The sequence below is a fragment of the Paenarthrobacter sp. NPDC089675 genome, from assembly GCF_044749185.1.
GTDB lineage: Bacteria > Actinomycetota > Actinomycetes > Actinomycetales > Micrococcaceae > Arthrobacter.
In genome coordinates this window covers 1-111,138 of the sequence record NZ_JBIVHM010000010.1, presented here as the reverse complement: position 1 = coordinate 111,138, position 111,138 = coordinate 1, and the positions used below count along the sequence as shown (strand labels likewise).

Here is a 111,138-nt window from a genome sequence, read left to right as displayed (position 1 = left end):
TCGCGGGAAGCTCCCAGGTGGCGCGGTCAACTGTGGCCACGAGGCCCTGCGGGAGGACACGTGCCAGGTTGGCGGCCAGGCCACCACCGGTGACGTGGCTGAAGCCGTGGACAGCTGCTCCGGCGGAAACCGGGAAGGCACGGGCCAAATCCAGGCAATCGGCTGCGTAGACGCGGGTGGGCTCCAGTAGCTCTTCGCCCAGCGTGCGGCCCAGCTCGGAAACCTGACGGTCCAGCGCCCAGCCGGCGTGGTTGATGACGCGGCGGACAAGGGAGTAGCCGTTGGAGTGCAGGCCGGAGGAAGCCATGCCGATCACCACGTCGCCGGCGCGGACGCGCTCCGGACCGAGGAGGGCGTCTGCTTCGACAACACCGGTGGCGGCACCCGCGACGTCGTATTCGTGCTCACCCAGGAGGCCCGGGTGCTCAGCGGTTTCGCCACCTACCAGGGCGGTACCGGCCACGGAGCAAGCCGATGCGATGCCGCGAACGATGTCAGCGATGCGCTCCGGAACAACCTTGCCGCAAGCGATGTAGTCCGTCATGTAGAGAGGCTCCGCGCCCACCACAACGATGTCGTCCACCACCATGCCCACGAGGTCGAAGCCGATGGTGTCGTGGATGTCCATGGCCTGGGCAATGGCGACCTTGGTACCAACACCGTCGGTGGACGTAGCAAGGAGCGGCTTCTTGTAGGTCAGCAGCTTGGAAACGTCGTACAGGCCAGCGAAACCGCCGACGCCGCCAATCACCGAGGCGTTGTGGGTCGCCTTGACGGCGTCCTTCATGAGTTCGACTGCGCGGTCGCCCGCTTCGACGTCGACACCCGCGGAGGCGTAGGTGATACCGGAGTTGTTCTCAGCGGCGGGGGATGCGGAGGTCATACAGACTCTTTCTTGTCGGCGTCGGTCAAACGATCAGCGTCGGTAAGGAGGTTCTCGAATTCGGCGTCCGGACCCGGGTCACAGCCCGTGGCACCCGGCTTCTCAGCCGGATCCTGGGTATCGGAGGGATCGGAAACTGCGTCTCCCGTGGGCTCGGCTGGAGCCAGGCCGCCGAGGTCGGTGCGCTCCAGCAGGTTCTTGCCCAGCTTGTCTGCGTGCGGCAGTTCGATCGGGTATTTGCCCGTGAAGCACGCGGTGCAAAGGCGCTCGCGCGGCTGTTGGGTGGCACCGATCATGCCGTCCTCGGAGATGTAGGCCAGCGAGTCTGCGCCGATGGCCTGGGAAATCTCCTCGATGGTGGCTCCGTTGGCGATGAGCTCGGCGCGCGAAGCGAAGTCGATGCCGTAGAAGCAAGGCCACTGGACGGGCGGCGAGGAGATCTTGACGTGGACTTCCTTGGCGCCCGCTTCCCTGAGCATGCGCACAATGGCGCGCTGGGTGTTGCCGCGGACGATCGAGTCATCCACCACCACGATGCGCTTGCCGCGGATCACGGACTCCAAGGCGTTGAGCTTGAGGCGGATGCCCAGCTGGCGCAGGGTCTGGGACGGCTGGATGAACGTACGGCCAACATAGGCGTTCTTCACGAAGCCGTGCGCGAACGGAATCCCGGACTGTTCGGCGTAGCCAACAGCAGCAGGCGTACCGGACTCCGGCACGGGAATGACGAGGTCCGCCTCGTGGGTGTTCTCGCGGGCCAACTGGCGGCCCATTTCCACGCGCGACTCGTACACGGAGCGGCCGGCGATGGCAGCATCAGGACGGGCCAGGTAGACGTACTCGAAGACGCAACCGGCAGGGGTCGGCTCGGCGAAACGCTGCGAGCGGACACCTTCCTCGTCGATCGCGATGAACTCGCCGGGTTCGATCTCGCGGATGAAGCTGGCACCGACAGTGGCCAGGCCGGCCTGCTCGGATGCCACTACCCAACCACGGTCCAGGCGGCCCAGGCAGAGCGGACGGATGCCGTAGGTATCGCGGGCAGCGTAGAGCGTTCCTTCGTCCATGAAGACAAAACAGAAGCCGCCCTTGATCTTGGGCAGCAGCTCCAAGGCGGTCTGCTCCAGGGTCTTGCCTTCTTCGCCCTCGAGCAAAGCGGTCACCAGCGCGGTGTCCGAGGTGTTGCCCTGCTTCATTTCACCGGTGAGCTGGCCGTTGTTGCGCTGGAGGATCATCTCGCGCAGCTCGGCGGTGTTGGTCAGGTTGCCGTTGTGGGCCAGGGCAACGGTGCCCGTAGCGGTCGCGCCCAGGGTGGGCTGCGCGTTGGCCCAGTGGCTTGCACCGGTGGTGGAGTACCGGCAGTGGCCAACGGCCAGGTGTCCGGTGAGGGTATTGAGGGTGGTCTCATCAAAGACCTGGGACACAAGGCCCATGTCCTTATAGACGTTGATGCGCTTGCCGTCACTGGTAGCGATACCAGCCGACTCTTGTCCGCGGTGCTGCAGCGCGTACAGCCCGTAATAGGTGAGTTTTGCTACTTCTTCACCGGGAGCCCACACCCCGAAGACGCCACAAGCGTCCTGGGGGCCTTTTTCGCCGGGAAGAAGATCATGAGAAAGTTTTCCGTCGCCACGTGCCACTGGTCGATTGTCTCATGTTGTGGCCGTGGTAAGTTCCCGCTCCGGTTATGTGACCCCTCCAACGGCGCGAAACGCCGTCGAAAAGCCCTAAATGCGGCGTGTCTCACATCCTTAGGCTCCTGAAAGGTGCCTTTGGATGCCCGACTCAGCGGCCGCCGTCGTACTCCGGGCCCTCATCCGGAACGGAATCCGGCACGGCTTCCACCACAGCGCGCCGGGACTTCTTGACGCTGAGCCGGTCCAGGACCAGGGCGAGGATGGAGAAGAGGATGACGCCGCCGGCCGCGCAGGCTACGAGGAAGAAGCCGAAGACGGTGCTGGCGTCGAAGGCGGGATCGGCCGGGCGGCCGTAGGCGATGATGGCGGCCACGATCGCACCGACTATTGCTCCGAGGATCATGAACGGCACGAACCTCGGCGCGCGGCGGACGGTGATGTCGCGACGTGCGGGCGGTTCGTTGTTCGGTGCGGGGGTTGGGGTGTCCTCGGAAGCCATGCCTTCCAGCCTACCTTTCCGGGTTTGGGTACAAGTAACGCCCTCCGGCGCGTGCCGAAGGGCGTTACGGGCGGCAGACTTGGTCAGCTGCCGCGGTAGGTGGAGAACGCGAACGGGCTGAGGAGGAGCGGCACGTGGTAGTGCTCGCCGGCGTCCGAAACTGTGAAGTTCAGGTCGACCTCGGGGAAGAACGTTTCCGTGCCAAGGCCCTCGTAGTAAGCGCCCGTGGCGAAGTTGAGGCGGTATGCGCCGCCGGGGATCCGCTCGGGTCCGAGGTTCTTGATGCGGCCGTCGGCGTCGGTTTCGCCCTTGCCCACCAGCGTCCAGTCCTCGCCTTCGCGTACGTAGAGTACGACGGCGACACCCGCCGCCGGGCGGCCGGAGCCGGTGTCCAGGATGTGCGTGGTGATTTGTGAAACGCTCATGCGTTGGCTCCTTCGCCGACTCCTTCGCTGACCAGGCTGGAGAGCCGCAACAGTGCGATCTCCCGCAGCTGCTCAGCCACGATGGTGTCTTCTTGTTCGGGGGTGTGGGTGAGGCGTTCCTGGAGCGTCGCAAGGATTTCCTCGGCGCTGCGTCCGGCTGCGCGGATCAGGAAGACCCGGCCGAACTTTTCCTCGTAGGCACGGTTGCCTTCGGCGAGTGCGGCCGTGGTCTGGTTGTCACCGGGGTCCACGCCCGCCTGCTCCGATCGGGACATGGCGGCTTCGGTGGTCCGGGCCTTGGGCCGCTCGCCGATCCGGGGGTGGTGGGCCATGGCGGACTCCACCTCTTCCGGGGTGAACGGTTCGGCCGCCTGGTTGGCCGCTTTGAGCAACTCGTCCACGTTCGCGAAGGGGCGGCCGTCCACGATCGTCTCCACCCAGCGGCTGATGTCCAGGCAGGGCGTCAGGACCTTGACGGCCTCGTCACGTTCAACGCTGTTGAATACTGCAAGCTCCATGCTTGTGTCATCCTCGTGCAAATGCTGGCATCCATGGTGTGGGCTATGCGGAACTCCTGCTTGGTTGGCAGGAGGAAGCTTTTCGCCTCTAGCTTCCGCATCATGGAACTGTTATTTCAGCATACGTAATAAAGTGAAACCGAGTTCTTGGGCTGGTGTCAAGAGAGTACCGCTTTGTGGTGCCGTGTCCTGACAGTCAGATAGAGGCGATGGGCAGTGATCACCAGTGACAGCCAAGCGATGCCCAGGGCCCAGGCGGCGAGGACATCCGTCAACCAGTGGTGGCCGAGGTAGACCCGGCTCAGGCCCATGGTGAGCGCGAAGACCGACGCGACGACGATCGTGATCACCCTCGCTTTCGCAGTTTTTACGCGGAGGATGACCAAATAGGCCACGATTCCTGCGATCACGATCGAGTTCAGGGAATGGCCGCTGGGGAAGGACGCCGAGTGCTCGTAGGGCGGGATGGCGTCACTGAGATCCGGGCGCGTCCGGCCGAAGAGCGGCTTGCCAAGGATGGTCATGAGGAGCGAACCCAGCCCTGCAGCCAGCATTAAGATGACCGGTGTCCACGACTTCCTTCGGACAGCCAGGAAGATCATGATGGCAACGGCGATCAGCGGCATGCCCACTGTGCCGCCAATGTTCGTGTAGGCGGTGGTGACTGCGTCCAGGGCGGGGGATCTCACTGCCTTGGCGGCCTCCAGCACGGGGTGGTCCAGGCCGGCCACACCATCGGCATCCACTACGGATTCGTAAACCTCCCCGAACGTTGCCGCCAAGGCAACGGCGATGACCAGTCCCACCGCCAAGGTGATGATCAGCGCGGCATAGGGACCCAGGAATGTGGTGATGCGTTGCGCGGCAGAGGCCAGCGCCCGCCCTATGGGGGATTTCCACCGGGTCAGGTCCTGGCCCGCGACGAACCGGTCCTGCTGGACTTCCCCGCGGACGCCCTGCTCCGGCGTTTCTCTTCCTTCGGTAGTCACTCCCCGTTCCCCTCGTTCGAAGCGGCTTCGATAATGGTGAGTAACCTTAGCATTTAAGTCTTGGAGCTTCCCTTGCGTGGCCCGCTCTGCGCCCTCTGTTTGGGTTTTGGCGCGCACAGCGGGCCCCGCAACGCTGAGTGCGGCAGAATGACCTCAACCCCGTCGAAGGAGCGCTCCGTGCAAGACATATTGACTTCCCGGTTCCTGTTCGGTCCTGGTCCGAGCAATTGCTACCCCGAGGCCATGGCCGCCCTGTCATGGCCCGTGCTGGGGCATCTGGATCCGTTGTTTATTGAGCGACTTGACCGGGTCTGTGACGGCCTTCGTTCGGTGTGGGGAACGGCGAACGCCCGAACCCTGCCCTTGAGTGCCACGGGTTCGGGCGGCATGGAAGCTGCCTTTGTAAACACGGTGACGGACGGCGATGTTGCGGTCATTGCCGTCAACGGCTTATTTGGCGCCCGGATGTGCGAGGTCGCGCGGCGCTGCGGAGCCACCGTGGTTCGGGTTGACCATGAGTGGGGCCAGCCCGTGGACGCGGAGAGGGTTCTCTCGGCACACCCGCATCCGAAGGTCATCGCAGCTGTCCATGCCGAGACCTCCGTCGGCGTGCTCTCCGACATCTCAGCACTCGGCGCCGGAAAGGGCGACGCCCTCCTCATCACCGACGCCGTGACATCCATCGGCGGACTGGAGCTGCTTGCGGATGACTGGGGGATCGACGTCGGATACGCCGGAACGCAGAAGTGCTTGGGCGTGCCGCCCGGACTCTCGCCGTTCACGGTTTCGGACAGGGCTTTCGAACGACGCGTCAAGGATCCCCGTTCCTGGTACCTCGATATCGGGCTTCTGGGCGGGTACGTCGGTGCCGCTTCGGGCGCCCGGACCTACCACCATACGGCGCCGGTCACGATGATCGCGGGGCTCGACGCTGCGTTGGGCCGCATCCTGGCTGAGGGGCTCGACGCCGTCCAAGCCCGCCACCGTTCCGCCGGCGCAGCGCTGCAGGACGGGCTTCAGGAAATGGGCCTTGAGCTGTTCGCCGCTGAAGGTGCCCGCCTGCCCAGCCTCACCACCGTCAAAGTGCCCGACGGCGTCAACTCGGCTGCCGTCCGCGCGTACCTTTTGGAGCACTTCAGTCTGGAGATCGGTGCCGGCGTCGGCGAGTTCGCGGACACCGTGTGGCGGATCGGGATGATGGGCCCGAACGCGAACAGTGCATCCGTGACCTTGGTGCTCGGCGCGCTGAAAGAGGCAATCGCGAAGGCTTAAGTGAGAGAGCGTTTGCCGGAACGCGCCGTGATCTGAGCGAGGATCGGCAAATACGGTTCCTCTCTCACGTCCCGCCCGGATTTCCCGTTTCCTCTCTCACCTCACGGGGTGGGCCGGTCGGCGTCGTACGCCAGAACAGCGGAGGCTTCCGTGCTGCCGTCGGCGGGGCGGATCGAAGCGATACGCAACGTTCCGGCACCCGGCAGGGCCACCGACTGCCCCTCGCGGAAGGCCTGCTTCCGTTCCTGTTCCGCGGTGCGGATCCAGAACTGGATGGCCGGCCTGCCGTCGGCGACTCCGATCTTCACGACGCCCACCTTCACGTCCCCGAACGAGGGCTGCATTCCCTGCTTGACTGTCACGAGCTGTTCCACGGCCATCCCTACTTGGTGTCCACCGAGTACACGGAATCAAAGTTCTCCTTGTACTCGTCCTCGGTCAGTTCCAGTGTGCCCGCCTTCTGGTGGTCGTCCCCGCTCATGTAACCACCGGAAGGCCCCCAAGGGTTGGCCAGGACGATCACCTTCTCGCCGGCGTCGTTCGACTTCACGTCCACCACCATGTACGCGTGGTTTGGGACGACGTCGTCGCGCTTGACCTCATCAGCTTCCCAGAACCAGTCGAAGTCGTCGTCCTTGACGTCCTGTGTCCCCACGGAAACCGCTTGGCCGTTGGCGAGTTTGTCCTCGATCGTGTCCAGATCCAGCTCGCCGTCCTTGTTGGCGGAGCGCCCGGTCATCAGCTCCATGGCGTCGCTGCTGTAGCCGCCGTCGATATCGTCGTATGAACCGCCCCGATGCTCGGCCGCCGCCCGCTCGTAGATGGAGAGCCAGTTGGGCTGCCCGTCAGCGCCACGGACCCCGCCTTCGGTCGACTTGGCCTCAACAGTGACGTCCACCGGTTTCCCGTCCTCATAAAGTGTCACCACCCAGTGCGTGGGAGGATCGCCGACCGGGCGCATGTGCGATTGGAGGAACTCGTCAAGCTTGCCCTCTTTTTCCAACGTCTGAGCCACCGAGCCAATGCCGGAAAGCAGCCAGCAGTCGCCGATCTGACCCTGTTTGATGTCGCGAGGGTCGCCGGCACTGGGATCGTTGCGGACATCGCCGGGAACGTCGACGTCGGGCTTGTTCGGGTCCAAGGGGCCGGGATCGCCGGGCGGGTTGGAATCGCCCCTCCCGGAATCGCCGGTACCAGTGGAAGCTGCGCTGCTCTTGTCCTGCTGGTCCGCGTTCCGTTCAAGCTCCTTGGCCTGGGTCTGCAAGCTCGTAGCCGCCCGGCGCAGCATGGGACGGTGCTCGGCTTCCCAGGCCTGCCGAAACTGGGCTGCGTCGCGTCCATCCCAGCGGGAAGAAGCGATGAGCTGCCCGAGCTCCGAGGAGAGGGAGTTCATCTTGTCCGAATGCCGGGACATCGTCTTGGCCAGTGCCCTGAGCTGTTCAATATCGGCACCGTAGAATCCCGGCATCGCGTCCCCCTCGTCAGTTGTGCGGTTGTACGGCCACCGTATCCGTGCTTCTGCGTGGCGGCCATGGGCAGAACTTCCCTTCAGCCTGCCGGGATTTCCTTGGAGTCACAGGTGGCCGAGTCCACCGGAACCGAGATCCGAAGGTACGCCGGGCTCTTCGACTCGATGCTGACGGTGGCACCCGAGCCGTCGGTGCTGCGGGCAACCACCCAGCCGCCGGGGACGTCGTCCGTGCCACCAAATGCCGGGAATCCGTGTTTGCCGAGGACGGGATTACCGGCCGTGAAGACTTCCTTGAAGTGGTTCGACGGTTCAACAATGTCTGCGCTGCTTTTCATGCTGGCCGCTTGGAGGATGCAGCTGCCATCGCTCGACTTCGCGAGGCGGGCCGGGTTGTCCACGTTCCATGTGATCCCTGGCAGTTTCTGTTCCAGGGCGGCAACGAGTTCGGCGCGCAAAGCATCGTATTTGGTGAAACTCTCCGCCACCGGCGCCGGGCTCGCGGTGACGGGCGGGGCGCTGCTTGGTTTTCGAGTGGGGCCGTCCGGGGTTGCGGCGCAGCCAGCGAGGGCCACGACGCCGATAAGGGCAGCCGGGAGGGCCAGTTGTACAAGGGCTGTGCGGCGCATTGTTCCCCGGTTCTTTTGGATGGTTCGGACACGACCGTCGTCGTACCTCACGGCTTGAGGCACGACGGCGGTCATCACCGCATGCTTTCACACCGCCTCACGCCCGGCGATGGGGAGAACACCCCGCGCCCCCTTTATGTGAGCGAGGGATGCCCCGGGTGGGGGTGGGATGTGCGAGAGGGACCGGCAACTACGCTTGCTCTCTCACATACCGGCAGGCTTCCCCGGATCCTCGCTCACCGGTGGGTTAGGTGTCGCGGGTGAGGATCCAGGTGTTGGTGCCGTCCTGGCGCTCGAACGTCACTGTTGTCACCAAGGCCTCGATCAGGGCCAGCCCGCGGCCGGACTCGGCTTCCGAATCCGGCATGGACGCCTGCATGTCCTCGGCAAAGGGCTCACGGGCGTTCAAGGCGCTGATGCGGGCAACCAGACGCGAAGGCCATACCCCGATCTCCACGTCGATCTCCACGGGATTCTCCGCCACGGGCTCGGCGTGCTGGACGATGTTCGCCGCGGCCTCGATGACGGCGGTGGCGAACGTCATCCGGTCCATGTCCGGCACGAATGAGGCGTCGTCCCACAGGGCATCGAGCTCGTTGTGGATGGCCTCGATGGCTTCCTCGTTGGAGGGTCCGTGAAAGCCCCGACGGGCGATGACATCAGTCATCGCCGAAAGCCTCCTCGGCGGTGGGGTAGGCCGTCAGGACTCTGTCCATGTTGGTCAGCTCCAGGACCATCTTCACCTGAGGCTGGACGCCGGCGATGCGGAGGTCCCCGCCGGCCTGGCGTGCGGCCTTGAGGCAACCGATGAGCGCGCCGAGCCCGGACGAGTCCATGAAGTCGGTTTCCGCCAGGTTCACCACCACGCGGCTGGACCCGCCGGCTACAACCTCGTTGACCACCTCGCGAAGCTTCGGCGCGGCCACCATGTTCAAGCGGCCAACACCCTTCACTTCGGCGTAGGTGTCTTTGACCTCGTAGCTAAACTGCATCGGCGTTCCTCTCCTCGGTGCTTCCGGGCCCAACAGGCCCTACTTCTTCAGGGACGAAGCCCTTGTACAAAACTGCCTTGACCAGCACGCTCAGGACCACGAGGTCGAACGCCACCCAGAAAACGTTGACGAGCGTACCGAGCGGCTCTGCCAAACCTGTCAGCAGGCGGGCCATGCCTACCGCCATCGCGATGGCCAGCAGGACCGCAACGATGATCTGCGGACGGATGAGGCTCCAGCTCGGGCCGCCGCTCTGGCGCGCCTTCGGGGTGACCGCAAACCCGAGGGGACGGCCGAACCAGACGTTGCGCGCCGCCGTCGTGCATGACTTGATCCAAGTAGGGAACAAGGCGAGGCTGTACTGCTGGCCGCGCCAGGTGGGGATGCCATGGCCTGCCACCAGGAAGAGCAGCTGGTTCACCACCATGAACGGGATGAAGCGGATGAAGAAGTCCCAGCTGAGGCTGCTCACGGGCAGGATTCCGAGCGTCAGATAGATGATCGGGGCAGCGAAATAGACGACGGCCGCGAAGCCGCTCAGGTAGGTCCACATGGTGGAGAAGTACATGAGCCGTTGGCCCCAGGTCAGGTTGCGCTGGGTCAAGGGGTTCTCCCAGAGAAGGACCTGGATGGTGCCCTGTGCCCAGCGGAGGCGCTGCGTGAGCATGGTCTTGAGGTCCTCGGGGGCAAGGCCGTTGGCGAGGATTTCGTGGTGGTAGACGCTCTTCCAGCCGAGCCCGTGCAGCCGCATGGCCGTGGCCATGTCTTCGGTGACGGAGATGGTGGCCAGCGGCATGATGGGCTGGGCCTCGTCGGTGCGTTCCACGGAGATCGCGTCGAGGACCGCGTGGACGGATTCGAGCGCACCCAGCGGCGACCAGTCGCGACCGGACATACGGTCGACGGCGTCACTCGCCACGGTGGTCACGCCGCCTTCGCCGACGTGCGCGAGTTCCATTGCCGCGATTTCCTCGAGGTCCGCTTGCAACGCGGAGAAATCGGCTGCCACAAGGGTGCGCACGGCTTCGTCCACCTTGCGGCGGACGCGGTACGTGATTTCGCTGAGGGAGACCCGGGCTTCGAGTTCCTGCTGGGCGTTGTTGGTGGCAGCCTCTACCTCGTTGAGCATTTGCTCCACCAACGGGTTTTCAGCCTCGGGGGACTTTCGGGCCTTCTTGATAGCTTGCTTCGACGCGGCGAGGGCACGCTTGATGCTCTGCTCCGTGGCTTTTACGTAGCCCACCAGGCCCAGCTGCATGAGGGCTTCGCGGCGGAGGATTGCGTTGGAGCCACAGAAGAATGCCGCGTTCCAGCCGTCCTTGCCCTGCTGGATGGGTCCGTAGAACAGAGGTGCCTGGCTGCCGAGGGGATCGTCGGCGGGGACGTTGATGAAGTATTGAGGTGTCTGGACCAACGCCACACGGTCGTCGTTGAAGTAGCCCAGCGTTTTGTCCAGGATGTCCGGCTCGGGGATCTGGTCGGCGTCGAGGATCAACAGGTACTCGCCCGAGGTGAGCATGAGCGCGTTGTTGAGATTGCCGGCCTTGGCGTGGCGTGGCATGTCTGGTGTCCAGTCCGCGGTCCGCGTCACGTACCCGATGCCGTTGGATTCAGCGAGTTCGCGCATCTCGGGCCGGTTGCCGTCGTCGAGGATCCACGTGCTGTGCGGCCACCTGATGGCCTTGGCCGCCAACGCAGTGGTCAGGACCAGGTCCAAGGGCTCGTTGTACGTGGTGATGAAGACATCCACGGTGGCATCGGCCGGGGCAGGGGGTGGCGGCTTGCGGATCTTCAGGTTCCACACCGTGAGCCCGAACAGCATCACGTCAATGAGGCTGTACGTCTCCGCGATCACCAAAGGAACGGCGATCCACCACGCTTCCCAGTTGAGCGAGGCCAGCCACCGCCAGGCAACGTAATTCACGCCGAGAATGACAGTGAGGACAACGATCAAACGAGTCCAGAAGCGAGTCACGATCCCCCTTTGTGTGGCTTAGTGTCCAGTCGGTTTCCGTTTAACCACGACGGCGGTCACGTCGTCTTCCGCGGTGGATGCGGGTGCGAGTTCCAACAGCGCGGCGCACACATCTTCCGAGGTGGCTTCGTTGCGGGCGGCCTTCTCCACGTTGCGGATGAAGTCCTCCAGCGTGGCGTGGGCATCCAGGACGCCGTCGCTGACGATCACCAAGGAGTCGCCGGGCTCCAATGTGACTTCGGCGGCCGGCCATTCCTGGTCCGGAAGTATGCCAACGGGCGGCCCGGCCGAAACAAGCCGCCGGGCCGCCCCGTCAGCGGGAACATGCAGCCCAAGTCCGTGACCGGCGTCGATATAGCTGAGCCGGCCGGACGCACTGTCCAGACGCGCATGGAACATGGTCACGAACGAGCCCGACTGGTCCAGGTCCGTCGCGATCGTGGCGCCCGCAGAGGCAAAAGCGGAGTCGATCGCGGGGTTGTCTGCCACGGACCGCATTACGGCCCTTACCGTAGCTGCGATGAGTGCTGCGCCCATGCCCTTGCCCATCGCGTCTGCGAAGGTGAGGTGCATGCCGCCGGTGGTCTGGTACCAGTCATAGAAGTCCCCGCCCACGCTGCGCGACGGTCGGAAGGCGCCGGCGACGTCGTAATCATCCAGCCTTACCGTCTCTTGCGGCAGGAGGCTTTTCTGCACGACGGCGGCGCGCGCCAGTTCGTCGCTTTGGCGCGGGTCCTCCGTGGGCTGCGCGGGGGTGCGTGCCCGGCGGAAAAGGGCCCTGATGCGTGCCTGGAGTTCCTTGGGGCTGAAGGGTTTGGTGAGGTAGTCGTCGGCCCCGGTGTCCAGGCCCGTGAGCCGGTCCAGTTCGTCGGCGCGGGCGGTGAGCATCAGGACGTATGCGTCGGAGAATTCGCGGACCCTGCGGCACACCTCCATGCCGTCGATATCCGGGAGGTTGATGTCCAGGGTGACCAGTTCGGCATTGGTGTTCTTGATGGCCTCAACGCCGGAAAGTCCGTCGGCGGCCTCCGTGACGATGAAGTCCAGTTGTTCGAGGACCACCACGAGGAGGCCGCGGATGTCTTCGTCATCTTCGACGACGACGGCATGGCGCTGGGGCGAGGTTGAGACCATGGCTCCATTAACTAATGCGGGCGGTGTTTTGTCACGTTTAGTCAACCAACATGAACGCCCGCTCACTTTGCGCGAGCGGGCGTTACAAAAGTTGTTCAGTCAGGTGAGAGAGGGCTCTCCAGAAAGGGTGATTTCGTGAGAGAGGGATCCACCGGAAGGGCGGTTCCGTGAGAGAAGGTTAGACGCCGAGTTCTTCGCGGAGCGCCTGGACGTGGCCCTGGGCCTTCACCTGGTACTGGGTGAGCTTGACCTTGCCTTCGCCGTCCAGGACCACCGTGGAGCGGACGATGCCTTCAACGATTTCGCCGTTCACGAGCTTCTCGCCCCATGCACCGTACGCGAGGGCCACTGCGTGGTTTTCGTCGGAGAGCAGCGGGAAGGTCAGGGCAAATTCGCCGGTGAAGGAGGAGAGGGCTTCCTGGGCGTCCGGGGAGATGCCGATGACCTCGTAGCCCTTGCCCTGGAGGCTGGCGAGGTTGTCGCGGAAGTCGCAGGCCTCGGTGGTGCAGCCCGGAGTGGCGGCCTTGGGGTAGAAGTACACAATGACGTTGCGTCCGCGGTAATCGGACAGCGAGACCTTATTGCCGTCGGCGTCGAGAAGCGCGAAATCAGGGGCTTGCGTTCCGACGAAAAGTTTCTGGGTCATGGCGATCCTTTACATTCAACCGGTGTGCACCGGCGTTTGGTCATTCAAAAGAGCGGAACTCGGGTTCCTAAGCGGATTCGAGATGTAGAACAGCGAAATCAGATGCTGTATTCCGCAGGTCCGCGCACAGTGGCATAAGGGCCGGGCACGAACTGGTAGCCACCACCACGGACGGTGGCTACGGTGTAACGGGCATTGCCAAGCTTGCGCCGCACCCTTCCAACATAAACGTCGATGGACCGGAATGCCGCGCCGGGGAGGTCAAATGACTCGAGGAACCGTTGCAATTCTTCACGTGCAATAGCCCGGGAGCAGTTCACCACCAGGTAGCGCAACAGCTTGTATTCCATGCCGGTAAAGGCAACGGGCACGCCGTCGAGCAGGACTACTTCAGCGGCAAGGTCGATTGCAAGCTGGCTGCGGCGGGCGGCCAACGTTACGGGCTCGACGGCGGTGCTGCCGTTGGGGTTTTGTCCCCCGCCAACGGACTTTTCACCCTCGCGTGCGGCGGTGAATTGTCCGTTGGCGGGTGAGTTTCCGTCGGCAAGGGCGTCCGCGAGCGAGACCGAGGCCGAACGGGAGAGGTGGTTACCGGCGTCGGCGGCTTCCTGCGGAGTGCCGCCCCAGGAAGTGTCGCCGACGCCGGAGTGCTCTGCTCCGGGGGCAGGCCAGATGCGGACTTCCGCCTCCGGAGCAAGTTTCATGGCCCGTGCCAGCACCAAGCGCGCTGCACGTTCCCAAATTTCGGGGTCCACGGGATCGCCCTCGGCGGGGTTGACCCAAAGGGCCAGGCCGTGGGCCGTGAGAGCCGGGGAGGTAAGTCCCTGTGGTGTGGGGCCCTGCCGCCGCGCGGCCCCCGGCGCTCCTTTGCTGGAGCGTCCCGGGAAGCGTGCGGGCGGGGGACCGTAGGCATTGACTGCCATGGCGGTTGGTCCTAAACGTTACCGCGGCGGATCAGCTTGCCGCTGGGGTTCTGGAAGTCGATTTCCGAGCCCCGCAGGTAGGTCTTGCGGACGACGCCGGAGAGCGGACGTCCGTCGTAGGGGGTGATCGGGTTCTTGTGCTTGAGCTTCTTCACGTCCACCACGTAGGCGTCGTCGTGGGCGAAGATCGAGAAGTCGGCGTCGTAGCCAAGGGCGAGCTGGCCCTTGTTGTGCAGGCGGGCCAAGGCAGCGGGCTTCTCCGACATCCAGGCAACAACCTGTTCCAGGGAGATGCCGCGGTGGCGTGCCTCGGTCCAGATCAGGGACAGGCCCAGCTGGAGGGAGGAAACGCCGCCCCAGGCAACTGCGAAGTCACCGTTTTCCAGGTCCTTGAGGTCAAGGGTGCTCGGGGAGTGGTCGGAGACGATGCAGTCGATGGTGCCGTCCTGCAGGCCCTTCCACAGGAGCTCGCGGTTGGAAGCTTCGCGGATGGGCGGGCAGCACTTGTACGCGGTAGCGCCGTCGGGGATTTCTTCGGCCATGAGGGTCAGGTAGTGCGGGCACGTCTCAACGGTGAGGTTGACGCCGTCGCGCTTTGCCGAGGCGATCATGGGCAGCGCGTCGGAGGAAGAGAGGTGCAGGATGTGGGCGCGTGCGCCGGTCCAGCGGGCGCGCTCGATAACCTCGGCGATGGCCTTATTCTCGGCGCCGCGGGGGCGGGAAGCGAGGAAGGTCTCGTAGTGGTCGCCGCCGGGGTGTGGGGCGCGGTCGATCGCGTGGGAGTCCTCGGCGTGGACGATCATGAGGGAGTCGAAGGACTTGAGTTCCTTCATGTCCTCTTCCATCTCGTCCGCGTCCAAGTGCGGGAACTCGTCCACGCCGGAGTGGAGGAGGAAGCACTTGAAGCCGAAGACGCCCTCGTCGTGGAGCGGGCGGAGGTCGGCCTTGTTGCCCGGGATGGCACCGCCCCAGAATCCGACGTCAACGAACGCCTGGTCCTTGGCGACCACGCGCTTCTGCTCCAGTCCGTCCACGCTGGTGGTGGGCGGGATGCTGTTCAGCGGCATGTCGATGATGGTGGTGACACCGCCGGCCGCGGCTGCACGGGTGGCCGATGCGAAGCCCTCCCATTCCGTGCGGCCGGGCTCGTTGACGTGGACGTGGGTGTCCACCAGGCCGGGGATGAGGGTCTCGTCGTCTGCGAGGTGGATGACCTCGGTACCCGTCAGGCCGTTGCCCAGGGGTTCTATGGCGACGATCACGCCGTCGCGGATGCCAACCTCGCGGGGGGCGATGCCGGCAGTGGTCAGGATGCGCTGGCCCCGGATAACGAGGTCATAGGCGCCGAATGCTTCAGACATTGAGGTACTCCTTGTTTTCAGTCCGTTCCGCCAGGTACACGCCTATGTGCTTTCCTAATTGTTCAAGCAACGGACCCGCTTCAGCGATACATTTCTGGACATCTTCTTCCAGGTCCGTCAGAGCGTGGACCGTGTGGAATCCGGCATCCGTGAGTTGTTCCCGGCTCAGGGTACTCCGGCCGCACACGGCGATCACGGGAACCCCGGCTTTTGCGGCCGCCCGGCTGACACCCATGGGCGTCTTGCCGAGCAGGCTCTGTTCGTCAAGGCTGCCTTCGCCGGTGATCACCAGGTCGGCGCCCTTCAGTTTGTTCTCCAGCTCAGTGAATTCAAGGACGACGTCGATACCCGGCCGCCGCTGCGCCTTCAGTGCCGCGATGGCAATGTAGCCAACGCCGCCCGCCGCGCCTGCGCCCGGTGCCTTGGCTGCGTACTTGGCGTCCGGTCCGGTGCTTGCTGCGAGGACGTCGACGAAGTTCTGCAGCGCCTTATCCAGTTCGGCGACGTCGTCCGGCGTCGCGCCTTTCTGCGGGCCGAAGATCGCTGGGGCTCCGCTGGCCCCCAAAAGGGGATTGTCGACGTCGGACGCCAATACGAACTCCGTTGCCTCGAGCCGGACGTCGAAGTTGGCGAAGTCGATGCTGTCCAGGTTCGCGAGGGCCGCGCCGCCGCCGGGGAGTTCGTTCCCTTGCCCGTCGAGGAACACTGCGCCGAGGCCCTGCAGGACGCCCGCGCCGCCGTCGGTGTTGGCGCTGCCTCCAACGCCAAGGATGATCTTGCGGCAGCCGAGGTCCAGCGCGGCGCGGATGAGTTCGCCCGTGCCGATGCTGGTGGCGGTCTTTGCGGTTTCGCTCGTGGGGCCGTCCGGGAGGAGGGCCAAACCGGAAGCTGCTGCCATCTCGATCACGGCTTCCTGGTCGCGAACCGCGAAGTCCGCCTTGACCGGTTGGCCGAGCGGGCCGGTGACGGTGGTGGTCCGGCGGGTGAAGCCGGAGCCGATGGCGGCGTCGATGGTTCCTTCGCCGCCGTCGGCCACCGGAATGCGTGTTGTCTCAAGTCCGTTGCTGCCGAAGCCGGCCAGCAGGCCTGTTGCCAGGTGCTCGACGACCTCGGGCGCGGACAGCGAGCCCTTGAATTTGTCCGGGGCGATGACCACACGCATTCCGGTGCCTCCTTTACTGTTACTTACGCTTTGGCGAGGATCGCGGTGGGGGCGTCCGCCGCGGTTTCGGCCAGCTCTTCGAACTCGTTCACGGCGTTGATTTCCAGGCCCATGGAGATGTTGGTGACCTTCTCCAGGATCACTTCAACAACCACCGGAACCTTGAACTCGTCGCGCAGGGCCTTGGCCTTGTCGAACGCAGCAGGCATGTCTGCCGGGTTCTCCACGCGGATGGCCTTGCAGCCCAGGCCCTCAACGACCTTGATGTGGTCCACGCCGTAGCCCATGGTCTCGGGGCTGTTGATGTTATCGAAGCCCAGGGACACGTGGTAGTCCATGTTGAAGCCGCGCTGGCTCTGACGGATCAGGCCCAGGTAGCTGTTGTTCACCACAACGTGGATGTACGGCAGGTTGAACTGTGCGCCCACTGCCAGTTCCTCGATCATGAACTGGAAGTCGTAGTCACCGGACAGGGCAACAACGCTGGCGTCCGGGGTGCCGCGAACGACGCCGAGTGCTGCCGGAGCGGTCCAGCCCAGCGGGCCGGCCTGGCCAGCGTTGATCCACTTGCGGGCACCGAACACGTGCAGCATCTGGGCACCGGCGATCTGGGACAGACCGATGGTGGACACGTAGGTGGTGCCCTTGCCGAAGGCCTTGTTCATCTCCTGGTACACGCGCTGCGGCTTGATGGGCACGTTGTCGAAGTTGGTCTTGCGGTGCAGGGAGCCCTTGCGCTCCTGGCACTCGGCAACCCAGCCCGAGTAGTCCGGCAGGGTCTTTGCAGCCTGGCGCTCGCGGGCCAGCTCCAACAGACCGTCCAGCGCCGCACCGGCGTCGGACGCGATGCCCAAGTCCGGCGAGAACACGCGACCGATCTGCGTGGGCTCGATGTCGATGTGAACGAACTTACGGCCCGCCGTGTAGGTTTCCAGGCCGCCGGTGTGGCGGTTGGCCCAACGGTTGCCGATGCCGATCACGAAGTCGCTCTGCAGGAACGTCTCGTTGCCGTAGCGGTGCGATGTCTGCAGGCCAACCATGCCGGCCATCAGCTGGTGGTCGTCGGGGATCGCGCCCCAGCCCATCAGCGTGGGGATCACGGGAACGTTCAGGATCTCGGCCAGCTCAACCAGCTGTGCCGAAGCGCCGGCGTTGATGATGCCGCCACCGGCAACGATCAGCGGGTGCTGGGCTGCGGTCAGCATGTCCAGGGCCTTTTCCAGCTGCTTGCGGGAAGCCTTGGGCTTCTCCACCGGCAGGGGCTCGTAGGCGTCGATGTCGAACTCGATCTCGGCCATCTGAACATCGATGGGCAGGTCCAGCAGAACCGGGCCCGGACGACCCGAACGCATTACCTGGAAGGCCTTCTGGAATGCACCGGGAACCTGGCCCGGTTCCAGGATGGTCATGGCGAACTTGGTGACCGGCTTGGCGATGGACTCGATGTCCACAGCCTGGAAGTCTTCCTTGTGCAGCTTGGCAACTGGTGCCTGGCCGGTGATGCAGAGCATGGGGATCGAGTCCGCCTGGGCTGCGTACAGGCCAGTGATCATGTCCGTGCCGGCAGGGCCCGAGGTGCCGATGCAGATGCCGATGTTGCCATCAGCTGCGCGGCTGTAACCGTCGGCCATGTGGCTGGCGCCTTCAACGTGGCGGGCCAGCGTGTGGCGGATGCCGCCGTGGGCACGCATCGCCGAGTAGAAGGGGTTGATTGCTGCGCCTGGCAGGCCGAACGCCTCGGTGGCGCCTTCCTTTTCCAGGATGGCGACTGCCGCGTCAACGGTGCGCATCTTAGCCATGGTGTACTCCTTGAAATCTTGGGTTCGCCCCGCGTTGGGGGCGGAAAAAGGGTGTGGTGAGGGAGCCGCCGTCGTAATTCACGACGGCGGGTTCCCTTGCTTCTTGTTTCTGTCCGGCTTTAGCCGGGGTGCTTACTTCCGGCCGCTGAGCTGGAGGACCTGCTTGAAGAGGCCCGAGTGGTCCAGGCCGCCGTCGCCCTGGTTGACGGTTGCGGCGACGAGCTGCGCGACGACGGCGCCGAGCGGGACGGCGACGTTGGCTTCGCGGGCTGCGGAGGTGACGATGCCCAGGTCCTTGTGGTGGAGGGCGAGGCGGAAGCCGGGGTCGAAGTTGCGGTCGAGCATCTTCTGGCCCTTCTGGTCCAGGACCTTGGAGCCGGCCAGGCCGCCGCCGAGGACCTTGAGTGCTGCGTCGGTGTCGACGCCGTAGGCCTCGAGGAAGGCGATGGCCTCGCCGAGGACCTGGATGTTGACGGCGACAATGAGCTGGTTGGCTGCCTTGACGGTCTGGCCGGAGCCGGACGGGCCGACGTGGACGATGGTCTTGCCCACTGCGTTGAGGACATCCTGTGCTGCCTCGAAGTCTGCTGCGTCGCCGCCGACCATGATGGACAGGACGGCGTCGATGGCGCCCTGTTCGCCGCCGGAGACCGGGGCGTCGAGGGGGCGGATGCCGGCTTCGACTGCTTCTTCGGACAGGCGCTTGGCGACGTCCGGGCGGATGCTGGATGCGTCGATCCACAAGGTGCCCTTCTTCGCGTTGGCGAAGACGCCGTCCTTGCCGCTGACTACACCCTCAACATCGGGGGAGTCCGGCACCATGGTGATGACGACGTCGGCGTCCTTGACTGCGTCCGCGATGCTGCTGGCGCCCTGGCCGCCTTCGGAGACGAGCTTCTCGATCTTGTCCTGGCTGCGGTTGAAGCCGGTGACCGTGTGGCCTGCCTTGACGAGGTTGATGGCCATGGGGAGGCCCATGATTCCGAGGCCGATGACTGCAACGTTGCTCATTGTGGTTCTCTTTCTGAAAGTCTTTTTAGCTCAGGTGTGCTTGTTGAGCCGGGTGCTTAGTTGGCGTTGGCGCGCTGGCGGATGGCCCAGCTGAATGCCGTCTCCTGCGGTTCCTTGTATTCCAAACCGATGTAGCCCTCGTAGCCGAGTTCGCGGCTGCGGGCGATCCACTCGCCGAGGGGGAGGTTGCCGGTGCCGGGTGCGCCGCGGCCGGGGTTGTCGGCGATCTGGATGTGGCCGAAGTCCTTGGCGTGGTTCTCGATGACGGATTCGACGTCGTCGCCGTTGACTGCCAGGTGGTAGAAGTCGGCGAGCAGCTTGATGTTCTGTGCGCCGGATTCTGCCTTGACGCGGGCGATGACCTTGAGTGCGTCTTCGGCGGTGAGGAGCGGGTACTTGGGTGCGCCGCTCACCGGCTCGAGGAGGACAGTTCCGCCAATACGTGCGACGCCGGCAGCTGCTGCGGCGAGGTTCTTGGCGGCGAGTTCGTCCTGCTCTTCAGGGGTGAACTCGTCCTGGCGGTTGCCGTAGAGGGCGTTGAAGGCCTTGCAGCCCAGGCGCTCACCGATGCCGGCTACGACGTCGATGTTGTCCTTGAACTCGGAGCAACGGCCCTTCCAGGAAACCAGACCGCGGTCGCCGCCGGGCATGTTGCCGGCGTTGAAGTTCAGGCCCGTGAGCTGAACGCCGGCGTCCTTGATGGCGGTTTCAAACTCGGTTACTTGGGCGTCGGTGGGGACGGAGGTCTCGAAGGGCCACCAGAACTCGACGGCGTCAAAACCGGCTGCCTTCGCGGCGGCGGGGCGCTCGAGCAAGGGCAGCTCCGTCAGGAGGATGGAGCAGTTCACTGTGTACGTCATCGTAGGTCCTTCCGAGGAGGGGCTTTGATCTATCTTCCTCTGTGCTTGTCTTGGCCGTAGTGTTTGGCTTCGATTTCCGCTTTATGGAATTTAGATTCTGCTTTATGAAAAGTCTAGGGAAGGTGGGGGTGCGAGTCAAGGGGGTGGGTGGGGAGGTGAGGGTTTGGGATACCAAGGTTCTTCATGTTTGACCCCCGCAGGCTTGGTGCTCAATGTTCGGTTATCAAGGCAGGTCGGATGGGGTGTGCCGCGGGCCGCTCCGCCGCGTGGGTCAAAAGACGAGCAATGTGGTTGGTGTGGGCGCCTGGTTCGCACACGATTCCAAGGGGCTTGGGGCTTGGGGCTAGGGGCTAGGGGCTACGCCGCCGGGCCGTGCGTGTGCGTCGTGGTTACGACACGCGTCGAGATAGTGGGCTCCGGAGGTGCTCGTCGGCGCCTAACGACAAGTCTTCTTTGACAGCTCACCCGAGTGACGCGCCTGCCCAGCGCGAGGTGAATGGCGCCCGCCTCATCTATTTCTTGAGCAAAACTTGAGGAAATCTTGCGACGATCCTGCGCGCGAAATGACAGCCTTGTAACTACAACATGTGGGGACTGATGACGGAAGGTGCTACTAGATGTAGCTCCAACCTAGATGCCCCAGTTGACAGACCATCTCGCGTAGCGCGTCAAACAGGGGGATTCATGCCGAGCACACCAAGAGTTGTTTTTATTGCATTTGCGATCGAGGACGCGACACAAAGGAACTTCTTGAAGGGGCAGTCCCTGCACCCCCGTGCGCCCTTCGAGTTCATTGACATGTCGGTAAAGCAGCCATATGACACGGAGTGGAAGAGTAAGGTCAGGACACGCATCAGGCGCTCACATGGAGTCATCGTGCTGGTCAGCAGGAACTCTCTCACCTCAAGTGGGCAGAAGTGGGAGATTCAATGCGCCCGGGAAGAGGGTGTTCCAGTTTTGGGCATTTGGGCATACGCTGGCGACCGGACTGACATCAGCGGTGTCAGGACTCTCGTTTGGAGTGACAGTAACATCAACAATTTCATAGAGTCCCTGTAGCGAAATGTCTCGCAAAGCCTTGATCGTTGGAATTGATCACTACGAAGCTATTAGAGGCCTCAGCGGTTGCGTAAATGATGCGTATTCCGTCAAGTCAGCTCTTGAGCGCAACGCCGACGGCACTACAAACTTTCCTTCACCGTTGATGTTGCTTGGGACGGGCCCTACGAGCCCGGTCTCGAAGAAGCAGTTGAAAAGCGCCGTCCGCGAACTATTTGCTGACGAAGTGGACATCGCCCTCTTTTACTTCTCGGGTCACGGTTATATTGAGGATACCGGTGGATTTTTGTGTGCCAGTGACTCTGAGACGGGCGATGACGGGCTCTCTCTGACAGAAGTTATGCAACTAGCCAACACGTCGCGAGCCCGCAACAGGATTATTATCCTGGACAGCTGCCACAGCGGTATCGCAGGCGGCAGAAGCGGTACAGGAACCATGGCCGAAATCACGGACGGTGTTACCATACTTGCAGCCTCCAAGGCTGACCAATATGCGCTGGAGGTGGGCGGTTCGGGCGTTTTTACTGCCCTGTTCACCGACGCACTTTTGGGGGCCGCTGGAAATTTGGTTGGAGACGTCACTCCAGGCAGTATCTATGCGCATGTCGATCAGTCACTCGGCCCTTGGTCACAGCGGCCAGTTTTCAAAACAAATGTGAAGACCTTTGTGTCCCTAAGAAAAACTGAACCCCCCATCGGGTTGACTGACCTACGAGAACTGACACGAATCTTCCCGTCACCGGATCATGTGCTTCAGCTGGATCCGTCCTTTGAGCCCGAACGCTCAAGTGAACAGCTCACCGACGCCTCTGTCCCGGAACCCGACCCGGCCAAGGTTGCCACCTTCAAGATTCTGCAAAATTATGTTCGCGTGAACCTTGCCAGGCCGGAAGGAGCGCCGCACATGTGGCACGCAGCGATGGAGAGCAAGGCCTGTGAGCTTACAGTGTTGGGACAGCACTATTGGAGGCTAGTTAAGGAGGAACTGATCTGATGGAAAAGAGCGGTGGCACACTTGCCAGGCTTCGAAGCCAGGAGTTGCTGGATGAGCTGGCGTCTTCCGAGCACGAAAGATGGTCTCATTGGCAACGATACTTGCACTCACAATGTGACGCTGGTGAAGGTGGCACCCTCGTGATTCCCGCAGACCTGGTCCGGCGATGGAAACAGCAGTCCAATACGCAATTTGCGGACCTCTCCGAAGACGAGAAGGAAAGTGACCGGGAGCAAGTGCGGTCTTACCTTCCAATCATCGAGCAAGCGCTCACTGCTTGACCCGGCGCCAGCCTTCTGAAGAGGCAGGCCGTGTTCTTCTACTTCACTCGTGTCAGAGTTAAAGTCGGGCTCTAGGCACGGAAACCAAGTACTCGATATCGCTTGACTGCAGAACCATCCGATCGAAGTGTTCAAGTTCCTTCAGGTCTGGGGACTCTTTGTCTCTGACCCTTAGCGGCCCCTGTAGTACTAGCGCCCGGTCGGTCGAATCATCGTCAGTATGCGTATGATGGGCGAAGGTACCCTGAACCCATATACCGCTCTTAAGTTGGACACCAACGACAACATCGTTGTTAACGTCTTTGAGCACTTTTTCCCAGGCCGAACCGAGGAAGACTTTTTCGTTCTTGGGGATCAGCTTGTCGAGTTGTGAGTATATGGTGTGGCTTCCGGCCGTGTAGCCGACGATACCAGTGGCGATGAAAAAGACGCCTGACCAGAAGGCCACTTGCCTTGGATGGTCACTCGCAACTTGGGACGGCTGCTTTATAAACGAACTGGCACCATCGGCGAGTGCTGGAAAGAACACGCTAGCTACGAGGAACAGCGCGATGACGATGCCGCTGCAGACCGCGCTCACGACAATCACGAGGGCAGTTTCACGAAAGGCGGATCGAGAGCTTTTGGGTCTGTGTGACTCGGCGCGCATGAGGAAGAGGATCCCCGGAGTCAGCATAAAAACGTAAAGCAAAACGGCGATGGGCGTTGAGGGCATAAACTGTTTGTACCACTAGAGAGGACACAACATGGCAGACGCCGGCAACACCGAACAGAGAACGGACAGCAAGCAGGTATTCGAGAAGGGCCTGACCTCAGCCGCCTACGTCCAGCCCCGCGTCGTGGTCCCGGCTTCCACAGAGCCCAAGCCTGCCCCCGCATCTCCCAAGAAGTAGTCAGGCGAGCGGTAGTCGATTGAGAACTCCGATACGACCAGTGATGCCTGGCTTCTCCCTGCGGAGAATCGGGCAAGGCAGTCTGCTAAACAGCATGTGAAGTGCGACCTTGCCTCATTTCCCTCAGTTTGGAGCACGCCTACTGGGCTTAGTGAGCCCTTTGGCGTCTGCGACTTAGAGGGTTGGACGCGGGCGTGTCACTCGGAATCGCACTAATCACGCAAGCGCAGACTGGGTAACCACGCCATTCGCAACCGCAAACAGGCTAGGAACGATTAGCTCTATCGTTCATTCTGCTTACCTTGACCGCCACCTTGGTACCCTGTCTTGCTTTGGATGGAAACAGCTCGGCATAAATCTTTACGTCAAAGTATTGCTCCTTAATATTCAGTTTTGAAGGATTCTATGTAGTTACGGAGCTGCAACCACCAAGCGACGCCTACGAGGGTGGCTGCCACGCTGAGTGCTGTGAGACGGGCGCGTACGACGCCGAGATGTTGCCCAGATGCTGCGCCATGATCGGCGCCCGACAAGAACGAAAGCTTCCGTGTCGGACGCTCCTCTCCGGGCCGAAAGCTGTCGGACATCTCCATGGCAAGCTAATACACCTCATAGGAACAATCCCAATATCCTCGCTGGCGGTGGCCGGTAAGAAGACCGCCCGAGCTGTAACGGTATCGTTTAAGATGGTTTGAAAACTTTCGTTTCCGGATTTTCGATCCGGCTATTCTATGTAATACGTCAAGCATCAGATAACTGTGTGCGACAAAGAAGTAGATTTTCAAGCCATGTCTTATCCCGTTTACTGGAGTCGCTATCCGATCAGCGAATATTGGCATCGGTATTCATCATTAGGTCGATTGTTTAGGTAATTTCGGCTTGAACCCCGAGACGTCTCTCTTGTGGAGTTGAGTGCTGGGTGGATGACGGATGGGCTGCTCGATTATCGTGGAAGAATACGCGTCTTACAAAGACTCAGTCTGTCACTTGATAGTGGACGAGGGTTGTAACTTCAGGTGAGCCCGTGGCCACGGTCGAATTCCCGTTATGCGATTGGTGACCTTGCCGACATGCAATATTTCTGCCGTGAGGCAACTCAATAGTAGTGTTGCGACAGTAACCGAGCCATAGATTTTCGATCAGAGGCCTTAGATGAGAAGAGAGCCGAGGCGTGTCCCAGGAGACCATTGAAGACGTTAAACCATCGATGCTTTACAAGTATCGAGTGTATAACGACTACAGCATACCAATGCTGACGTCGGGCACCTTGTGGGCAGCGAAGCCATCGACACTAAATGACCCGTTTGAATGCCAGAAGATGCTTCGTGGGTTCGCAACGTCGGCTGCGAAAGCCAGGGAACGGCACTGGGCTACATTCGTATTTTTTAAGATGAATGAGTTAAAGTCTCGTGTGAAAAGTGGGCAGGGGTGGAATGGGATATCAAATCGCGGTCTTCGCATTCTCCAAAATCGACTTGAGAGTTCAGGCTCCTTAGATGATGCCTTGGCCATCATGAGGATGGTCTTCTCGGATGGCAATGGGAATCCTGACCTGAAAGAGCCCACTGATTTTATGGATCTTGCCGAGCGTACTTTACGCGAAGTCGGCATTGTCTCACTTTCAGCTCGAGTTGACGAAATGCTCATGTGGTCTCATTATGCGGGCAGTCATCACGGCTATTGTCTCGGCTTTGAGGTGAGTTCCGGTGCGCCCCTCGCGGACTCCGTGCATACATCGCAGGTGGAATATAGTGCTGACGTTCCTGAACTTGATCTGGATAAGCTTCTAATCAAAAAGGCATTCTATCCGGTCGGCCCGTTTGGGCGTCCTCACTTTGAAACTTCGCTTCAGCTTGAGACCGAGTCGCTGAGGAAAGTTCTGTTCAGGAAGTCACCTGAATGGGCTTATGAAGAGGAATGGCGGCACGTCGTCGAGCGCGGTAATAGGGAAATCCAATATCCTGGGCGTCTACGCGAGGTAGTTTTTGGCCTTAGGATGGCGGAAGCAACGCGGCAGTCGCTCAAGAATGCTCTGCCTTCTACTAGCGGCATCACGTTCCGTGAAGTTGTCGTAAGCTCCACTTCAGCTTTGGAGATACGAGATTTGTGAGGTGACGCGTCATGCAGTCCCCCCACTAAGTTGATGGAAAGTGACTGAGCCTGCATAACTTGCGCGCGACTGAGTTGTCCGTTCTGGCCTGCTGATCGGATCGTCTGGATGTTGCGTGCAGCTAAGCTGATGAACCCCGGTGGGAACGATAGTGATGTGGCGGCAGGTATCATACGCGGAAGGACGACAATGGCTCGGCCGACAGTGCAAGACGTCGCAAGGACTGCTGGTGTGTCCGTTGGGACGGTGTCGCGCGTTCTGAACGGGAGCTCATCTGTCAGCGCGTCGGCCAAGGACAAGGTCAACGCCGCCATAAAGGAGCTCAGCTACCGTCCTCTCGCCTCGGCCCGGGATCTCCGACGAGACCGCACAATGCGTGTCCTCGCCCTCGCCAAAAACCTCGATTCCCTCGTCATCAGCGAAGTATTCCGCGGGGTCGGTGACGCGGCCGCGGACAACGGCTACGTCAGCCTGATCGCCGCCACAGACGGAGACCGCGACCGGGAACAGCAACTCGTGGACATGCTCCGCAACGGCTCAGTGGACGGCTTAGTAATCTTCTCGCCGACCATGCCGGACGAGGACGTCAACACCGTCGCCGAGCAACTGAGCGTCATCCAGGTCTGCGAAATCGTCGACGCAGAAGCAGCCTTCGGAGTGTCCATTGATGACCGCCAAGCAGGCTATGACATCACCAAACACCTCATCGACACGGGCGCCAAGAAGCTGGCCATGCTCGCCCATAGGGGTGCACGCTCGGGTCGGCTCAGGGAAGAAGGCTTCCGCCAGGCGCTCACGGAGCAAGGGCTGGAACCGGACCAGATCCTCTTGGGCGAGGGCAACTTCGGTTTCCACGCCGGCCGTAATCTCACCAAGAAACTCCTCGAAGCCAAGGACCTCCCCGACGCCGTCTTCTGCGGGACCGACGTCGTCGCTGCTGGGTGCGTCCGTGAGCTCACCGACGCCGGACTAAGAGTCCCGCAGGATGTCGCGGTTGCCGGCTTCGATGACTCCGCCCAGGCGGAAATGTGCGTCCCGGAGCTGACCACGGTCAGGCAGCCTGCGTACGAGATGGGCCGAGCGGCCTTCGCTGAACTCCTGGAGCGGATGACTGTCGAGGGCGCACACCGCAAGGGCAGGGCCGTCTTCCCACACGAACTTGTAGTCCGGGGCTCCACAAAAGGCTGAGAAACGTTATAGCCGAGCCGACATCATTCAGTCCGTGAGTAGGAACAAAGAACTGGGGCGATGACTGACCAAGCGGTCTTCGTCGATATCCCTGCACAGTCAGTTCGGGCCCCATAGGAGGCGTGGGGTACGGAGCAGGTAGGTCATGGGTCTCAGCCCGAAAGAACGCGGATATGTGGCAGTTCGATTCGTCAGATCCCCGGTTGCACCCGGCTCATCGCGAGGTAAGATTCCCACCGCTGCACAGCAAAGCCAGAGCCGCAAGAGCAAACATTAGCGCCCAAACCTATCTGGTTACGGATGTGCTGGTGCCCCAGGAACGAAGCTTCCAAAGAAGCAATCGTGGGATCGGGAGTGGACGTTCACAGCAGAGATCAAAGCAGCTTGCCTGTCTGCGGCTCCTATCAAAACAAAGGCGATCCCACCACCAGCCATCCTCTGGGTTATCGGTCTCGATGCGTGACGCATCAGTGTCGCTGAACGTCATCAGTGGGTCCCCGCCCCGGGAAGGCGGTGACCCACTCATGACGACTAACCCTGGAACATGTAGAGCGCCGTCGCGCGTCCGTCCTCACCCAGCAGGAGGAAGTCGCGACCGGAAGCAACCGTCTGACCGTTCGGCGCTGCCACTGTCCACTCGACCTGAACCGAGTTATGGTTCGGAATAATCTTTCCCTTTTGGAACTGGAGCCCAGCCTTCTGGATGTTCTCTGTGTTCACGCGAGTAATGTTCGCTTCGATCGCATCTGCTCCCTCAAGGCTTATGTTTGCAGGGGCAACATATTGCACGGCCGAATCCACGAAGACCTTTTCGATGAGCGCGTGCCGCTCTGCATCGTCCGTTGTCTCCCAGAGATCGAAGTAGTCATTCCCCAGTTGTAGTTCAGTCATTGGTTGTACCTTTCTTGTTTGGTTTGTTTGTTGAGGGCGCGGCTGAAGTAGCCACTAGGAGCCCTCGACGGGCAGGTCCTGGTAGGTCAGGTCGCCCGCGTGTGATTTCGTGGCACTACGAGGAGGACCACGAACGCACCGACTACACCGACGGTCGCGCCGACAATCATGGCGGGGGCCGCCCCTACGGTCGTCGTAGAGGTTGTCGCGCTTCCTAAGATCGCGATTCCAAGGGCACCGCCGAACTGCATTGCCACATCGGCCACAGCTGATCCGGCGCCCGTCTCGTCGTCCGGCATCGCCCGCAGGATCGAGTTCACAGAGGGCGGTGCACCAAGGCCGATGCCAAGCCCGAGTAACGCGAGTGCGATTAGCACCTGCGGCGTGGACGGCGAACTTCCAAATGCCAATACGAGCATCGATGCGCCGACCAAGAGCGGACCGAACATTGATACCGGCCCAAGTCCAAAACGCTCAACAAGTCGAGGAACCACAGGCGCTGCCAAGACGGCCGTGCAGATTGCAAGCATATGAAGGCCAGCGACGAGCGGACTATAGCCGAGAGCGAATTGTAGGTACTGCGTAACGACGAACAACCCTCCGAAGACACCGAAGAAGATCGTGAAGATCGTGATCAGAGGTGCACCGAAGCTGCGGTCACTGAAGACTGCCCTGCTTAGCATGGGGCGAGATGAACGTCGCTCCCAAATGATGAAAGCAGCAAACAACGCCGCGCCCACCACGATCAATGCAAGTGTGGCAGGCGACAGCAGGCCCCATTCCGGGGCTTGGATGATGGCGAAAACGACGAGGGAAGGGCCCGCAATAGAGAGCGCCAGGCCCGCGAAATCAAGGCTTTCCTTTTGAGCTGTCTGTGATTCCGGGATCAGGACCAGGCATCCGACGATCGCAACTGCGATGACCGGAATATTAATTAGGAAGACCGAGCCCCACCAGAGGTTTTCTAAGAGAGCACCGCCGATGATCGGTCCCAGAGGAATTCCGAGCGAGGATATCCCCACCCAGATCCCCACGGCCTTCGCGCGCTCGTCTTCCGGAAAGACTTGGCGGATTATCGCGAGGGTCGCAGGCATAATGAACGCCCCTCCCAATCCCATGCACGCCCGCGCCAGAATCAACGCCGCAGGATCTCCCGCAAACGCGGCAAGGCCCGAACCAGCGAGAAAAACGGTCAGGCCGAAAAGGAATCCGCGCCGACTGCCAAATCGGTCGATCATGGCTCCGGCAAACAGAAGGGGAGCGGCAAACGCGAGAGAGTAGGCCGCTACCACCCACTGCAACTGACTGGGTGTGGCCCCCAATTGAGTCTGGATGGACGGGACCGCAATGGTCACGATCAGGGTGTCGAGACCCGTTAAGACAAGCGCGAGACACATCACGGCGAGTATCAGCCATCTACGGGGGTGAGCTGCCGGCGCGCACGCAACGGACCCGTTTTGGGGGGTGGAGGGTAACGTAAGCATCGCTTGAATGTATTAGGCGTAGGTTGACGCTGTCAACATGAAAAGGTGCATCATTGTGAGTAAAGGTCCCAGCACGCGCGAAACATTGCTGGCCGCTGCCAGCGAATTGTTGAAACAGGGCGGCCCGCACGCTGTTACCCTCCGAGCCGTGGGAGCAATGTCCGGTGTCTCGCGGACGACGCCATATCGGCACTTCGAGGACAAGGAAGACCTGCTTAGTGCGGTAGGAGCCGAAAATCTCGTGTTCATCGGCGAGGCGATGAGATCCGCGGCTAACGACGCTACCGCGAGCGATACTCCGTTGGAGCGTGCCGCGAAGGGGTATATCAAGGCGGCGATGGAACGACCCGCACACTACTTGCTGGTGTTCGGAGACTTCCAATTCGAGAGCCCCAGCGCTGCCTTGGAAAGCGCCGCCAGCGATTGCGTTGATCTCCTTTACCAACTCGTTGCCGACGCGCAAAGAGAAGGCACTGTTGATCATGGTGACGTCCGTGAAATCGCCGCGATGATTTGGGCGGCTCTGCATGGCATCGTAGATTTGACGCTTTCCGGCCATTTGCGCGAGCCTCGAATGGTGAACGGTTCCGATGCTGCGCCACGCCTGGTGCAGCTTCTGCTTCGCGGTCTGGCGCCGGCCACGCGCAACTGAACAACGGCTCCGCTTCTCGAGCGGATGACCGTCGAAGGCGCGCACCGTAAGGGGCGGACCTACTTCCCGCACGAGCTTGTAGTGCGAGATTGCACAAAAGGCTGAGAATGTGGACCTCATGATGAATCCAATCCAAAGGCGGAATGTGGAGTGGACTGAAGCCCTGCACCAGCGCGGGACAGGGTGGCAGTGCGCGGGCGTTCTATTTAGCTAGCAAATCGATGGTGCGTGCAGGGGGAGCCCGAGAAAACACCGGGCTCCCCTAGGCCTGCCATAGCTTGTCACTTCTGGGAATAGAGCCTTCTTTTTTCAACGGCTACAACGGCTATCCCCAACAAAGGCCCGATAAGAGGGACCAGCAAAGAAACTGCTGCAAGGACTGCCTTTAGAACAGGAGAGAGAGCCTTCGACAGGAGGATGAGAACCAACGCAGCTACGGCCAGGATCAAGAGACCAAGCCCAGCGGCTATTACCGTTACATCCCAAATTGGGGGTATATCGGGATTATTCATTTTCTTGCCTTCCGAAGGTTCCCAGGCAACATTTCAGGAGTTTGACACCCAGGCACTATCTCCACCTACGTTCAAAGCCACCCATATTTCATAGGATCGACCTGCGCCGGACACTGTTGACTGGGCGCTCACGACAGCCGCTCCGTAGCCGTCCTCACTAAACTTCTGAACGACATACTCCGGTCGGCTGCATGTGTATCCAGAACAGTTCTGGGTGGTGGCTCCGACTCCATCAATCGTGTCATATGTTCCGTTGAGAATCGAAAAGTTTGCAACGAAGGCAATGGCTGTAACACCCCAACTATTGGAGATGCTGCAGTTTCGATTGACGGAATATCCGCTGCCGTTGTAGGCCGTGCAGCCCATCATGGTGCCTCTTGTGCTGACCGAGGCCCGCGCTTTTGCGGCCTCCAGAGACATATCACCCAGGTCGACGACCTGCGTCGCTTTTGAAACAGTCGCCGCTTGGAACGAGCCGTCAGCGTACCTGGAAATGGTGATGTTGGCGTCGGCTTCAACTCGAGTCTCGGTGCTCACGGGCGCCGCTCCTGTGAGAGAGTCCCAGACCCGTCCGTCCCTTAGGTCCTTCATAAGTCGGGCTTGGTCGGCGGCTGGGACTCCCCACTTTTCCAACTCAGCGCGTATTTGAGTTTGTTCGAATGAACTATTTGAAATACTTGAGCGGTTTTCGGCACGATGGCCAGTTGCGTCTGCAGTAGCCATGCTGGCGCTTCCGAGGATTAGGCTCCCTGCCATCAGCAAACATGAAATTCCCGCGGACAATTTTCTGTTTCTCATCGGACTTCCTAACTCGCTGCACATTGAAATATTGTGATCTGCATTTAATGGGGCCCGAGTTGGACGTATTACTCCGACGGCAATGGTGCAATCAGTTTATGGAGATACGGTGGTACAAGTGGACTGATGGGGCGTTCGTCGAGACCGGGCTTACCCCGGCGGTCACTTCGAAGTGGCTCCGAGCCCACGCCTTGGCAAATGATGATTGGCTGGGCGGTTCGTCCTAGGAAGACTTCTGGGGGTTGACAGCCACGAGCAACCACTGCAAAACTACTTTGGAATCGATTCCACGGGACGTAAGGCCTTTTTTCAAAGCATCATTTGGAATCGATTCCACCACTCAGCACAACACCCGGCAATGAAGCCAGGCTCAGGGCACGCAAAAGCCAAAGCGAACCCCGAGCCACCATCCCCACAGTCACCAAAGGAGCCACTTGTGGACTTGAACCGACCTGCTCTCCCGCTCCAGACCAAACCCCGCAAAGCCCTCGCCGCCACCGCCGTAGCCGCAGCCCTCCTCCTCAGCGCCTGCGGCGGGGGAGCAGCTCCCCAAGGTGCGGAGCAAGCGGCAGCCGCCGATCCGTCGTCGGGCGCTAATGCCAGCGGTGCCGTGAACATCTGCGGCGTGAAGGACGCGAGCGGCATCTACAAGGGCACGGCGGAAGCGTTCACCAAGGCGAACGGAAAGGTCACGGCCAAATACACCGAGATCGGCGCCACTACGGACGAGGCCCGGACGCAGATTGTGCAGCGACTCGAAGGCAAGTCCACCGAGTGCGACATCTTCCTCTCGGACGTCATCTGGACCTCGGAGTTCGCTTCCCAGGGCTGGCTGCTGGACCAGACCAAGCTGGTGGAGGCCAACAAGGACCGTCTCATTCCCTCCACTGTGGAAACCACCAAGTACCAGGACAAGTACTGGGCCTCGCCGTTCTTCACCAACGCCGGCCTGATCTACTACCAGAAGGACAAGGTAGCCAAGCCGGAGACCTGGCAGCAGCTCTACGCCGAGGCAGCCAAGGCTCCCGGCAACGGATTCGTCTACCAGGGCAAGCAGTACGAGGGCCTCACGGTGAACTTCCTCGAAATGCTCTACAGCGCGGGCGGCGAAGTCCTGGATGACCAGGGCAACGTCAAGATCGACTCCCATGAGACCCGCGACGTCCTCAACTTCATGACCGACGGCCTAAAGAAGGGCTCGGCCGACCGCGCCGTCCTCACCTACAACGAGGACCCGGCCCGCCTCGCCTACGAGTCCGGCAACTTCGGATACCAGCGCAACTGGCCGCACGTGTACCGGCTGTTGAACGCGACCCCGCTGGCGTCCACCTTCGGCGTCGCGCCGCTGCCGGCATGGGAAGGCGGCAAGGCGTCGGGCGTGCTCGGCGGCTGGAACCTCGCAATCTCGGCACACTCCACCAACCAAGCAGGGGCGGTTGCCTTCATCGACTTCGCCACGACGCCGGACTGGCAGAAGCACGTGGCCATGGACTACTCGCAGGCCCCGGTGAATGAAGCCGCGTACTCGGACCCGGCCGTGCTCGCCAAGATGCCGTTCGCTACCGAACTCCTGGCCTCGGTGAAGGGCGCCAAGCCGCGCCCGATCTCCCCGGTCTACCCGCAGATCTCGCAGGCCATCTACAAGAACGTCTACGCCGTGCTCTCCGGCACCGCCTCCACCGAGGACGCCGTAAAGAAGATGGCCGACGAAATCTCCACCGCCAAGGCGAGCTTCTAAGTCATGGTCACCAGAACAATCCCGGCAAGCCGCGGCCCAGCGAAGACAAACGCCCGCGACCGCGCCGAACGCCGTCTCGCCTTCCGCATGACGGCACCGTCGCTGGTCCTCATGGCGCTCGTGGCGGCGGTCCCGATCGGCTACGCGCTCTGGCTCTCTCTGAACCAGTACAGCGTCCGCACCGCAGGGCTCTCCCGCTTTGTCGGGCTGGAAAACTACATCAACGCCCTCGCCAGCCAAGAGTGGTGGGCCGCGTTCGGCCAGACCTTCCTCTTCGCGGGCTTGTCGGTCTCACTGGAGCTGGTCCTCGGCACAGCCATGGCCCTGCTCCTGAACCTCGCCTTCAAGGGCCGCGCGGTCCTGCGCACCGTGGTGCTGCTGCCGTACGCGATCATCACGGTGGTCAGCGCCATCACCTGGCAGACGATGTTCCAGCCCAACCTGGGCCTGGTCACCAACGTCCTCTCCGCGCTGGGACTGCCGGGTGGCGACGTCGTCTGGCTCGGTGAGCACGGCTACGCGATGGCCGTGATCGTCATGGCGGACGTCTGGAAAACCACCCCGTTCGCGGCGCTCATCATCCTGGCCGGCCTGCAGGTCATTTCCGCCGAAACGTACGAGGCCGCCGAGCTCGACGGCGCCAGCAAGTGGCAGACCTTCCTTCACATCACGCTGCCGCTCCTGCGCCCGGCAATCGTCCTCGCCGCGATCTTCCGCACCATGGACGCCCTCCGCGTCTTCGACCTGCCGTTCGTCCTCACCCGTGGTGCCAACGGCACCGAATCGATGTCCATGCTGGCCTACGGTGAACTCCGCGAAAACCGGCTGGTGGGCGAAGGCTCGGCCCTGTCCATCCTGACCTTCCTCACCGTCATGGTGGTCTCGGTTATTTACATCCGCTTCGGCGGCGGCAACATCCGCGACGTCGCGAAGGAGGAACAATGAGCACGTTGACTGCAGAACGCACGACGCCGGCACCCGCCACCGGGCGGAAGGCACCCAGGCGCCGGCTCAGGGGGGAAGCGAAACTCCATCCCTTGGTATGGGTGTTCGTGGTGGCCGTCATGGGCTTCTCGCTCATCCCGTTCTACTGGCTGGTCAACACTTCCCTCAAGAAGGGAGCGAGCCTGTCCAAGGGCGAGCTCTTCCCGAGCCAGCCGACCTTCGAGAACTACGCGGTCGTTTTCCAGAACCCCGAATTCCTCCTGGCGCTGCGCAACTCGGTGATCATCGCCGTCGTGACTACAACAGTGGCGCTGGTGTTCGCGTCCTTCGCCGCGTACGCGCTGGCGCGGCTGAAGATGCGCCGCAAGGCGATGATCCTGACGCTCATCCTCTCGGTGACCACGTTCCCGGCCATCGCGATCGCGGCTCCGATGTTTTCCATCTGGCGCGAAATCGGGCTGTACGACACATTGCTGGGCCTCATCATTCCGAAGCTCACGTTCGCGTTGCCACTGGCGATCTACACACTGACGTCGTTCTTCAAGGAGATCCCGCGCGAGCTCGAGGAATCCGCGTACATGGACGGTGCCACGCCGTTCACAGCGTTCCGCAAGGTCATCCTGCCCCTGGCGGTCCCGGGCCTGGCAACCACGGCGATCCTCGTGTTCATCTCGGTCTGGAACGAATTCCTCCTCGCCGTCACGCTGACAACGTCACCGGAAGCCCGTCCCGTCCCGGTCGCGATCGCGTTCTTCAGCGGCACCAGCGAGTTCGACCAACCCCTGGGCACCATCAGCGCGGCCTCCGTGATCATCACCGTCCCGCTCGTGATTCTGGTGCTCCTGTGCCAGAAGCGGATTGTGTCCGGCATGACCGCGGGCGCGGTCAAGGGCTAAGCACCTCCAAAAACCATCAAGAAACCCAGAAAGAACAGGAACACAGTGAGCATTCAGCAGCAGGCCCCATCCGCAACCCTCAAGGTGGGAGTTGTTGGTATCGGTTGGGCCGGCCAGCAGCACCTCAAGGCGTACAGCAACATCGACGGCGTCGAAATTGTCGCCGTCGCGGGCATGGAGCCGGAACTCCTTGCCCAGCTGAAGGACGAGTACAACATCCCGCACGCGTTCCCGCGCTGGGAAGACATGATCGAGCTTGAAGACCTCGACGCCGTCAGCATCGCCGTGCCCACGTTCCTGCATGCGCCCATCGCCATTGCGTCGCTTGAGCGTGGACTGCATGTGCTGAGCGAGAAGCCGATCGCGCGCAACGCCGTCGAAGGCCAAGCGATGGTCGACGCCGCCCGCAAGGCCGGACGAGTTCTGGACGTCGCGTTCAACCACCGCCGCCGCGGCGACATCCAGGCGCTCAAGAAAGTGATCGACGACGGCACTCTCGGCCGTCCCTACTACGCGAAGGCATCGTGGCTTCGCCGCCAGGGCATTCCGATGCTCGGCAGCTGGTTCACCAACCCGGCGCTCGCCGGCGGTGGTCCGCTGGCTGACATCGGCGTGCACGTCCTGGACTACGCGCTGCACCTGCTGGGTGAACCGAAGGTCCTGGCAGTTTCCGCGTCGACACATTCGGAGCTCGGCCCGCGCGGCCTCGGCGGCAACGCGCGCTATACGGCGTCGAACTCCAGCCATAAATTTGAAGTTGAGGACTTCGCCTCCGCGTTCATCCGCTTGGAAGGTGGCGGCACTTTGATCCTAGAAGCTGGTTGGGCTGCGTACCGCGACGAGCGCGACCTGATGGACTTCACCGTTTACGGGACCGACGGCGGCGCGGACCTGCGCTCGGTGGGCGCGTCCGAGAACCCCGTCGCAGATGTGCACATCTTTACCGAGAAGGACGGCGAGAATGCCGACTTCGAGGTGGTGGCCGAACCCGGAAAGGCGCACCAGGCCGTCGTCGACGATTTTGTTGCTGCCGTGCGCGGCGGCGAGACCGTGTGGGGAAGCCACGACGGATCGCTCGCCCTCAGCCGTGCGCTGGTGCTCGATGCCTGCTACAAGTCCGCCTTGGAACAACGCGAAGTGAGCCTCTGAAATGACCGAGTCCAAGTTGAAAATTGTTGTCTGGAACGAAGGCGTCCACGAGGCCCGCAACGAGCCCGCCACCATCGGCGAGATGTACCCGGAAGGGATCCACGGCGCCATCGCGGCCGGACTCCGCGGCTTCTACCCGGACTCCGAAATCACTACGGCAACGTTGGCTGACCCGGAACATGGATTGTCCGAGGAAGTCCTGGCGCAGACTGACGTGCTGCTCTGGTGGGGCCACATTGCCCACGGCGACGTCTCCGAGGAAGCGGTGGAGCGCGTGCAGCGGCATGTGCTCGGTGGCATGGGCCTGGTGGTGCTCCACTCCGGGCACTTCGCCAAGATCTTCACCCGCTTGCTGGGAACCACATGCTCGCTCAAGTGGCGCAACGAAGGCGAACGGGAGCTGGTCTGGACCGTCAAACCGTCGCACCCGATCGCGGCCGGGATTGAAAGCCCAATCGTGATTCCGCAGCAGGAAATGTACGGGGAACTGTTCGACATCCCTGAGCCCGATGACCTGATTTTCATCAGCTCGTTCACCGGGGGAGAGGTGTTCCGTTCCGGCGTGACGTTCTCGCGCGGCAAGGGGCGGATCTTCTACTTCAGCCCCGGCGACCAGGAATACCCCGTGTACCACCAACCGCAGATCCAGAAGGTCATCGCCAACGGCGTGGGCTGGGTGGCGCAGCCGGGCGTCTTCCGGGAGGCGCCCGAGGTCTCCAACCCTGCGCGGGACTGGTTCGCCTAAGCCATGAGTGCTTCCTTTCCTTCTGACCGTCCCCTAGGCGTGGCCGCTATTGGCTATGCGTTCATGGGCAAGGCCCACTCGAATGCGTGGCGGAATGTGGCCAGCTTCTTCGACGTCCCGGCCTTCGAGCAGCGGGTGCTTGTCGGCCGGGATGCCGCGTCGGTGGCCGAGGCCGCCGTCAGATACGGCTGGGCTGAGTCCGCCACTGACTGGCGAGCGGTGATTTCGCGGGAAGACATCGACATCGTGGACATCTGTGCTGTGGGCTGGATGCACGCCGAGATCGCTATCGCCGCGCTGGAAGCTGGGAAGCATGTGCTCGTGGAGAAGCCGCTGGCGAACACGCTGGACGAGGCTGAGCTGATGGTTTCCGCCGCAGCTTCGGCCCGGGCGCGGGGCGTGCAGTCGATGGTCGGGTTCAACTACCGGCGCGTCCCGGCGCTCGCCTTGGCCCGCGAACTGATCGCCGAAGGCCGGCTCGGAACCGTTCGGCACGTCCGCGCCGCCTACCTGCAGGACTGGCTGTCCGACGTCGAAACCCCCATGAGCTGGCGGCTCCGGAAGGAGACCGCCGGCTCCGGGGCCCTCGGCGATATTGCTTCCCACGCCATTGACCAGGTCCAGCACCTCACCGGGCAGACCGTCACCGAAGTGACAGGGACGCTGCGGACTTTTGTTGCCGAACGGCCCGGTCCGTCGGGCCTTGAGAAAGTGACAGTGGACGACGCCGCGTGGGCCACTTTGGGGCTGACCGGAGGCCTCAGCGCGTCGGTTGAAGCGTCACGGGTGGCTACCGGGCAGAAGAACTCTTTGAAGATTGAGATCTATGGATCGTTGGGTTCGCTGTCGTTCGATCTGGAAAACCTGAATGAGCTCGGCTTCCTGGACGCTACGCTGCCCGTGCGGGAGCAGGGGTTCCGGCGGATCCTCGTGAATGAGCCGGAACACCCCTACGCTGCGGCGTGGTGGCCGCAGGGGCACATCATTGGGTGGGAGCACACGTTCACACACCAGGTCCGGGATTTCCTGTGCGCGATCCGCTCCGGTGAGGCGCCATCGCCGTCGTTCGACGACGGGCTGCAGGTGCAGCGGGTGTTGGCCGCCGTCGAGGAGTCGGCGCGGAACCGGAGTGTAGTGACGGAGGTTGCCGAACCAGCCCCGGTCCAGGGTGAACGGGCGTTGGCCTGACGTCTTTAGTGCGGAGCCGGCCGCGACGAGTCCGCTTCGCGGCGGATGATTGCCAGGCCGTCCCGAGGGGAAGTTACCGCGAACTCGGGAAACCGTGAAGTGAACTTATCTGAGCTGAAGCGGTTGTGGTGTTCGTAGCGCGGAAGAAGTTCCCGCAGCTCTCGCACCTGGGCTGAGAACACTCCCGCGACGTTCAGGACCCATCGGGGCACAACTGTGTAGCCGGCGTTCTGTCCGAACGCCTCGCTGGCGATGTTGGCGAACTGACGGTAGGTTACTGGCTCCGCATCGACCGGGAGGTGCCACGTCTGCCCGAAAGCGTCAGGCGTGTTGCCCAGAAGAGCGAGAGCCCGGCTGGCGTCCGGTGTCCAGATCAGTGTCCTTTCGCGGTCATCGCACACGGGAACGAAGGGCTTCTTGCCTTTCTTCAGGCGGTCGATGAGCAGTGCATTCGTGAAGCTCTGCGTGCGGCCCGGTCCGTAGAACTCGGGGGCGCGAGCGATAAGGACGGGAATGTCGCCCTTGGCCATTTCCTCCAGCACCATCGATGCCATGTCCGCGCGGACTTTTCCCTTACGGCCAACGGGAGTGAACGGGGTTTCTTCGGTCTGGACGCGATCGTCCTGGGGGTACATGTAGGTGTTGTCGAAGTAGACGAACTTGGCGCCGGTGGCCCTTGATGCCTTCAACGCGTTGCGGAGCATAGTAGGAAATTGTGCTTCCCAAAGCTCCGTGTTCGCCGGAAGGCCCGCTGTGAAGTAAACGATATCGCTGCCCTTGACCGCCGCAGCGGTCTGTCCGGCGTCGAGCAGGTCGGCTTTGACGAGGGAGTCCGACTCGTTGACCTTGCGGGGGTTCCGGCTGACGAGCCGCAGGTCTTCGGTGTAGGCGCGGTGCAGCACTTTGGCGAGTTCCATCGCAATTTGGCCGTTGGCGCCCAATATTGTCTGCATTTTCATCCTCGGTTTCGTGCGTGTTTTGTGCGTCGGCGTGGATCTGCCAATCCGCTATGTGTACACTGCTTACATCAGCGTAGGAGGCGAAGTTAGCAGTGTCAACATCAGCAAAGCCCTATCATCACGGTGACCTTCGTGCGGCACTGGTCGCTGCCGCCGTCGAGAGCCTGGAAGCGGGGGAGCCGTTCTCCCTGAGAGCCGTGGCCCGCCGCGCGGGGGTCTCTCCGACTGCGCCTTACCGGCATTTTGCTGACCGGGAGGCGCTCGACAATGCCGTGGCAGTGGAGGGTTTCCGGGATCTTCTGGCGCGCCTGGAAGCTGCGTCGGGTAAGTTGCCCGCGGCTGCTGCACCCGAGGAGGTGATCACGGCACTCGGGGTGGCATATGTGGCGTTCGCTTTGAGGCGGCCGGCTGTCTTCCGGTTGATGTTCGGCAACGAATGCGACGAGGAGGACAGCGAACGTGTCCAGGCGGCGGGACAACTCCATGGGATGTTGAACCAGACGTTTGAGCGCCTATTTCCAGGCAATTCAGGCCTTTCGGTCGCGCTGTGGAGCATGGCGCATGGCCTGGCCTTCCTGCATCTGGACGGCAAACTGCGGCCCCAAGGCAGCGACGACGTTGAAGCTCGCGTGAAGTTGGCGGTTGCGGCGATCTTCGCGCTCAACGGCAGCAAAACGACAGCCGGCTAAGCCCCTTTCCGGCAAGCAAAAAGGAGAACCAGCATGACCAAACGCATCCTCCACGTCGTCACCAACGTCAGCCACTACGACGACCCGTCACACCCCACCGGCCTTTGGCTCTCCGAACTGGTTCACGCGTGGGAGGTCTTCGAGGAAGGTGGTTTCGAGCAAGCCATCGTGAGCCCCCAAGGCGGAGCGGTCCCCTTGGAGCCCCGATCGCTGAAGTTCCCCACCTTCGACAAAGCTTCCAAGTCCTGGCACGCCGATCCGGAGCGCATGGCCCTCCTTGAAAACACTGCAAGCCCTGATGGTATTGACTCGGCCGACTACGACGCCATCTACTTCACCGGCGGCCATGCAGTGATGTACGACTTTCCCGACAACGAAGGACTGCAGAAGATCACCCGCGAGATCTGGGAACAGGGCGGAATCGTGTCCTCCGTCTGCCACGGATACTGCGGCCTCCTCAACACCAGGCTTTCCGACGGCAGCCTCCTGGTGGAGGGCCGGAAGGTCACAGGCTTCGCGTGGCAGGAAGAAGTCCTTGCCCGGGTGGACAAGCTGGTGCCGTACAACGCCGAAGAAGAGATCAAGAAGCGTGGGGCGCTGTATGAAAAGGCCAAGCTCCCGTTCGTCTCCTACGCAATTGCGGACGGGAAACTGGTCACCGGGCAGAATCCTGGATCGGCCAAGGAAACGGCGCGGAAGGTTGCGGGGTTGTTGTGAACCGTCCAGCGTGACAGCGCCATATTCTAATTAGCGGCTGACGGTTGACCGTTAGCGGTCGCGCGATCGGCTTCCTGGACGCTACGCCGCGCGTTCGGGAGCACGAGTTCCGGCGGATTCTGGTCAACGAACCTCAGCATCGCCACGTTAACAACGCGTTGAACACGGCTTTGCGCAGTTGGTACCTGGTCCTTCACTGAGGCAAGAACATCGGCGTAAGGACCTGGCAGCTCGGGATCAATCGACGTCATAGTGGGAACCGTAGCCTGCCCCACCGACAGTCAGGTCCAGTGCCCATCCGCAGCCGGCCGGGCGGGAACCCTAAGTGAAGATCCTCGGACGTAATTGTGCAAAGGGACTTTGCACAATTTCGGGAGCGAGCGTTCCAGCGCTCATTTGTCTCTGGTCCGTCCAGCGGCGCGGTGGAGGCAGTTGCCATCTTCCGTGCAAGAATCACGGGATGGACCAGTATGAGAGGCAGATGAGGGAAGAACTGGCAATTCTCGAAGCCCTTATGTTGGCGATTGATCGACGCGAGGAAGTCTTCCTAATGATTGAGGATTCAGAACACGTGAATGAAGCAATTCGTCGCGTCGCTCATCTTCTGGGAGTGGGGATGGTTGCCAGTCGGGCGGTCCTTGATGTGCAGGCCCGGAGATTCACCCGCGACCAGCGCGAGAAGAGCGCCTTCCGTGCGGCAGAAATAAGATCCATGTTGGGTGAAGGGGACTGACCAGATGTTGCCTCGCCGACGAGCTTCACCCATGCCCACCAGCCCCCAACCCGGCTCCCACAGCTTCCACAAACGCATCAGTCTCCGCTGACCGTCGACTCTTCAGCCACAGCGCCGAAGTCCGCCAAGCCAGCGGATCGCCAACAAGCGGCCGCCACACGATCCCGGATGGAAGCGGCGTCCAAGGCTCCTCGTTGAAATGAACGCCCCGTCCTGCCAGGACCAGCCCATGCGTGAAGTGTTGGTTGCGCGCATGCACTATGGCAGCAGGCAGGTAGCCGGCATCCCGGCACGTGTGCAGGAACGAGTCGTACAGGGTTGGGGCCATTTGCCGCGGGAAGATGATCAACGGGCTCCCGGCCAGGTCACCCAACTGCACCGAAGACGAAGCAGCCAGTGGATGCGAAGCATTCAGTACCACTCCGAGCGCCCGGGAGAACACCTGGCCGGACTCGAAACCCACGCTGCTCAATGGGTGACGAACAACCGCAACGTCAAGTTCGCCGTCGCGCAATCGCTCAACCTGCTCAACAGTGGTGAGTTCGTGCAGGTTCAACAGAACGTCCGGCGCGGATGCAGCAAACGAAGAGACCATGGTGGACAACGCCACTGGATTCGTATCCGGTGGCACCGCTACCTGTAACACGCCTGAAGCGCCCGGCCGGATTCGGCGCATGGACTCCTGCGCCATTGCAACGTGATCGAGCACCCCGCGGGCATGCTCCAGCAGCAACGCACCCGCCTCGGACAGCTCGACGCCGGTCCGTCGCCGATGGAACAACAAGACCCCGAGTTCCTTCTCCAAGTCCTTGATCCGTTGGGAAAGAGGCGGCTGGGCCATGTGCAAACGCTGTGCCGCCCGGCCGAAATGCAGCTCCTCGGAGAGCACCACGAAGTACTTGAGATGGTGAAGATCCATCCGCGCACCATATCAGTTTGGTATCGCCGCAAGTAGATATTGATGTTAGACGCGTCACAATCACCGGTGGTCAGATGGACGAAAGCAAGCCCTAGAGATCAAAGGAAACACCGTGTCCCAGGAAGTCCTCTTCGAACAAAACGGCCCCATCGCCACCATCACGCTCAACCGCCCGGACAAGCTCAACGCGTGGACCAAGGCCATGCGCGACGAACTCATCGCCCACCTTGAAAACCTCAAAGGCAATGACGAGATCCGCACCGTGATCCTCACCGGAACGGGTCGCGCCTTCTGCGCCGGACAGGACCTCGCCGAAACCGCCGGAATGAACCCCGAAGACCATGCATCCGCCGAGGCCTGGATCGACGGCTTCGACCGTCTCTACCGCGCCGTCCGCAACCTCGACCAGATCACCATCGCCGCGGTCAACGGCGTCGCAGCAGGTTCCGGCTTCCAGTACGCGCTCCTGGCGGACCTCCGCGTCGGCGACTCCCAGGTCCGCATGGGCCAACCCGAAGTCCTCTCCGGCATTCCCAGCATCACCGGCATCTGGGCCATGTGGAGCATCCTCGGCAAGTCCAAGACCTCCCAGTTTGTCCTCACCGGAGAACTGGTGGACGCTGTTGAGGCGCAGCGGCTCGGCCTCCTTAACTACCTGACGGACGACGGCGGCACCTTGGCTTACGCCCAAGAACTCGCCTCGCGCTTGAGTCTCCTTCCTCCGGGTGCGGTCCGCCTCACGAAGAACCGCCTCCGGAGCCTGGAAGACGACGACCTCACCGACGCCATGGCCGAAGCCAAGCGTGTCCACCGCGAGGCCTACGGCACCGGCGAACCGCAGCGCGAAATGGCACGGTTCCTCGCAGGCCGCCGCTGAATCGCCGCCGAGCATTCCGGCCCAAACCACAGGAGGCACCCACACATGACAACCGCAACCCAAGACCGCTACACGGAGCTGCGCAGCAACCACCGCTGGGAGGTGCCCGAGCTCTACAACATGGCCGCCGACGTCGCCGACCACCACCCAAGGGACAAGCGCGCACTCATCCTGGAGTCCGCCGTCGAAGGTCAACGAGAGGTGAACTGGGGCGAAATCCAGGACCGTTCGCGGCAGATCGCAGTCGCGCTCCAAAGCGCCGGCATCAAGAAGGGCGACCGTGTCGCCGTCCTGCTGCCGCAGCGATCCGACACCCCGGCCGCGTACCTTGGCGTGCTGCGGACCGGCGCGATCCTGGTGACGATGTCCCTGCTGTGGGCCGCGGAGCCGATCCGTTTCAGGCTGGAGGACAGCAGCGCGTCGGTGATCATCGCCGAGGAATCCGCCAGGTACCTGTTTGAGGGTTTCGAAGGCAGGTTCATCGACATCGACGGCCCCGAAATCGCAGTGGCACCAACGGAATTCGAGAACGTCGAAACCACAGCGGACGACCCCGCGCTCATCTTCTACACCTCGGGCACCACGGGCCGTGCGAAGGGAATCGTCCATGCCCACCGCACGCTCCTGGGCCACAACGAGTTCGAGTACTGCCACCAACTCGGCGACGGCGACGTGTTCTACGGTGCGGGGGATTGGGCGTGGTCGCTCGCCAAGCTGATGGGCCCGCTGCGGCTCGGCGCCACGCACCTTGTCTTCCGGCCTGAAGGTGGCTTCGACCCCGCGGCCCTCCTGGACGCCATGAGCCGCCACCGCGTCACCAGCGCGCTCGTCAACCCGACGTTCTTGCGCAAGATGCGCGAAGACGTGCCCGACGCCGGTACTCGCTTCCCGCTGTCCCTGCGGACCGTTTGTTCGTCCAATGAGCCGCTGACACCGGACCTCATCACCTGGTTCGACGAGCAGTTCGGCGTGACGCTGCTGGATTACTACGGTTCCACGGAGTCATACCCGCTTCTCGGGAACTACCCGGACGTGCCCGTAAAACCGGGCTCGATGGGCAAGCCGCTACCCGGCTGGGACGTCCGGCTCCTGGACGAGAATGAGCAGGAAGTCCCGAAGGGTGAGACCGGTGAGATCTGCCTCCGCGCCCGCACCAACCCGCAGTTCCCGTTGGGATACTGGAACCTGCCGGAGGCTTCGGCCGCCGCGTTCGGCGGGGACTGGTACCACACCAAAGACCAGGCCTACGCGGACGAGGACGGCTACTACTGGTTCCTGGGGCGGACCGACGACGTTATTAAAACCTCCGGCTACCGTGTGGGGCCCTACGAGCTTGAGGCCGTTATCCGCGAACTCGAATCAGTGAAGGATGTCTCCGTGACGGGCGTCCCGGACGAGCTGCGCGGACAATCCATCAAGGCATGGATCGAACTGATGCCGGGTACCGCCGGGGGAGCGGACCTGAGCAAACAAATCGTGGCGCACGTGAAGGAGAACTTCTCCCGCTTCGCGTACCCACGCTTCATTGAATACGTTTCCGCGTTGCCGAAGTCCGCCACGGGCAAGGTCCAGCGAGCCCAACTCCGAGAACTCCCGCACACTCCCCGTGAAGGACAGTCATCATGAATACTGTGACCCAGAATTCCGCAGCCAACACTGAGGCGTCCCCGCGTCGGAACCTTAAGCGCGTTGCTGCGGCAGCCGCCGTCGGGAACTTCGTCGAGTGGTTCGACTCCGCCGCGTATGCGGTCATGTCCGTCACTATCGCCAAGCTCTTCTTCCCCGACTACAGCACGACGGCGTCACTTCTGGCCGTCTGGGCCATCTTTGCCGGCGGCTTCATTGCCAGGCCCCTTGGGGCGGCCTTCTTTGGACGCTACGGTGACCGGATTGGCCGGAACAAGATGCTCGGGCTCTGTGTGGTCATCATGAGCGCGGCGACATTCTGCATTGGTATCCTGCCCACGTTTGCAGTGATTGGGGTCTGGGCTCCGATCCTCTTGTTCCTGTTCAGAGCAGTGCAGGGCTTCACTACCGGGGGTGAGTACACAGGTTCTTCCGCCTTCATCGTGGAGTACGCGCCAGCCGGAAAGCGTGCAACGTACGCGAGTGTCATTCCCGCGACGGTGGGTTTGGCGTCCGTTGCCGGAGCGTTGCTGGGTGTGGCTATCACCTCCACCCTGAGTTCGGCCGATCTGCAGGCTTGGGGCTGGCGGATTCCGTTCCTGCTCGCGGCGCCGCTGGGGCTGATCGGGCTGTATATACGGTCCAAGGTGGATGACACTCCAGTGTTCCGGGGCCTGGAAAATTCCGGTGAGGTTGCAAAGCGGCCCCTGGGGGATGCTATCCGGCTGTGCGCGCGGCAGATCTTCACCTTGTTCGGGTACAGCATCACCAATGCGATCGCCTATTACCTGATGAGCAGTTACATGATCGCGTACATGACCTCGAGCTTGGGGTACTCATCGGCAGAGTCGATGCTTACCAGTGTGGTGACAATGCTCGTTTACACGGCAGTCTGTCCGGTTGCCGCACGCCTCAGTGACCGGTATGGCCGGAAACGCATGCTGCTGGTCGCCTGTGTTGGCTTTGTGGTGATGACGATTCCGGCTTTCTCGATCATGCCACTGGGACTTGGGTTCGCAATTCTTGGGACGAGTGTCTTGGGCGCCTTGGTTGCAGTCATTGGCACCTCGAACGTGCCGGCTCTGGTGGAGATGTTCCCCTCTTCTGTCCGGGCTTCAGGCTCGGCTATCGGCTACACCTTGGCTTACGTGCTCTTCGGAGGTACTGCTCCGTTTGTTGCGACCGGGTTGGTTGCCGGTTTCGGAACTCCGCTGGCTCCGGCGTTTTACCTGATGGGGATGGCCTTAGTTTCCGCAGTGGTGGTGGTCCTTTTCTTCCGGGAGACGAAAGACCTATCGCTTTCGCGGACGACCGTTTTGTAAGGCTTGATCCTTGGCCGCCCCGCGTGGGCGGCCAAGATCGCCATGTGCGCCAACCTCCCCGTTTGCCGCGTTCAGAAAACGTCCTCGCCAATCGGAGATCTCTGTTGGCTTTTTCCTCCCGGCCCGCGGTGACAGTTCGTCGTGACCTTTCTGAAGGCTTCGTCAGAGCATGCGCAGCGCCGCGCACTTGGCGGGAAGGGGCAATCCAATCACACCTTCGCGCTGCGCAGGGACACAGGAGGGCTACGTCAATTTTCCGGTTTTCTGCACTATTATGAGGAGATTGAAAGGAGTTCGTGTGTCTGTTGAACCGCTTCGGCTGGAACCGTTTGTCTCCTCCGACGATGCTACAAAGGCGCTGGCATCGCTAGGCTTGGAGAGCGCAACTTTGACAACCTCAGTCCTCAGGGGAGTGCGGCAGGCTCAGAATGTCACTAACTTTCACCCTGTCACCGCGCGCGGATTTGTGCAGTGGTCCGAAACGGTTGGAGCTCTGCGTGAGCAACTGAACGAGCAAGAATGGACGCAAGCAGACCCGCAGAACTCGCCTCGCGTCTTTTCTCCTGACGGCTTAACTTCAATTATGGTCATAGGCGGGAATGCGAATACCGCGCTCTCGAAAGACGTCATTCCTGGGACGGCCCGGCGCCGAGGTCCGGCAACGGACGCAGCTGTTCAGTGCAATGGCCAACAAGTGCTTGACCTGGTCTTTGAGTTGCCAGTGGTCAAGCAAACGCAGGTGCCCCTTACGTGGGTCCTGCTATACCACTGGTCAAGGGATGAACCGGTGGTACGGGCTGAGCTTTCACTGCCGGCCCAGATCACGAACGGTGACATTACGCAGTGGACCCAACGCATCATCCTGCCACCTATAGATTTGTCTGACTTTGAAATTTCTCGCCGACCCATCGGGCCGCAGGACGATGTCGACTTTAGGATTGTTGAACTGCCATGACGCTCGAACCCTCTCGGATCACTCTTGCGAGGTTGCGGGCGGGCATTAGCAAGGCTCAGTTGGCTGAGCGCCTGGACGCTACTTCGCGGACGATTACCAATTACGAGACACATGGTGCGCCCGACCGAATGGCCGCACCCCTCGCCATGGCTATTGGTTGCCAGCCCTCATTCCTCTCGCTCCCACCGGCTGCACCTGTGGAGGAAGATCGAGTCTTCTTTCGTGCGCGTCGTCGTTCCAGTGCGGCTCAGAAGCACGCGGCCACGTCGGCAGCCCGGACGGGTGTGGAATTGTATTCGTTCCTGCTTCAGCACTTTGCGTTGCCTGACCTGTCTATCCCCGATCTTGCTCCGCTGGAGCCTCGGCAAGCGGCCCAACAACTGCGAGCCGAATGGGGGCTCGGAATAGACCCCCTGCCGAACTTGGTTCGGCTGGCCGAAGCACATGGCGTCCGTGTGCTGACTCTTCCTGATGGAGCGAAGGAAGTTGATGCATTCAGTCTGTGGGAAGACGGAGTTCCTTTTGTCTTCCTTTCGACCATGAAGACAGCGGAAAGGTCGCGTTTCGATCTGGCGCACGAGCTCGGGCATTTGGTGCTCCATGCCGGACTGGATATGTCCCTTACAAGCGAACGCAACGCAGAGAAGGAGGCAGACCAATTCGCATCAGAATTACTCATGCCTAGAGTCTTGTTGCGTTCGATGGTGGGACGGGAGCCATCGGTGGAGAGTCTGTTGAGGCTCAAAGCCCATCTCGGCGTTTCCGCTATGGCGCTCGCCTACGCGTTCCATAAGGGCAGCATCTACTCAGACTGGTCGTTTCGCCAGGCATGTATCGAGTTGAGCAGACGCGGCTACAGGTCCGGTGAGCCTGATGGCATGCTACGGGAGACGTCAAGAGTCTTTGCCGTCGTCCTTCCTGCCCTGCGGCGGTCAAAGGGGGGCCCCGATGAGATTGCTCGGCACCTTGGAATATCGAGTGGTGAGCTACATGGTCTGACGTTCGGCCAGGCTTTGAGCGTGGTCGGGCACCAAGTTCCTGACTACAGGCCGAAACGTTCTGACGCCCACCTATCTCTCGTCTTGTAGACGTTCCCCGATCGGCCGGTAGAAGTAGCCTGCCTTCTTTAGGCACAGGTACGAGACTGCGAAGCCGACGAGCCCCAGGAGCGGTCCAGCCCAAACAGCGATATCTGAGCCTCTTATGAGGATGGAAACGGGGAAAAGGAACGGCATGGCTGCTGCTGACGAGGATTTTCCGTAGTTGACGTCCTGAAGGACACCTCGCCCAAATTGTCCGTAATAGATAGCCTGGAGAACCAAGAACAGCATCGTGGCCCCGAGTACGAGCCAAATCCATGGAAAGTCGAGCATGGTGGTTAGTGCCATGAAGAGCCCGACCGCAACCGAGAGACCCAGCCAGTAGTTGGTGGCTGATGTTCCACGCGCCACGACTCAGACCTCCGAGGCAGGTGGCGGGACGGCTGCCTGCTCCCTTTTCCTGGCCAGAACCCACAGTGTCATGGAACAAGCCGCGGCCACCGCATTCAGTACAGCGACGCCTGCGTTGCCGCCGAAGTAGGAAGTAACGGCAGCCAAGACCTGCAGCCCCCCAGTCACGAGATACCAAACCTTCATTACCGAACCCCCAATGTCGTTACGTCTCCTCGTGCCACAGCATGCACCACGATTCCGGTACTAGGTGGCGAAGATGACCCTTCACAGCCGAAATGCGAAGAAAATAGGTGCTGTTTTGCCAAAAATAGGTGGTGGCAAAATTCATCTAGGTGGTATTCAGCGTTTGTTGCCGAGTCGCAACACGAAGTCCTCGATCGCCTCAAAGACCTCTGCCTGGGCTCTCTGGGAAGCCCGCCAGTCATCGCCGACCTGCAACGAGTGGTCTGCCCCGGGCACTTCGAGGAACGTGCCGTTTGGCTCCGACCTGCGGCCGCCATCCCAGAGCTTGTCTTTGGAACCACCGATGAAGAGGTCGTTTTTCGAGGAGTTGGCGATTGTAGTGCGGACTCGTTCGTCGTTGAGGAGAGGGGTGAGCCACACACCGGAGGTTTGGGTCTCTTCCGCCCACGGAATCGAAAGAGTGCTCACGGACTTGGCCACGATCAAACGCTGATCAGCTGGAGGTGAATCCGCGAAGGCCTTCTCGGCCGCTCGTGTAGCCAGGTAACCCGGATCTACATTCAGCTGGTCTTCCGCGGTCCACCTCACTGCTTGGACATGCCATCCATGTGCGCCGAGCATCTCCCCAACCCAGAACAGCACAGGGCCCTCAACCGGATACCCGGAGCCGGGAAGAAGCACTGCGACTTTGGTCTCTTCGGTGCGTGGCTTTGTCCAGGTGAAGGTCTGCATGAGCACATGCTACCGACAGAATACGGGAGCCCAACCATTTACCCCAGTCGATGGATAAAGCAGCCTCCTTACCGTATCGTCCCTTGGATGGGAAAAACAAAAGCACCGTTGCGAGCCCTGCCCGCCGCCGCCGTCGTACTTCTCGCGTTGGTGAGCTGCGGTGTTCCGCCAGCGACGACGCCGGCAAACGAAACCACCACCCCGACGGCCGCCTGTCCGAGTGCCGGCACGGAACCACGGCACGCGAACTGCTTCGCCTACGACGGTGACGCCGCGATGGCGCAGAACGAAATGTACCGGCAGCGGCGGAAGCTCAGTCCGGACGTTCAATCGCAACTCGAACAACACATCGAGCCCGCCAAGACGGCACTCTCGGCGCTGCCGCAACCCGTCACGGCAAACGAAATAGAAACGGCATTCGAAGCACTCGGCCTCCGCGAAGTACAAACGGACGACGGCGGCAACGGCGTCCGGTTCGGCGTCGCGGTGCCCAGCGGAGGCTGCATATACGGCGTTATCCCGCGAGAAGGCGAGCTCACTCTCCAGGCAGGCGGCAGCATCATGGACGGTGGCTGCCTTGAGATGTTCGGGCATTGAAATCCACCACCTAGACCCACCCGTCAAAACACCTAGTTGCCCGTTTTCACCACCTAATTTGGCCCAAATCACCACCTAATTTGGATTTCTCCGATCGTGGGGCCGCTTCGCCCCCATAGTGTCCTTTCCATGAACGAGCCCGGACAGCAGGGCCCGCTCAGGCGAAACGCAGACAACTATTGGGGGTTGGCAAATTGGCGTTGAATCGGCAACAGACTGTTGCGGCGGCCGTGGATCAGTGGGTGACGGGAATCCCGGGTCGTATACCCGGCCACGTGGTCTTCGCGGAGAACGCCGCGCACACGGACTATGCCTTGAAGCTCGCCGGCGAAGGCTCGGTGGTGCTGGTGGTGGACGGCGACTCGGACCACCCGGGCATAGTCAGCCTCAAGGGTTCCTTCAATGACCCCGGGGGTGAACTGCTGGTGGACGGCACGCTGAGCGTGGAGGTCCAGGATTACGTGGCCGTACCGTTCATCAACCTTGTTGGGGTGACGATTGTCAGGCTGACGAGCCAGGATGATTGGCAGGCCTTCTTCGCTGATGCCGAGGAAGCCCGCCGCTCCGGCCACTTCGTGCGACAGCTGACGGAGGTCAACGCGGTCCTGGGGGAACGCGGATTGCTGGCCGGATACGGCTGCCTGGACAGGAACCTGGGCCGGATCCACATCACCGCAGATGGCACGGTCCTCAACGGTCCCTACGGCACGGTGATTGGGTGGGCCGGGGACACCGTGCATGATCTCCGGCTCAAATCCGTGCCCTTGAGGCCTGAATCAGCGGTTGCTTCAGTGACTGATGCGGCCGAAATCAGGAGAGCCCTCAACCAGCGTCCGTGGATCCCGCGCTACCTGGCGGCCTTGGACGCCTGGAAGTTCATCAAGCGGGAGGACCGTCCGGAGACCCGCTTGGTTGGGTTCGGACTCAGTCTCTACGGAGCGGCTGGAACCCACAGCCTCCCCTTGCCTGGTGCTCCTTTCATCCTTGAAAAGCAGGGTGAGTACAGACTTCTGGACACCACAGCGGGCAGGCTGTTCCAACTCGGGTCGGACGCCGCGACCATCGTTGAGGCCGTCTTGAACCTAAGGGATGTTGAAGCAGCGGCTACCGTCAGCTCGGCAGCCCTGGGTATTTCGCCCACAGCCGCAGAGGAAGGCGTTCGGACAGTGGTGGCAAAGTTCGGTGGCCTGGGCATCCACCTCCTGGGCGCCATCTGATGGGGCGTTCCGACCTCCCGATGTGGGTGCCGTTGGTACCGCAGCACAATTTCGAATCGGACAGCTTCACCGCAGTGACGGCCGACGGCGTCCACGTCACCTTTGAGGACGGGCGCCGGAGGCTGTGTGCCAAGAGCGGCCTGTGGAACGCCAACCTCGGCTACGGCAACCAAGCCATCGCCCAGGCGATCGCGGCAACCATGGAGAAGGCCTCGTACCTTCCTTTGTTCCGGACAGGGCACCGCAAGGCTTTTGAAGCAGCCCGCGCATTGCTCGCACTGCCGGCACACCCTTACCAGCGGGTGGTCTTCTCCACCTCCGGAAGCGCTGCCAACGATGCCGTGATGAAGCTTGCCCGCCAGTTCTGGGTGCTCAATCAGCAACCCGAACGGAAACTGGTCGTCGGGCTCAAAGGCAGCTACCACGGCCTCACCTACGGCAGCCAGGCCCTGAGTGGAGACGAACTCGGTCAAGGGATATACGGCGTCGACGGCCGGAACATCCGCCATATCGCGTTTCAGGACCACGGCGCGGAACTGCAAAACCTTTTTCGCCGCGAGGGTCACCGAATTGCCGCCGTCGTGATGGAACCGGTCCTGGGTTCCGGGGCCGAGGTGGTCCCCGCGGACTTCCTGGAAGAGCTCCGCAAGCAAAGGGAGCAGCACGGCTTCCTCTTGGTAGCCGACGAGGTGGCAACAGGTTTCGGGCGCGTGAGTTCGTGGTTTGTCTCCGATGAATGGCCCGACGCCCCGGATGTCCTGGTCACCTCCAAAGGTCTCACCAACGGGACAAGTGCCTGCGCCGCACTGCTGGTAGGCAAACGCATTGCTGACATCTTCGACGCGACGGAATCCGTCTTTGTTCATGGCGAAACCCAAGCCGGTACCCCTGCCACTTGTGCAGCGGTCCTGGCCACCATCCAGGAAATGAAGCGGCTGAACCACCAGGACCTCACCCTCAAAGTAGCCGCGGGCTTGGATGGCTTGATCGACGAACTGGGCGAAATGGCAGGGGTCGGCGATTCCACGGGCCGGGGCTGCATGCGCGGCGTCAAGCTCTACGACACCAACGGGCTCCCGCTCTCGCCCGATGCCACGCTCGCGGCGGTGCAGCACATCCACCAAGCCGGGGCGATCGTGCAACCGGGTCCCGGACGTATCCAACTCCTGCCCGCCCTGACCTATACGGAGGAAAACGTCGAGGAACTGCGCAAAGCAATCACCCAAGGGCTCATTACGGCCCGTGCGGCAGGGGTCTTCGCATGATCGCCGACCGGACATGGAAGACCCGCTGCATCATTTTGGGCGAGGGAATGACAGAAAAGTACGTCGGCTCCGTCACGCGCGGACGCGTGGGGCTCGTGGCCGACACTGCTCTCGAAGGTCAGCGGCGCCGGCTCTTGGAAGGCGATCTCAGGGGAGTGCCGATCTTGAACCTCGACGCCGCTCCGGTCACTGTCCGGACGCTGAGGGACGTGGTTGGGTTCGCCCATTCGCACCGGCTGGATACGTTGGTGGGCCTCGGTGGCGGCTCCATTCTGGACGCGGTGAAGCTTGGTGCATTGTTCTCCGCCGATCCCAGCCTGGCCATCTTCGTGGAACGCCATGCCAAGCGTTCAGGGCTTCTCGTGTTGCCGCCCCTGCCGCATTCCAACAGGCGCCCCAAGACTGTCCTCCTCCCCTCCACCGTGGGAACCGGGGCGGAAGTCAGCGCGGTAGCGTGCCTGGACACCGCCGTCGGACGCCGATTGCTGGCGTCCGGGCAGCTGTCCGGCGACGTTGCGATCTTGGACCCGGCCCATCTCGCCACCTTGCCGCTAACACTGGTTCTTGAAGGGCTGTTGGAGGCGTTCCTGCGGGTTGCCGGGACGATGATCGGCAGCACGGCGAGCATGTTCGACGACGACGGTCACCAGCTGCTGGCGCGGATCCTCCGCGTAGGCGAACAGTTGCGAGGCAACGATTCCGGTCCTGCACGGTTGGCGGCGGCGCGGTTCAGCATGGAAACGCACACGGGGTGGTCGCTGGTTGGCCGAAATCCCTACGGCGCCAGGCACTGGTATGTGGCCAACGAGCTGGCGTACCTGACGGGTGCCCGGAAAATGACAGCGACTGCCGCGCTGATAGGGCCTGTCTGGGAGGAAATCGCCGGTGGCAACGCCGCCTGGGGCGATCCCGCGAGGTTGCACCAGATCTGGTCCGAAGTGGCCCCCGGCCTGGCTTTGGACCCCGATCCTGCCCCGGGCATCGAGGAGCTCATGGTGCGATGGGCCATCCCGAAGCTCCGTGGGGCCAGCGAGCAAACCATCCAGGACACTGCTGCCTCGGCAATCCGGAACTGGGGCGGCGTGCTTCCGATGTTGCGCGGGCTCGACGCCTTCCGAGTGCAGCACGTCCTCCGGAATTCCCAGGCAAAGGACTTGCCCAAACCATCAACACAGGCAGGGGGAAGGAGGTGATCACATGATCAGCACTGCACCGAAGGCCCTGGACCTCGGCATCCAGGAACTCGAAAGCATCGACGTCCCGGACGACTGGAGCGAACGAATCCACGGAATCACGGTGGGACTCGCTTTGGTGGGCATCGCCGTCAGCATCACCTGATGTCCATGCCGCGCAGAAATCCGCAATGAAGGGAGGTGAATGCGCATGCAAAAACAGCTCAACCTCGCCATCCAGGAGGTCGAGTCCCTGGACACTCCTGACTTCCAGAACTGGTTCATCGGAGTCAGCCAGGGAGTAGCCATAGGCATCATCGCGGTCAGCATCACCTAAACCGCGTCCGAGCAAAGAGAAAGGAGGCCCATATGGGTCTTCAACTGAACATCGAAGAACTCGAGAACCTCGACACCCCGGATGACACCCCTTGGTACATCCGCGTTGGCGACGTGATCATCATCGCCGGCATCGTGGTCGGCCTCGCGGCTACCTAGCCGGCATCTGGCTGCGCACGCGGGTGGTTTCCTTCCTCGACCGCCCGCGTGCGCACCGCACTCGGACACCACACCCAAGGACAAGCTGATGAATCCCGCACCTGACAAGACTGCCGACGCCATACTCCGCGTCCTGGGACACCTTGACGCGCCGGAGGACCTCTACAGTGTTTCCGGCTCCCGGCTCTATGACCGGATCACGGCCGATGACCTCACGGAGCTCCCGGAAATACAGGCGGCCGCCCGCACAACAGCAGGCCGGATCCTCGAACTCGCGGCGGGCTCGGGTCGAATCACCCGTGCCCTGCTGGCGCTCGGCCGCCCAGTCACGGCCGTCGATTCCTCCGCCGAGATGCTTCAGCTCCTGCAAGCCAAGGTATCCACTCCCGCGTTCAACCCGCGTGGAACAAAGGTAGAACTGCTGACGGCGGATATGTCCCGCCTCGATCTCGACGGCGAATACGGTTGCATTGTTCTTGGAGCCAGTTCGGTGACGCTGCTCCACCGTGAAGACCGGCGGCAACTATTTCGCCGTGTCCGCCGCGGTTTGACGCCTGATGGCCGTTTTTTGCTGACCGTCCTGAACGCCGACAGCCAGCAAGGGACAGAAGAGTACGACGCCGGAGCAACAGTCTCGCCGATGGGGGACGATGCCTTCCTGATCACCGCGGAAAGCCGGGATCCCGTGAACGGCGCGAGGCACGTGACCATGATCCACGTCAGCTTCAACAATGGCGGCACTTACCATTCCACGGCCTACGCCAGCGATGTCGCGTTCGTCAGCAATTCCCTGATCGAAGAAGAACTTCTCGGCGAAGGCCTCACCATCTTGGATCGGCGGCCGGTCAGGATTGCCGCACCAACCCCGGCCCTGAAGGACATCGAGCTGTGGGTTTGCGAAAAATGAGCGTCGATCCCGTACTCACCTTGGACCCTTCTTCCGGACTGGTTTCCCAATCCTCCGTCTATGCGCCCAATGAGTCAGGGCTCTGGCGGACCGTAGCCACGCTCGCCAACGGGTCCTGCCACGGCAGCGGGTTCGCATCCGCCGTCGGAGCCTTTGACGTCAGGCGGCGCGGCTCGTTGATGAGGGGCGCCGGAGAAGCCGTGGAACGGTTCGCCCTTGTTCCTTCACCATCGGATGCCGCGCACCTGGCGGCAACCGACGCAGCAGGCCGCCGCATCGACTTTGTCACAGCAGGCTTGGGACGTGCCTCCGCGCTCGCCTGTGATGTCCCCTGGTACCGCGCCGTGGACCTGTTAACCGGGCAAGAGTCGTTGGTTCCGGCGCCGGTGGTTGATTACCGCGCAGGAGGCCCGGGGCCAGAGCCTTGGGAACGGTTTTTTGATCCCTCCCCGAACGGGGCGGCGTCCGGCCCGTCGGAGCACTTCGCCCAAACTTCCGCCCTGGCCGAAGTGGTGGAGCGGGATGCTTTCCTTGCGGCCTGGCAGACGATGGAGCCGCTTCACAAAGTGGATGCGACCGGGCTCTCGGAGTCTCCAAAGGCCTTGGCTCTGAAGGTCCTCTCTGATGCAGCGCTCGCGGCTGGGATTTCATTCACGTTGGCGTTCGTTCCCTCCGAGGCATCGCCCTTGATGACGGCTGTCTGCATCATCATCGGAGCCACTGAGTCCGCTCCTTTTGGAGCTGTGGGCCTCAAAGCGGCAGCAGACCCAGCCACTGCAATGTTGGGAGCACTCCAGGAAGGGCTGCAAATCCGCGAGTTGTTCTTGTCGCGGGAACCGGGTGCCTTCCGGTCCGGCGCTGCGGTGACGGACGATTCCACGAGGGCTGATTTCTGGAGTACTGCACCAGCCGTATCCGCGCTTCGGGACTGGACCCAAACCTTTCCCACGGTCCCCGTCCCGGATGACCAGGCCTTGCCCGACGCCGACGTTCTCGTGAAGTACCTGGCTGGTCGTGAGATCAGCTCCCACTGGGTCAACCTCACCCATCGCCTGCCGACAGCCATCAGGGAGCTTGGCTGGGTGACCGGCAAGGTGGTTTGTCCGGGAGCCGTGCAGCTAAGCATGGACGAATCCAAGGGCCTAAACCTCCTGCGTCAAGGCATCGTGCCTTCCAAGCAACTGCCCCATCCGCTGATATGAGGGCCATGGACAAGCGCCGCGTAGCCGCTCCCGAGTGGCCCCTGCGACTGGCGGCTGCTGCCTCGGTTGATCGTCCCATGCAGGAAGGCGGTCCTTGGATCGTGGCACTGAACGGTGTGCCCAAAGCCCGTGTTTCCTGCGATGTGGCTGCGGTGCTTCAGACGTTGGACGGCGAGAAGGCCCCCGATCAGGTGGCAGCGCAGCTCGGCTCCCCGTGGACAACGGAGGACGTCACAGGGGTCGCAGAACAGTTGGTCCACACAGGGATTTTCGACGCCGGCAGACGCCCCGCCGCGGTCCGCCGGGTCCAGTTCCGGGCTCCCCTTACAATCCAAGTGACGTTGTTCAACCCCACCGGCTTCCTCCAGGCTTTGACGCCACTGGCCGCGGCCGTGGCACGGCGCGAGTTCCTGGCCGTAGCAGGCTTCTTGCTTCTGGGTGCCATCATCGGACTGGCCACGGCCGGGCCGGAGGTCGTTCGTGTACTCTCCACACCTCTTCCCATCGAGGCCTACTTTGGCGTTGCAGCTGCCATGTTTGGTTCCACGCTGCTTCACGAACTCGGGCACGGCCTGGCGCTCACTTATTTCGGTGGCAAGCCCCGGCGTATCGGAATCATGCTGTTCTACTTGTCTCCGGCTTTTTTCTGCGACGTCACGGACGGTTGGCGCCTCGCCTCAAGGAAGCAGCGGGTCCTGGTCGCTTTGGCCGGACCGCTGGTGCACCTCGGCCTGGGCAGCATTGCACTCTGCGCCCACCCCCTCATCAACGGGTCCACCTTCAAAGACGGGGTCCTGCTGTACGGGGTGCTTTGTTACACGGTGGCGATCCTCAACCTTTTTCCCTTCATCAAGCTGGACGGCTACGTGGCGTTGATGTCAGCACTGGACACACCACATTTGCGCCGCAAGTCGATGGCCGCCGCTGCCGAATGGGTGGGCCGGTATGCGCTGGGAACAAAGGTGGCACTGCGGAAGCAAGGTGCGCTCCGTTGGTTTGGCGTGGCCAGCTTCGCGGCGGGGCTAGTATTCATGGTCGTAGGCTTCCAGCGGCTTCTTCCCCTTTTCTTGCAATTGGGCTTGGCAGGGCACGTGTTTGTCGCTTTGGTCCTTCTTTTGCTCATCGTGCTCGCCGTGCGGAACGTGTTCCGGTTTTTCCGTAACGCCGCTGCGAAGGGGAGTCCCTTCGGGCGACGGGTGCTGGCCGGGGCCATGGGCGCAACGATCATCGCCGGCGTCCTCGCGGTGGTGCCGGCGGCGCCCACCACCGTGGCCGGGTACCGGTTCATCGACGGCCACGTGAGCCTCGTTGTCCCTGCCGACTCCGCGGCGCCGGTGTTCGCAGACGGTGACCATGTCTCCCTGCAGTCCCAAGGCCTGCTGTTCCACAACGAACTGGGCCTTGCCACCGTGGGTTCCCTCCCGCCGTCGGACTCCACCGCGCCTATGGAGACGCTGGTTCCCGCCACCCTGCCAGGCCTGAAGCTGCCCGTAGTTGCTTACGACGCCGAGCTCCGGTCCGGTGGGCCGCTCCCGGCCTACGGCCGAGCCGAAGTCAGCAGCATTGAACGCGTGAGCTTGGGGGAGTGGCTATGGAACACCATGACGAACTCACCGCTTTGGCCGGGCTGGACCGGCCGCACATAACCACCTATAGGAAGGAAGCAATCGTGAACCAAAAATCCCTGACTTGGCTGTTGCTCGCCCTGATCCTGGGCTCTTATGCCCTGTACGCCTTCATCTCAAGCGGTGCAGAATCAGCGTGGTCGATCGTCACTGGAGTGGTCTGCGTCCTGGGGGCGTGTACCGCGTTTTGGCGTTCCCTGGTGGAGATCAGGGCGGACCGGGAATAGGTCCGCCCTGCAGATCCTACTTCGGTTTGGGGCCCTTACCGTTGTCCCGGCGGTCCCCTGAAACCACCATGGCTGAGCCGCCGCCACGTCTTTCCGGCTCGGCGACGGCGGTCAGTTTTCCGTCCTTCCCGAACTCGATGGCCGTCGCAGCACCAATTTCAGCGGCTGAGGTAAAGGCATCGCCGGACTTGACCAGGGTGTGTCCGAGCGCCGTCAACCCAGGACCGTAGGCGTCAATGAAGGCCGGCTCTGCAGTCACGTTGGCAGTATTCCGCTGGGCTGCCCTGGGCGCAGCGAGGGCATCCGAGATGTTCATGCCGAGGTCAACACGGTTCACGATGGTCTGCAGCACCGTGGTGATGATGGTGGAGCCACCTGGCGAACCGAGAGCCAGGAACGGCTTGCCCTCGTCCAAAATGATGGTGGGCGACATGGAGGAACGCGGCCGCTTCCCGGGTTGGATGCGGTTGGGGTCGTCCTCTTTGTACACGGTGCTGAAGTCCGTGAGTTCGTTGTTGAGCAGGAAGCCGCGGCCCGGGACCACCATTCCGGAGCCGCCTGTCTGCTCGATGGTGAGGGTGTATTCCACCACGTTGCCCCACTTGTCGGCGACCGTCAGGTTCGTTGTGGAGATGTTCTCGGTGTCCTTCTCGTCGGCGAGGGGCGCCGTCGAGGCCGGGCACGCGCCGTCGTAATCGGTGACGTCACCGGGCTTCACAGGCTTGGTGGCCGCCGTCGGGCCGATCAGGCATGAGCGTTCCTTGCCGAACACAGGGTCCAGCAGCGCCTTGGCAGGTACGTTGACGAACGCGGGATCCCCGACATACTCGCCGCGGTCCGCGAAGGCGAGGGCGCTCGCCTCGAAGTAATGGTGCAACGCATCGGTGGGCTTCATGCCGTGAAGGTCGAACGGAGCCAGGATATTCAGGGCTTCACCCACCGTGGTCCCGCCGCTGCTTGAGGGAGCCATGCCGTAGACGTCGTAGCCGCGGTATGTCATGTGCGTGGGGTCCCGGTCCAGTGCCTTGTAGTTCGCCAGGTCCTGGGTGGTCATGAAGCCGGGCGGAACAGGCAAAGCCGCCTTTTCGACTTTTGGTGGCGCCTGCACGGTGGCTGCGATCTCTTGAGCAAGCGGGCCACCGTAGAACCCGGATGTGCCTTCCTTGGCAAGCAGCCGGTAGGTTGCCGCGAGCTCGGGGTTCTTGAAGACACTTCCGACGGCGGGAGCCTCACCGCCCGGGAGGAACAGCTTCTGCGTGGAAGTGAAGGCCTTGAACCGCTCAAGGTTGTCCTTGGTCTGCTGGTTGAACGTCTTGTCCACCACGAAGCCACGGTTGGCTACCTGGATGGCAGGCTTCAGTGCTTCGCCAAGGTCCATGGTTCCCCAGCGTTCCAAGGCCCGCTGCCAGGTGGCCGGGGTGCCCGGAACGCCGACGGAGACGCCGCTGGTTACCAGTTCAGGGGTAAAGCGGTAGGGCTCCTTGGTTTTCGGATCGATGAACGCATCGTTGGGCATTGCTGCGGGGGCCGTCTCACGACCATCGATGGTCCCGACCTTGCCCGTCTTGGCATCGTAGAAAACGAAGTACCCGCCGCCACCGATGCCCGCGCTGTAAGGCTCGGTAACACCCAGGGTGGCGGCAGCCGCGACCGCTGCATCGGCCGCGTTGCCGCCCTTCCTGAGTACTTCGATGGCTGCTGCGGAAGCCTCCGGGTCAACTGTGCTCACGGCACCGCCGTAGCCGGTGGCCGTCGGATTCTTCTCGGTTTGCCGCGGCTCGGCGAAAGCCGGACCGGCCACCGCTCCGCTCGTGACGCTAAGGGCCAACGCTGCAGTAACCGCAGCAAATCGACGTCTCACATTTGTCATGGTGTCTCCCAGATATTTCCCAGACGATGTTGAGGGCAGGCGGTCCGGCCACCCTACTCCGGGGCTCCTGGAGGTACAACGGTTGACTCTGCTGGCGCGACTGGGTTATCCCGCTTGGCCATTCCACATATCGCCGAGCTTCTCTCCGAGGCTTCTTCCCAGTTGGTGGCCCGCCCTGGCCGCAGCGGGTCGAAGGGAGAAATTCATGGCGTTGGTACCGAACATGTGCTCTGAAGCGCTGTCCGGGAAAATCGTTTCCACCCGGCTCCCACCGTCCCGAAGGTCCCGGACCTGTGTGTCCAGATCCAATCCCCACGCCGCAGGAGTCCGGGTTCTCCCACCGAAAGGTGACAAGACCAAGACCCTTCCGTACCCGGCAGCGAGGTCGGCGTTCTCGGCATTCGTGCGGTAGCCGCCGTCGACATAAGCATGGCTGCCGATCGTATACGCGAAGCCACTGGAACAACTGGCGGCCACGGCATCGGCCAACGTCACGCCGCTCTCCCGGTTGAAGTCCACCGGTTCTCCGGTCCGGGCATTGACGGCGGTGATGATGATGCTTTGCGCTGGCCACTCCGGCCTCGGCAGCCGCGAGGCAACCGTCGCCCGCCACCGCTCCTGCGTGGACTGGTCGAGCTCTGCCTGCAGTTGCAGTGCCGACGCGCCCATCTTGCGGCGCATGTCCGCGGCGTCGGTGGAGTCAGCGATGATTCTCGCTGTCCGTTCCATGTGGGTGGACACGCCCCCGGCCCCGGAACTGCCTGGGCGGCCTTGGCCCGCCCTGGCTTGGTCCGCCCTGCTTTGGACCGGCCTGTTCTGGCCCGCCTGCTCCGGGGCAGTCAACGTGGCCTCATAGAGCTCTGCCAGGGATGCGCCGGTGATCTGGGCTGCAGCCGTAGAGCCTGCCGAGGTGCCGATGATCAGATCCGCCGTTGTGACGTCAACGCCCGCTTCGAAGAGCCCGGCAACGACGCCGATGAGCCAGGCATTGCCGGTGGAACCGCCGCCGCCAAGGACCAGGGCGCGTTTGTTGTGGAAAAGTGTTGTGTTCATTAGGAGTCGCCTTCCGCGATGTGCGATTTTGGCGCTCCGATGGCGACTACTTCAGCCGCAAAATCGTGGACTCCCGTGGAGCGCCCATTACTGATACTGCGTACATGGGTCTCACCTCCTGAGGATTGTCACGATCTCCCGGAATGCTAGCACGCGGGGTGCTCGCCTGGCACTAGCGTGCACCCGGATGATAGATCAGTTCCTTCCCGGGAAGTGTTCCGTATATACAAAACACTTCCTTCCCCGGTAGCATATCGTCTATGTCCTTGACCTATCTCACCTCCGCGCAGGCTGCCGAACGATTGGGTGTGACGCCGCGTCAGGTCCGCAACATGGTTCATCAGGGGCAGCTGGAAAGCGAGAGGGCCGGAAGCCTCTTACTAATTAGTAGCGACTCATTAAACAAGGCGCTCCACAGGCCGCGCCGGACCGGCAGGGCTTGGAGTTCCCGAGTGGCTTGGGCTGCGCTGGCAATGCTTAGCGGCGAGGAGGCGCCTTGGCTGGAGGCTTCCGAACGCTACCGCCTCCGCGTCTCCCTTGGAACCCGTTCCGTGGACGACTTGATGACGGCAGCCCGAAACCGAGCTGTCGTCCGAACGTTCCGGGCAACGCCGGAGGCTGTTGAAGAGATTCGAGGCCATGTCATCCCGGCGGGTGCCAGCGCGATGCGTGACCGCAAGGTTGCTGCATCGTTTGGGCTCGCTGAGGGTTCAGGTTTTGTTGACGGCTACGTTCCCTCGGGGGTGGCGGACCAGATCGCGGTGGCGTTTCACTTGGCAGGGTCGTCCGGTGGCAACGTTACTCTTCGGGAAGTCGAGTTCGAGGATGCGATGGGCAAGGGAGTTCCTGCAGCAGCCATCGCCCTTGACCTCGCGGAATCCCTCACGGCCAGGGAGCAAGCGGCCGGCCGGTCTGCGCTGCAGCGACTGCTCGGGGAATGGGCTGATCATGGCTGAACAACGTCACGCGGACGGCCGTGAAATCCGCCCCTGCCCCTTCGGGGGAGGGGCTTGGGACATCCTTGGCCACAATGCCTCGAACTTGCCAGAGCGCTCCCTTCGAACCACTGGACTCTGGTAGGCGGACTCATGGTTCAGCTGCACTCGGCTATGGCTGGGCTAACCGTCACGCGGCCAACCGTAGACGTTGACATTGTCCTGCACCTTGAGGTTCCGGCGACTACGGTTCCTTACGTACAGAGCGTCCTGAACCGGTTGGGTTACTCCCTCCGGGCCTCCATCGATTCTTCTGCGCCGGCGCATCGTTTTATGAGGGGTACCGAGCAGATCGATGTCATGGTGGCGGACCGCCTTGCCCCTGGCGTACACCAGCGCCTGGGTGGCAGCCCCATATTTGCCCTCCCTGCCGGTACGCAAGCGCTCCAGAGGACGATGTACTGCAGCGTTGCCGACGAAAGCGGCCCCACGCTCATCAGCATCCCGAATTTGCTTGGCGCACTCGTTTTAAAAGGCGCTGCCTACCGTGAGGACAGTCGGGATTCCCGGCGCCATCTGGACGATGCTGCTGTACTTGCCGCATGCGTCCTGCAGCCTATGGCAATGCAGGCGGCCATGAAGGGAAGCGATCGGTCGAGGATCATCCCTCTTTACAACACTTTGAAGGAACAGAGTCACCCGTCCTGGATGCTCCTTGACAGCCAGGAACGTGAGCGCGCCATCATGAATCTGCGGATTCTCGCGGAAAACCCTCAGAAAGTACCCGGGTTCAGGAAAGTCGGACAACCGCCGCTGGAGTGAACGCCGATCGGTCGAGGCCGACCGACGTTAGTTCACTCGCCGGGGTGGTGTTTTACAGATAGCTTTTCACGCTGGCACGAAGTGCCTCCGTGTGTTCGTAGATCTCCTCCAGTGAATTGATCGGAACGCGCGTTTCTTCCTTGTTTCCGTCGAATAGTCCAAGGTACTTCTGTGTTCTGTTGAAGTGCAGGCGTGCAATCGGCTTGCGGTTATTGTCATCCAGCAGGATCGCGAAATAGGACTTCGCGTCCCGCTGCACCACACGGGTAGGCTTCACTTCGCTACAGACGATAGCCCGGACAATTTGATAACCCTCAATCTCCTCCAAGGTCGTTTCGATGCCGTCAGCCTCCACAAGGTCTGCCTCGGCCACCGGCTGGCTGGAGACGGCTGCGGCCGATACTTGTTCATCTGCGGGTGCAAAGGCCTGGGCGCCTAGTGCTTTCTTCAGGCGTTCGTTTACCTGGTCGTTGAGGTATTGTTTCGATGCTTTGGACACCAAAGCTGTGAACTGTTCGCGGACTCTTTGGGTGTAGGGCCCGGAGTAGACGCGGGCAGTGAGGAACTTGACCCACTCATCCTCTGGTTCCCTGAACTGCGCAGCCAGCGTCCTCTTCAGTTCGGTGCGTCGAGCCTTTCAACATTATGCCTATCGATGGCCCCGGAAGTTCCCCTACTTCCCCTGCGGCTCCCCTGAGAGAACCCCTGTAACCGCTTCGCCCGGGATGCGGGCCGTTCGCCAGGTGTCCACGGCGATGACGGCACCAAGGATCACCAAAGAGAGGGATACCGAGGCAATGGTGTCGCTGACCCAGTGATAGCCCAGGTAAAGCCGGCATGCCACGATCAGGAAGATTCCTGCCACCGCCACGATGAAACTGGTCACGGCAGCCTTCGGATTCCGGTATCGCGAGAAGATCAGGAAGGTGGTGACCAGCAGGAAGTCCGAGGCTCCGAGGACATGCCCGGAAGGAAACGAGGCACTGCCATCAGGCCCGAACAACATTAAGTCCAGCGGTGGCCGTTGCCTGCCCACGATTCGGCTGATGACTTGAGCCAGGATCACCCCGGTGAGCATGGCGGCTGCAAGGAGCAAGGGCCGCCAGGCGTGCTTGGCAAAAATGCTCCAGGCAACGGTGACGGCAAGGATGATGACGGGAAGGGCTACGGGGCCGAAGACCACGGCCAGAATAATCATTATCGTGGTCAGTGGTTCGGATCGCACGGTCAGGAGCCACTGTTCCTCCGACTTATCGGCCGCCGCCAGTCCGTCGTTGTTGGTAACGCCAATGAGGGCTGCAATGAATACAGCGAGGCCGACGGCCGCCAACACAGTTGCCGTGCGATAGAGGGCGGTGCGGGCCTTGGGCTCCATGTACCGTTCCTCCACCACGAATTTCTCGTGGAAGACGCGCCACCACCGGGGCTTGCCTTGGGGTAGTTCTGACAACTGGACCGCCTGTACATGGGGACGTCTTTGAAGCTGCCGGTGGCTGGACAGCGTAGTTAGTCCCCAGTATCTCAGAGTCGGGTAAGGCCCTCTCTTGTTCGGAAAAAACGAGTACTAAGTTTCCACGCAGCCTACTTCGCCAAAACTGAAAGCGTGCTTATCATGATGCTGTGAACGTGCTTCCTGTACTGGTTGCCTTGTTTGAAGTGCAGCTCTTATGGGTAAGTACGGAATAAGGAGAGAGAAATTTCTCCGTACGGTGCCCGTTGCTATGGGGTGGAACTCCAAATGGAGTCCCAGCGGACGCCTTCCTAACTGGACAGATTTGTTTGAAGGGATGCGTAGCTACATGAACACACTATTGATCATTGCCGGCGTCATTGCGATCGTCCTGCTGCTGGTTGGTGGATTCAACCAAGCCCTTAGTTTCCTGCTGTGGGTAGGAATTATCCTGCTCGTGCTGGCCCTCATTGGATGGGTTCTTGGGCGGGGGCGGTCGCGCGTATGACGTCCGACCCAGTGGAATCTGGGGGATTAGGCCAGGTCCATGACGGTGTGACAACGCCGGGGCATCCGATCCCGCGGGATCTTGGTGCCACTGCGCCCAGTGCGCAGTCGCTGGCAGGTGACGACGCCGGGGGAGAACCCGGCGACGCCGCTGACGCCGGTGAGAACAAATCGGCAAATCCACCGGGACCGGCGGAAGAAAAAGATGAACAAGCCGCGGACAACCGCGGTCTGACTACGGAAACAAATCCGACGGATTGATCGGGCTTTACGGCCGCGGGCAGAATTCAGCGCCCGCGGCCGCGCCCCAATCCGGCGGTGCTGCTATTTCCATTCGATTGAGGAAGAAAATGCGTATCGGTTCAATTTTGGGCCTGATCGTTGTTGTCTGGCTCGTCATTGGAGCAATAGCCGCGGGGCAGCGAGGCTATTACAGTGCCCCTCCCGCCCAGTGCTCCCAGTTCGCCACGATTGCCCTGAATATCGTTGCCGGACCTTTGAATTACACAGGACTCAATCCCCAGGGTGGATGCGAGGTTCCGCGACCATCGTGAGCAGCTTTCGGAGGCATCTGGCAGTAATGCTTTTGGCTCTGGCGACGCTCGTTGGAGCACTTTCGGCATGCTCCCAAGATGCCTCCGGCCAGGCTTTTGAAGGGCCTCTTAAAGACGCGGCCTCAGCGGTGCGGACCACCGCCTTGGCCGTTGACATGAGGATGAAGGAACATACGACGGCGGCGGCCGGCTCCACGGCCGCGGACGACATGCTGAAGCAGTTGGATTCCGCAGCCAAGGATGTGAAATCCATTGGTGCGCCCACCCAGGACGAACAAAAACTGCGGGACGATGTGCTGGCCACCTTCACCACTGTTTCCCGAGCCATGGTCCACGCCCGCGACGCTTTGGCTGCGCCGCAGGGCGGGCCGGAGGCTGGGCAATCAGAGTCCTCCAACCTGGCCCCCGTGCTTGACGAACTGCACAACGCATCAAACCAGCTTGATGCTCTGATGACCAAGGCCGGCATACAGTGAAGCGGCTCCTCGGTGTTGCGCTTGGCATCCTGACGGCGATCGGGGGCTTCGTTGACATCGGGGATCTGGTCACGAATGCCGTGGTTGGTTCGCGGTTCGGACTCTCCTTGGCGTGGGTCGTGCTGGTGGGCGTGGTAGGTATTTGCCTCTTCGCCAACATGTCCGGGCGTGTGGCCGCCGTCTCGGGACGCGCCACTTTCGAAGTCATCAGGGAACGCATGGGTGCCAAGGCAGGCCTGGCGAACCTTGCCGCATCCTTCCTCATCAACCTCATGACAGTAACTGCGGAGATCGGCGGCGTTGCCCTGGCGCTGCAGTTGGCCAGCGGCGTGGCCTACTTGCTATGGGTTCCAGTGGCCCTGCTTGCGGTGTGGCTGGTGATTTGGCGGGTCAAGTTCAAGATCATGGAGAACGTCACGGGCCTCATGGGCCTCACCCTGGTGGTGTTTGGCGTGGCCTTGTTCCTGCTCAAGCCGGACTGGGGTTCGTTGGCAACGCAGGCACTCATGCCTTCCGTTTCACAGGGAGAGAACGGCGCAACGTATTGGTATTACGCCATCGCTCTCTTTGGTGCCGCCATGACGCCGTATGAGGTCTTCTTCTTCTCATCAGGGGCTGTGGAGGAGAAGTGGAAGGTCAAGGATTTGGCGCAGTCACGCCTCAATGTCCTGCTGGGTTTCCCGCTCGGCGGGTTCCTGTCCCTGGCCATCGCTGCTTGCGCCGCCGTCGTGCTTCTGCCTGCAGGCATCAAAGTAACGACACTTTCGCAGGTGGCCATGCCTGTGGCCCAAGCAGGAGGCCAGTTGGCTCTGGCGATCCTGATTGTCGGCATTGTGGCTGCGACTTTCGGGGCGGCCCTGGAGACAACGTTGTCCAGCGGCTACACCTTGGCCCAGTATTTCGGCTGGCCGTGGGGCAAGTTCCGGAAGCCCACGCAGGCCTCCCGGTTCCACGTCTCCATGATCGTGGTCCTGCTGGCCGGGGTGGCTGTGCTGGCAACGGGCGTGGATCCGATCCTGGTGACTGAGTACTCTGTGGTTTTCTCCGCGATAGCCCTGCCCTTCACCTATCTGCCCATCCTGATCGTTGCCAATGACCCCCAATACATGGGCAAACACGTCAACAAGCGGGCGGTGAACATCGCAGGAATGGTCTATCTGGTGATCATCCTGGTTGCCTCGATTGCGGCAATCCCGCTCATGATCGTCACGGGAGCCGGAGCGTAATGGCACAGCAACGAAAGATCGATACCAGCCATCTCAAAACCCTGCCGCGGCCGGCGGGGTTGGTGCTCGACGCGCAGCTTCACCTGCTTGACCGCCAAATATTGGACGTCGACGGCGTTCCGGTCACCACGGTTGATGACATCGAGTTGAGCGGGCCCGAACCTGACCAAGCGATACCGGAGGGTGCGGATCCGCCACACATTTCCGCACTGCTGACCGGGCCGGTCCTGGGGACGCGCATTTTCGGTGGCCGGCCGCCGTCGAGCAGGCTTATACGGATCCCGTGGGACGTCGTTTCCGGGGTGGGGACGGTGCTGACCGTGGGGGTCCGTTCCGACTCGCTGGATGCCTCGTGGGTGGAGCGCTGGCTGCGTGACCACGTGATCCGAAGAATTCCGGGAGGCCGCCATGATCCTGAATGACGTGCTCGGGACCGATGTGCTGGACAGCGAAGGCCTTCGGGTGGGGGAGGTCTCGGATGTCCGGTTCGCGGTGGATGCTGCGCCGGGACAGCTGATGAGCAAGGCCCGGCTCGTGGGAATCATTGTGAGTCCCCGGACTGCGGCGTCCTTCCTTGGCTTCGAGCGACAGAACCTCACGCAGCCGTGGCCGGTTGCGCAGTTGCTTCGGTGGCGGCACCGGGGGTCGTTCCTCGTGCTGTGGGAGGACATTGCCATGATGGGGCCGGAATCGGTGAACCTGCGCGAAGGCTTCACTCCGTATTCGTCCGGGCTCACACAATAGTCCGCGACGATGAAATTTGCTAAGTTTACTGACTATTACCTTCTAAGCATGGACATTCACTAAGTAGCCTTATAGGTTCGAAGTGTTCCAGTAACACGTTCAACCGCCAGGGAAAGGACAGGTCTCATGGACAGCCAGAACGCCACACCGGAAGAGGAAGTGGGCGGCTACGGCACCCCCACCGCGGAGCAGGAAGCCGGCGGAGGGCAGGCGCAGCCACGTGTGGAAGAAGACATCAGCGAGGGCCTGAGCGAAGACGGTGCAAGCACCGGAGCGCCGAACCTGAGCCACCTGGATCCCGAAGATTCGGACAGCGCGGGCGAACCGGGCGCGGGCCGCTTTGGCGGCATCGACGAGCAGTCCCTTGAGGAGCAGAACCTCGAACCGGACGCGGATTCCCTCCCGGACGGCAGCGGCACCGACCTCCCCCAGGAAGAGACTCCGAACGACGACGACCAAGAGGACTTCAACGCAGGCTAAGCCCGCAAGACCCTTGAAGCCGTAACACCCCAGGACAGAGAGGGAGAACATCCTATGGCTACCGTCAACAAGTCAGTAGATGTAGACGTCCCTGTTTCCGTCGCCTACAACCAGTGGACCCAGTTCGAGAGCTTCCCGGAGTTCATGAACGGTGTGGAATCAGTCCAGCAGATCGATGACACCGCCCTGCACTTCTCCACGAACATTGGCGGAGTAAAGCGCGAGTACAACGCCCAGATCATCGAGCAAGTGCCCGACTCATTGGTCAGCTGGGCCAGCGTCGACGGCCCCCGGAACGGCGGTTCGGTGACGTTCGAACCACTGGATGCCAGCCGCACCAGGGTCAACGTCGAAATCGTGTGGGAGCCGGAAGGCCTCGCGGAAAAGGCGGGATCCGCCGTCGGAGCTGACAGCCTCCGCGTCGGTGCGGACCTGGACAAGTTCAAGAAGTTCATCGAGGCCCAGGGCCACGAAACCGGAGCCTGGCGTGGCACCGTATCCGGTGGCGATGTAGACGAAGCAGGAGGACCATTGGTCTGACCGCAGCTTGTGTGAAGGCCGGCCGGCGAACGGGCCGGCCTTCACTGCTGTCGGCCGTAAACGCTCCAGCAAGGAGGAACAGGGAAATGGCACAGTCCGCTGTGGAAGTGGAGCAGAAGTTCGACGTCGACGGGTCAACACCGCTTCCGGAACTTGGAAAGATCGACGGCGTCAGCCGGGTAGGCGATCCTGTCACGCATGCCCTGGAAGCCGTGTACTTCGACACCCCGGACCTTGCACTTGCGGCGCACAGGATCACCTTGCGGCGCCGGACCGGAGGGGCAGACGCCGGCTGGCACCTCAAGATCCCGCAGAGCCCCGGCAAACGGGCCGAGATCCACGCGCCCCTGGGACAACCCGACCACGTTCCCGAAGAACTGCTGGTCCGCGTCCAGGCTTACACGAGGGGTCACAAGCTCGCTCCCGTGGCAACCTTGGATACCGAACGCATCAGCTACCCCCTGTATCAGGAAGATGACCAACGCGTCGCGGAGTTCGTGGACGACCATGTACGTGCCCGGGTTTCCGTGGGAGGCAGGGTTTCCGTCGGGGACAGCGCAGGGCAGAGTTGGCGCGAATGGGAAGTCGAGCTCAACGGCAGCGGGGACGAGGCCGCCGGCGAGGCCTTCCTGGATGCTGCCGCCACGGTACTGGCGAAGACCGGTGCCAAGCCAAGCGAACGGAGCTCCAAACTCGCCACGGCTTTCGGAGACTCCTGGCCGCGTGCAAAAGGGAGTGGCAGGGAGATACCCCAGCGCAAAGGGCCGGCCGTGGTCCCGGTTCTCAATTACCTGGACCAGCAGGTTGCCCGGCTTCTCCTTCATGATGCCCACGTCCGGATGAACCGTGATGACTCCGTGCACCAAATGCGGGCCGTCACCCGGAGGATCCGGTCCGTGCTTCACAGCTGCCGAAAGCTTTTCAAGGCCTACCCGGTGGAGGAGTTGGAAGCTGGCTTGAAGTCGCTGGCCAAAACCCTTGGCCGCTACCGGGACGCAGAAGTCCTGCACGAACGGCTCAGGAAATCCTTGGATGAGCTCCCCGGAAAACTCGTCCTCGGACCCCTGCAGAGTGAGCTGGATGAGCGCATGAAAGTCCGAAAGGACACCTCGTTGGCCGCTATCCACTCCCGGCTGGACAGCCCCCGCTACTTCCGGCTCCTCGACCAGCTCGAAGCCTTCCTCGAAGCACCTCCCGTGGCTGCTGAGGCCATGCCCGGCGCACGGAAGACCACCCGGAAGCTCGTCAACAAAGCGGCCAAGCGCTTGGCTAAACGCCACGACGCGGCGGTGGCTGCCGCCGTCGGGCCCTCCCGGGACAAAGCGTTCCATGAGGTACGCAAAGCGGCCAAGAAACTGCGGTTTGCAGCTGCGGCCGTGGAAAGTGTTCACGGCAAGGGCGCAGCGAAAATCGCGGACGCCGCCCACAATGTGCAGTCTGTCCTCGGCAAGCACCAGGACAGCGCCGTTGCCCGCACCGAGCTGCTCAAACTTGGTTCAGCGGAAGGGGCAGGCAACGGCGCCTTCACCTATGGGGTGCTGCACGCGGCGGAACGGGCCGCAGCCGATTCCGCCCAGCTGGAGTACCTCCGGAGCGGGAAGAAGGCCAGGAAGCTCCGCCTGAAGAAATAGAACTACTTCTGCAGGAAGTCCAAAAGTGCCTCGTTGATTTCGGCGCCGTGCGTCCACAGCAGGCCGTGGGGTGCGCCCTCGATCTCCTGGTATTCGGCGCTGGGCAGTGCTTTCGCGAAACGGCGGCCTGTGGCGTCAATCGGCAGGATATTATCCGCCGTGCCGTGAACGATGAGCGCAGGTACATCGATTTTGGGAATGTCAGCACGGAAGTCCGTCAACCAAGTGGGTTGCGCTGCGACGGAGGCGAAGGCCCCGGACTGCGAGGCCAGGTTCCAACTGGCATCCACGGATTCCTGGCTGAGTCGCTCGGTACCAAGGAACGCATCGCTGTTGTAGAAGTTCTTGAAGAACTCCGTGAAGAAGGCGTAGCGATCGCCCTTCACAGCCTGCGCCAGTCCGTCGAAGACGTCCTGCGGAACACCGTCCGGGTTGTCATCGGTCTTCAGCAGGAACGGTTCCAGCGAGCCGAGGAACACGGCCTTGGCCACCCGGGCCGAGCCGTAGGTGCTGATGTACCGCGCAACTTCGCCGGTTCCCATGGAGAAGCCCACCAGCACGACGTCGTTCAGGTCCAGGGTTTCGAGGATGATCTTGAGGTCCGCGGCGAACGTGTCGTAGTCGTAGCCCACGGTTGGCTTGCTGGACTTGCCGAAGCCGCGGCGGTCGTACGTGATCACGCGGTAGCCGGCATCCAACAAGGCTGCGGCCTGTTTCTCCCACGATGATCCGTCCAGCGGATAACCATGGATCAGCACCACAGGCTGACCCGACCCATGGTCCTCGTAGTAGAGCTCAATCTCAGTGCTGTTTTCGTTTCCGACGGTGATGTAAGCCAAAACTTCGGTCCCTTCGTAGCGGTTCTGGGTGGAGCAGTTCCAGCCTACTGAAAACACGCTGGTTGCCCGCAGCAACCAGACGTAAACTGGCTTCGGCCCACACCAGTCCGGTGCCGGCATGTGGTTGGGAGTCGAGAATGCTCTGGAAAGTCCTGGTTCGTTTCCTGCGGCCGCATCAGCGGTTGCTGGTGGCCGTCGTCGTTTTTCAACTGGCGCAATCCATCGCGTCACTGTACCTTCCCACGCTCAATGCCGACATCATCGATAACGGCGTAGCCACCGGTGACACCGGCTACATCCTGCGCATGGGCGGGCTCATGCTGCTCATCACCTTGCTGCAGATCGCCTGCGCCGTGGTTGCCGTGTACTTCGGCTCGAAGGCCGCCATGAGCCTGGGGCGCGATGTCCGGGATGCGATTTTCAGCCGGGTAGGCGAATTTTCCGAACAGGAAGTCACGCGTTTCGGTGCTCCCTCCTTGATCACGCGCTCCACCAACGATGTGCAGCAGGTCCAGCAGTTGGTGTTGATGTCCTGCACGCTCATGGTCTCGGCACCCATGCTCAGTATCGGTGGCGTGATCATGGCCGTCCGGCAGGATGCCCAGTTGTCGTGGCTGATTGCCGTTTGCGTGCCGGTGCTCCTGGTTTGCGTGGGCTTGATCGTCAGCAGGATGGTGCCGCTGTTCCGGAAGATGCAGGTGCGCATCGACGCCGTGAACCGGGTGCTCCGGGAGCAGCTCACGGGTATCCGTGTGGTGCGGGCGTTCGTGCGGGAGGACATGGAATCGGCCCGGTTCGGCAAAGCTAACGACGACGTCACTGATGTTGCGCTGCGCGCCGGCCGTTTGATGAGCCTCATGTTCCCCGTGGTCATGCTGGTCATGAACGTTTCCAGTGTTGCCGTTATCTGGTTTGGTTCCTTCAGGATCGAAGACGGTTCCATGCAGGTGGGCACCCTGATCGCGTTCCTGAGCTACCTGATGCAGATCCTCATGTCCGTCATGATGGCAACGTTCATGGCCGTCATGATCCCGCGTGCCTCCGTCTCTGCCGACCGCATCGGCGAGGTCCTGGACACCGACTCAAGCGTCAGGCCGCCGTCGAACCCTGTTTCCCTCACCGGCCGCCGCAGCGGCCAGCTTGAGATGCACGACGTCGGATTCGCCTACCCGGGTGCCGAACAACCGGTACTCAGCGGGGTGTCCTTCACCGCAAGGGCGGGCCAAACAACGGCGATCATCGGCAGCACGGGCTCCGGGAAGACCACGCTGGTGAACCTGATGCCGCGGCTCTTCGATGCGACGTCCGGTGCCGTGCGCATGGACGGCGTGGACATCCGCGAACTCCACCCGGACCTGCTCTGGGGTCACATCGGCCTGGTACCGCAGAAGCCATACCTGTTTTCGGGTACGGTCCGCAGCAATTTGCTGTACGGCAAGCCCGACGCCACCGACGACGAACTCTGGCAGGCGCTCTCAGTAGCCCAGGCCCGTGATTTCGTTGAGCAGATGGAAGGGGGCCTGGACGCTCCCATTTCCCAAGGCGGCACCAACGTCTCCGGCGGCCAGCGGCAACGGCTCGCGATTGCGCGGGCCTTGGTGAAACGGCCTGAGCTCTACATCTTCGACGATTCCTTCTCTTCCCTGGACACCGCTACGGATGCCCGACTCCGCCAAGCACTCAGGCACCACACCAACGGTGCCACGCTGGTGATCATCGCCCAGCGCGTTTCGAGCATTGCGGACGCGGACCAGATATTGGTGCTCGACGACGGCAGGATCGTCGGTCAGGGAACCCACGACGAGTTGCTGGAGAGTTCTGAAACCTACCGGGAGATCGTGTCCTCCCAACTCGCAGCGGAGGAGGCAGCATGAGCACCGCCACGGCGACGGGAGCCCGTGGACCCCAACGCCCGGCCATGGGGCCCGGCCGCGGAGGACCCTTCGCGGGCATGAACGTCCCGGCCGAGAAAGCGTCCAACTTCGGCGCCTCGGCGCGGCGGCTCTTGGGAACCCTGCGGCCGGAAAGATTCTGGCTGACAGTCGTCATCGTCTTTGCCGTGTTCAGCGTGGTCCTGAACGTCATCGGGCCACGGCTTCTGGGCGAAGGCACCAACCTGATCTTTGCCGGCGTCGTTTCCAAACAGCTGCCCGCAGGCGTTACCAAGGAGCAGGTGGTTGCCGGTCTCCGCGCGTCCGGTGAGAACGGCAAGGCCGACATGCTGAACGCCATGAGCCTGACGCCCGGCGTCGGAATCGACTTCGCGGCGCTGTCCTCCGTGCTGCTGTGGGCGCTGGCCCTCTATGTCCTGGCCGCAGCGTTCGGCTGGATGCAGGCGTACGTCCTCAACGGCGTCGTCCAGCGGACCGTCTACAGGCTCCGCGAGCGGATCGAAGCCAAAATCCACCGGCTGCCGCTGCGGTACTTCGACTCCATCCAACGCGGTGAGCTCCTCAGCAGGGTGACCAACGACGTCGACAACATCTCCCAGAGCCTCCAGCAATCCATCAGCCAGGTGGTGTCCTCCCTGTTGACGGTGCTAGGCGTGCTGGTGATGATGTTCATCCTCTCGCCGCTTCTGGCTCTGATCGCCTTGATCACCATTCCGCTGACCCTCGGCATCACCATGCTGATCGCCAAGCGCTCCCAGAAGCTCTTCGTGGCGCAGTGGAAGAACACCGGAGAACTCAACGGGCAGATCGAAGAAACGTATACCGGACACGCCTTGGTGAAGGTCTTCGGGCGCCAGGACGAGGTGCAGGCGAAGTTCCGCGCCAAGAACGCCGAGCTGTACCAGGCCAGCTTCGGGGCCCAGTTTGTCAGCGGGCTCATCATGCCCGCCATGACGTTCATCGGAAACCTCGTTTACGTAGGCATCGCCGTGGTGGGCGGCCTGCAGGTAGCGTCCGGAGCCATGCAGCTCGGTGATGTCCAGGCATTCATCCAATACTCCCGTCAATTCACCATGCCCTTGGCACAGCTCGGATCCATGGCCAACATGCTGCAATCCGGAGTGGCCTCCGCCGAGCGGGTGTTTGACCTGCTGGACGAAGAAGAGGAGTCTCCGGAACCTGTTGGCTCTCCATCGGGTCCGGGTCGGGGTCGGCTTGTGTTCGAGAACGTCTCGTTCAGCTACTCGCCGGACAAGCCCCTCATCCAGAACCTGGACCTCGTGGCGGAGCCCGGCCAAAGCATCGCCATTGTGGGACCGACAGGCGCCGGCAAGACCACTCTGGTGAACCTCATGATGCGCTTCTACGAGCTCGACGGCGGCCGGATCACCTTGGACGGCGTTGATATCTCCACCATGTCCCGACAGGAACTGCGCTCGCGGATGGGCATGGTCTTGCAGGATACGTGGCTTTTCGGCGGCACCATCAGGGACAACATCGCCTATGGGCGGCCCCTCGCTGCTGATGCCGAGATCATGGAGGCCGCCCAAGCCACCTATGTTGACCGTTTTGTGCGTTCGCTTCCCGAGGGCTACGACACGCTCCTGGACGACGAAGGCAACAACGTCTCGGCCGGGGAGAAGCAATTGCTCACCATAGCCCGGGCGTTCCTGTCCCAACCGTCCGTGCTGATCCTTGATGAGGCAACGAGCTCCGTGGATACCCGTACAGAGGTGTTGGTCCAAAAAGCCATGAATGCCCTCCGCTCGGACAGGACCAGCTTTGTGATCGCCCACCGTCTCTCCACCATCCGCGATGCCGACCTCATCCTGGTCATGGAGGCAGGGAAGATCGTGGAGCAGGGGACCCACGCTGAGCTGCTTTCGGCGGGCGGGGCGTACTCGCGGCTGTACGAGGCCCAGTTCGCGGCGCCGGCTGCGGAGGTGTGAGTGTTTGTCCTGGCCGGGCTTGGTCGCCCGGACCGTTTTCGCCAGGGCCGCTGTACCTTCACGACCCTTTTTTGAGCCCCGGAACGGTTTAATCCAACCTGCTTGGGTTGATTTCGGGCCCTTCCGACCTTAAAGAAGGTCGTGGCGCTACGGCTCTGGCGGGTCGGGCGCAAAGGAGTCGGCTGGGCTACGGCAGCCTCGAGGGCCGCAACACGGTGGCCTCCCCGGCACGTGAGGGATCCAGGGGCACGGGGCTGACCAGTACGGCGGGCCCTCGGTGCAGCTGGCCGCCCGAGATCACCTGGCACCGCACGCCGCCACGGCCACGCATGGCCTTGTGGGCTCCGGGGGCGAGCATCTGGTCCATCCAAGCGCAGGGATGGGCGGGACGTCCGGCCCTCAAGCGCACGGAATCGTTGCCGGACTCAAGGGTGAACTCCTGACCCAGCAGAGGGGCCAGTTCGGCGCCCCGGATCACCACATTCCGGCGCGTCAGCAGCGGATCGAAGGGCCCCGCGTCGAGTTCTGCCGCGATTGCCTCCAGCGCTTCGACGGCGAACACCGTCACCGCGGCGTCCATGTGGGCAGCCTTGCCGAAGAAGCGGTCGCCCACGATGCCCTTCCCTGCTACGAGTTCCGCGGCTGCGGCGTCAAGAGTCGGAACGTCGGCGGCACCATCCCGCGCCCTGCCAAAGTAGGCGTGTGCAGGCGAGACCAAAAGGTGCAGCACTTCGACGTCGTACCTGTACTCAGCGCTCATCCCTTAACGCTAGCCGTCCGGGCAAAGGTGCGCATGGAGTTCATGGACCCGTCCCCAGCAAAGATAAAGTGGGCCCGGTGAACTTTGCTGCGGCCGCCGACGGTACGGAACTCGCCTGGACTTCGTCAGGCGAAGGCGAGCCAATGCTGTTGATCGCCGGCCAGGCCACAGCCCTGGACGGTTGGGGGCCGACGGCGGAACTCCTCTCGCGCTTTTTCCGCGTCATCCGTTTCGATCACCGCGGGATTGGGCGCAGTGGCCGTGGGGAGGCCGGGCGCTACACCACACGTTCGCTCGCCGCCGATGCTGTTGCGGTGTTGGATGCGGCCGGGGTTGCTTCGGCACACGTGTACGGCCATTCCATGGGTGGCCGGATCGGGCAGTGGTTGGCCATCGACTACCCGACCCGCGTGCGCACGCTGGTACTGGCAGCTACGAGTGGCGGTCGCTCGGAGGATCCAGCCTTGCGGGCTTCCCCTGAAGCTATGGAAGGGTTGCTCAGCGGTGACCTGGCGAGGCTGGCGCCCTTGTTCTTTGATGCGGCGTGGGCCGCGGACCACCCGGAGGCTGTGCACACATTCTTCAACTCCAAGGCCTCGGCGTGGGCGAAATCCCGGCACTTCAAAGCCAGTCGCGAGCACGACGCCTGGGCAGATCTGGGCTCCATCAAAGCCCCGACGCTGATCCTGCACGGCACCGAGGACCAGCTGACGCCCTTGGCCAACGGTGCTTCACTCCGCCGGCACGTCCCCGGATCGGTGTTGGTGCGGGTTCCCGGCGCGGGTCACGGCCTTCACCTGGATCACCCTGAGACGGTCGACTGGATCCGCGGGTTCATCGCGAGGAAGAACGTGTAGCCGCGAGCGTTTATTTCGTTTATTTCGTTTATGAGCTAGGCTGGAATGGTAGCAACAAGGTATGAAGGGAGCCTCAATGACAGCCGAGCCAGCCACCCCGGCTTATCCCCATGGAAGTGATGCCGAGATGGCCCGTGATGCCTTGAAGGTACTTCGGCGGGCCGTGGAAGCACATACAGATCCTCGGCAGCCGGTCGTGATGACGGTGGCTGACGGGGGTCATCTCGAATTGCCTGGACCTGCGGCTGAACTGATGGTTCGGATCCTGGGAAAGATGGCTGCAGGGCAAGGGGTGACAGTCATCCCGATGAATGCCGAACTGACAACCCAGCAGGCCGCCGACCTGCTCAACGTCTCGCGTCCCTACTTGGTTGGTCTCCTTGAGTCCGGCCAGATTGATTTCCGTAAAGTAGGTACGCATCGCCGTGTCATGGCCGAGTCGCTCTACGACTACAGGCGTCGCACTGCGTTAGTGCAAAAGGACGCGGCAGACGAGCTGTCTGCCCTCGGTCAGGAAATGGGGCTTATCTAGGTGGTCTTCACGGTCATCTATGATGCCAATGTCCTGTATCCGAGCACACTCCGTGATCTTCTGGTGCGTGTAGCCCAGAGCGGACTGATTCATGCGCGTTGGACGGATGCCATTCTGGATGAGACTTTCGGAAATCTTAAGGCAAACCGGCCGTATCTTGACGTTTCCAAACTGGATCGCACCCGGAAACTGATGTGTAACGCGGTTCCGGACTGCCTCGTGACCAAATACGAACCGCTGGAGCAGGTCTTTGCTGAGTCGCCGGACGCCGGAGACATCCACGTCATGGCGGCGGCCTTAAAAGCACAAGCGCAGGTCATTGTGACAAGGAACCTGAAGCATTTTCCCGCAGAGCTCCTTGAGCCTTGGGGCATGGAAGCAAAGCATCCGGACGATTTCCTGATGGATCAGTTCTATTTGGACGCCGTCGAACTGCATATTGCAGTGCGCGGCATGTCAGAGGCATTGCGTAACCCTCCGCTGGATGTCAATGATGTGCTCAAGCGGCTGGAGTCAGACGGTTTGCCGCAGATCTCGGCAGCCCTACGTCGCTGAACGTACCGACAAGTACTCCACCAGCGCATCAACAATCTGCAGTTGGCCCTTCACCAGCTTGGTCCTCGCCGTGGCTTCATCGATCCACCGGGCATCGTCGATTTCGGGGAACTCCTTAATAACGCCGGATCCCTTGGGCCATTCCATGGCAAAGGTGTTGCTGACAACCTCGGCCGGCTGGAAGGACGCAGCCTCCGCGGCATAGGCTGTGATGAGTTTGCCTGAGGGCTGCTTGAAGACGCCGAGCAAGTGATAGTCGGCAGGCGGCGGCGGTGTCCCTATCTCTTCCGTGAACTCGCGGTTCGCCGCCACCAGCGGATCTTCGTCGTCAGGGAATTCGCCTTTCGGAATTGACCAGGCGTGCTGATCCTTGCGTGCCCAAAACGGGCCACCCATGTGGGCGATCCAGAGCTCCAGCACGCCCGAATCAGAGTGCCTGTAGAGCAAGATTCCCGCGCTTCGAATGCTGATATGAACTCCCGGAGCAGGTGTGGACAGACAAACCCAAGGTTACTCCAGGCAAGGGAGTCCTCATCCATTTGATGGCGTAACGCAGAAATGGTTGGCCGTTCGTCTTCCCGCAGGGCACAGTCTCCCTGATAATCATCGGACATGACGTTACTTGTGGGGGGAACGTCATTGCGGCCTCCGGTGATTGTCGGAGGCTTTTCTGGGCGCATCATTCGGAGGCTACAACTATGGCGAAGTCAGTAAGGCTCCTTCCATCCGGGGGACGTAGAGCAATGGGATTGGCCGTCATCGTGGCGGCGGGCCTGTCCATGTTGGCGGGTATCGGACCGGCACAGGCGGCAAAGAAGACGGCAGTGGTTGCCGAGGATCCCGGACCTGTGGGCAGCTTCGCATGGGAGGGCTTCAATTGGCAGAAGCGCTTCTGGGGCGGGGCTCCCATGTACAACGGGACATGGGACCCGAACAACGTCAGCAATCCCGATGCCAATGGTTTTGTAAAGCTCTCCATCAGCAACCCCACGGGCAACGCTCCGGTGGGGGCAGAGTTCCAGTCCACCCGCGAGGGGTTCGGCTACGGGACGTACAGCACCACGGTGGAGAAGGACGTGAGTTCGCTCCAAAAGGAAGTCGTCTGGGGTTGCCTGTTTACCTATGACCCCAATGCAGTTCCGGGTTACACCGAGATTGACCTGTGCGAAGCCTCGGCATGGGGTGGTGGTGCGGCCTACGGCGAGAACTGGCCCATTACCCAAGGCCACGGTTACTGGTTCGACGCCACCAAGCCTCCAGGCCAAGGCAACAACACCGTCACGTTCCCGGTGACGAATGCGCCCATCCTGACCCATCGCATGGTCTGGGAGCCGGGCAAGATTACGTTTGAAACCTTCGCGGGGGCGGATGCAAGCGGAACTCTGCTGAAGCGCACGGTCCTGCAGGGATCCACTGTCCCTGTTCCGGCCAAGGAACAGATCCATTTCAACCTGTGGGTAACCGGCGGTGGCGGCGGAGACGCCGCACATGTGGCTCCCGAATCGGTCACCATCCGCGATTTCTCATTCGTTCCCGGCATCCCGCTGACGGCGCCCAATCCCACCGTCACGGGCACGGCAGCTGTTGGCAACACACTGACGGCCAACCCGGGCACCTGGACGGCGGGAACGAGCCTGGCCTACCAGTGGTACCGCAATGGCGCAGCAATCTCCGGGGCAGCGGCATCCAGCTATGTACCCGCAGCCGCTGACCAAGGCACCAGGTTGACCGTGCGTGTAACGGGTACCAAAACCGGCTACGCCACCACAACCAAGGAGTCCGCCCAGACCGCTGCCGTGGCGGCCGGGACGCTGGTGGCTCCCACGCCCACGATCTCCGGAACGTTGACAGTGGGATCCACATTGACAGCCAACCCGGGCACCTGGACTACGGGAACCACGCTCACCTACCAGTGGTACCGGTCCGGCGTCGCAATTACGGGCGCGACGGCCAAGACGTACACGCTGGTGGCGGCCGACCAGGCCGACACGATGATGGTGAGGGTTACCGGCACGAAGGCGGGCTACACGAGTGTGGCCAAGTACTCGGCGAATACTGCGGCGGTGAGCTGACAGACAACAAGCCCGCAGTTGTGTCGCGCTGGGGGGCATCGGACACAACTGCGGGCTTGTTGGGCTTTAAGGGTTAGGCCTTCTTCTCTGCCCGGACCGGAACGATCCGCTTGATGGCCAGGCCCAGGGCGAGCATTGCGAAGGCTGCAAGGGCGAACCAGAACAGGTCGCCGGCGCCGGTCATGGCGAGCGATCCGGAACCGGTGGCTCCTACGAAAGCTCCGGCTGCGGGTCCTGCTGGGTTGTTGTACATGGGGAACTACCAAACTTTCTTGCGGTTGAATGCGGCATCCAGGTAGGCCTTGGCGTGCACGGCCTGGAGGAAGACGTCGATGACGGTTTCGTACATGGTGGCGGCCAGAAGCATGTACCTCCAGCCCCTGAAACGCACCGTGATGATGCGTTCCAAAACGAAGATGCCGGTGACGGCAATCCAGAAGGGCTGCAGGTTCAGGCCCATTCCGGAGGACAGGGCAAAGATGATCGAGCCGAAGTAGGCGATAGTGACCACGACGCCGATCATGGACAGGAACTGCCGGCCCCAGTAGGCGCGGGTCACCTTGGTCCATCCGTACTGGACGCAGTTCTCGACGGCGCCACGCTTCCACCGGAGGCGCTGGGCCCACAATTCGCGCCAGGTGGGCATGACCTCGGTGACCAGGGTGCAATTGGACGGCGAAGCGATGCGGTAGCCGAGGGTCAACAACGCGAAGGAAAGCTCGTTGTCCTCGGTGAGTACGGAGGTGTCGTAAACGCCGCCTTTGCCGTTACCCGGAGGGAGGGTTCCTTCGAGCCGGGCGGAAACCACGTCGCGCAGCGTCTTCACACGGAACAAAGCCGCAGTTCCCGTGACTACCAGGCACCTGCCGTGGAGCCGCTTCACATCGCGGGCGTAGCGGGCGTATTCGTTGCGCTGGAGGTGTCCAACGAAGCCGCCGCCTGGTCCGCCGCTGAAAACGCCGCCAACAGCGCCGAGCAGATCGTCCTTGAGAAGGTTTGCCGTGGCATTCTCAATGAAGTCCAAGGCGAGTTGCGAATCGGCATCCTGCACCAGTACCAGGTCCTCGGGATCGGCATCCGGAAGCAGGGTGCTGAGTGCGAAGTTCAGGGCGCCGGCCTTCTTGTCCTTGTTGCCGACCGTACGGAGGACCTCCACGCCCTGGGCAAGCGCGAGTTCCTCAGTGTCGTCGGTGCAGTTGTCGGCCACGACGATCACGCGGTCCGGTCGCCGGGTCTGGTTGCTGAGGGAGACCAGGGTTTCGGTAATGCCTGCGGATTCGTTGTGTGCAGGAACCAGCACAGTAACCACTCCGCCGGGGGACCTGTGGGCTCCGCGAGACTGTTGTGCATTTGTGTCCGGTGCTGCTGGCTGCAGTGCTTGAGCGTTCATGGCGGTCCTTTCCGTGGGTCCCTGCGTACTGACACCCATAGATTTCCAAGGCCAACACAAGAAACGACCCGTCAAAGGATCAAGAAACACTCAAGTTTTTCTGCAAATTTGCAGTTATGCACTCGTTCAATGCATAGGAAATGCACATGTGGGTCCGCAGGTTCGCGGGAAAGGTGCGCGACATGCCGGAAACTTGCGGGGGTTCTGGCACGGTTCCCGCGACCTCGTGCCAGCCAGCGCTTAAAAGGCAGCGGACGACGCCGGCAAGTACCGGCGTCGTCCGCTTTTGTCTGCTTGGGCTGCTTTAGCGGCTCAGGCTGACGGTGAAGGTTTTCGGTCCGCTGAGCGTCACGGCGATACCGCAGTTTTCTGCAGTGGCGCGGGGTGTGAGGTCCCGGATGGCGGCGTCGATCGTGTGGTCGATCGCTGCCTTGTCCCAGATTTTCAGCGTGATGGAGTCAGTATGTGTCGTCATTGTCAGTACTTTCACTCAGGCTGTTTGACAGCCCCAAGCCTCTTCGCCCGGGGCCGCATCCTCGTCGGTGAGGTTGCTGATTCAGCTTGGATGGGAACGAATTCCCTCATTCATGGTTCACGGTGCCACGCATGAAAGACAAGCCAAACGGCACAAGTGTGACCGATTACACGCTGCTCGTTACTCTGTGTAACCGGTGCCTTCGCTCTGCTCCCGCCACCGTTCCACGTCTGCTCGCATGGCTTCCTCCACGGCGTTGTAGGCGTAGACGGCGTCGGCTCCCAGCAGCAGGAATGCCGGAGTCTCTGGTGATTCGACCGCGCTGATGATGACCTGTGCAGCCTTGTCCGGATCGCCCTGCTGGGTGCCGTGGACGGTGTCGTTCTCCTTGCGGCGTTTGCCGGCAGTTTCGGCGTAGTCGTCGATGGCTTGGGCGGACTGCGTCAGGGAGCGTCCCGCGAAGTCGGTCCGGAAAGCGCCCGGCTCCACGGCGGTCACGGAGATCCCGAGGGGTGCCAACTCCTTCTGCAGCGACCCGGAGATTCCTTCCAGCGCGGCTTTCGTGGCCGAGTAGTAGCCCGAACCTGGCGGGCAGATGCGCGCTCCGATGGAGGAGATGTTCACAATCGCACCGGAACGGCGGGAACGCATGCCGGGGAGGACGGCCTTGATCAGGGCGACCGGGCCGAAAACGTTGGTATCGAACAGGGCCCGGACCTCGGCGTCGTCACCTTCTTCGACGGCGGCGCGGTACCCGTAGCCGGCATTGTTGACCAGGACGTCAACACCGCCGAATCGCTGCTCGGCCTGCTTCACGGCTTCATCGACCTGCGACTGTTCGGTGACGTCCAGCGCCACCGCGAGGGCCGTCGTCGGGAATGCAGTGGCCAGGTCCTGCAATGAATCCGTGTTTCGTGCCGTCACGACGGCGTTGTCGCCTTTCGCCAGTACAGCTTGCGCGAGCGCATGGCCAAGTCCGGTGGAGCAGCCTGTAATGAGCCAAGTGGTCATGATGTTCCTTTCAGGGATTTCGACCTTCCCCACTGAACGCTACTCCGCGCCGCCGTGGGAGGGACCTCCTTTACGGGTACTGCCGGTGCCACTTTCAGCCCACGTGAACCCATGGCCTCCTGCTGACGTCCGGCTCCGCCTCCCGGAGGACCTCGCGGGTCACGGGGGCGATCTCGCCCTCACCAAGGAACAGGAAACGGAGCAGGTTGGTAATGGGGTTGCCCTCGGTCCAGCGGAAGTAGATGTGCGGCATGAGCCCCGTGACGTCCCGGATATGAAGCAGCACTGACGCGATGGTGTTGGCGACCACAGGCCCATGGACTTCGAGGATCCGGTAGCCGTGACGCTCGATGCCCTTGACGTACAGTTCCGTTTCAAAGTCCGAGGTATCGTCCAGCACCACTTCAAGGAAGATCCCGTGGTAGTTCAGCGGCAAGTGGCTGACTTCGATGGCGGAGACCAGCTTCTCGCGGTAGGCCTCAGCCGTCAGCCTGCGGGGCTCGTGCGCGATCAGCCGGATGGGGCCGGAATCGTCGTCGAGGATGAACTCCAGGGCCTCACGATCCATATGGACATGGGTGGCGTGCAGCTCGAAGGAGCGGCGAACGCGTGACAGGAGTGAGATGCCGATGATCCCGGCAATGAAGATGGCGGCGATCCGGATGCCCTCCGGGCGCTCCACGATGTTGGCCACAGTTGTGTAGACGAAGACAGTGGCGATGGCACCGAAGGCGAGGGTCCGTTTGCGTTGATGACGACGCCGCGCGGACAGCGTGACTGCGACGGCGGCCGAGGTCATTAGCACCAGGACGCCGGTAGCGTACGCGCCGCCCTGGGCGTCGACGTCGGCGTTGAAGACCACGGTGATGAAGAACCCCACCACCGTGAAGACCAGGATCAAGGGCCGCACGGCCTTGGCCCACTCCGGGGCCATGCCATAGCGGGGGAGGTACCGCGGGACGAGATTCAACAGGCCCGCCATGGCCGATGCGCCGGCAAACCACAGGATGGCTATGGTGCTGATGTCGTACACGGTGCCGAAGCCGAGGCCCAGGTATTCGTGGGCAAGGAACGCGAGGGCACGGCCGTTCGCTTGGCCGCCCGTTTCGAATTCGTGCTCCGGGATGAGGACTACCGTGGTGAAGCTGGACGTGATGAGGAAGGAACTCATGATCAGGGCGGCAGTGGTGAGCATGCGTCGCGTACCCCGGATCCGGCCCGTTGGCTTCGCATCGGTGTCATCGGGATCGCCTTGGACCTGCGGCATCACGGCAACGCCGGTTTCGAACCCGGAGAGGCCGAGGGCAAGCTTGGGAAAGACGATCAGTGCGATTGCAACGGCCATGATCGGATTCCCGTGCGAGGTCCACAGCAACTGCCACCAGTCGCCAACCGCCGAAGGGTGGGTGAGCACCTCAACAACGGTTGTGGCCACCACCACCACGTTCAGGCCCAGGTACAGCACCACCAGCACCACGGCCACGCCGATCGCTTCCTTGAATCCGCGCAGGAACACCGCGGCGAGCAGGGCCAGGAGGAACAACGTCACCAGCACGTTCTGGCCTTGCAGCCAACCCGGCATGACCGGGTTCTGGATGAGGTGGGCGGTCGCGTCAGCTGCGGACAAGGTCATGGTGATCATGAAGTCCGTCGCTGCGAAGCCGAGGAGCACCAGGACCAGCAGCTTGCCGCCCCAGCGGGGGAGGAGCCGCTCAAGCATGGCGATGGAACCCTCGCCGCGGTGGCTCTCACCAGCAACCCTGCGGTACACGGGCAACGCGCCCAGCAGCGTTACGGCCACCAGCACGATGGTTGCCAGCGGCGAGATCACCCCGGCGGCGAGGGCTGCGATGGCCGGCTGGTAACCCAGTGTGGAGAAGTAGTCGACGCCGGTGAGGCACATGACCTGCCACCAGTGATGCTTCTTCTCGTGCGCTGCCGAAACACCGCCCGGGCCTTGGTGGCTCCCCTTACTGTCCTGCAAGCCGAACAGGAGCCAGGTCCGGAACGATATCCAGCCGCCGGGCTTGGGGGTCGAGGGATCCGCGGGTGGCCTGCTCAACGTAGTCATGGCTTTCCTCCCAGCCCGAACGCTGCTCGATGTGAGCTGAACATAGCACCGGCAAGGGTGCTTAGTACCCGCCCGGGAGGATTCTTGACGAGTCCTTAACGCCGGTTTTTGGTGGTTCCTCTCTCACGTCCCGCTGGGTTTCGGTGGTTCCTCTCTCACGTCCCGCTGGGTTTCGGTGGTTCCTCTCTCACGTCCCGCTGGGTTTCGGTGGTTCCTCTCTCACGTCCCGCCGAGCTGAGAGGACTCAGGAGGGCTGTCTGGCCGAAGTGATCCGGTAGACCGCAGCTGCAAGGGCGGCGCCGGCGATGGGTGCGACGATGAATACCCAAAGCTGGCTGGACGCCCAGCCATCGGCGTAAAGGACTGTGGCGATGGAACGTGCCGGGTTCACCGACGTGTTGGTTACGGGGATGCTGATGAGGTGGATAAGGGTGAGACTGAGTCCGATGGCAAGAGGTGCGAATCCCGGAGCAGCACGCTTGTGGGTGACACCAAGGATGACCAGGACGAAGACCGCGGTCAGTACCAGCTCGGTCACCAGCGCCGATGCCAGGCCGAATCCGCCAGGCGAATGATCGCCGAATCCATTGGAGGCGAATCCGCTGGCACGTGCCGCGGCAAAGAAACCATCGGGGCCACCGGTGGCAATCGCGGCCAGCACGCTGGACGCCGCCACCCCGCCCGCAATCTGGGCCCCAATGTAGGGTGCGATGTCTTTGGCCGGGAATCGGCCGGCAACTGCCACGCCGATAGTCACCGCCGGGTTGAAGTGACCACCTGAAACATGCCCGAAAGCGTACGCGCCAGCGACGACGCTCAGTCCGAAGGCCAACGATACGCCGACCAGTCCAACGCCCAAGGAGTTGGAAGAATCCGGGAATTTCGCCGCGAAAAGCGCTGTGCCGACGCCGCCAAATACCAAAATGAAGGTGCCCAAAGCTTCGGCTACCAGCTTGGCGGCCAGCGACGGTCCAGCTTCGGAATTTTTTGGATTTTCGGCTTTTCGGGTACTGCGGCTGACCATGCTGGGCCCTTTCATAAGTAGTGAAAAATGACGGCGAGCCCCGTAACCCGGACAGTTTTATCCAAGCCGGGGCATCACGGGTGCGTCGATGCCGAGGCGGCGATTCGTCAGGTCTGCGGGAGCCCGTCACCGGCTTTTTCGATGCCATCCTGGATAGCTTGCTCGTTGCCCTCAATGAGGTCGTGTGCCTTGCCCTGCAGATCTTCAAAAAGTCCCATGGGGTATCTCCAGCTCTTTGTCGGTATCTCCTTGGAGCCGCTTGCTCCACAAGGTTCGTCCGCCCAGTTCCGCGTTCGTGACGCGACTGGGCACCCTTTTGCGGGAAGGCGACAACAAATGCACGCTCAGCAGCTCGAAATTTCGGCCTGGGCGGCAGGGTGGGACCTACGGCTGAGAGAGGGAGTGAGGGTTTGGGTGCGGGATGTGCGAGAGCGATCGGAGGGTTTGGGGGTGGGATGTGAGAGAGGGAAGGAGTGCGGCCGTAGCCCGGGAGAACGTGGCATACAACCAGCCGCCGCACCCGAGCTTCTTCATCGGCGAGGGCATGCAGGCTCCCGCGGCTCCCGCCGTCGTTTATGCGGGCGGGAAATAGTTCCAAACACGACGCCGCCCGCCCCCGTTCAGGAGGCGGGCGGCGTTGCTGTGTGCCCTAGTGCTGCCCGAGCGCGCCACCCAGCGGTGGCACGGCACCCGGTCCCTGCCGGCCTTCCGGCCCGGTGGCATCCTCCGAAGTATCTCCTTCGAAGATCCCGGCACCTGACTCGTCCTGGTCCGTACGTTCGGCTTCGCTTCGCGTATCGCTTTCAGCCGTCCCGTCCGAGTCGCCCTCGATGTCGTCGGCCAATCCGTTGGTTTGGTCGAACGGGTGGGCGATCGGATCCAGGGTGTCTTCGCTCGCGGTGGTGCGTTCCGTATCCTTCTCGGTCACAGTGTCCTCCTGGCTAGCTCCAAATTTGTCAGCATACTTACAATATCCGGATTTGCGGGCGCGGACCAGAGGTTTAGGCGATCACGCGGCCATTCTGGATCACGTGGGCAAGATGCTCGTTGATGTCCGCCAGAACGGAGATGTCTGCCACCGGGTCGGCCCCGAGGACCAGCAGATCGGCGTCCGCCCCTGGTGAGACAACACCAAGCTGCCCTTCACGCTCAAGGAGGAGGGCCGCCGTCGTGGTTGCCGAGCGGATGGCGTCGATCGCGGGCTGGACCTTGCCCAACAGCCTGAACTGCTCGTTCTGGTGGCGGTGCATGCCGCCCAGCAGGTCCGAACCGAACGCCATCTTGACGCCGGCTTCGTGTGCGCGGGCGATCGCTTCGAGGCCGCTGGAAAGGACCGAATCCACCTTGGCCCACATTTCCTCGGTGAGCCCGAATTCCTTGCCTTCCTCTTTCAGCGCCCAGTACGTCACCAGCGTCGGGACGAGGAAAGCGTCCTTCTCCAGGAAGAGCCGCAGGCTTTCGTCGTCCAGCAGGTTGCCGTGTTCGATGGAACGGACGCCGGCTTCCAAGGCCCTGTTGATCGCCCTTGCCGTGTACGCGTGAGCCGCGACGTAACGGTTTGCCGCCTCCGCTTCCTCCACCGCCGCACGCATTTCCTCCATGGAGTACTGGGTGGAGTCGATCCTGTCCGTGGGCGAGGAGACGCCACCGGACGCCATGATCTTGATGTGGTGCGCCCCCTTGCGGATCTCGTCCCTCGCGGCCGCCCTGACAGCGTCCACGCCATCGGCCACCCGGCCAATGCCGCAGCATCCGCGCCCGTTCGGGTCGTGGTCTTCGCCGGGCAGTCGCATGTCCCCGTGCCCACCGGTCTGGCTGAGCGCATGGCCGCAGAAATGGAGCTTGGGACCTTCCAGGAGTCCTTCCTGCTGGGCCATGGCCAGGCCGAAGTCGGCGCCGGACAGGTCGCGCACCGTGGTGAAACCGCGTCGGAGCATCTCACCCATGATTCGGGCGGTTTGGGCATAGACGTACGACGGTGGAGTCCAGTTGAGTGAACGGAAATCGGCGCTTGAAGCTACCACGTGGACGTGTGCATCGATGAGTCCGGGGATAACGAATTTTCCGCTGCCATCGATCACCTGCGCATTGTCCGGCGCTTCGGCGTGCGGGCCAACTGTTGTGATCTTGCCGTTGATGCTTACGACGTCGGCGAGGGAGTAGGTGCCTGCCTCGACGTCCAGGACGCTTGCGTTGCGGATGACGAGGGCGGAGGTCTCGGGGGTGGTGCTCATTTTAGAAGGTGTCCTTTACTGGGACTTCGGTTCTTGCGGGTAGGTCGGTGGGGTAGGCGGCAAAGGCCTCAAGGAGCTGTGGCCGGCTGGCCTCGACAACCCCGACGGCGGTGTCCACGCTCTGTTGGGTGTAGTGGCCCTCGGCGTCGAGCAGGGCGAGGACTCCGGCCACGTTCCCGTGGTCGTCCAGGACAGGGATGTTGATGACAGCGCCGCAGCCGAGTTGTTGGATCAGGGCTGAGTCGGTGAACACTTCCCGAAGCGAGTCGAGGTCCGGCGCCAGGAAAGGCTTCTTGTCCTCAATAACGGTGCCGAGCCAGCCGGGGGAGATCTCAACGGTCTTCTCCGCTCCCACGGGGTAGGCCTCGGGATGGCTCGTGTACAGCCTGCGCAGGCCGGACCGCTGGGGGATCCATTGCAGGACAGTGAAGAGGACCACGCCCGGCTCTTGTTGCATCGCCTGGAACGTATTTGTGAAGACAGTTTCTGTTGCCACGGTGAGTCTGCTCATTTCTTGATGGTTCCTGCCGGGATGTTCTTGGCGCCCACGCGGGCGTTGATGTCCTCAAGCGACTTTCCGGCAGTGGAAGCGCCGAAGATGATGACGCCCAGGACGCCGACCGTCAGCACGATGGTGGTCATGGTGAAGACGCCGCCGAATCCGAGGGCCACAGAGAAAATGCCGATGATGGACGGTGCGAGGATGCTGCCGATACGTCCCACGGCGCTGGCCAGTCCCACGCCGGTGGCACGCATCCAGGTGGGGAACAGTTCGGGAGTGTAGGCGTAGACGCCGGCGTAGGTGCCGTTCAGGAAGAAGGAGAGTGTGGCCGCAGCGGCGAGGATCATGCCGGAGTCGTTGGACTGGCTCAGCCAGAAGGCGCTGATTGCCGAGCCCGCCAGGTACAGGGCGATGGTGTTCTTGCGGTCGATCCTGTCGCAGAGCCAGGCAGCAGAGAAATAGCCGGGAATCTGGGCCATGTAGATGATGATCGAGTATTCAAAACTCTTGGTGATAGTGATGCCTCGTCCCACCAGGAGCGTAGGAATCCAAGAGAAGAATCCGTAGTAGGAGAAAGTGATCACGAACCAGATCAGCCAGATCACCGCGGTCCGCCGGCGCATGGCCCTGGACCACATGAATTTGAGCGCATTCCAGATGCTGATCTTTTGCTCATGCTTGGTGATTTCATCCTGGACGGCCGGCACGGGCGGGAGTTCTTTGCCGGTGGCGTTCCTGACGCTCTGCTCAAATCGTTCGACTACTTCGGTGGCTTCCGCCATGCGTCCGCGGCTCATCAGGTAGCGCGGGGATTCCGGCAGGCTCCGACGCCACCAGAGCAGCAGGAGGATCGGAACGGCGGTGACCACCTGGGCCCAGCGCCAGCCGTCCTCGCCCATGGGTACGATGAAGCGGCCGATCAGCGCTGCACCCACGAAGCCGAAGGAAAAGAAGCCTGCCAGCGTGCCGATGAACCAGCCGCGGCGCTTGGGAGGAATGAACTCGGACAGGAACGGGGCGATGATCACGCTTTCGGCGCCGGCTCCCAGGCCTGCAAAGATCCGTGCAATCAGGAAGATCTCGAAGTTCGGTGCCATGGCAGCGATCACGGACATCAGGCAGTAGAAGGCAAGGGCCCACAACATGACCTTCTTGCGGCCGAACCTGTCGCCCATCCAGCCGGACAGAATGGCTCCGAAAAAGAACCCGAACGGAGCTGCGGAGCCCACCAGGCCGAGGCTGGCGTTGCTGAGGCCCCAGAGTTCCTGGATGCGGGGAAGCAGGAACGCCACAACAGCGCCGTCCATGCCGTCGAATGAATAGCCGAGGCCTCCGATGAGGAGAAGCTTGTAGTGTGGTCGACTGAGAGCCAGGCGATCCAAGCGTGCGGTGAGAGACATGGTGATTCCTGCCAAAGTGGGCCAAGTTGTACATTTTGAGGAATATGCACAAGTCTGTGCAGATGCGATGTATCGAAGTTACGGCGAAAGTGTGAGGTAGGTCAATAGGTGGAAGAAGATTTCGACTCGTCGACGTTGACCGAGTGGCTGGACAGCCGCGTCCAAGGGAAGAAGCTTGCGGCCCGCCAGATGCAGGTGGTGGGCATCCTCCGCTCCCAGCCGCGCCTCGCCTCCTATGGGTCCGTCAGCGATATCGCCGTCGCCGCCGCATCCAATGCATCGACAGTCACCCGGACCGCGCAAACACTTGGCTTCAAGGGGTGGACTGATTTCCAATTCGAACTGCGCTCGCGGTTCCTGGCTTCCCTCAGCGCAGTCGAGGTTGCTGCGGAACACAACGGGCACATCAGCAGTCCGGCCACAGCCGCGGTTTCCACGGACCGGGCCAACCTGGCTCATTTTGAGCGCACACTCAACGCGGACACTGTCCACGAGATCGCGAAGGCAATCGCGGCGGCGCGGCAAACGTTCATCGTGGCTGCGGGCAGCTACGCCATTCCAGGCAAGGCGCTGGAGCACAACGCCATCATTGCCGGCTACAACGTGCGGCTGCTCGACGCCGACGTGGCTGCCCTGACCAACGCCATTGCACGGCTCGGTGCAGAAGACCTGGTGATAGCCATCAGTCTCTGGCGCGTTTACGACAGCACAATGCGTGCCGTGGAGATCGCCCATTCCATCGGCTCGCCCGTTGTCTCCATCACTGACAGTGCCGGCTCGCCCGTCGCCGTCAACGCGCAGCACAGGATCGTGGTACCCACGGAAGGCGCAGGCTTTTTCCCTTCGCTGACGGGCGCTGTCTCCGCCGTCCAAGCCATTGCCGTGGAACTCGCATCCTTGGACAAGGAGCGGTCCAACCAAAACATCGCCGCTTCCGAACGGACCTGGGACCAGATGCGGATCATGCACCCGCGCTCCAGCTCCTAGGGCACAGGACTTACGACGCCGGAACCTCCAGCGGCGCGTCCGTCGCCGTCGCCGGGGTAGCTGCAGCCGCCGGCAGGTAATCCCCGATGAGGGCCAGGTTCTGGATGGCCGCCAAGCCGAATTGGGCAGTATCGTTCGTGGACACTGTGGGTGCCTCATCAACAGGCGCCAACACGTAGGGTGGACGGATCCTGCGCAGCGTGAAGGCCTCGGCATGGTTCAGGTTCTCGCCCCCGACGCCGAAGCTTTCCCACGCCGAAGCAGCCAACTCCGGCGAACCGAGGCGTGCCGCTGCGTAGGCCGTGAGCCGGCTGTGTGCCTGCGTCAGGTAGATGCCGGCCAGCGGTGCCCCTACCTCGGAGGCCTGGACAGACGGCGGGGCCAGGAAGAGCCGGCAATACTGCAGCCACGCCTGTTCAAACTCGGGCGACGGCACCAAGCTGATCAGTTCGCTGCAGATTTCCACCAAGCCGAACACGGCGCTCAGGTGGGAGACGCTGATGGCTTCCCGTCCGGCGTCGAACCTCCCGGCATCAAGGTCGTAGAGTGCCTCGCCGGTCAGGAATCCGTACTTGAGCGCGCCGATGTCTGCCATGGTTCCCAAGAGGCGATCACGGGAGCGCGGGTTTCCGGTCCGTTCCCAGTCGGTCAGCCATGTGGCAGCAAGCGAACCCCAGTCGGTACCTAGCCCCACGCCGAGGGCGCCGCGGTCCGGCCGGTAGGTGTCGGCGTCGGGCCTTACCTTGCGGACGGGGTCCAAGCCGAGGAAGCTCTGGTCACTGTCCACCAGTTCCGTCAGGAGATCGCCGGTCCGTTCATCGGCGGTGAGGTAATAGTAGAAACGGCGGTAAGCGGGGTTGCTGATGCGCAATTGTTTGGCGCTGCAGCCCCAGTGCTGCACGTTGTGTCGTGAACCCAATCCCTTCCAAGGTCCCAAGTGGTAGACGTCCACTTCACCGGTATGGCGGGTCATGGCCTCGGCGAAGCGGAAAACGTCGGCTCGGCCGGTACGTAGGTACGTGTACCAAAGCCACAGGTCGGGCGATAGCTCCGAGTTGTCCCAGGCGTAGCCACCAACGTCGTAACGCCACACATGCCGGTCCGAATCATAGGTGTGCATGACGTCGCCGTAGTTCCAGAACCCGTACCAGCGGCGCTGTTCCTGTTGGCCCACGTAGAAGTCGAAGAGGAAGTCCAGCTTGTCCTCGAGTTCCATCCTGCCGGGGGTGCTGCGGTCCACGGGCGCCCAGTTGCCGAAGACACCCGCCGCATGCACAACCGATGGTGAGGGCTGCAGGATCGGTGGCGTTGCGGCGGCTGAGGCGTCGGCAGCGAGGGATTCCGTGGACGGCGTGGAGTCGTAGGCGAACAAAGTCAGCTCGTGGGTCCGGGCGATTCCGCAGGGATCGCCGAAGCCAGGCTCGTAGTCCTCGTAGGTGATCTCGAGTCCCTCAAGTTGTTCCTCGAAGGTGTCCTGGCCCAGGCCATCGTGGTAGAAACGCAGATCCATAGGCTGGGCTTCGGGGGAGTAGAGCCACGCTGTCAGTTCAGCGGCGTCGGAAGCTGCCCCGCGAATATCCAGTTGCCCGGGATGGGACTGCCAGAAGTCCTTGACGCCAACCCCCAAACCACCGTGGGGGTCGCTCAGCGAGACGAACCCGGCAGACCGGGTGCCACCCGAAATGCCCACCCAGCCGTTCCCTGATGCAGTCCGTTTTCGGAGCTCAAAGCCGTCGGCGGACAACTGCGTCAGGGTGTAGTCGTTCCACGCCGGAATGAGGTGCAGCCGTTCTGACACCTCCGGGTTCCATGTATTCAGTGGAGGCGTTGCCTTGCCGTTGACCTGGGCCGCGCGCACCTCCGCACCAGGATCCCGACGCAGTCCCGTCACGCCGCGGACGGCCTCAGCCAGGAAGCCGCCGTCAGCCCCGGCGATCCTTACGTGGCGGTCATGCATTTCATCGCTTAGAGGTACGCCGAACCGCACGCCAAGCCCGGCCAGGAAATCCTGGCCGGCGTCGCCGTCCCATATGAACGAGTGCATCATCCGCACACTCCGCGCGCCGGCGTGGAAGTAGAAGCGGACCGTAAAAGGGAGCCATTCGCGGGCGCCTTCATTGGCCCGGTGTTTGCCTTCCAGGCGCAGGACCGCCCGGACAGGACCCCGCTGTTCCACAACTACGGAGGCCACGTGCCCGGTGAATCCTTCACGCCTGATTTTGCCGGTCTCGATGCCTGCCTCGGCCTGGAGCAGGCTCACCAGCCGGGCGTCTTGTGCCACCAGGGAACCGTCACGGGACAAGCTCCGGAACAGGGTGTTGCCGCTAAGCGGTACAACCATTTCCAGGGTTCCTGTGGAGACTGTGATCGCCCCTTCTGTTTCGGTGACCGTCACCTCGGGTTCGGGCACGACGGCGGCTGCCGGACCGGCGTCGGACGTCTCCGTTGCGGTGCAGTACAGGACGTTGTACGCGGCAGCGGGCCGGTCGCTTGCTCCGATTGCCAGGCCTGCCCACTTCAGTGTGCCGTCAGGCCACGTGGCCAGCGGCCAGGCTTGGGCCGGGACCGGCCGTCCGCTGTGATCCGTGACAGCCAGGCGATCGGCAGCCTGGGCGGTTCCGCGGGGGAAGGGCATTCCCCACGTGGCTCCACCGCTGAGTATTGCGGGTGCTTCGCCGTCGATCCAGGTGATCGGGGCATGCTGGCTCATGGAAATTTCACCTCGGAAGTCTGGGAAAACGCTTTCTTTGTGACGTTTCAAAACGGTACCTGTTGGTGGGGAGTGCCGCAAGGGGAGTTCTCTTCAAAAGGGAACGCCTGTGCCTCCAGCAGCTACCGGCGTTATCGTTTAAGTCCCGGCCGCCTCTCGAAACGGACAAGAGCCATGGCGCGACTGATCATCATGGGACCTCCGGGTTCCGGCAAGGGTACGCAGGCTGAACACATTGCCCGGCACTTTGCTGTTCCGGCCATTTCCACGGGCGACCTTTTCCGCACCCATGTCCGGGAAGGGACAGATCTCGGCGCCGAGGCGGGTCGCTATATGGACCGTGGTGAATTCGTTCCCGATCATGTCACCACCGCCATGCTGCGTGAGCGTCTGGAAAAAGACGACGCCGGCGCGGGCTTTTTGTTGGATGGCTACCCCCGGACCGTGGCCCAGGTTGGCGCCCTTGATGATTTGCTGGCCGTCCGGAAACAATCCTTGGAAATCGTTCTGGCTCTGGCTGTTTCCGACGACGATCTCATTGGGCGCATGCTCCAAAGGGCCCGCGAACAAGGCCGGAGCGACGACACGGAGACCGTTATTCAGCGGCGCCTGGAACTGTATCGCGAGGAAACCCAGGCCGTCATCGCTGCGTACTCGCAACGCGGGATCCTGATCTCGGTGGACGGCTCGGGGGACCGGGATTCCATTACGGCCAACGCCATCGCGGCGGTGGAGTCAGGGCTGGCTGGACAGTAGTTTGATTTGATTCTGAATAACGTACGTTTTAGAGGAAGTATTTTCCATAAACGTACATATTTGATTTATAGTGGCCAATCGGAAGCTAATTAAACGCATCCTTGAATTGCTTCGCTGGATAGCAAAATTTCGGCCCGGGTGGCAACTTAAGTTTTCTCAGTCACATTTGATTGAACATTCTTTTATCGTTTTTTAGGCTGCGGGAATAAACTTTTCGAGTCCAAAGGACTATTCATGCCTAAATTATCGGCGCCATCAGTCGTGCCCTCTGATACCCACAGCCCGTCCGGAAGCAAGCCGTCCGGCCCGCCCGGCAAACCCGGCAGGCGCTCCCTCCTTGGAAGCCTCGGCGTCGACCTTCCCGCATCGCTGGTGGTCTTCCTCGTTGCACTCCCGCTGTCCCTTGGCATCGCCGCCGCCTCGGGAGCGCCTATCATGGCCGGCCTCATCGCTGCTGCGGTTGGCGGCATCGTGGCCGGGGCTCTCGGCGGCTCTGTCCTTCAGGTGAGCGGCCCCGCGGCGGGCCTTACCGTCGTCGTCGCCGGCCTGGTCCAGGAGTTCGGATGGCAAGCGACCTGCGCAATCACCGTTGCCGCCGGCGTCGTGCAATTGCTGATGGGGCTGAGTCGATTGGGACGTGCCGCGCTTGCCGTCTCGCCGGTGGTGGTCAAGGCGATGCTTGCCGGGATCGGAATCACCATCATCCTGCAGCAGTTGCACGTCCTTCTCGGCGGCAAGGCGTCCGGTTCAGCGGTGGAAAACCTCCTGGCCCTTCCGTCCGCGATCGCCGACATGAAGGCAGGGACGGCCTTGCTGGGGTTTGCAGTGGTGGTGATCCTGCTGGCATGGAAGTACGTACCTGCCGCGGTCAGGAAAGTTCCCGGTCAATTGGTTGCCGTGGTCGTGGTTACTGCCGTCTCGGTGTCGATGGGGGATGTCCAGCGGATCAGCTTCAGCGGCTCCATCTTTGACGCCATTGCCCTGCCCGGCCTTCCCGAGGGCAACTGGGGTTCGGTCGCCCTGGCGGTGATCACGGTGGCGCTTATTGCCAGCATTGAATCGCTGTTGTCCGCTGTTGCCGTGGACAAGATGCATGGAGGAACACCCACCAACCTGAACCGTGAACTCGTGGGTCAAGGGTCGGCCAATGTGGTGTCCGGTCTCCTTGGCGGCCTGCCCGTGACGGGCGTGATCGTCCGCAGTGCCACCAACGTTGAGGCCGGTGCCAAGTCGCGCGCTTCTGCCATCCTTCATGGCGTGTGGGTTCTGGTGTTCTCGGCGTTGTTCGCCGGGCTGATCCAGTTGATTCCGTTGTCAGTACTCGCGGGCCTTCTGCTGGTGATCGGCGCCAAGCTGGTGAAGATTGCCGATATCAAGACCAGCCACCGCACCGGCGACCTCTTGGTCTACGGCGTGACCCTGGTGTGCGTAGTGGTGTTGAACCTGCTTGAAGGGGTGGTCATAGGCCTGGCGGTGGCCGCGCTGTGCGTGCTGTGGCGGGTGCTGCGAGCCCATCTTGACGCCCACGCACCGGCGGCTCCCGGGATGCCGTGGCGGGTGACCATCGCCGGCTCCTGCAGCTTCTTCTCGCTGCCCCGCTTGAACCGGGTGCTCCATTCCATCCCCGAAGGCCAAGACGTGGTGGTGGAGGTCAATGCCGACTACCTCGACCACGCCTTCCGTGAAGCGCTTATGGCCTGGGGCGCGCAGCGAGGCAACACGGGTGCAGCTGTGACCTTCGAAGAACACGGAACCACCGCCCTCACGGACGCGGCCGACAACGCGCCGCAGCGGCAGGACTTGAAGGAGTTTCCGCTGCCGCCCCGGGCGTCGTGGGACTCGGCTTTGGAAGGAACGGACGACGACGGGGACGCTCACCCGCCGCTGCGCTCGATCCTTCTGGGCATCGACAAATACCATCGCCGGCACGCAGACAAAGTCCGGCCCCTCGTTCAGGACCTGACCGACGGGCAGAATCCGGACACCCTCTTTGTGGCATGTGTCGATTCCCGGGTGAACCCGAACCTGATCACCAGCAGTGGTCCCGGGGACCTGTTGACGTTGCGGAACATCGGCAACGTGGTTTGCAGCGACGACCGTGACGCCTCGATCGATTCCACGTTGTCCTTCGCCGTGAAGGCATTGTCCGTGGACTCGATCGTGATCTGCGGGCACTCGAACTGCGGTGCCATGAAAGCCGTTCTCGCAGACGCCGAGGGCGCGGCGCCTTCTTTGGGCGCGGGATTCGATGCCTGGCTCGAGCACGCACGCCCCAGCTACGAGGCACTGCAGGCAGATCATCCCGTGGGACTGGCCGCCGCCGCTGCGGGGTTCAGTCGGCTGGATCAGCTGAGCATGGTCAACGTCGCGGTCCAATTGGCCAAGTTGGATGAACACCATGCCACCGGACCTGCGTTGGCCTCCAGGGAAGTTCATGCCACGGGGTTGTTCTACGACATCTGCACGGCACGCGTGGTCCTGGTGACCCCGGAAGGCATCGAGCTGCTGGATCCGAGCATGGCGCTCCGCTGAGCTCCTTTGCTTCGGCGGACTTCGGTCAGGCTGACTCGCTCACGGCCGGCACTTTGTGGGCCAACTGGCGGAGGTAGGCGGCGAATCCTTGCGGTGCCCGCGCCTCTGTTCGACCTGAAGTGGTCACCCTGAGCGAGTCGCTTGCCACCACCCGGAAACCGCGACGCCGGAGTCGCTCCGCGAGGATCCTGTCCTCGTGCGCGCGGACCCTCGGGAAGCCCCCGGCGCCCAGATAGGCCGAAGCCCTGATCCCGAAGTTCGCTCCGTAGATGTATGGATGGTTTTCCTGGAACGGGTGCAGTTCCAACCAGCGAAGCAACACGTCCGGGTTCACGTCGGCGGGATCCGGCTCAACCGAACCCAGCACGGCGTCGGCTCCTGCGTTGGCCAACTCCACCTGACGCACCAACCACCCCGGCGGGACGGAGGAGTCGGCATCGGTATTCGCCAGCCACATTGACTGCGGGTCGGAGCACTCCGCTGCCAAGGCGGCCTCGACCCCCGCCGCGCGGCTTGCTCCTGCGCTGCGCAGCCTGACGGACAACGCCGTGAACCGGCGCTCGGCCGCAGACTGCGCAGCGATTCCGGCCGAGCCATCCGTACAGCTGTCCAGGACCACCGTGATGCTGGCGGTCACCGCGGGACAGCGGAGCTCCAGGTTCTGCACCGCCCGGCGAAGGGATGTCAGCGTGCGGCCCAAATGATGCTCCTCATTGTGGGCCGGGACCACCACTGCCACGTGACGGATCGCCCCGGAAGGATCCTTCGCCTCCGGGGCGGTCACGAGGATCCGTCGGGGGACGCGAGCACCTCGAGCAGGAAGTCCTTTTCCCGGTACAGGGCCCGGCTTGGCCAGTCGAGTTGCTCGCGCGCCATCGCGTGGACGGTTTCTCCGTCCAACTGCCATCCGGAGATCGGATGCCTCCAATGGCACAGCAGGAGCGTCCCGCCGGGCCGCATGGAGGATTTCACCTGCTGGAGGAGTTCGGTGAGTTCCTCCGGTGCGACGTAATAACCCACCTCGGAGACCACTACGAGGTCAAAGCTGCCCTCGGGCCATTCCTGCGGCACCGTCAGCTTCTGCGTTCGGGCCCCCGGATATCCGCGCAAGCGCTCTGCGGCCTGCACGAGGGCTTTGCTGCTGGCATCCACGGCGAGGAAGTTGGCACACCGCGGGGCGAGTTCCACGCTGAGGGTGCCGATGGAGCAGCCGATTTCCAAGCCTGAATCATAGTGTTCCTCGGGGAGCGCGGCCAGGGTGAGTGCCCGTTTCCTGCGTTCGTACCAACTGGTGGTGTAGTTCCAAGGATCATCCTCGCGGTCATGGACGGCGTCGAAAATCTCCTCGGCGTCTCCGGCCCGGTGGGATGCCTCGGTCGGTGATGTCGCACTTTGCGAACCGGCCGGGTTTGTTCCAGCTACCGGTGGGTGCCACGCAAAGGTTTCCCATGAGCGCGCAAAGTGCTCCAGGAACGTCGGGGACAGGAGGGTTTCGTCCCCCGGTAGCCCGGACAGGGGCTTGATCTGCGACGTGTGTGACTGCATCGCCCGGGCCTTGGCTTGCTGTTCCGCGGACGTTAAGGGGACCCGGGTCCATGAGGTCCAGGTGGCGTCGTCCGGTCCGGCCCACAGCCAGTACCAGATGGGGTACTCAAGCAGGCCGTGACCGCCTTCTTCGGCCAGCTTGGCGGCCACGCTGCCAAGGGTGTCGTGGTCGATGTGCCCGTCGGCGCGGTAGGGCGAAACGATCACCACTTGCTTGGCCGGGGCTCCGGATTCGTCGATCGCCGAACGGACGCTCCCGGCGATGCGCTCGCTTGCCGCAGCCAACTTCCCGTCCGGCAGTTCCAGAAACTGCCACGATGCACCAGGAGCCAGCCCGGACACGGCTGCACCGAACTCTGCCAGCCGGACAGCGGAAAGCTGCTCCGCCGTCGTCGTTGTTGAATCCGGGTGCGACGCCTCGCCGGCGGTGCACAACAGCAACCGGATTGACGCCCCGGCGGCGTGGAGCTTGGCCAGGAGGCCGCCGGCGCCGAGCGATTCGTCGTCGGGGTGCGCGGCCAGGACCACGAACGTCATGGCGGAGAGTTCGTCGTCTCCCAGGGGCAGCTCCGGGAGGACGCGGACGCCGCTGCTGGACCAGGCGGCCTCAGGGGTGCCCGCGTCCGTGTGGGAAAAGGTCACCATTCGCGCTCTCCCTTGAACACCAGGGCGCCGAGTTGCGCGTCGTCACGCATGGCGTGGTGTTGCCTGACGTACAGGGCAAGGTCAGCCATGCGCTTTCCATAGGTTTCGTTGAACGCGAGGGGTCCCGGTCCCAGGTCCTGCGTCACCAGGGTCTGAATACGTTCGACGGCGGCAGCTACGGTCCCGCGGGCCCTTTGCGCCATGCTCCAGTCGCTGGGACCCGTGCCGGGTTGGTGGCCATCGATCTGTTCGGCGATCCTTGCCAGGAGGGCGGTGCTGGAACTGATCAGGCGATCGATTTCGCCGAGGTGGGCCAACGCGACCTGATCGGGATCGCGACCGTTGTCTGCTGCCTTTGACAGGGACCCACCGAAGTCCCGGGCCAGGGCCACTGCGCCGCCCAGCCAGCACGCGGCCACGCCGATGCCGCCCCACGCGAAGCCGGGGCGCTGGTGGTACCAGCCTGGTCCCTGCAGGATCGTCGCCGGGACGTGGTGGAAGTGCACTGTGCCGCTGGGGATTTCCCGCAGGCCCCGGCTGGACCACTGCGGTGTCTCACACGTGACACCGTGGTCTTTGAGGTTTACCGCGAAGGCCGCGCGTCCCTGGTCCCCCGGGAGGTGGGCTGTGACCACCGCTCCATCCAGTTGTGATGCGAGCGAACACCAGGGTTTTGACCCATTCAGAAGGTAATTTCCAGCGTCATCGCGGGTGGCTTCCAGCCTCAACCCGGGGCCTTCCGCGGCGAAAACGCCCCACGCGCCTTCGGGCTCCGGGTGACCGGCCTGGCTCAGGATGTGGACGGCGTCGAGGTGCGGTTCCAGGACCCGTCCGGCGGCCACATCCACCGCAGTAACTGAGGCCAGCACCTCCCAGAGTTTGGCCGTGCTTCCTTCGCCCGGATGCGGGACCGTCTGCGCGATGTCCTTGGCCACCTCCAGCAGGGCGGGCACGTCGCCTACGAGTTCGCTGACCGCTTCGAGCATGGGTTCAAGTGCCTGCAACTGCGCCGGTTCCGAACTGATGCGAAGGGGTTGGACCTCATCCATGGACTGCCTCCAAACTGTCATTCCGCTTGGCACCAACCTACCCTAAGGAAACTTACCTTTTTGCTCGGAGCCGAGGAGTGCGCTCGGAGCACCCTTTGCCGGCCGGTGTGCCAGGATGCAGCAACGCTTACGACCTATGTGAAAGTTCCCCTTTGTCGCCATGTGAAGCTGCGTATTCACAACTTTTGTCAAACGTGTCACATCAGCTTGTCACTCGACATGACAGTTTTCTTACGCTGAAGGAGTCAACTCCACGAGCCAAGGAGATCCAATGCCCCAGGCATCCAAAACAGCGAACGACGCCCACAGTCCGCCCAGCAACAAGCCCTCGGGCAGACCCCGCTTCCTCGACAACCTCGGCGCCGACCTTCCCGCCTCCCTGGTTGTCTTCCTCGTAGCGCTTCCGCTTTCCCTCGGCATCGCTGCCGCGTCGGGTGCGCCCATCATGGCGGGCCTCATCGCCGCGGCCGTGGGCGGAATCATCGCCGGCACACTCGGTGGATCCGTCCTTCAGGTAAGCGGCCCCGCAGCCGGGCTGACCGTCGTCGTCGCCGGTCTCGTCGCCGAGTTCGGCTGGCAGGTGACATGCGCAATCACGGCGGCTGCCGGCGTCGTGCAGTTGCTCCTCGGACTGAGCCGTGTGGGGAGGGCCGCCTTGGCAGTGTCGCCGGTGGTGGTCAAGGCGATGCTTGCCGGGATTGGCATCACGATCATCCTGCAGCAAATCCACGTGCTGCTGGGCGGCGAAGCGGCAGGCTCCGCGGTCGAGAACCTTGCCGGACTCCCCGCCGCCGTCACCAACGTTGAACTGCACTCGGCGCTTCTGGGGCTGGCGGTTGTAACCATATTGCTCGGTTGGAAGTACCTCCCCGCAGCCGTTCGCAAGGTTCCCGGTCCGCTGGCCGCCGTCGTGGCCGTGACCGCCGTGTCCGTGGCGGTGGCGCCCGGCGTGGAGCGGATCAGCTTCAGCGGGTCCATTTTTGATGCAATTGCGCTGCCCAACCTGCCCGATGGCAATTGGCGCGGCGCGGTCATGGCAGTCATCACGGTGGCGCTTATCGCCAGCATTGAATCGCTTCTCTCCGCCGTTGCTGTGGACAAGATGCACACCGGCGCGAGGACAAACCTGAACCGCGAGCTGGTGGGCCAGGGTTCGGCGAACATGGTCTCGGGCATGCTGGGTGGCCTGCCGGTTACCGGAGTGATTGTGCGGAGTGCCACCAACGTTGAGGCCGGTGCCAAGTCGCGCGCTTCTGCCATCCTGCACGGGGTGTGGGTGCTGGTTTTTTCCGCGCTCTTTGCCGGCCTCATCCAATTGATTCCGTTGTCCGTCTTGGCTGGTTTGTTGTTGGTGATCGGCGCCAAGCTGGTGAAGATTGCCGATATCAAGACCAGCCTTCGGACCGGGGATTTCCTTGTGTACGGCGTGACGCTGGTCTGCGTAGTCGCCCTGAATCTCCTGGAAGGTGTGATCATTGGCCTGGCCCTGGCTGCGCTGTGCGTGTTGTGGCGGGTTCTTCGGGCCCAGCTCCACGCACATGCACCGGCTGCCCCGGAGATGCCGTGGCGGGTCACTGTCGCAGGGTCCTGCAGCTTCTTTGCGCTGCCCCGCTTGAGCCGCGTGCTCCATGCCGTGCCGGAAAGCAAGGATGTGGTGGTGGAGCTCAACGCCGACTACCTGGATCACGCGTTCCGGGAGGCCTTGGTTGCCTGGCAGGCCCAGCATCAATCCACCGGAGCATCGGTCGCTATCGAGGAGCACGGGACAACGGCGTTCACCGACGCCGCGGACAGCGCGCCGCAGCGGCAGGACTTACGGGAGTTCCCGTTGCCGCCGCGGCGTTCGGTTCTCGCCGGAGCGGACGACGACGGCGATGCTTACCCGCCGCTGCGCTCGATCCTCCGGGGCATCGACAAATACCATCGCCGGCACGCGGACAAAGTCCGGCCACTCGTTCAGGACCTGACGGATGGCCAGAATCCGGACACGTTGTTTATTGCCTGCGTGGACTCGCGGGTGAACCCGAACCTGATCACCAGCAGTGGCCCCGGTGACTTGCTGACGTTGCGGAACATCGGCAACGTGGTCTGCAATGACGGCAACGAAGCGTCCATTGACTCCACGTTGTCCTTCGCCGTGAACGCCTTGTCCGTGGACTCGATCGTGATCTGCGGGCACTCCAACTGCGGTGCGATGAAGGCCGTGCTGGCTGATGCCGAGGGTACAGCGCCTTCGTTGGGCGCGGGATTCGATACCTGGCTGGAACACGCCCGGCCCAGCTACGGTGCCCTCACGGGCGGGCATCCCGTGGCCAAGGCGGCTGAAAGGGAAGGATTCAGCGTCCTGGACCAGCTGAGCATGGTCAACGTCGCAGTGCAGTTGGGGAAGCTCCGGGAGCATCCCGTCACAGGCCCGACGCTGGCTTCCGGGAAGGTCCAGGCCACGGGATTGTTCTACGACATCTGCACGGCACGCGTGGTCCTGGTGACCCCGGAGGACATCGAGCTGTTGGATCCAAGCATGGCCGTTCGCTGACGGGAGCGGACCGGGGCTGCAGCTGATCTCAGACAACTTTGCGGTACCCGTGCGCCACTACCAACCACATTGAGCTCCAAAATGCCCCGGCACGCCCCCACGCGGCGTGTCGGGGCCTTCCCGTGGTCAAAGTTGGTGGTGGCGGCACAGCTGTTTGGTGCCCGCACCTTTGGGGAATACTGGAAAGAGGAACACGACTCCAGGGTCAGGACGATTCGTGAGAGGCGGTGGAAGCCGTGGAAAACCAAGGCAATCGGAGACGCCTGGAACGCGCTGCGGAGCTCAGGGCAGGCCGCGGCAGCGGGGGCAACGCTGAGGAACGCGCCGAGCTCGACGCCGATGATGCCGTTCGCGAGAAGCGGCGCAAGGTCAACGAAGCCGCCCGCGCCGACTACCTCGTCCGCGAAGCCATGGCCCAGGGGAAGTTCGACAACCTCAAGTACGCAGGCAAGCCCATCCCCGGACTCGGCAAGGGCTACGACCCCGACTGGTGGGTCAAAGGCCTTATCCAACGCGAACAAATCAGCGGGCTGGGGCCTCCTGCCATACTGCTGCGCACGGAGGACGCCGAACTTGATGCCAAGCTGGACCAATACCTCATGGAGAAGCAGGTCCGCGAGACCTTGGAAGACTTCAACAAACGGGTGATTGAAGCCCGGCGCCAACTGCAGGGCGGCCCGCCGGTGATTACCAAGCTCCGGGATGTGGATCACGAGGTGCAGCGCTGGCGTGATCGCCGGGCCACGGCCTCCCCGCCTGAAACTGAGCCTGAACCGCCGTCGAAACGCCGTTGGTGGCAACGCCTCTGGAACGGCCCCAACTAGGGGACAGCAAACGTCGCTACGAGCCCCCATTGCGACGCGAACTGTCCCCTACTTGGGTGGTTACCGCAAAACAGCGGAAGACAGCGGCACTTGCGTACCGCCGTCGTCCGCTGTTTGTCGGGGGAGACTAAGCGAAGCTGTCTTCCTTCGCCGCGGGCGCAGCCACTCCCTCAGCGGGCGCCGCCTCCGGCTTCCGCTTGATCAGTGAGGACAGGTGGGCCTGCTGCTGCCGGAAGTGGCCATGGGCTGTGAGGCCGAATTCGTACGCTGTCTCGGCGTGCTGGGTAAGGTCCACTCCGGCCACTTCGTGATCAAGGGTGACTCGGAAGCCGATGGTCTTGTGGATGGCCCGGCCGATCACCAGGGTGCCCAGGCCGGAGAGCAGGATCGTGACGACCACGGCGACAATCTGCGCAATCAACTGCTGGGGTCCGCCACCGTACAGGAGGCCGCCGCCAACGCCGTCCTGCGGGAGGGCGATGAAACCGAGGGACAACGTGCCGATCACGCCTGCGCCGAAGTGCACGCCGACCACGTCCAGGGAGTCGTCAAAGCCGAACTTGTACTTGAGATCCACGAACACGCAGCAGGCGGCACCGGCAACCAGGCCCAGGCAAACTGCGGCCAGCGGGCTGATGTTTGCGCAGGACGGCGTGATGGCAACAAGGCCGGCGACAACGCCGGATGCTGCACCCAGCGAGGTGGGGTGTCCGTGGCGGATCTTCTCGGTCACCAACCAGCTGAGCATGGCCGCAGCGGGTGCAACCAGGGTATTGATCCAGATGAGGCCGGCCTGGGCTGCCGTGGTTGCTGCGCCGCCGTTGAAGCCGAACCAGCCGAACCAGAGAATGGCTGCACCGATCATGATGAACGGCACGTTGTGCGGGCGGTGGTTGGGGTCCTTGGCGAAACCGTGACGCTTTCCCACGATCAATGCGAGGACAAAAGCAGCGGTTCCCGAGCTGACCTCAACCACTGCGCCGCCGGCGAAGTCGATGACTTGGCCGAAGATGTCGGTGAGTGCGCCGCCTGCGCTCATGAGGCCCCCGCCCCAGATCATGTAGGCCAGGGGGCAGTAGACAACGGTGACCCAAATGGGAACGAACAAGGCCCAGGCGCCGAACTTTGCCCGGTCGGCAATGGCTCCGCTGATAAGGGCCACGGTGATGATGGCGAAGGTTGCCGCGAAGGTGGCCTTGATGAGGTCGGGTGAGCCCATGAGGTCCTGGAGGCCGAAGTGCGCGAACGGGTTGCCGAACAGGCCCAGGAAGCCGTCGCCCGTGGTCATGGAGTAACCCCAGAGGACCCACACCACGCCAACGATGCCGGCGGAAATGAAGCTCATCATGATCATGTTGAGGGCTGCCTTGGCACGCGTCATGCCCCCATAGAAGAGGCCGAGGCCCGGGGTCATGAAAAGAACCATTGCCGATGACAACATCAGCCAGACGTTTTGCGCAGAGATCTCCACCTGCGTTTCCCTTCTGATCAAGCCTGTCCGTGACGGGCCTGGAATCGTCGGCCCTCGCATCCCCGGGTTCAATACTCGGTGAGCTATGTTTCCGACTCAGAAGGTCTAAGTTGCAGGTAGGTTACAGAAATGCGGCGTTCGTGAAGATCGCGTGACTGGCATGTTTCAGCGATGTTAACGGCGCTTCTCCCGCCCTCCCGCCGGGTAGCCACCGCGCCTGCCGGCGATCATGATCACCAACGAAATCGCAGTGGGAAGCGCGGCGGCCAAAGGTACAAGGTGTGCGCCAAGCAGGTTGAGTGCCAGTGCTCCGTACACGGCACCCACGGCGATGCCTACCTGGATGGTCACGACCGTCAGACCGTTGGCTGCGTCCTTGTGTTCTCCACCTGCGCGGAGGATCGCCGCCTGGTTGTAGATACCCATGGCGCCGAAGGACACGCCCCACACGACCATGAGGGCGAACATCCCCGGCGTCGTGGTCCCCAGGAAAGGCAGCAGCGCGAACGCCAGCAGGAGAAGCCCGACGGCGGTTATCACGGACCGCCGTGGATGGGAATCAGCGGTCAGGCCAGCAATCCAGATACCCACGAGCCCCGAAACACCCACCACGGAGAGCGAAATCCCGGTAAGTGCTTCGGGCAGGCCGGAAGCGAGCAGGAACGGCGCGATGTACGTGAAGAGTGTGAAATGGGCCAGCAACAACAGCGGCCATGCCGTAGCCACCGCAATCACTCCCGGCAGCTTCAGGGCCGCCCTGATGGACGGGGCTTTGTGGCTTCCGGGATCGTGGGCTGCCGGAAGGAGCCACAGGGCAAGTCCGGCCAGGAGCACACCGACGCCGGCCAGGACCACAAACGAGGCGCGCCACGTCAGGACGGTACCCATGAGCGTCCCGATCGGGGCTCCTACGGCCAGTGCGATGCTGGTTCCGCTGAACACCACGGCCATGGACTTCCCTACGGAGTGGGCGGGAACAATCCGTGCAACGTACGGGGCCATGCTGGACCAGAGCATGCCGTGGGCAATGCCGCCCAGCAACCGTGCCACGACCGCTACTGCCAGGTTGGGACTCATTGCCAGCAAGACGTTGCTGAGCGCGAAGGCCAGGACCGTGCCGATCAATAGGGTCTTCCTTGGGACGCGGCCTCCGAGCAGGCGCGACAACGGCAGCGCGGTAATTACGATGATTGCCGCGTACGCCGCAGTCAATGAACCTACTGCCGATTCGTCAACGCCCAGCTCCCTGCTGATCTGCGGGAGCAGCCCTGACGGCAGAAGTTCCGTGGTCACCGCCGTGAACCCGGCCGCGGCCAATACCAGAAGACCACCCCACGGAATCTTGGCCGGGCGCTTACTGGATGCCACTTCTTGCATCGAAGTGGCTTGCTTGGCTTTGACCACGGCAGGGTCCTGCTTCAAAAATTGCTCCTTGGATTGAACGGCGCATACGGGGCGTTAGCGCGAACAATTCCAACGCTACGCAATGCGGCCGCAGCAAGGGAGTGTCTGTCAGACCCACCCTCGTTGCTTGGAATGTTTGTGGCTTCTCCCGCAAACTGGGCCTGTGAAGCCGTTCCTGCTGCTGGCGACCCGGGCCGAAGATGCTGCCGCCGACGACGAGTACCAGGCCTACCTGCGCTATTGCGCGTTGGATGAGCATGACCTTGTACGGGTCAGGTTGGAGGCTGCCCCCATGCCTGCACTCAAGCTGGAGGACTACTCCGGCGTGATAGTGGGTGGCAGCCCGTACACATCGAGCGATCCTGTGGAGGAAAAAAGTCCGGCACAGCTCCGGGTTGAGGCCGAACTCTCCGCACTCCTGGACCACATCGTTGAACAGGACTTCCCGTTCCTCGGAGCCTGCTACGGCGTTGGAACTTTGGGGGTCCACCAGGGCGCCACCATCGACAGGCGTTTCGGTGAACCCGTGGGTCCTACGGAAATCAAGCTGATGGCGGAGGGCGAGCGTGATCCGCTGCTTGCCGGGCTGCCGCATACCTTCGACGCCTTCGTCGGGCACAAAGAGGCCTGCAGCAAGCTCCCGGGCCATGCGGTCCTGTTGGCCGCTTCGGCTGCTTGTCCGGTCCATATGTTTCGTATCAAGAACAACCTCTACGCCACGCAGTTCCACCCTGAATTGGACGTCGAGGGCCTCGTCACCCGCATCAATATCTATAAGGATGCGGGCTACTTCCCGCCCGAGCAGGCCGAGGAACTGATCCGTTCCGCCCGGCACGCCACGGTCACGGAACCGATGCGGGTGCTGAGGAACTTCACGGAGCGCTACGCCCGGTAACCAACCCCGCGCTCAAACCAATCCCCTTGTGTGGCCTGCTTTGCGCGTCATGTCGTCGCGTTAGGCGGCAGAGCGGGCCTCCCAACGAAAACGTACGACGGCGGGAGGTCGCCGTCGTGCGCTAACTTTCGCGACCCTAGCGGCCGGTGAGCCGGGGGACTGCAGGGGCTGTGGTGATGGGAGCCGGGGCCGGTGGGGGTGGCGGCGGGTTGAAGGTGCCGCTTGGGTAGAGGGCGGTGGCCTGCATCATGTAGTTTGCCCACTGCGGGCCGGCAATCATGTACCCGTCCAGGGACTTGTAGAACCTGCCGTTGATGGTCACGTTCTGCCCGGCGCGCTGCTGTCCTGCCGAGGTATCCCCGAAGAATGAAGCGGTGGCGAGCCGGGTGGTGTAGCCCGCAACCCACGTGGCGCCGTTGTTGTTCGAGGTGCCCGTCTTTGCTGCAACGGGAACCTGGTTCTGCACCTTCGGGTTGATGTAGACGCCCGAGCCCATCTTGAGGACGTCCTGGAGGACGGACGTGACGCCCCGGGCAACCTCTGGCTTGACGGCGGCCCGGCACTCGGACTTTTGTGCGTCGTATTTCCGGCCCTGCGAGTCGCTGATGTCCGCGATGGCGATTGGCTTGCAGTACGTGCCGTCGTTGGCGAAGGTCGCGTAGGCGCTGGCGAGGACTACGGGCGCGACGCCGATCGAACCCAACAGGTTGCCGATCTGGTGCATGTTTACCGGTGCGTTGTCCAAGCCGCTGTGGAGGCCTACGCTGTCCACCATTCGCTGGATGCCGCAGAAGTCCAACTGGGCCGCCGTGGCAAAGGTGGCGGTGTTGATCGAGTTGTAGAGGCCGTAGTTGATGGGCATGGGCCTGTAGTAGCCCTCGTCGTTGTTTTGCAGATCGTCGTCCGCGCCGAGGTTCTGGGCCTTTTGCGCGGTGCTGTAGCCACCAAGGACCTTGCCGCAGCTGTCACGCCAGGGAAAGCCCACCGGGTAAACCCGGCGGGAAGCATCCACGATGGCGGTGGGGTTCTTGCCCTCGTTAAGCCACTCCGCGTAGATGAAGGGCTTCATGGTGGAACCGGGCTGGAAGCCGCCTGCGCCGTTGAGGTCGTAGCCGTTCTCGTCCTTGGCGTCCACGCTGAAGTTCAACTGGGTGTCGTACTTGCCCGGCTGGGGAACGAACACCGTGTTCTGGGCCATGGCCAGGATCCTGCCGGTTCCGGGCTCCACGGTGGTCATGGCCGCCCCCCACCTGTCCGGGTTGTCGCCGGCCGAGGCGTCGACTTGGGCCTGGGCCGCTGCCTGCAGCCGGCTGTCCAAGGTGGTGGTGATGGTGAGGCCGCCGCGGTACAGGAGGCGCTCGCGGTCTGCCAGGGTAGCGCCGTAGGACTCGTTGTTGAGGATGAGGTGGGAGACGTAGTCGCAGAAGTACGTCGCCATCGCAGCCCCCGCGCATCCCTGCATGGAAGGGGTGACTTTCAATTCCACCGGGGTGGCCACGGCGGCGTCGTGGTCCACCTGGTTGATGACGTGTTGTTCGAGCATCCTGTCCAGCACCAGGTTGCGGCGGGCGATGGCAGCGTTCGGATCCACGGTGGGGTCGTAGATGCTGGGACCGTTGACGAGCCCCGCCAGGAGTGCCGCCTGCGGAAGGTTGAGGTCCTTGGCTGTGGTGCTGAAGAAGTACCGGGAGGCGGCTTCGATGCCGTAGGCGTTGCGGTTGAAGAACACGATGTTGAGGTAGCCCTCCAGGATCTGGTCCTTGCTGAACCGCTTTTCCAGTTCCAGGGCCAGCTTGATCTCGCGGAGTTTGTCTCCCATGGTCTTCTGGCCGCTCAGCACCACGTCTTCAGGCTTTCCCTGGGACAGCCTGGATTCGTTGAGCACATTCGTCACGTATTGCTGCGTCAGGGTGGAAGCGCCCTGCCGGGTTCCCTTGGTCAGATTGGAGGTCAGCGCCCGCATGATGCCCTGTGCGTCCACGCCCGGATGTTGGTAGAAGCGACTGTCCTCGATAGCCACGATCGCCTGCCGGATGAAGGGCGACATCTGGTCCAAGGGCACCTTCACACGGTTCTCTGCGTAGAACGTTGCTATGGGCGAGCCATCCGAGGCCAGCACCGTGCTGGAGAGGGAAGGCGAATCGACGTCGAGCTGGCTGGGCAGGCTCTCATAGAAACCGATGGACCCGCCAACCGTGGTGCCGGTGAAGGCCACCACGGGCACCACCAGGCCGGAGATCAGCACACCGCACAAGAAGCTCACGAAGAAGAAACCGAAGATCCTGAGCAGGAACCTGCCCAGGCCGATGCGTTGACCCCTGTTCCGTGCCATTTTCCTGCCGTTCCGTCCGGACACCAGGTGCGAAAAGTAGCTACAGAATACGTCCGCCGTGGCAATCGATCCATGCTTCAGGCGGCCGAAAAAGGTCCCAATAAGGACTCAATCCAGGGGCAGGGTGACACAGACGCTGGTGCCTTGGCCGAGCTGGGATTCGATGTCCACGGTGCCGCCGGCGTCGTGTACTGCCAGGGACATGAGCAGCAAGCCGAAACCGTGGCGCCGTCCGCTGGGCGCTGCGTGGATCTCGAAGCCTTTGCCGTTGTCCGTGACCGTGAGCTGGATGCCGTGGTACACGGCGTTGAGGCGGATACTGAGTTCGCTGGCGTCCGCATAGTTGAGGGTGTTGCTGAAGGTCTCCTGGGCCACGTGGTACAGCAGGCCGGCAGAAGCGGAAGAGATCTCGATGCCGTGGTGGGGGATGTCCCAGTGCACCTCAACGCCGGAGCGGCGCAGCGGTTCGGCCAGCCGGTCGATGCACCCCGCGACCCCCAGCGCGTGAAAATCCACGGGAAGCTGGTCCTGGATGATGCCCTTGACGGCCATCACCTCTGTTTGAGCTTCTGCCTGTTCCATCATTTCCCCCACCTCGTTGTGTCCTTGCTGGATATTCGGAGCGCTTGGCCCTGTGTATGGGTGCTGCGCCTGCATCCAGAGTCACGCCGCAACATCAAGGATCGGGTTCGTTTGGCTCAATTTCGGCTCAAGTTTGCGTGGCGGTCTTGCGGGGCAGCAGCACATGTGGGGCAGGCAGAAAGGAGCGCCCGACGGCGGCACTTAAGTACCGCCGTCGGGCGCTGTCTACCGGTTCCTATCGGCGGCCGGGTTGACCGCTGGGTGGGCTATGAAACTCAGCTGTGGCGGTCTGCCTCGAGCGCCGCCTCTTCGATCCTGTACCGGTGGGCGGCCAGTTCTTCCGACGTCCGCTGCGGGATATTGGGATCATTCGGCCGCTGGCCCGCCTGGCCGTCGATGAGTTCGCGGATGATGTCGGCGTGGCCGGCATGCCGGGCTGTTTCGACGCACATGTGCACGAGGATCTGGTGCAGGGTCACGTTCTTCTTTTCCTCGGACCACCAGGGCACCACGCCGGGTGCGTCCAGGGGGAGTGCCTCGATGGTTTCGTCGCTGTGCTTGGCGGAGAAGTGGTGCAGGTCGATGATGTCCTGCATGCTTTCGTTTGCCGGAACCCACATATCGGCATCGGGCTCGGCTGTGGCCTCGTACCACGGGAGCTCCCGCCCGTCCGGCCGGCCGAAGGTCTCTCCGAAGTACCCCAACTCCACGCTGGCCACGTGTTTCACCAACCCCAGGAGGTTGGTGCCTGTGGGAGTCATGGGCCTGCGGGCGTCGTATTCGCTCAGGCCTTCCACTTTGCCGAGCAGGTCGGCTCGGCGTGTGCGGAGGTAGTGCAGCAACGTTGCTTTCTCATCCATGGGAGCACTCTACCGATTGCGTGTTGCGCTGCGATCCGCGACTTCGCTGGAAACCGGTCCTTTCGCACGGAAAGTCACGAAATCGCTGGAACCTTCCCGGCGAAGTGGCAGGGTTCCAGCGATCTCGGCGCAGCGCCGCGGGTTAGGCTTGCCCGCATGGGGGACAACACATTTGGGGAACACAACACACCGCAGCCCGCCCGCAAACCGACGGCCGTCGTCGTGCCTTTGCTGGGGCTGATCGCGGTGATCGTCGGGCTGATCGTGGCGTGGAGCAACAGGGATGCCGGCTTCGGGTGGTTCGCCTATGCGCCGCTGAGCAACGCATCATTCTCGGGTAACGGCGTCGCCATGATCAGCCAAGGTACGCAGATCGGCCTGCTCGTGGCCATCGTGGGCCTGCTGGTCCTCGCGTTTTGGGCGGGCCTGGCCATCGGACGCCGCCGCTGAGCTGACCCAGCGAAATCGCCCGAAAACGACGAAATCGCCGGAACGTCGGTATATATCAAGCTGTTTGTGACAGCTGGGTGGTTTTTCTGTGGTTGATTCCGGCGGTGGGTGGTATTCCTGGCGCGGTGGG

The 111,138-nt window shown here is 62.4% G+C and carries 110 protein-coding genes and 4 pseudogenes (1 of these 114 only partly in view); 58 read left to right on the top strand and 56 right to left on the bottom strand.

The genetic code is table 11. From position 1 onward, the window contains the following. From purM to ACIPY2_RS18815, 6 genes are all read right to left on the bottom strand, one after another. A protein-coding gene (purM, locus tag ACIPY2_RS18840; protein ID WP_400267919.1) for a phosphoribosylformylglycinamidine cyclo-ligase crosses the window boundary here: on the bottom strand, positions 1 to 883 show its 5' portion. The gene continues 272 nt to the left of window position 1, outside the view; the window shows 883 of its 1,155 coding nt (coding positions 1–883); the start codon lies at positions 881 to 883; the stop codon falls past the left edge of the window. After that, positions 880 to 2,523: an amidophosphoribosyltransferase gene (gene purF, locus ACIPY2_RS18835; protein ID WP_400267918.1), complete on the bottom strand. Its 1,644-nt coding sequence runs from the start codon at positions 2,521 to 2,523 to the stop codon at positions 880 to 882. Before purF ends, purM begins: the two co-directional genes overlap by 4 nt. Positions 2,524 to 2,668: 145 nt before the next feature. Next, entirely contained in the window at positions 2,669 to 3,019 is a 351-nt protein-coding gene (locus ACIPY2_RS18830) for a hypothetical protein (protein ID WP_400267917.1), read from the bottom strand. A gap of 83 nt (positions 3,020 to 3,102) precedes the next feature. Then, the gene (uraH, locus tag ACIPY2_RS18825; RefSeq protein ID WP_400267916.1) at positions 3,103 to 3,444 is read right to left on the bottom strand and encodes a hydroxyisourate hydrolase; all 342 of its coding nucleotides are present in this window, start codon (positions 3,442 to 3,444) and stop codon (positions 3,103 to 3,105) included. Beyond that, positions 3,441 to 3,962, bottom strand: a complete 522-nt coding sequence (gene uraD, locus ACIPY2_RS18820; RefSeq protein WP_400267915.1) for a 2-oxo-4-hydroxy-4-carboxy-5-ureidoimidazoline decarboxylase — start codon at positions 3,960 to 3,962, stop codon at positions 3,441 to 3,443. The genes uraH and uraD overlap by 4 nt, the downstream gene beginning before the upstream one ends. A 158-nt stretch (positions 3,963 to 4,120) precedes the next feature. Next, positions 4,121 to 4,951 (bottom strand): phosphatase PAP2 family protein, encoded by an 831-nt coding sequence (locus tag ACIPY2_RS18815; RefSeq protein WP_400267914.1) that lies wholly within the window; start codon positions 4,949 to 4,951, stop codon positions 4,121 to 4,123. A 177-nt stretch (positions 4,952 to 5,128) separates the two neighbouring features. Here ACIPY2_RS18815 and ACIPY2_RS18810 point away from each other — a divergent pair, with 177 nt between their 5' ends. Then, entirely contained in the window at positions 5,129 to 6,223 is a 1,095-nt protein-coding gene (locus tag ACIPY2_RS18810) for a pyridoxal-phosphate-dependent aminotransferase family protein (protein WP_400267913.1), read from the top strand. A 101-nt stretch (positions 6,224 to 6,324) separates the two neighbouring features. Here ACIPY2_RS18810 and ACIPY2_RS18805 read toward each other — a convergent pair whose 3' ends face one another. The 14 genes and pseudogenes from ACIPY2_RS18805 to ACIPY2_RS18740 all read right to left on the bottom strand — a co-directional run bounded on the left by ACIPY2_RS18805 (position 6,325) and on the right by ACIPY2_RS18740 (position 20,183). Next, positions 6,325 to 6,585, bottom strand: coding sequence for a hypothetical protein (locus tag ACIPY2_RS18805; protein WP_400267912.1), 261 nt, complete (start codon positions 6,583 to 6,585; stop codon positions 6,325 to 6,327). 20 nt (positions 6,586 to 6,605) lie between these two features. Continuing rightward, positions 6,606 to 7,691 (bottom strand): C2 family cysteine protease, encoded by a 1,086-nt coding sequence (locus ACIPY2_RS18800; protein WP_400267911.1) that lies wholly within the window; start codon positions 7,689 to 7,691, stop codon positions 6,606 to 6,608. Between the two features lie 80 nt (positions 7,692 to 7,771). Next, entirely contained in the window at positions 7,772 to 8,395 is a 624-nt protein-coding gene (locus ACIPY2_RS18795) for a hypothetical protein (RefSeq protein WP_400267910.1), read from the bottom strand. A 172-nt stretch (positions 8,396 to 8,567) separates the two neighbouring features. After that, entirely contained in the window at positions 8,568 to 8,987 is a 420-nt protein-coding gene (locus ACIPY2_RS18790) for an ATP-binding protein (protein ID WP_400267909.1), read from the bottom strand. Beyond that, positions 8,980 to 9,312 (bottom strand): STAS domain-containing protein, encoded by a 333-nt coding sequence (locus ACIPY2_RS18785; protein WP_400267908.1) that lies wholly within the window; start codon positions 9,310 to 9,312, stop codon positions 8,980 to 8,982. Before ACIPY2_RS18785 ends, ACIPY2_RS18790 begins: the two co-directional genes overlap by 8 nt. Next, positions 9,302 to 11,287 (bottom strand): glycosyltransferase family 2 protein, encoded by a 1,986-nt coding sequence (locus tag ACIPY2_RS18780; RefSeq protein ID WP_400267907.1) that lies wholly within the window; start codon positions 11,285 to 11,287, stop codon positions 9,302 to 9,304. Before ACIPY2_RS18780 ends, ACIPY2_RS18785 begins: the two co-directional genes overlap by 11 nt. Before the next feature lie 18 nt (positions 11,288 to 11,305). Beyond that, positions 11,306 to 12,421: a PP2C family protein-serine/threonine phosphatase gene (locus ACIPY2_RS18775; protein ID WP_400267906.1), complete on the bottom strand. Its 1,116-nt coding sequence runs from the start codon at positions 12,419 to 12,421 to the stop codon at positions 11,306 to 11,308. A gap of 178 nt (positions 12,422 to 12,599) precedes the next feature. Then, positions 12,600 to 13,067, bottom strand: a complete 468-nt coding sequence (gene bcp, locus ACIPY2_RS18770; protein WP_400267905.1) for a thioredoxin-dependent thiol peroxidase — start codon at positions 13,065 to 13,067, stop codon at positions 12,600 to 12,602. A 98-nt stretch (positions 13,068 to 13,165) separates the two neighbouring features. Further along, positions 13,166 to 13,990, bottom strand: coding sequence for a winged helix-turn-helix domain-containing protein (locus ACIPY2_RS18765; RefSeq protein ID WP_400267904.1), 825 nt, complete (start codon positions 13,988 to 13,990; stop codon positions 13,166 to 13,168). Between the two features lie 11 nt (positions 13,991 to 14,001). After that, complete coding sequence (gene allB / locus ACIPY2_RS18760) at positions 14,002 to 15,351, bottom strand: allantoinase AllB (protein WP_400267903.1); 1,350 nt, start codon at positions 15,349 to 15,351, stop codon at positions 14,002 to 14,004. After that, positions 15,344 to 16,513, bottom strand: coding sequence for a glycerate kinase (locus tag ACIPY2_RS18755; RefSeq protein WP_400267902.1), 1,170 nt, complete (start codon positions 16,511 to 16,513; stop codon positions 15,344 to 15,346). Before ACIPY2_RS18755 ends, allB begins: the two co-directional genes overlap by 8 nt. A 23-nt stretch (positions 16,514 to 16,536) precedes the next feature. Further along, positions 16,537 to 18,312: a glyoxylate carboligase gene (gcl, locus tag ACIPY2_RS18750; RefSeq protein WP_400267901.1), complete on the bottom strand. Its 1,776-nt coding sequence runs from the start codon at positions 18,310 to 18,312 to the stop codon at positions 16,537 to 16,539. Positions 18,313 to 18,444: 132 nt separating this feature from the next. Next, positions 18,445 to 19,341: pseudogene (locus ACIPY2_RS18745) on the bottom strand (2-hydroxy-3-oxopropionate reductase); the annotation flags it as partial. Between the two features lie 38 nt (positions 19,342 to 19,379). Continuing rightward, positions 19,380 to 20,183, bottom strand: a complete 804-nt coding sequence (locus ACIPY2_RS18740) for a hydroxypyruvate isomerase family protein (RefSeq protein WP_387820387.1) — start codon at positions 20,181 to 20,183, stop codon at positions 19,380 to 19,382. Positions 20,184 to 20,867: 684 nt separating this feature from the next. On the opposite strand from ACIPY2_RS18740, the gene ACIPY2_RS18735 reads away from it, so the two are divergent. Both ACIPY2_RS18735 and ACIPY2_RS18730 read left to right on the top strand, forming a co-directional pair. Continuing rightward, a complete protein-coding gene (locus ACIPY2_RS18735; RefSeq protein WP_400267900.1) occupies positions 20,868 to 21,242 on the top strand; it encodes a TIR domain-containing protein in 375 nt (124 codons plus the stop codon). 4 nt (positions 21,243 to 21,246) lie between these two features. After that, entirely contained in the window at positions 21,247 to 22,236 is a 990-nt protein-coding gene (locus tag ACIPY2_RS18730; RefSeq protein ID WP_400267899.1) for a caspase domain-containing protein, read from the top strand. A 339-nt stretch (positions 22,237 to 22,575) separates the two neighbouring features. On the opposite strand, the gene ACIPY2_RS18725 is transcribed toward ACIPY2_RS18730, so the two are convergent. Further along, positions 22,576 to 23,232 carry a DUF6338 family protein gene (locus tag ACIPY2_RS18725; protein ID WP_400267898.1) on the bottom strand — a complete coding sequence of 219 codons (657 nt, stop codon included), beginning with the start codon at positions 23,230 to 23,232 and terminating at the stop codon, positions 22,576 to 22,578. A gap of 31 nt (positions 23,233 to 23,263) precedes the next feature. On the opposite strand from ACIPY2_RS18725, the gene ACIPY2_RS18720 reads away from it, so the two are divergent. From ACIPY2_RS18720 to ACIPY2_RS18710, 3 genes are all read left to right on the top strand, one after another. After that, positions 23,264 to 23,410, top strand: coding sequence for a hypothetical protein (locus ACIPY2_RS18720; protein ID WP_400267897.1), 147 nt, complete (start codon positions 23,264 to 23,266; stop codon positions 23,408 to 23,410). Positions 23,411 to 24,581: 1,171 nt separating this feature from the next. Further along, positions 24,582 to 25,520: a DUF2971 domain-containing protein gene (locus ACIPY2_RS18715; RefSeq protein ID WP_400267896.1), complete on the top strand. Its 939-nt coding sequence runs from the start codon at positions 24,582 to 24,584 to the stop codon at positions 25,518 to 25,520. Positions 25,521 to 25,709: 189 nt separating this feature from the next. After that, the gene (locus ACIPY2_RS18710) at positions 25,710 to 26,708 is read left to right on the top strand and encodes a LacI family DNA-binding transcriptional regulator (protein ID WP_400267895.1); all 999 of its coding nucleotides are present in this window, start codon (positions 25,710 to 25,712) and stop codon (positions 26,706 to 26,708) included. A 531-nt stretch (positions 26,709 to 27,239) separates the two neighbouring features. On the opposite strand, the gene ACIPY2_RS18705 is transcribed toward ACIPY2_RS18710, so the two are convergent. Beyond that, positions 27,240 to 27,599, bottom strand: coding sequence for a hypothetical protein (locus tag ACIPY2_RS18705; protein ID WP_400267894.1), 360 nt, complete (start codon positions 27,597 to 27,599; stop codon positions 27,240 to 27,242). A gap of 86 nt (positions 27,600 to 27,685) precedes the next feature. Then, the gene (locus ACIPY2_RS18700) at positions 27,686 to 28,996 is read right to left on the bottom strand and encodes an MFS transporter (RefSeq protein WP_400267893.1); all 1,311 of its coding nucleotides are present in this window, start codon (positions 28,994 to 28,996) and stop codon (positions 27,686 to 27,688) included. 142 nt (positions 28,997 to 29,138) lie between these two features. Between ACIPY2_RS18700 and ACIPY2_RS18695 the strand changes: the two genes are divergently transcribed. Next, positions 29,139 to 29,735, top strand: a complete 597-nt coding sequence (locus ACIPY2_RS18695) for a TetR/AcrR family transcriptional regulator (RefSeq protein WP_400267892.1) — start codon at positions 29,139 to 29,141, stop codon at positions 29,733 to 29,735. A gap of 281 nt (positions 29,736 to 30,016) precedes the next feature. On the opposite strand, the gene ACIPY2_RS18690 is transcribed toward ACIPY2_RS18695, so the two are convergent. Both ACIPY2_RS18690 and ACIPY2_RS18685 read right to left on the bottom strand, forming a co-directional pair. Beyond that, complete coding sequence (locus ACIPY2_RS18690; protein WP_400267891.1) at positions 30,017 to 30,247, bottom strand: hypothetical protein; 231 nt, start codon at positions 30,245 to 30,247, stop codon at positions 30,017 to 30,019. A gap of 33 nt (positions 30,248 to 30,280) precedes the next feature. After that, positions 30,281 to 30,784 carry a hypothetical protein gene (locus tag ACIPY2_RS18685; RefSeq protein ID WP_400267890.1) on the bottom strand — a complete coding sequence of 168 codons (504 nt, stop codon included), beginning with the start codon at positions 30,782 to 30,784 and terminating at the stop codon, positions 30,281 to 30,283. Positions 30,785 to 31,481: 697 nt separating this feature from the next. On the opposite strand from ACIPY2_RS18685, the gene ACIPY2_RS18680 reads away from it, so the two are divergent. Genes ACIPY2_RS18680 through ACIPY2_RS18655 form a run of 6 tightly spaced genes read left to right on the top strand, consistent with a single transcriptional unit; the run spans position 31,482 to position 37,706 of the window. Further along, on the top strand, positions 31,482 to 32,783 hold the full coding sequence (locus tag ACIPY2_RS18680; RefSeq protein ID WP_400267889.1) for an ABC transporter substrate-binding protein: 1,302 nt from the start codon (positions 31,482 to 31,484) through the stop codon (positions 32,781 to 32,783). Positions 32,784 to 32,786: 3 nt separating this feature from the next. Further along, positions 32,787 to 33,728 (top strand): carbohydrate ABC transporter permease, encoded by a 942-nt coding sequence (locus ACIPY2_RS18675; protein WP_400267888.1) that lies wholly within the window; start codon positions 32,787 to 32,789, stop codon positions 33,726 to 33,728. Then, positions 33,725 to 34,624 (top strand): carbohydrate ABC transporter permease, encoded by a 900-nt coding sequence (locus ACIPY2_RS18670; RefSeq protein ID WP_400267887.1) that lies wholly within the window; start codon positions 33,725 to 33,727, stop codon positions 34,622 to 34,624. Before ACIPY2_RS18675 ends, ACIPY2_RS18670 begins: the two co-directional genes overlap by 4 nt. Before the next feature lie 45 nt (positions 34,625 to 34,669). Continuing rightward, positions 34,670 to 35,773 carry a Gfo/Idh/MocA family protein gene (locus ACIPY2_RS18665; RefSeq protein WP_400267886.1) on the top strand — a complete coding sequence of 368 codons (1,104 nt, stop codon included), beginning with the start codon at positions 34,670 to 34,672 and terminating at the stop codon, positions 35,771 to 35,773. 1 nt (position 35,774) lies between these two features. Then, positions 35,775 to 36,518 carry a ThuA domain-containing protein gene (locus ACIPY2_RS18660; protein ID WP_400267885.1) on the top strand — a complete coding sequence of 248 codons (744 nt, stop codon included), beginning with the start codon at positions 35,775 to 35,777 and terminating at the stop codon, positions 36,516 to 36,518. A 3-nt stretch (positions 36,519 to 36,521) separates the two neighbouring features. After that, the gene (locus tag ACIPY2_RS18655; protein WP_400267884.1) at positions 36,522 to 37,706 is read left to right on the top strand and encodes a Gfo/Idh/MocA family protein; all 1,185 of its coding nucleotides are present in this window, start codon (positions 36,522 to 36,524) and stop codon (positions 37,704 to 37,706) included. Positions 37,707 to 37,711: 5 nt separating this feature from the next. On the opposite strand, the gene ACIPY2_RS18650 is transcribed toward ACIPY2_RS18655, so the two are convergent. Further along, on the bottom strand, positions 37,712 to 38,659 hold the full coding sequence (locus tag ACIPY2_RS18650; RefSeq protein WP_400267883.1) for an NAD-dependent epimerase/dehydratase family protein: 948 nt from the start codon (positions 38,657 to 38,659) through the stop codon (positions 37,712 to 37,714). Positions 38,660 to 38,757: 98 nt separating this feature from the next. On the opposite strand from ACIPY2_RS18650, the gene ACIPY2_RS18645 reads away from it, so the two are divergent. The 3 genes from ACIPY2_RS18645 (at position 38,758) to ACIPY2_RS18635 (ending at position 40,804) form a co-directional block, all read left to right on the top strand. Continuing rightward, positions 38,758 to 39,354, top strand: coding sequence for a TetR/AcrR family transcriptional regulator (locus ACIPY2_RS18645; protein WP_400267882.1), 597 nt, complete (start codon positions 38,758 to 38,760; stop codon positions 39,352 to 39,354). Positions 39,355 to 39,387: 33 nt separating this feature from the next. Next, entirely contained in the window at positions 39,388 to 40,071 is a 684-nt protein-coding gene (locus ACIPY2_RS18640; RefSeq protein WP_400267881.1) for a type 1 glutamine amidotransferase domain-containing protein, read from the top strand. A gap of 460 nt (positions 40,072 to 40,531) precedes the next feature. Beyond that, positions 40,532 to 40,804 carry a DNA gyrase subunit A gene (locus ACIPY2_RS18635; protein ID WP_400267880.1) on the top strand — a complete coding sequence of 91 codons (273 nt, stop codon included), beginning with the start codon at positions 40,532 to 40,534 and terminating at the stop codon, positions 40,802 to 40,804. Positions 40,805 to 40,829: 25 nt separating this feature from the next. Here the strand turns inward: ACIPY2_RS18635 and ACIPY2_RS18630 are convergent, their stop codons facing one another. Then, entirely contained in the window at positions 40,830 to 41,723 is an 894-nt protein-coding gene (locus tag ACIPY2_RS18630; protein ID WP_400267879.1) for a LysR substrate-binding domain-containing protein, read from the bottom strand. A gap of 112 nt (positions 41,724 to 41,835) precedes the next feature. Here ACIPY2_RS18630 and ACIPY2_RS18625 point away from each other — a divergent pair, with 112 nt between their 5' ends. From ACIPY2_RS18625 to ACIPY2_RS18605, 5 genes are all read left to right on the top strand, one after another. After that, positions 41,836 to 42,600: an enoyl-CoA hydratase/isomerase family protein gene (locus ACIPY2_RS18625; protein ID WP_400267878.1), complete on the top strand. Its 765-nt coding sequence runs from the start codon at positions 41,836 to 41,838 to the stop codon at positions 42,598 to 42,600. 45 nt (positions 42,601 to 42,645) lie between these two features. After that, complete coding sequence (locus ACIPY2_RS18620) at positions 42,646 to 44,226, top strand: acyl-CoA synthetase (RefSeq protein ID WP_400267877.1); 1,581 nt, start codon at positions 42,646 to 42,648, stop codon at positions 44,224 to 44,226. After that, a complete protein-coding gene (locus tag ACIPY2_RS18615; RefSeq protein WP_400267876.1) occupies positions 44,223 to 45,548 on the top strand; it encodes an MFS transporter in 1,326 nt (441 codons plus the stop codon). The genes ACIPY2_RS18620 and ACIPY2_RS18615 overlap by 4 nt, the downstream gene beginning before the upstream one ends. Before the next feature lie 298 nt (positions 45,549 to 45,846). Then, positions 45,847 to 46,503 (top strand): hypothetical protein, encoded by a 657-nt coding sequence (locus ACIPY2_RS18610; RefSeq protein WP_400267875.1) that lies wholly within the window; start codon positions 45,847 to 45,849, stop codon positions 46,501 to 46,503. Beyond that, positions 46,500 to 47,591: an XRE family transcriptional regulator gene (locus ACIPY2_RS18605; protein WP_400267874.1), complete on the top strand. Its 1,092-nt coding sequence runs from the start codon at positions 46,500 to 46,502 to the stop codon at positions 47,589 to 47,591. The genes ACIPY2_RS18610 and ACIPY2_RS18605 overlap by 4 nt, the downstream gene beginning before the upstream one ends. Here ACIPY2_RS18605 and ACIPY2_RS18600 read toward each other — a convergent pair. From ACIPY2_RS18600 to ACIPY2_RS18590, 3 genes are all read right to left on the bottom strand, one after another. Next, positions 47,574 to 47,954: a hypothetical protein gene (locus ACIPY2_RS18600; RefSeq protein ID WP_400267873.1), complete on the bottom strand. Its 381-nt coding sequence runs from the start codon at positions 47,952 to 47,954 to the stop codon at positions 47,574 to 47,576. The genes ACIPY2_RS18605 and ACIPY2_RS18600 overlap by 18 nt on opposite strands. A gap of 3 nt (positions 47,955 to 47,957) precedes the next feature. Next, entirely contained in the window at positions 47,958 to 48,122 is a 165-nt protein-coding gene (locus tag ACIPY2_RS18595) for a hypothetical protein (protein ID WP_400267872.1), read from the bottom strand. 174 nt (positions 48,123 to 48,296) lie between these two features. After that, positions 48,297 to 48,872 (bottom strand): hypothetical protein, encoded by a 576-nt coding sequence (locus ACIPY2_RS18590; RefSeq protein ID WP_400267871.1) that lies wholly within the window; start codon positions 48,870 to 48,872, stop codon positions 48,297 to 48,299. A gap of 87 nt (positions 48,873 to 48,959) precedes the next feature. On the opposite strand from ACIPY2_RS18590, the gene ACIPY2_RS18585 reads away from it, so the two are divergent. From ACIPY2_RS18585 to ACIPY2_RS18535, 11 genes are all read left to right on the top strand, one after another. Then, positions 48,960 to 49,469 (top strand): hypothetical protein, encoded by a 510-nt coding sequence (locus ACIPY2_RS18585; RefSeq protein ID WP_400267870.1) that lies wholly within the window; start codon positions 48,960 to 48,962, stop codon positions 49,467 to 49,469. Between the two features lie 230 nt (positions 49,470 to 49,699). Beyond that, positions 49,700 to 50,686 (top strand): daptide biosynthesis RiPP recognition protein, encoded by a 987-nt coding sequence (mpaB, locus tag ACIPY2_RS18580; RefSeq protein WP_400267961.1) that lies wholly within the window; start codon positions 49,700 to 49,702, stop codon positions 50,684 to 50,686. Further along, positions 50,686 to 51,951 carry a daptide-type RiPP biosynthesis aminotransferase gene (gene mpaD, locus ACIPY2_RS18575; protein ID WP_400267869.1) on the top strand — a complete coding sequence of 422 codons (1,266 nt, stop codon included), beginning with the start codon at positions 50,686 to 50,688 and terminating at the stop codon, positions 51,949 to 51,951. The genes mpaB and mpaD overlap by 1 nt, the downstream gene beginning before the upstream one ends. After that, positions 51,948 to 53,144: a daptide-type RiPP biosynthesis dehydogenase gene (gene mpaC, locus ACIPY2_RS18570; protein WP_400267868.1), complete on the top strand. Its 1,197-nt coding sequence runs from the start codon at positions 51,948 to 51,950 to the stop codon at positions 53,142 to 53,144. The genes mpaD and mpaC overlap by 4 nt, the downstream gene beginning before the upstream one ends. Positions 53,145 to 53,148: 4 nt before the next feature. Further along, positions 53,149 to 53,289 carry a daptide-type RiPP gene (locus ACIPY2_RS18565; protein WP_400267867.1) on the top strand — a complete coding sequence of 47 codons (141 nt, stop codon included), beginning with the start codon at positions 53,149 to 53,151 and terminating at the stop codon, positions 53,287 to 53,289. A gap of 45 nt (positions 53,290 to 53,334) precedes the next feature. Beyond that, entirely contained in the window at positions 53,335 to 53,460 is a 126-nt protein-coding gene (locus tag ACIPY2_RS18560) for a daptide-type RiPP (RefSeq protein WP_400267866.1), read from the top strand. Positions 53,461 to 53,492: 32 nt separating this feature from the next. Next, positions 53,493 to 53,618 carry a daptide-type RiPP gene (locus ACIPY2_RS18555; protein WP_400267865.1) on the top strand — a complete coding sequence of 42 codons (126 nt, stop codon included), beginning with the start codon at positions 53,493 to 53,495 and terminating at the stop codon, positions 53,616 to 53,618. An 88-nt stretch (positions 53,619 to 53,706) separates the two neighbouring features. After that, entirely contained in the window at positions 53,707 to 54,525 is an 819-nt protein-coding gene (gene mpaM / locus ACIPY2_RS18550) for a daptide-type RiPP biosynthesis methyltransferase (RefSeq protein ID WP_400267864.1), read from the top strand. Continuing rightward, positions 54,522 to 55,727: a YcaO-like family protein gene (locus tag ACIPY2_RS18545; RefSeq protein ID WP_400267863.1), complete on the top strand. Its 1,206-nt coding sequence runs from the start codon at positions 54,522 to 54,524 to the stop codon at positions 55,725 to 55,727. The genes mpaM and ACIPY2_RS18545 overlap by 4 nt, the downstream gene beginning before the upstream one ends. A 5-nt stretch (positions 55,728 to 55,732) precedes the next feature. Continuing rightward, positions 55,733 to 57,373: a daptide biosynthesis intramembrane metalloprotease gene (gene mpaP, locus ACIPY2_RS18540; RefSeq protein WP_400267862.1), complete on the top strand. Its 1,641-nt coding sequence runs from the start codon at positions 55,733 to 55,735 to the stop codon at positions 57,371 to 57,373. 23 nt (positions 57,374 to 57,396) lie between these two features. Continuing rightward, entirely contained in the window at positions 57,397 to 57,579 is a 183-nt protein-coding gene (locus ACIPY2_RS18535; RefSeq protein ID WP_400267861.1) for a hypothetical protein, read from the top strand. 16 nt (positions 57,580 to 57,595) lie between these two features. On the opposite strand, the gene ggt is transcribed toward ACIPY2_RS18535, so the two are convergent. Beyond that, on the bottom strand, positions 57,596 to 59,449 hold the full coding sequence (ggt, locus tag ACIPY2_RS18530; protein WP_400267860.1) for a gamma-glutamyltransferase: 1,854 nt from the start codon (positions 59,447 to 59,449) through the stop codon (positions 57,596 to 57,598). A 105-nt stretch (positions 59,450 to 59,554) separates the two neighbouring features. Next, a complete protein-coding gene (locus tag ACIPY2_RS18525) occupies positions 59,555 to 60,502 on the bottom strand; it encodes a patatin-like phospholipase family protein (RefSeq protein WP_400267859.1) in 948 nt (315 codons plus the stop codon). Positions 60,503 to 60,762: 260 nt separating this feature from the next. Here ACIPY2_RS18525 and ACIPY2_RS18520 point away from each other — a divergent pair. The 3 genes and pseudogenes from ACIPY2_RS18520 to ACIPY2_RS18510 form a co-directional block, all read left to right on the top strand. Continuing rightward, positions 60,763 to 60,906 (top strand): annotated as a pseudogene (locus ACIPY2_RS18520) (helix-turn-helix domain-containing protein); the annotation flags it as partial. A 48-nt stretch (positions 60,907 to 60,954) separates the two neighbouring features. Further along, complete coding sequence (locus ACIPY2_RS18515) at positions 60,955 to 61,458, top strand: hypothetical protein (RefSeq protein WP_400267963.1); 504 nt, start codon at positions 60,955 to 60,957, stop codon at positions 61,456 to 61,458. A gap of 132 nt (positions 61,459 to 61,590) precedes the next feature. After that, a complete protein-coding gene (locus ACIPY2_RS18510; RefSeq protein ID WP_400267858.1) occupies positions 61,591 to 62,259 on the top strand; it encodes a hypothetical protein in 669 nt (222 codons plus the stop codon). A 52-nt stretch (positions 62,260 to 62,311) separates the two neighbouring features. Here ACIPY2_RS18510 and ACIPY2_RS18505 read toward each other — a convergent pair. Beyond that, positions 62,312 to 62,881 (bottom strand): annotated as a pseudogene (locus ACIPY2_RS18505) (restriction endonuclease); the annotation flags it as partial. 51 nt (positions 62,882 to 62,932) lie between these two features. Beyond that, entirely contained in the window at positions 62,933 to 63,709 is a 777-nt protein-coding gene (locus tag ACIPY2_RS18500) for a phosphatase PAP2 family protein (protein ID WP_400267857.1), read from the bottom strand. 349 nt (positions 63,710 to 64,058) lie between these two features. Here ACIPY2_RS18500 and ACIPY2_RS18495 point away from each other — a divergent pair, with 349 nt between their 5' ends. The 9 genes from ACIPY2_RS18495 (at position 64,059) to ACIPY2_RS18455 (ending at position 69,867) form a co-directional block, all read left to right on the top strand. Further along, positions 64,059 to 64,217: a hypothetical protein gene (locus tag ACIPY2_RS18495; RefSeq protein WP_347108474.1), complete on the top strand. Its 159-nt coding sequence runs from the start codon at positions 64,059 to 64,061 to the stop codon at positions 64,215 to 64,217. A 349-nt stretch (positions 64,218 to 64,566) separates the two neighbouring features. Continuing rightward, positions 64,567 to 64,770 carry a hypothetical protein gene (locus tag ACIPY2_RS18490; RefSeq protein WP_347108473.1) on the top strand — a complete coding sequence of 68 codons (204 nt, stop codon included), beginning with the start codon at positions 64,567 to 64,569 and terminating at the stop codon, positions 64,768 to 64,770. A gap of 155 nt (positions 64,771 to 64,925) precedes the next feature. Further along, positions 64,926 to 65,246, top strand: a complete 321-nt coding sequence (locus tag ACIPY2_RS18485; protein WP_400267856.1) for a hypothetical protein — start codon at positions 64,926 to 64,928, stop codon at positions 65,244 to 65,246. After that, the gene (locus ACIPY2_RS18480; protein WP_400267855.1) at positions 65,243 to 66,472 is read left to right on the top strand and encodes an Nramp family divalent metal transporter; all 1,230 of its coding nucleotides are present in this window, start codon (positions 65,243 to 65,245) and stop codon (positions 66,470 to 66,472) included. The genes ACIPY2_RS18485 and ACIPY2_RS18480 overlap by 4 nt, the downstream gene beginning before the upstream one ends. Further along, positions 66,472 to 66,894, top strand: a complete 423-nt coding sequence (locus tag ACIPY2_RS18475) for a hypothetical protein (RefSeq protein WP_400267854.1) — start codon at positions 66,472 to 66,474, stop codon at positions 66,892 to 66,894. The genes ACIPY2_RS18480 and ACIPY2_RS18475 overlap by 1 nt, the downstream gene beginning before the upstream one ends. After that, positions 66,881 to 67,216: a PRC-barrel domain-containing protein gene (locus tag ACIPY2_RS18470; RefSeq protein ID WP_400267853.1), complete on the top strand. Its 336-nt coding sequence runs from the start codon at positions 66,881 to 66,883 to the stop codon at positions 67,214 to 67,216. Before ACIPY2_RS18475 ends, ACIPY2_RS18470 begins: the two co-directional genes overlap by 14 nt. Before the next feature lie 126 nt (positions 67,217 to 67,342). Then, positions 67,343 to 67,696 (top strand): hypothetical protein, encoded by a 354-nt coding sequence (locus ACIPY2_RS18465; protein ID WP_400267852.1) that lies wholly within the window; start codon positions 67,343 to 67,345, stop codon positions 67,694 to 67,696. A 54-nt stretch (positions 67,697 to 67,750) separates the two neighbouring features. Further along, complete coding sequence (locus tag ACIPY2_RS18460) at positions 67,751 to 68,236, top strand: SRPBCC family protein (RefSeq protein WP_400267851.1); 486 nt, start codon at positions 67,751 to 67,753, stop codon at positions 68,234 to 68,236. 86 nt (positions 68,237 to 68,322) lie between these two features. After that, positions 68,323 to 69,867 (top strand): CHAD domain-containing protein, encoded by a 1,545-nt coding sequence (locus tag ACIPY2_RS18455; protein WP_400267850.1) that lies wholly within the window; start codon positions 68,323 to 68,325, stop codon positions 69,865 to 69,867. A 2-nt stretch (positions 69,868 to 69,869) separates the two neighbouring features. Here ACIPY2_RS18455 and ACIPY2_RS18450 read toward each other — a convergent pair whose 3' ends face one another. After that, the gene (locus tag ACIPY2_RS18450; protein ID WP_400267960.1) at positions 69,870 to 70,706 is read right to left on the bottom strand and encodes an alpha/beta fold hydrolase; all 837 of its coding nucleotides are present in this window, start codon (positions 70,704 to 70,706) and stop codon (positions 69,870 to 69,872) included. Between the two features lie 137 nt (positions 70,707 to 70,843). Here ACIPY2_RS18450 and ACIPY2_RS18445 point away from each other — a divergent pair, with 137 nt between their 5' ends. Together ACIPY2_RS18445 and ACIPY2_RS18440 are read left to right on the top strand one after the other, a co-directional pair. Then, positions 70,844 to 72,580: an ABC transporter ATP-binding protein gene (locus ACIPY2_RS18445; protein ID WP_400267849.1), complete on the top strand. Its 1,737-nt coding sequence runs from the start codon at positions 70,844 to 70,846 to the stop codon at positions 72,578 to 72,580. Beyond that, on the top strand, positions 72,577 to 74,547 hold the full coding sequence (locus ACIPY2_RS18440) for an ABC transporter ATP-binding protein (RefSeq protein ID WP_400267848.1): 1,971 nt from the start codon (positions 72,577 to 72,579) through the stop codon (positions 74,545 to 74,547). Before ACIPY2_RS18445 ends, ACIPY2_RS18440 begins: the two co-directional genes overlap by 4 nt. Positions 74,548 to 74,734: 187 nt before the next feature. Here ACIPY2_RS18440 and ACIPY2_RS18435 read toward each other — a convergent pair whose 3' ends face one another. Continuing rightward, entirely contained in the window at positions 74,735 to 75,307 is a 573-nt protein-coding gene (locus ACIPY2_RS18435; RefSeq protein ID WP_400267847.1) for an MOSC domain-containing protein, read from the bottom strand. Positions 75,308 to 75,384: 77 nt separating this feature from the next. Between ACIPY2_RS18435 and ACIPY2_RS18430 the strand changes: the two genes are divergently transcribed. The 3 genes from ACIPY2_RS18430 (at position 75,385) to ACIPY2_RS18420 (ending at position 77,251) form a co-directional block, all read left to right on the top strand. Beyond that, positions 75,385 to 76,164 carry an alpha/beta fold hydrolase gene (locus tag ACIPY2_RS18430; protein WP_400267846.1) on the top strand — a complete coding sequence of 260 codons (780 nt, stop codon included), beginning with the start codon at positions 75,385 to 75,387 and terminating at the stop codon, positions 76,162 to 76,164. 76 nt (positions 76,165 to 76,240) lie between these two features. Further along, the gene (locus ACIPY2_RS18425; RefSeq protein WP_400267845.1) at positions 76,241 to 76,696 is read left to right on the top strand and encodes an excisionase family DNA-binding protein; all 456 of its coding nucleotides are present in this window, start codon (positions 76,241 to 76,243) and stop codon (positions 76,694 to 76,696) included. Then, on the top strand, positions 76,697 to 77,251 hold the full coding sequence (locus tag ACIPY2_RS18420; protein WP_400267844.1) for a PIN domain-containing protein: 555 nt from the start codon (positions 76,697 to 76,699) through the stop codon (positions 77,249 to 77,251). Here the strand turns inward: ACIPY2_RS18420 and ACIPY2_RS18415 are convergent. Then, positions 77,240 to 77,722 carry an NUDIX domain-containing protein gene (locus ACIPY2_RS18415; protein ID WP_400267959.1) on the bottom strand — a complete coding sequence of 161 codons (483 nt, stop codon included), beginning with the start codon at positions 77,720 to 77,722 and terminating at the stop codon, positions 77,240 to 77,242. The two genes, ACIPY2_RS18420 and ACIPY2_RS18415, sit on opposite strands and share 12 nt — an antisense overlap. Before the next feature lie 272 nt (positions 77,723 to 77,994). Between ACIPY2_RS18415 and ACIPY2_RS18410 the strand changes: the two genes are divergently transcribed. Continuing rightward, on the top strand, positions 77,995 to 79,323 hold the full coding sequence (locus ACIPY2_RS18410; protein WP_400267843.1) for a hypothetical protein: 1,329 nt from the start codon (positions 77,995 to 77,997) through the stop codon (positions 79,321 to 79,323). Between the two features lie 73 nt (positions 79,324 to 79,396). On the opposite strand, the gene ACIPY2_RS18405 is transcribed toward ACIPY2_RS18410, so the two are convergent. From ACIPY2_RS18405 to aqpZ, 6 genes are all read right to left on the bottom strand, one after another. After that, positions 79,397 to 79,576 (bottom strand): hypothetical protein, encoded by a 180-nt coding sequence (locus ACIPY2_RS18405; RefSeq protein WP_400267842.1) that lies wholly within the window; start codon positions 79,574 to 79,576, stop codon positions 79,397 to 79,399. Between the two features lie 6 nt (positions 79,577 to 79,582). Further along, a complete protein-coding gene (locus tag ACIPY2_RS18400) occupies positions 79,583 to 80,713 on the bottom strand; it encodes a glycosyltransferase (RefSeq protein WP_400267841.1) in 1,131 nt (376 codons plus the stop codon). A 304-nt stretch (positions 80,714 to 81,017) separates the two neighbouring features. Then, positions 81,018 to 81,188: a hypothetical protein gene (locus ACIPY2_RS18395; protein ID WP_347108458.1), complete on the bottom strand. Its 171-nt coding sequence runs from the start codon at positions 81,186 to 81,188 to the stop codon at positions 81,018 to 81,020. A gap of 180 nt (positions 81,189 to 81,368) precedes the next feature. Next, entirely contained in the window at positions 81,369 to 82,199 is an 831-nt protein-coding gene (locus tag ACIPY2_RS18390) for an oxidoreductase (RefSeq protein WP_400267840.1), read from the bottom strand. Between the two features lie 94 nt (positions 82,200 to 82,293). Beyond that, entirely contained in the window at positions 82,294 to 84,270 is a 1,977-nt protein-coding gene (locus ACIPY2_RS18385) for an amino acid transporter (RefSeq protein ID WP_400267839.1), read from the bottom strand. A 244-nt stretch (positions 84,271 to 84,514) separates the two neighbouring features. After that, the gene (gene aqpZ, locus ACIPY2_RS18380; RefSeq protein ID WP_400267838.1) at positions 84,515 to 85,294 is read right to left on the bottom strand and encodes an aquaporin Z; all 780 of its coding nucleotides are present in this window, start codon (positions 85,292 to 85,294) and stop codon (positions 84,515 to 84,517) included. A gap of 481 nt (positions 85,295 to 85,775) precedes the next feature. Between aqpZ and ACIPY2_RS18375 the strand changes: the two are divergent. Then, positions 85,776 to 85,886, top strand: a pseudogene (locus tag ACIPY2_RS18375) (hypothetical protein); the annotation flags it as partial. Positions 85,887 to 85,943: 57 nt separating this feature from the next. Here the strand turns inward: ACIPY2_RS18375 and ACIPY2_RS18370 are convergent. The 4 genes from ACIPY2_RS18370 to ACIPY2_RS18355 form a co-directional block, all read right to left on the bottom strand. Beyond that, positions 85,944 to 86,222, bottom strand: a complete 279-nt coding sequence (locus ACIPY2_RS18370) for a hypothetical protein (protein ID WP_400267837.1) — start codon at positions 86,220 to 86,222, stop codon at positions 85,944 to 85,946. A 73-nt stretch (positions 86,223 to 86,295) separates the two neighbouring features. Beyond that, complete coding sequence (locus tag ACIPY2_RS18365; RefSeq protein WP_400267836.1) at positions 86,296 to 87,528, bottom strand: amidohydrolase family protein; 1,233 nt, start codon at positions 87,526 to 87,528, stop codon at positions 86,296 to 86,298. A gap of 1 nt (position 87,529) precedes the next feature. Then, the gene (locus tag ACIPY2_RS18360; RefSeq protein WP_400267835.1) at positions 87,530 to 88,039 is read right to left on the bottom strand and encodes a GAF domain-containing protein; all 510 of its coding nucleotides are present in this window, start codon (positions 88,037 to 88,039) and stop codon (positions 87,530 to 87,532) included. After that, positions 88,036 to 89,430: an MFS transporter gene (locus ACIPY2_RS18355; RefSeq protein ID WP_400267834.1), complete on the bottom strand. Its 1,395-nt coding sequence runs from the start codon at positions 89,428 to 89,430 to the stop codon at positions 88,036 to 88,038. The genes ACIPY2_RS18360 and ACIPY2_RS18355 overlap by 4 nt, the downstream gene beginning before the upstream one ends. A 108-nt stretch (positions 89,431 to 89,538) precedes the next feature. Here ACIPY2_RS18355 and ACIPY2_RS18350 point away from each other — a divergent pair, with 108 nt between their 5' ends. Continuing rightward, on the top strand, positions 89,539 to 90,417 hold the full coding sequence (locus ACIPY2_RS18350; RefSeq protein WP_400267833.1) for a MurR/RpiR family transcriptional regulator: 879 nt from the start codon (positions 89,539 to 89,541) through the stop codon (positions 90,415 to 90,417). A gap of 10 nt (positions 90,418 to 90,427) precedes the next feature. Here ACIPY2_RS18350 and ACIPY2_RS18345 read toward each other — a convergent pair whose 3' ends face one another. Then, the gene (locus tag ACIPY2_RS18345; RefSeq protein ID WP_400267832.1) at positions 90,428 to 93,127 is read right to left on the bottom strand and encodes a Tat pathway signal sequence domain protein; all 2,700 of its coding nucleotides are present in this window, start codon (positions 93,125 to 93,127) and stop codon (positions 90,428 to 90,430) included. Positions 93,128 to 93,301: 174 nt separating this feature from the next. On the opposite strand from ACIPY2_RS18345, the gene ACIPY2_RS18340 reads away from it, so the two are divergent. Beyond that, positions 93,302 to 93,883 (top strand): adenylate kinase, encoded by a 582-nt coding sequence (locus tag ACIPY2_RS18340; protein ID WP_400267831.1) that lies wholly within the window; start codon positions 93,302 to 93,304, stop codon positions 93,881 to 93,883. Positions 93,884 to 94,117: 234 nt separating this feature from the next. Then, entirely contained in the window at positions 94,118 to 96,415 is a 2,298-nt protein-coding gene (locus tag ACIPY2_RS18335; RefSeq protein ID WP_400267830.1) for a SulP family inorganic anion transporter, read from the top strand. Between the two features lie 25 nt (positions 96,416 to 96,440). Here the strand turns inward: ACIPY2_RS18335 and ACIPY2_RS18330 are convergent, their stop codons facing one another. Genes ACIPY2_RS18330 through ACIPY2_RS18320 form a run of 3 tightly spaced genes read right to left on the bottom strand, consistent with a single transcriptional unit; the run spans position 96,441 to position 99,654 of the window. After that, positions 96,441 to 97,199: a glycosyltransferase gene (locus ACIPY2_RS18330; RefSeq protein WP_400267829.1), complete on the bottom strand. Its 759-nt coding sequence runs from the start codon at positions 97,197 to 97,199 to the stop codon at positions 96,441 to 96,443. After that, positions 97,196 to 98,605 (bottom strand): PIG-L family deacetylase, encoded by a 1,410-nt coding sequence (locus ACIPY2_RS18325; protein ID WP_400267828.1) that lies wholly within the window; start codon positions 98,603 to 98,605, stop codon positions 97,196 to 97,198. Before ACIPY2_RS18325 ends, ACIPY2_RS18330 begins: the two co-directional genes overlap by 4 nt. Next, on the bottom strand, positions 98,599 to 99,654 hold the full coding sequence (locus ACIPY2_RS18320; RefSeq protein ID WP_400267827.1) for an acyl-CoA dehydrogenase family protein: 1,056 nt from the start codon (positions 99,652 to 99,654) through the stop codon (positions 98,599 to 98,601). The genes ACIPY2_RS18325 and ACIPY2_RS18320 overlap by 7 nt, the downstream gene beginning before the upstream one ends. 271 nt (positions 99,655 to 99,925) lie before the next feature. Between ACIPY2_RS18320 and ACIPY2_RS18315 the strand changes: the two genes are divergently transcribed. Continuing rightward, positions 99,926 to 102,190: a SulP family inorganic anion transporter gene (locus tag ACIPY2_RS18315; RefSeq protein ID WP_400267826.1), complete on the top strand. Its 2,265-nt coding sequence runs from the start codon at positions 99,926 to 99,928 to the stop codon at positions 102,188 to 102,190. Positions 102,191 to 102,426: 236 nt separating this feature from the next. Next, positions 102,427 to 103,014, top strand: a complete 588-nt coding sequence (locus ACIPY2_RS18310) for a DUF1992 domain-containing protein (protein ID WP_400267825.1) — start codon at positions 102,427 to 102,429, stop codon at positions 103,012 to 103,014. Positions 103,015 to 103,141: 127 nt separating this feature from the next. Here the strand turns inward: ACIPY2_RS18310 and ACIPY2_RS18305 are convergent, their stop codons facing one another. Both ACIPY2_RS18305 and ACIPY2_RS18300 read right to left on the bottom strand, forming a co-directional pair. After that, positions 103,142 to 104,485, bottom strand: a complete 1,344-nt coding sequence (locus ACIPY2_RS18305) for an ammonium transporter (RefSeq protein WP_400267824.1) — start codon at positions 104,483 to 104,485, stop codon at positions 103,142 to 103,144. 174 nt (positions 104,486 to 104,659) lie between these two features. Continuing rightward, positions 104,660 to 105,862, bottom strand: coding sequence for an MFS transporter (locus ACIPY2_RS18300; RefSeq protein WP_400267958.1), 1,203 nt, complete (start codon positions 105,860 to 105,862; stop codon positions 104,660 to 104,662). A gap of 190 nt (positions 105,863 to 106,052) precedes the next feature. Between ACIPY2_RS18300 and ACIPY2_RS18295 the strand changes: the two genes are divergently transcribed. Then, positions 106,053 to 106,784 carry a glutamine amidotransferase gene (locus ACIPY2_RS18295; RefSeq protein WP_400267823.1) on the top strand — a complete coding sequence of 244 codons (732 nt, stop codon included), beginning with the start codon at positions 106,053 to 106,055 and terminating at the stop codon, positions 106,782 to 106,784. Between the two features lie 136 nt (positions 106,785 to 106,920). Here ACIPY2_RS18295 and ACIPY2_RS18290 read toward each other — a convergent pair whose 3' ends face one another. From ACIPY2_RS18290 to ACIPY2_RS18280, 3 genes are all read right to left on the bottom strand, one after another. Continuing rightward, positions 106,921 to 109,116 (bottom strand): transglycosylase domain-containing protein, encoded by a 2,196-nt coding sequence (locus ACIPY2_RS18290; protein ID WP_400267822.1) that lies wholly within the window; start codon positions 109,114 to 109,116, stop codon positions 106,921 to 106,923. Between the two features lie 108 nt (positions 109,117 to 109,224). After that, the gene (locus ACIPY2_RS18285; RefSeq protein ID WP_400267957.1) at positions 109,225 to 109,698 is read right to left on the bottom strand and encodes a sensor histidine kinase; all 474 of its coding nucleotides are present in this window, start codon (positions 109,696 to 109,698) and stop codon (positions 109,225 to 109,227) included. A gap of 275 nt (positions 109,699 to 109,973) precedes the next feature. Next, the gene (locus ACIPY2_RS18280) at positions 109,974 to 110,558 is read right to left on the bottom strand and encodes a DinB family protein (RefSeq protein WP_400267821.1); all 585 of its coding nucleotides are present in this window, start codon (positions 110,556 to 110,558) and stop codon (positions 109,974 to 109,976) included. A gap of 156 nt (positions 110,559 to 110,714) precedes the next feature. On the opposite strand from ACIPY2_RS18280, the gene ACIPY2_RS18275 reads away from it, so the two are divergent. Beyond that, the gene (locus ACIPY2_RS18275; RefSeq protein ID WP_400267820.1) at positions 110,715 to 111,008 is read left to right on the top strand and encodes a hypothetical protein; all 294 of its coding nucleotides are present in this window, start codon (positions 110,715 to 110,717) and stop codon (positions 111,006 to 111,008) included. Positions 111,009 to 111,138: the final 130 nt, after the last annotated feature.

What these genes read in the sequence shown, in the direction of transcription:
- ACIPY2_RS18830 (WP_400267917.1), bottom strand. Translation starts at nt 3,019, where the DNA reads ATGGCTTCCGAGGACACCCCAACCCCCGCACCGAACAACGAACCGCCC.
- uraH (WP_400267916.1), bottom strand. Translation starts at nt 3,444, where the DNA reads ATGAGCGTTTCACAAATCACCACGCACATCCTGGACACCGGCTCCGGC.
- uraD (WP_400267915.1), bottom strand. Translation starts at nt 3,962, where the DNA reads ATGGAGCTTGCAGTATTCAACAGCGTTGAACGTGACGAGGCCGTCAAG.
- ACIPY2_RS18800 (WP_400267911.1), bottom strand. Translation starts at nt 7,691, where the DNA reads ATGCCGGGATTCTACGGTGCCGATATTGAACAGCTCAGGGCACTGGCC.
- ACIPY2_RS18795 (WP_400267910.1), bottom strand. Translation starts at nt 8,395, where the DNA reads ATGACCGCCGTCGTGCCTCAAGCCGTGAGGTACGACGACGGTCGTGTC.
- ACIPY2_RS18790 (WP_400267909.1), bottom strand. Translation starts at nt 8,987, where the DNA reads ATGACTGATGTCATCGCCCGTCGGGGCTTTCACGGACCCTCCAACGAG.
- ACIPY2_RS18785 (WP_400267908.1), bottom strand. Translation starts at nt 9,312, where the DNA reads ATGCAGTTTAGCTACGAGGTCAAAGACACCTACGCCGAAGTGAAGGGT.
- ACIPY2_RS18775 (WP_400267906.1), bottom strand. Translation starts at nt 12,421, where the DNA reads ATGGTCTCAACCTCGCCCCAGCGCCATGCCGTCGTCGTCGAAGATGAC.
- bcp (WP_400267905.1), bottom strand. Translation starts at nt 13,067, where the DNA reads ATGACCCAGAAACTTTTCGTCGGAACGCAAGCCCCTGATTTCGCGCTT.
- ACIPY2_RS18765 (WP_400267904.1), bottom strand. Translation starts at nt 13,990, where the DNA reads ATGGCAGTCAATGCCTACGGTCCCCCGCCCGCACGCTTCCCGGGACGC.
- allB (WP_400267903.1), bottom strand. Translation starts at nt 15,351, where the DNA reads ATGTCTGAAGCATTCGGCGCCTATGACCTCGTTATCCGGGGCCAGCGC.
- ACIPY2_RS18755 (WP_400267902.1), bottom strand. Translation starts at nt 16,513, where the DNA reads ATGCGTGTGGTCATCGCCCCGGACAAATTCAAGGGCTCGCTGTCCGCG.
- gcl (WP_400267901.1), bottom strand. Translation starts at nt 18,312, where the DNA reads ATGGCTAAGATGCGCACCGTTGACGCGGCAGTCGCCATCCTGGAAAAG.
- ACIPY2_RS18740 (WP_387820387.1), bottom strand. Translation starts at nt 20,183, where the DNA reads ATGACGTACACAGTGAACTGCTCCATCCTCCTGACGGAGCTGCCCTTG.
- ACIPY2_RS18735 (WP_400267900.1), top strand. Translation starts at nt 20,868, where the DNA reads ATGCCGAGCACACCAAGAGTTGTTTTTATTGCATTTGCGATCGAGGAC.
- ACIPY2_RS18730 (WP_400267899.1), top strand. Translation starts at nt 21,247, where the DNA reads ATGTCTCGCAAAGCCTTGATCGTTGGAATTGATCACTACGAAGCTATT.
- ACIPY2_RS18725 (WP_400267898.1), bottom strand. Translation starts at nt 23,232, where the DNA reads ATGCCCTCAACGCCCATCGCCGTTTTGCTTTACGTTTTTATGCTGACT.
- ACIPY2_RS18720 (WP_400267897.1), top strand. Translation starts at nt 23,264, where the DNA reads ATGGCAGACGCCGGCAACACCGAACAGAGAACGGACAGCAAGCAGGTA.
- ACIPY2_RS18710 (WP_400267895.1), top strand. Translation starts at nt 25,710, where the DNA reads ATGGCTCGGCCGACAGTGCAAGACGTCGCAAGGACTGCTGGTGTGTCC.
- ACIPY2_RS18705 (WP_400267894.1), bottom strand. Translation starts at nt 27,599, where the DNA reads ATGACTGAACTACAACTGGGGAATGACTACTTCGATCTCTGGGAGACA.
- ACIPY2_RS18700 (WP_400267893.1), bottom strand. Translation starts at nt 28,996, where the DNA reads ATGTGTCTCGCGCTTGTCTTAACGGGTCTCGACACCCTGATCGTGACC.
- ACIPY2_RS18690 (WP_400267891.1), bottom strand. Translation starts at nt 30,247, where the DNA reads ATGAATAATCCCGATATACCCCCAATTTGGGATGTAACGGTAATAGCC.
- ACIPY2_RS18675 (WP_400267888.1), top strand. Translation starts at nt 32,787, where the DNA reads ATGGTCACCAGAACAATCCCGGCAAGCCGCGGCCCAGCGAAGACAAAC.
- ACIPY2_RS18670 (WP_400267887.1), top strand. Translation starts at nt 33,725, where the DNA reads ATGAGCACGTTGACTGCAGAACGCACGACGCCGGCACCCGCCACCGGG.
- ACIPY2_RS18660 (WP_400267885.1), top strand. Translation starts at nt 35,775, where the DNA reads ATGACCGAGTCCAAGTTGAAAATTGTTGTCTGGAACGAAGGCGTCCAC.
- ACIPY2_RS18655 (WP_400267884.1), top strand. Translation starts at nt 36,522, where the DNA reads ATGAGTGCTTCCTTTCCTTCTGACCGTCCCCTAGGCGTGGCCGCTATT.
- ACIPY2_RS18650 (WP_400267883.1), bottom strand. Translation starts at nt 38,659, where the DNA reads ATGCAGACAATATTGGGCGCCAACGGCCAAATTGCGATGGAACTCGCC.
- ACIPY2_RS18640 (WP_400267881.1), top strand. Translation starts at nt 39,388, where the DNA reads ATGACCAAACGCATCCTCCACGTCGTCACCAACGTCAGCCACTACGAC.
- ACIPY2_RS18635 (WP_400267880.1), top strand. Translation starts at nt 40,532, where the DNA reads ATGGACCAGTATGAGAGGCAGATGAGGGAAGAACTGGCAATTCTCGAA.
- ACIPY2_RS18630 (WP_400267879.1), bottom strand. Translation starts at nt 41,723, where the DNA reads ATGGATCTTCACCATCTCAAGTACTTCGTGGTGCTCTCCGAGGAGCTG.
- ACIPY2_RS18620 (WP_400267877.1), top strand. Translation starts at nt 42,646, where the DNA reads ATGACAACCGCAACCCAAGACCGCTACACGGAGCTGCGCAGCAACCAC.
- ACIPY2_RS18615 (WP_400267876.1), top strand. Translation starts at nt 44,223, where the DNA reads ATGAATACTGTGACCCAGAATTCCGCAGCCAACACTGAGGCGTCCCCG.
- ACIPY2_RS18605 (WP_400267874.1), top strand. Translation starts at nt 46,500, where the DNA reads ATGACGCTCGAACCCTCTCGGATCACTCTTGCGAGGTTGCGGGCGGGC.
- ACIPY2_RS18590 (WP_400267871.1), bottom strand. Translation starts at nt 48,872, where the DNA reads ATGCAGACCTTCACCTGGACAAAGCCACGCACCGAAGAGACCAAAGTC.
- ACIPY2_RS18585 (WP_400267870.1), top strand. Translation starts at nt 48,960, where the DNA reads ATGGGAAAAACAAAAGCACCGTTGCGAGCCCTGCCCGCCGCCGCCGTC.
- mpaD (WP_400267869.1), top strand. Translation starts at nt 50,686, where the DNA reads ATGGGGCGTTCCGACCTCCCGATGTGGGTGCCGTTGGTACCGCAGCAC.
- mpaC (WP_400267868.1), top strand. Translation starts at nt 51,948, where the DNA reads ATGATCGCCGACCGGACATGGAAGACCCGCTGCATCATTTTGGGCGAG.
- ACIPY2_RS18565 (WP_400267867.1), top strand. Translation starts at nt 53,149, where the DNA reads ATGATCAGCACTGCACCGAAGGCCCTGGACCTCGGCATCCAGGAACTC.
- ACIPY2_RS18560 (WP_400267866.1), top strand. Translation starts at nt 53,335, where the DNA reads ATGCAAAAACAGCTCAACCTCGCCATCCAGGAGGTCGAGTCCCTGGAC.
- ACIPY2_RS18555 (WP_400267865.1), top strand. Translation starts at nt 53,493, where the DNA reads ATGGGTCTTCAACTGAACATCGAAGAACTCGAGAACCTCGACACCCCG.
- mpaM (WP_400267864.1), top strand. Translation starts at nt 53,707, where the DNA reads ATGAATCCCGCACCTGACAAGACTGCCGACGCCATACTCCGCGTCCTG.
- ACIPY2_RS18545 (WP_400267863.1), top strand. Translation starts at nt 54,522, where the DNA reads ATGAGCGTCGATCCCGTACTCACCTTGGACCCTTCTTCCGGACTGGTT.
- mpaP (WP_400267862.1), top strand. Translation starts at nt 55,733, where the DNA reads ATGGACAAGCGCCGCGTAGCCGCTCCCGAGTGGCCCCTGCGACTGGCG.
- ggt (WP_400267860.1), bottom strand. Translation starts at nt 59,449, where the DNA reads ATGACAAATGTGAGACGTCGATTTGCTGCGGTTACTGCAGCGTTGGCC.
- ACIPY2_RS18525 (WP_400267859.1), bottom strand. Translation starts at nt 60,502, where the DNA reads ATGAACACAACACTTTTCCACAACAAACGCGCCCTGGTCCTTGGCGGC.
- ACIPY2_RS18510 (WP_400267858.1), top strand. Translation starts at nt 61,591, where the DNA reads ATGGTTCAGCTGCACTCGGCTATGGCTGGGCTAACCGTCACGCGGCCA.
- ACIPY2_RS18495 (WP_347108474.1), top strand. Translation starts at nt 64,059, where the DNA reads ATGAACACACTATTGATCATTGCCGGCGTCATTGCGATCGTCCTGCTG.
- ACIPY2_RS18490 (WP_347108473.1), top strand. Translation starts at nt 64,567, where the DNA reads ATGCGTATCGGTTCAATTTTGGGCCTGATCGTTGTTGTCTGGCTCGTC.
- ACIPY2_RS18485 (WP_400267856.1), top strand. Translation starts at nt 64,926, where the DNA reads ATGAGGATGAAGGAACATACGACGGCGGCGGCCGGCTCCACGGCCGCG.
- ACIPY2_RS18475 (WP_400267854.1), top strand. Translation starts at nt 66,472, where the DNA reads ATGGCACAGCAACGAAAGATCGATACCAGCCATCTCAAAACCCTGCCG.
- ACIPY2_RS18470 (WP_400267853.1), top strand. Translation starts at nt 66,881, where the DNA reads ATGATCCTGAATGACGTGCTCGGGACCGATGTGCTGGACAGCGAAGGC.
- ACIPY2_RS18465 (WP_400267852.1), top strand. Translation starts at nt 67,343, where the DNA reads ATGGACAGCCAGAACGCCACACCGGAAGAGGAAGTGGGCGGCTACGGC.
- ACIPY2_RS18460 (WP_400267851.1), top strand. Translation starts at nt 67,751, where the DNA reads ATGGCTACCGTCAACAAGTCAGTAGATGTAGACGTCCCTGTTTCCGTC.
- ACIPY2_RS18455 (WP_400267850.1), top strand. Translation starts at nt 68,323, where the DNA reads ATGGCACAGTCCGCTGTGGAAGTGGAGCAGAAGTTCGACGTCGACGGG.
- ACIPY2_RS18445 (WP_400267849.1), top strand. Translation starts at nt 70,844, where the DNA reads ATGCTCTGGAAAGTCCTGGTTCGTTTCCTGCGGCCGCATCAGCGGTTG.
- ACIPY2_RS18440 (WP_400267848.1), top strand. Translation starts at nt 72,577, where the DNA reads ATGAGCACCGCCACGGCGACGGGAGCCCGTGGACCCCAACGCCCGGCC.
- ACIPY2_RS18435 (WP_400267847.1), bottom strand. Translation starts at nt 75,307, where the DNA reads ATGAGCGCTGAGTACAGGTACGACGTCGAAGTGCTGCACCTTTTGGTC.
- ACIPY2_RS18425 (WP_400267845.1), top strand. Translation starts at nt 76,241, where the DNA reads ATGACAGCCGAGCCAGCCACCCCGGCTTATCCCCATGGAAGTGATGCC.
- ACIPY2_RS18410 (WP_400267843.1), top strand. Translation starts at nt 77,995, where the DNA reads ATGGGATTGGCCGTCATCGTGGCGGCGGGCCTGTCCATGTTGGCGGGT.
- ACIPY2_RS18405 (WP_400267842.1), bottom strand. Translation starts at nt 79,576, where the DNA reads ATGTACAACAACCCAGCAGGACCCGCAGCCGGAGCTTTCGTAGGAGCC.
- ACIPY2_RS18400 (WP_400267841.1), bottom strand. Translation starts at nt 80,713, where the DNA reads ATGAACGCTCAAGCACTGCAGCCAGCAGCACCGGACACAAATGCACAA.
- ACIPY2_RS18395 (WP_347108458.1), bottom strand. Translation starts at nt 81,188, where the DNA reads ATGACGACACATACTGACTCCATCACGCTGAAAATCTGGGACAAGGCA.
- ACIPY2_RS18390 (WP_400267840.1), bottom strand. Translation starts at nt 82,199, where the DNA reads ATGACCACTTGGCTCATTACAGGCTGCTCCACCGGACTTGGCCATGCG.
- ACIPY2_RS18385 (WP_400267839.1), bottom strand. Translation starts at nt 84,270, where the DNA reads ATGACTACGTTGAGCAGGCCACCCGCGGATCCCTCGACCCCCAAGCCC.
- aqpZ (WP_400267838.1), bottom strand. Translation starts at nt 85,294, where the DNA reads ATGGTCAGCCGCAGTACCCGAAAAGCCGAAAATCCAAAAAATTCCGAA.
- ACIPY2_RS18365 (WP_400267836.1), bottom strand. Translation starts at nt 87,528, where the DNA reads ATGAGCACCACCCCCGAGACCTCCGCCCTCGTCATCCGCAACGCAAGC.
- ACIPY2_RS18360 (WP_400267835.1), bottom strand. Translation starts at nt 88,039, where the DNA reads ATGAGCAGACTCACCGTGGCAACAGAAACTGTCTTCACAAATACGTTC.
- ACIPY2_RS18355 (WP_400267834.1), bottom strand. Translation starts at nt 89,430, where the DNA reads ATGTCTCTCACCGCACGCTTGGATCGCCTGGCTCTCAGTCGACCACAC.
- ACIPY2_RS18345 (WP_400267832.1), bottom strand. Translation starts at nt 93,127, where the DNA reads ATGAGCCAGCATGCCCCGATCACCTGGATCGACGGCGAAGCACCCGCA.
- ACIPY2_RS18340 (WP_400267831.1), top strand. Translation starts at nt 93,302, where the DNA reads ATGGCGCGACTGATCATCATGGGACCTCCGGGTTCCGGCAAGGGTACG.
- ACIPY2_RS18335 (WP_400267830.1), top strand. Translation starts at nt 94,118, where the DNA reads ATGCCTAAATTATCGGCGCCATCAGTCGTGCCCTCTGATACCCACAGC.
- ACIPY2_RS18325 (WP_400267828.1), bottom strand. Translation starts at nt 98,605, where the DNA reads ATGGTGACCTTTTCCCACACGGACGCGGGCACCCCTGAGGCCGCCTGG.
- ACIPY2_RS18320 (WP_400267827.1), bottom strand. Translation starts at nt 99,654, where the DNA reads ATGGATGAGGTCCAACCCCTTCGCATCAGTTCGGAACCGGCGCAGTTG.
- ACIPY2_RS18315 (WP_400267826.1), top strand. Translation starts at nt 99,926, where the DNA reads ATGCCCCAGGCATCCAAAACAGCGAACGACGCCCACAGTCCGCCCAGC.
- ACIPY2_RS18300 (WP_400267958.1), bottom strand. Translation starts at nt 105,862, where the DNA reads ATGCAAGAAGTGGCATCCAGTAAGCGCCCGGCCAAGATTCCGTGGGGT.
- ACIPY2_RS18290 (WP_400267822.1), bottom strand. Translation starts at nt 109,116, where the DNA reads ATGGCACGGAACAGGGGTCAACGCATCGGCCTGGGCAGGTTCCTGCTC.
- ACIPY2_RS18285 (WP_400267957.1), bottom strand. Translation starts at nt 109,698, where the DNA reads ATGGAACAGGCAGAAGCTCAAACAGAGGTGATGGCCGTCAAGGGCATC.
- ACIPY2_RS18280 (WP_400267821.1), bottom strand. Translation starts at nt 110,558, where the DNA reads ATGGATGAGAAAGCAACGTTGCTGCACTACCTCCGCACACGCCGAGCC.
- ACIPY2_RS18275 (WP_400267820.1), top strand. Translation starts at nt 110,715, where the DNA reads ATGGGGGACAACACATTTGGGGAACACAACACACCGCAGCCCGCCCGC.